The following is a 112,676-nucleotide window of genomic DNA, read 5'->3' as shown; positions in this document are numbered from 1 at the left end:
ACGGAGGCGACGCGGGAACCGGCGGCGACACCTCGGGCCCCGCGGACACCACGGACGCCGCCCACACCACCGGTACCGCCCCCGGCCGGGTCCCTCCTCCCCCGGTGGCCCCCGGCGCCCCGTCCGCCCTCGGCGCCGATGCCCGGGCCGACGCCGGGCCGCCGCCCGTACGCACCTCGCGGTGCGGCCCCGAGCTGACCTCCCCCGACGGGATCGAGGCGCAGACCTGCGTCATGGCGGAGGGCGCCGACACCTGGGCGCGTACGTACTACCGCAACACCACCGGCCGCGAGCTCGTAGCCGTACTCACTCTGATGGGCCCCGGCGGGCGGACCGTACAAGTGCGCTGTGCCATCACGGCGCAGGACGAACCGGGGGCGTGCGAGACGCCCAAGGAGCGCGCGAGGGGCGCGGCTTCGGCATATTCGGCGGTGGCGGAATTCGCGGGAGCGGGAGAGGGCGCCAGTACGCCGCTGCTTCTGCGCTCCGGGAGCAACCCGGCGGGGCCGGGCGGCAGTTGAGCCGGCGGGCCGTCGGGCGGCCGGGCGCGGGCATGAGAAAGGCCCGATCGCTGGCGACGGGGGATGCACCAGCGACCGGGCTTCTAGAACGGTAACAAGAGATCTGCTGTTAGCAAATTCGATCTCGGTTATTCGGACAGTGATTTTCCGGCCCGCGAGGGGAGTTGTGGCGGAGGTCACGGCCGATGACCGACTGAACGGTCTGTCAGTCACCACCGCCACCCGGGTCATCAGCTGAGAGTGACCTGACGGTTGGTGAGACCGCCGCGGGCGCGGCGCTCCTCCGGGGTGAGCGGGGCGTCCGAGGCGAGGGCCCCGGCCAGTCGCTCGGCGAACTCGGCGGCCGGCTTCTCGCAGTCCTCGGCCCGCATCGACGTGGGCAGGTCCCACACCGGGACCATCAGGCCGTGGGCGCGGAAGGAGCCCACGAGGCGGGTGTCGTCGCCGAGCGAGGAGGTGCCGGCGGCGTGGAGGCGGGCGAGGGCGTCGAGGAGCTTCTCCTCGGGGTGCGGCATGACCCAGCGGAGGTGGTTCTTCTCCGGGGTCTCGCACCAGTACGCCGAGTCCACACCGGTCAGTTTGACGGTGGGGATCGCGGCGGCGTTGGCGCGCTCGAGGGAGGCCGCGACCTCGGGGTTGGTGTTGTCGGCGGATTCCGGAATCCAGAATTCGAAGCCGGTGTGCACGACCGGCGCGAAATCGCCCTTCGGGTCGAGCAGATCCTGCAGGCGCGGGCCTTCGGCGGGAACTCGGCGAGCGGCGACCGGCGTGCCGGGCTCCGCTTCCAGGGCGCGCTGGAGGGTATCGGCGAGATCGCGGGCGAGGTCGCCGGAGGACGAGTCGTTCTGCAGGGCGAGCAGGACGGAGCCGTCGTCGCGGCGCAGCGCCGGCCACGCCATCGGCAGCACGGTCGCCAGGGTGACCGAGGGGACGCCCTCGGGCAGCCCGCCCTGCAGCGTCAGGGGGACGGTGGCGGCGGGAACCAGTTCGCGCAGCGCGACCCAGTCGCACTCGCCGGGCAGACCCTCGAAGGGGCGGTGGACCAGCTCGGTCACGGCGTGCGCGGCGGCACGGCCGTGACACGCCTTGTAGCGGCGGCCCGAGCCGCACGGGCACGGTTCGCGCGCGCCGACGACCGGGACCTCCCCGTTCGTGACCTGTGCCTTGCCGGCCTTCGTCTGGGGGCGCTTCTTGGCCATGGTGTGGCTTTCTCCCGGTAGCGGCGGTGCGGTGGCGCAGCGCCGTGCGCGGTGCACGGCTCTGTGTCGGGCGAGCCTAGCCGCACGGACGCGCTACGGGCCTCAGGCTTCGCCCTCGCACTGCCTTGCCGGTGGTACGGCGGCTCGTAGGGCCGTTGCTACGGCGGCTGTTACGGCCGCGCGCGCGGGGCTGGTACGGCTCCGCCGGGCACCGTCTGACCGCCCCTGGCCCCTTCTGACCGCCCCGGGCGGCCCCTGCCCGGGCATCACCGCGCCGCCAGGTCGAGGCGGCGCGCATCCGTACCGTCAGTCCAGGTCGAGGCGGCGTGGGTCTGTCCCGTCAGCCCACGTCGAGGCGGCGTGGGTCCGTCCCGTCAGTCCTGGTCGAGGCAGCGCTGGCCCGTCTCGTCAGTCCAGGTCGTCGTACGAGTCCAGGAAGTCGAAGCCGGAGCCGCCGCCGACCCGTGCTGCGAAGTCCTCGCGGCGATGGCCTTCGGTGACGACCACCCAGACGGTGACCTCGCCGGTCGCGCTGTCCCGTACGCCCCAGTCCTGGGCGAGCGAGCTGATGATGTTCAGCCCGCGGCCGCCGCGCGCGGTGACCGAGGGCGTCGACGGGACGGGCCGTGTGGGACCACCGCCGTCCGTCACCTCGACCGTCAGGCCGCCCGCGCCGTCCATGCTCCAGGCCGCGCGCACGTCTCCGTCGCCCACCTCGGCCCGCCCCAGCGGTCTGCCGTGCCGGCAGGCATTGCTGAGCAGTTCGGAAAGGATCAGTACCGCATCGTCGACGACCGATTCCGACATTCCGCTGCGGCTCAACTGCTCCCGCATACGGTGTCGCGCCTTGCCCACGCCCGCAGGGCCATGGGGAACGGCCATGCTCGACGACGTGGGCACTTCCTGTGCCACCACCAACGCCACCCCCGAGACCTCCTTTGCCCCACGCCAGGTGTGGATGCCCCAATGGACTGGACCGGAAACCGGCCGATACGCGTGCGGTGACGCACTCGTGACGATCGCGTACGGTCCGAACGCGCCGGTGCACTCCCTGTAAGAGGCGATACGGGAGAGGAAAGGGATTAAAGGCGGCCCAACTGGGACAGGACCTGCTTCGGCCGATTCGTGATGATCGCGTCGACACCGAGGCGCTCGCAGAGCTCGACGTCCTCGGGATCGTCGACCGTCCACACGTGGACCTGGTGGCCCGCCTTCTGGAGCCGCATGATCACGGCGGGGTGGTGGCGGACGATCCGGATCGAGGGCCCCGCGATCCGTACGCCCGCCGGCAGCCGGCCGTCGCGCAGCCGCGGGGTGACGAACTGCGTCAGGGCGACGGTGGGCAGGTGGGGCGCCGCGGCCGTGATCCGGTGCAGCGAGCGGGGCGAGAAGCTCATGACGCGGACCGGGGACTCCTCCGGGGCGGACGGTTCGTCGAGTCCGAACCGCTTGAGCAGCTGGAGCAGCCGTTCCTCGACCTGGCCCGCCCAGCGGGTGGGGTGCTTGGTCTCGATGGCCAGCTCGACGCGCCGGCCTGCGTCGGAGACCAGCTCCAGGAGGCGTTCCAGGGTGAGGACGGAGGTGAGTCCGGAGTCCTTCCAGTCCGGGCTCTCGCCCGCCTCCTCGCGGCCCTTCCAGATGCCGAAGTCGAGCGCGGCGAGATCGGCGAGTTCGAGGGCGGAGACGGCTCCGCGGCCGTTGGAGGTGCGGTTGACGCGCCGGTCGTGGACGCAGACGAGGTGGCCGTCGGCGGTGAGCCGGACATCGCATTCCAGGGCGTCGGCGCCGTCCTCGATGGCCTTCACATAGGCGGCGAGGGTGTGCTCCGGGGCGTCTTCGGAGGCTCCGCGGTGGGCGACCACCTTGGCGGGGCCGCGGTCGGTGTGCTGCCGTGCGTGGGTCACCGCGTCATGGTGCCATTGGCGGAGCGGCGGTATCGGCTCGGGTCCGTTCTGTCCATAAATAAAGAAATACGAGCGGACGCACAGCTCCGGCTTACAGTGGCCTGACGTCCCGTGGGAAAAGCTGTTCGCACACAGAGCCCGCATCCACCCGCGCAGTAAACGAGGAGAGAGCTGTGAGTACCGAGAACGAGGGCACGGCGGTTCCGGCGGACCCGACTGCCCCGTCCGCCCCTCCCACGCCTCCCGCCCCTCCCGTACCGCCTGCGTCGGCGGTGGACGCGTCAAAGCCGGCAGCGGTGCCGGAGACGGCTCCGGGCCCCTCCCCCCGGCCCGAGCCGGCGACGGCGCCGCTGCCCGTGACCCCACCGGCGGAGGCGCCGCGGGCGCACGGCCCGGCGCCCACGGGAGCCCACGGCCAGGAATCCGGAGCCCCGCACGGCCACGGACAGGAATCCGGAGCCGCGCACGGCCAGACGCCCCACGACCCCCACGACCCCTACGCGGCGACGGGAGCGCACGGCCAGGCGCCCTACGGCACGACCCCGGCCTCCGCGGGCGCGGGCGCGGCGGGTGGCTGGCCTCCGCCGCCGCCGAACGTTCCGTCCTGGGGCGCCGGTGCGGCGGTCCCGCCCGCCCCGGCGCCGCGCAAGCGGGCCGGCGGCCTGGTGGCGGCGGTCCTCGTCGCCGCGCTGGTGGCCGGCGGTGTCGGCGGCGGCATCGGCTACTGGGCCGCGGAGCGCGGCGACGGCGGCAGCAGCTCGACGACGGTCTCGGCGGGCGACTCCCCGGCCGCCTTCAAGCGCGATCCGGGCACGGTCGCGGCGGTGGCGAACAAGGCGCTGCCCAGCGTGGTCACCATCCAGGCGAAGTCCGGCGCCGACACCGGCGAGGGGCAGGGCGAGGGCGGCACGGGCACCGGCTTCGTCTACGACAAGGAAGGCCACATCCTCACCAACAACCACGTGGTGGCCTCGGCGGCGGAGGGCGGCACGCTCTCGGCCACCTTCTCCAACGGCAAGACGTACGACGCCGAGGTGGTGGGCCGGGCCGAGGGCTACGACGTGGCCGTACTGAAGCTGAAGGAGGCCCCGGAGGGGCTGACTCCGCTGCCGCTGGGGAACTCCGACAGCGTGGCGGTCGGCGACTCGACGATCGCGATCGGCGCGCCCTTCGGGCTGTCCAACACGGTCACCACCGGCATCATCAGCGCCAAGAACCGCCCGGTGGCCTCGGGCGACGGCTCCAGCGGCAAGAACTCGTACATGAGCGCCCTGCAGACCGACGCGTCGATCAACCCGGGCAACTCCGGCGGCCCGCTGCTGGACGCGAGCGGCGCGGTGATCGGCATCAACTCGGCGATCCAGTCGACCGGCAGCGGCTTCGGCCAGTCGCAGGCGGGCTCGATCGGCCTGGGCTTCGCGATCCCGGTCAACCAGGCGAAGAACGTGGCCGAGCAGCTGATCAGGTCGGGCAAGCCGGTCTACCCGGTGATCGGCGCGACGGTGAACATGACCGACAAGGGCGAGGGCGCGACGATCGCCGCCCAGGGCACGGGCGGCACCCCGTCGGTCACCCCGAACGGCCCGGCGGCGAAGGCGGGCCTGAAGGCGGGCGACGTGATCACCGGCTTCGGCGACCGCCAGATCGACAGCGGCCCGACCCTCATCAGCGAGATCTGGACGCACAAGCCGGGCGACGCGGTCAAGCTCACCTACGAACGCGACGGCAAGACCTCCACGACCACGGTCACCCTCGGCGAACGCACGGGCGACAACTGACCGGCTAGGCTGTCCCCCGCGCCGCTTCCGTACGGAAGCGGCGCGGGGTGGGTTGCCCGAGCGGCCTAAGGGAACGGTCTTGAAAACCGTCGTGGCGCGAGTCACCGTGGGTTCAAATCCCACACCCACCGCTTGCAGGTCAGAGAAACAGCAGGTCGGAAGGCGGCCCTCCGGATCGGGGGACCGCTTTCCGTGTTTCCCCGCCCCGCCGTGAGACGGCTCCCGGGCAGTGCGCCACGGACGTTCCGACGGAAGGCGAGGCTTTTCAGGGGGCGTTCAGCCCGAACTCCTGTCGGGTGCTGTTGCCGGCCCCCGGGCTGTTGATGTTGCTGTTCGTGCTGATGTTGTTGAAGAACGGGAGGACACCGTTGAGGTTGACGGGAAGGATCGACCCACCGCCCCCGTTGCCGTTGTCGTCGTCGCAGTCGCCGCCCGTGATGGTCGTGGGGTCGCTGGACGATGCCGGGGGACTGCCTGCACCGGAGACGGTGACCGTGTTGGTGACTGTGCAGGGAGCGTCCGCCGCCACACTGACCGTCAGTTCGATGACCGGGTAGGACTCGAACGGGCCCACCACGGTGTCGTTGGTGCACGTGATCGACGTGGTGAAGACACTGCAGTCCCAGGAGGCCTGCGAAAGGGTGCCTTGCACGGTGAGGCCCTGCGGGAGCGTGTCCGTGAGGGTCACCGTGCCGGTCGTCGGGTCGGAAGTGGAGCGGTTGGTCACCTGGAAGCGGTACACCCCGGATTCCCCCCTGGCGAAGCTTCCTGAGTGGAACTTCGCGACATCGAGCACGGGCGCGGCGTGCGCCGGTGTGGCGCCCGCGACGAAGGGAAGCGCGACGCCCGTCCCGACCACCGTGGCCAGGGAGGCCATCTGCCGGCCCAGCCGACTCCACATGGTCATGGTCATTCTCCTGTTGTGTGTGGTACCGCGTGGCTCGGTCCGCTGCGTAAGGCAGGGCGCCAGGCGCGGTAGGCCTGCAGTCACAACGCGTCACCTGTGAGACGGTGAACGGGGTGCGTACCCGGATCACCCGATCGCCCGCACAGTGCCCTCGTTCGGCCTGCGGTGCGGTGGCGCTGAACAGGCGCCAGGTGAGCCGACGCAGTGGACCGCGCTGGAACGTAGGACCGGGTTCGGTCATGACTCGCGTCAGGATGACGCATACGGGTGGCCTGGACGGATGGCGACCCGCCCCGGGGCCCTGGTGCTCCAAGGCCGGGTTCGGGGAGGGCACAGTAGGGTCCCGCGCATGGGGAGTCGTGTGGGGTTGGCGGGGCTGCGGGTGCCGCGGCAGCGGGGGGTGGGGGAGGGACCCGGCGGGGTCGCCGTGCCCGTTCGGGGGCGGCGGCGGGGGGTCGCGTCGGTTCTGTTGTGTTTCGTGGTGTGCTGCGGGCTCGGGCTGCAGTCGTGGACGGCGCTGCGGGTGACCGGGTTCGATCTCGGGATATTCGACCAGGCCGTACGCGCCTACGCGCACTTCGAGCTGCCCCGGTCGCCGATCAAGAACGTGCACCACGAGTTCCCGCCCGACTTCTCCCTCCTCGGCGACCACTTCACCCCGCTCCTGGCGCTGCTCGCGCCCCTCTACTGGCTGTGGGACGACCCGCGGACGCTCATCGTCGCCGAGGCCGCGCTCTTCGCCGCCGGGGTGCCGGTCGTCCGGCGGATCGCCCGGCACTGCTTCGCCGGTGCCGCCCCCGGCGTGGTGCGGCGGGCGGCCGATCTCGGCGGGCTCGTGTACGGGTTGGGGTGGCCGCTGCTGAACTCCTCGTACACCGGCTTCCACGAGGTCGCCTTCGCGGTCCCCGTCACGCTCCTCATGCTGGAGCGCGGCCTGGCCCGCCGCTACGGCGCCGCGGCACTCTGGGCGGTCGTGCTGTGCCTGACCAAGGAGGACATGGGCCTGGTGGCGGGGGCGTTCGGCCTCCTCCTGGCGGTACGGGCCCACCGCGCCGGTGACCGCGCCGGACGTGCCGTGGGGGCCGTGCTCGCCGTCGCCGGGCCGGCCCTCTCCGCCCTCGTCATCGTCTGGTTCCTGCCCGCCATGGGCAGCCCGCCCGGCTACTACTGGTCCTACGGCCGTCTCGGCGCCGACCCCGGCGCCGCACTGGCCCACGTCCTGACCGAACCCTGGCTGGTCCTCCAGGTCGCCGTCACCCCGGTCATGAAGATCGCCATGCTGGCCTGGATCCTCGGCACCCTGGCCCTGCTCCCGGCCGGCTCGCCCACCTTCCTGCTCGCCGTGCCGCTGCTGGCCGAACGGATGCTGTCCGACAACCCGAACCACTGGCCGGTGATCAACCACTACGACGCCTTCCTGTGGCCGATCCTCGTCACGGCGGCCCTGGAGACCCTCGCCCGCCTCCACCGCCAAGGCCCCCGCCGCCGCCCGCTCGTACGGTGGTCGGCGGGCGCCGCGGTCGTCCTCAGCTCGGCCGCGGCCGTCGCCCTCGGGCTCGGTCTCCTCGTCAACCCCGGTTCCTGGCAGCCCCGCCCCGACAAGCGCGCCCTGGCCGTGGCCGCCGAGCGCATCCCCGACGGCGCGACCGTGGAGGCGGACAACACCGTCGTCCCGCGGCTCTCCGCCCGCACGGACGTGGTCCTCGTCGACGCCACCCCGCGCGGCGCGGACTGGGTGCTCCTCCGCGTCGACGAACGGACCTTCCCCTTCGCCACGATCGACGAACAGCGCCGGCGCGTCGCCCTCCTCCTGGACCACGGCTACCGCCCCGTCCTGCGCCAGGACGGGGTGGTGCTGCTGCGGCGCGTCGAGACCGTTCCCGTCCCCGGCACCCGGCTCCCCGGGCCGGACAGCCGGCCCGTCCGCGAGAAGGTCCCCTCCGACGTGGGCAGCGGTCTCTTCCAGCGGTAGAGCGCCCCCGGGGCCTCCCGAGGCCCATTCCGCCGGTGACCTTGACAGGGGTCGCGTACCTGACGGACAGTCAGAAACCTCGTCGCTGACCCGGGAGGTCCGTCGCCGTGCACCTCGCCCCGACCGAGCGGCAGCTGCGGCTGCGCGCCGAACTCCGCGCGTACTTCCGCGCCGTGATGCCCGACGGCCCCCCGCCCGCCACCGACACCGCCGCCCAGCGGACGCTGCTGCGCCGCATGGGCGCCGACGGCATGCTGGGGATCGGCTGGCCCGAGGAGTACGGCGGGCAGGGCCGCGGCCCCGACGAGCAGTTCGTCTTCTTCGACGAGGCGTACCGGGCCGGCGCCCCCGTCTCCATGGTCACCCTGAACACCGTCGGTCCGACCCTCATGAAGTACGGGACCGAGGAGCAGAAGGCCGCCTTCCTGCCCGCGATCCTCCGCGGCGACCTCGTCTTCGCCATCGGCTACAGCGAACCCGAGGCGGGCACCGACCTGGCCGCCCTGCGGACCCGCGCGGTACGGGACGGGGACTCCTGGCGGATCGACGGCCAGAAGGTCTTCACCTCGAACGCCCAGAACGCCGACTGGATCTGGCTCGCCTGCCGCACCGACCCCGAGGCGCCGAGACACCGGGGCATCTCCATCGTCCTCGTCCCGACGGACGCCCCCGGCTTCTCCTGGACCCCGATCGAGACGGTCGGCGGGCTGACGACGACGGCGACGTACTACGACGGCATCCGCGTGCCCGCCGGGAACCTCGTCGGGGAGGAGAACGCCGGCTGGAGCCTGATCACCAACCAGCTCAACCACGAACGCGTCGCCCTCGCCGCGATCGGCATGCAGGCCGAGGACTTCTTCGCCGCCGCGCTCCGCCGGGCCCGCGTCCCCGACCCCGCGACCGGACGGCGGCGCGTCGACGAGCCGTGGGTGCGGATCCGCGCGGCCGAGGCGCACGCCCGGCTGGCGGCCACCCGCCTGCTCAACTGGCGCCTCGTGGCCGACGTGGGCGCCGGGCGGCTCGCCCCGGGGGACGCGAGCGGAGTGAAGGTCGCCGGCACCGAATCGGCGGTCGAGGTCTACCGCGTCTGCCAGGAGATCGCGGGCGCCCCGGGCCTGGTCAGGGCGGGATCCCCCGGATCGTGCGACGGCGGCGAGCTGGAGCGGATGAACCGGGCCGCGCAGATCAACACCTTCGGAGGGGGCGTCAGCGAGGTGCAGCGCGAGATCGTCGCCACGATGCGACTCGGCATGGGACGGACCCGCGGGGGAGGCGGTCACCGATGAGCACGGGCCCCGAGGACGGTCTCCCCGACCTGCGTGCGCGGCTCGCGGCGTACGAAGGGCGGGTGGCCGCCTCCGCCGGCGTCGGCAAGGACCCCGTCAACGAGCCGATGATCAGGCACTGGTGCGAGGCCATGGGCGACACCAGCCCGGCGTACCGCGGACCGGACGCCGTCGCGCCGCCCACCATGCTCCAGGCGTGGACGATGGGCGGCCTCTCCGGGCACACCGACCGCTCCGAGGCGTACGACGAGCTGCTCGCCCTCCTCGACGGCGCCGGATACACCTCCGTCGTCGCCACCGACTGCGAGCAGGAGTACCTGCGCCCGCTCCGGCCCGGCGACCCGATCACCTTCGACGCCGTCATCGAGGCGGTGTCGGAGCGCAAGACCACCACGCTCGGCACCGGCTACTTCGTGACGACCCGCATGGACGTCCGTACCCGCGGCGAACTCGCCGGCACCCACCGCTTCCGCATCCTGAAATACGCCCCCCGGAGCCGTGCGAACCGCCCGAACCCCCCGACTCCCCGTACGGAATCCTCGGCCGCCGCCCCCGCGCGGCGGCCGCGGCCGGTGGTCAACCGGGACAACGCCGGCTTCTGGGAGGGCGTCGCCGCGCACCGGCTGCTCATCCAGCGCTGCACGGCGTGCGCGGTCCTGCGGTTCCCCTGGCTGCCCGGCTGCCACGCCTGCGGCTCGCAGGAGTGGGACACCGTCCCGGCGGGCGGAGCCGGGACCGTTTACTCGTACGTCGTCATGCACCACCCGCCGTTCCCCGCCTTCGACCCGCCCTACGCCGTCGGGCTCGTCGAACTCGCCGAGGGCGTCCGGATCGTCAGCAACGTCATCGGCGTGCCCTACGACAAGGTCCGGATCGGGATGCCGGTCCGCCTGGAGTTCCTGCGGGTGGACGCGGAGCTGGAGCTTCCGGTCTTCCGGGCGACGGCGGAAGGCGAGGGCTGACATGGACTTCACCCCCACGGAGGAGCAGGCGGCGGCCGCCGGGCTCGCGGCGCGGATCTTCGGCGACCTCGCCACGCACGAACGGCTCGCCGCCGCCGGTACGGGCTCGGACGCCGAGCTGTGGAAGGCGCTGTGCGCGGCCGGGCTGCCGGAGGCGGTCGAGGAGACCGGGCTCCTCGGCCTCGTGCTGCTGGCCGAGGAACAGGGGCGGACGACCGCCCAGACGCCGTTCACGGCGAGCTGCGTGTACGGACTCCTCGCCGTCGCCCGCCACGGTACGGACGAACAGCGCGCCCGCCTGCTGCCCGGCCTCAGGGACGGTACGACGGTGGTGACCGGGGCCTTTCCCGCCACCGGTGCCGTACGCGCCGGCCCGGACGGGCGCCTGTCCGGCGAGGTGGGCTGGGTCCCCTGGCTGCGGGACGCGACGCACGTCCTCGTACCGGACGGGGAGCGCACGCTCTGGCTGGTTCCCGTCACCGAAGCGACCGGTGGGGTTGGTGTGGTGAGCAGGGCCTGTGCGACTGGTGGGGCTGGTGTGGTGAGCAGGGCCTGTGCGACTGACGGGGCCGGTGCGACCGGTGGGGCCGGTGTGGTGAGCAGGGCCGGTGCGACCGGTGAGGCGGCCGAGGGGAGGCGTACGGCCGAGGTGACCGTGACGCCCGTCCAACTCACCGCCCCCTGGGCCGCGGGCCGTCTCGTCCTGGACGGCGCCCGCGCCGAACGCCTCGGCGACCCCTCTGGCCGAGCCCCCGCCTCAAGCTCTGCAACCTCCGGCCCGTCCCGCCTCGGCCCGCCGTCCGCCTACGACGACGTGCTGACCATGGCCCGGATCGCCTTCGCGGGGCTGCAGGCCGGGGTCTGCGCGGGGTCGCTGGCCCGGGCGGTGGCGTACACCTCCGTACGGGAACAGTTCGGGCGGCCCCTCGCCACCCGCCAGGCGGTACAGCTGCGGGCCGCCGACGCCCACATGGACACCGAGGCGATCCGGGTCACCGCCTACGAGGCGGCCTGGCTCCACGACCACGACCAAGGCCGACACCACAGGCAGTCGGCGGCGGAGCAGGCGCTGACGGCGGCCTGGTGGGCGTCGGAGGCGGGGAAGCGGGTCGTGCACGCGGGGCAGCACCTGCACGGGGGCATGGGGGCCGATCTCGACCACCCGGTCCACCGGCACTTCCTGTGGGGCAGGCAGCTCGACGCGTACCTCGGCTGCGGTACCGAACTCCTCGCCGAACTCGGCGACCTCCTCGCGAACGGAGAGCCGACATGAGGGCAGGGGACGAACTGCCTCCGCTGGAGATCCCGATCACCCGCACGCTGATCGTCGCCGGGGCGGTCGCCTCGCGCGACTACCAGGACGTGCACCACGACGCCGAGCTGGCGCGGGAGAAGGGCTCCCCGGACGTCTTCATGAACATCCTGACCACCAACGGCCTGGTCGGGCGGTACATCACCGACCACTTCGGACCCGGCTGCGTCCTCCGGAAGGTGGCCATCCGGCTGGGCGCCCCCAACTATCCCGGCGACACGATGACGCTGACCGGCACGGTCACGGAGGTCGACGGCGCCACGGCCCGGGTGCGGGTGACCGGCGCCAACGGCATCGGCCACCACGTCACCGGCACCGTGACCCTGACCGTGGCCGCGGTCCCCTCCGGCCCCTCCTCCTCCGGCCCGTCCCCCTCCGCGCCGTCCTCCTCCGGCTCGTCCTCCTCGTCCGGAGGGGCGGTATGAGCGTCCGCCGGGCCGACACCCTCGGGGGCCGCGCCGCCATCGCCGGGATCGGGGCGACCGAGTTCTCCAAGGAGTCCGTCCGCAGCGAGCTGAAGCTCGCCGTCGAGGCCGTGCACGCGGCACTCGACGACGCCGGGCTCTCCCCGGCGGACGTCGACGGCATGGTCACCTTCACCATGGACACCAGCCCGGAGATCACCGTCGCCCAGGCGGCCGGCATCGGCGAGCTGTCCTTCTTCTCCCGCGTCCACTACGGCGGCGGGGCCGCCTGCGCCACCGTCCAGCAGGCCGCCCTCGCCGTCGCCACCGGTGTCGCCGAAGTCGTCGTCTGCTACCGCGCGTTCAACGAACGCTCGGGCCGACGCTTCGGCTCCGGAGTCCAGCGGCGGGAGCCCTCCGCCGAGGGCGCCGCGCTCGGCTGGCAGCTCCCCTTCGGGCTGCTCACCCCGGCCTCGTGGGTCGCGATGACCGCCCAGCGGTATCTGCACGCGTACGGGCTGACGCCGGAGGCCTTCGGCCACGTCGCCGTCACCGGCCGGCGGCACGCCGCCCGCAACCCGGCCGCCTACTTCCACGGGAAGCCGATCACCCTCGCCGACCACGCCGCCTCCCGCTGGATCGTGGAACCCCTCCGCCTCCTCGACTGCTGCCAGGAGACCGACGGCGGCCAGGCGATCGTCGTCACCTCCGCCGAACGGGCCCGCGGTCTGCGCCGTCCCCCCGCGCTGGTCCTCGCCGCCGCCCAGGGCGCGGGCCGCCGCCAGGAGGCGATGACCAGCTTCTACCGCGACGATCTGACCGGGCTGCCGGAGATGGGGGTGGTGGCCCGGCAGCTGTGGCGGACCTCCGGGCTCGCGCCGGACGACATCGACGTCGGGATCCTCTACGACCACTTCACGCCGTTCGTCCTGATGCAGTTGGAGGAGTTCGGCTTCTGCGGGCCGGGCGAGGCGGCGGACTTCGTGGCGGCGGACGCGCTGCCGCTGAACACGCACGGCGGGCAGCTCGGGGAGGCGTACCTGCACGGCATGAACGGCATCGCGGAGGCGGTACGGCAGGTCCGCGGCACCTCCGTGAACCAGGTGCCCGGCGCGGCCAGGACGCTGGTCACGGCGGGCACCGGGGTTCCCACATCCGGGTTGATCCTGGGCACGGACGGCTGAGGGGGCGGCCTGAGCGGTGGCCGCCCGGGGCGGGTGGCTCTTCACTCGCCCCATGGACTGCTCTCAGGACGTGACGGGGCCTCACCACCGGGCCGTGCGGGCGCGCGCGCTGGTCCCGGCCGTGGTGGCCGCGCTCACCGCGGCCGTGCTCGCCGCCCCGGCGACGACCCCCGCGAAGAACCCCACGAGGAACGGCACGGCGCCCCCGGCGAACGCCTCCGTGACGGCCCCGGAAGCCCCGGCGGCGCCGGGCGCGCCGGGAGCGGCCCCGGCCGCCCCCGGAGCCGTGGCCCCCGGCCGCGCCGCGCTCAGCACCTTCGTGGGCAAGGCCTTCGACACCTGCGAGGCGCCCTCCCTCGCGGTGATGAAGGCCTGGCGCGCCTCGCCGTACCGCGCTCTCGGCATCTACTTCGGCGGCCGCGGCCGCGGCTGTCTCACCCAGCAGCACCTCACCCCCGCGTGGGTCTCCTCGGTGCACGCGCTCGGCTGGCGGCTGCTGCCGCTCTTCGTCGGCTCGCAGGCCCCGTGCGTCTTCGCCGAGCACAAGAAGGACGTCCCCATCGGCCGGACGCCGTGGACCCAGGGCACCGTCGAGGGGGCGGACGCGGTCAGGGCGGCCCGCGCGCTGGGCATCGGGCCGTCCAGCCCGCTCTACCTCGACATGGAGGCGTACAAGATCACCGACCTGGCCTGCGCCGACACGACCCTCCTCTTCGTCCGGGCCTGGAACCGCGAGGTGCGCCGCCTCGGCTATCTGCCCGGCTTCTACAGCAGCGTCGACAGCGGCATCCGCCACCTGGAACAGGAGCGGAAGGCCGGGACCCCGGACCTGCCGGCGGTGCTGTGGTTCGCCCGATGGAGCGGCGCACCGGCGCTGTACACGGAGCCCCTGCTGCCGTCGACGGCCTGGCGGGAGTACGGACGGATCCACCAGTACGCGGGCAACGTCACGGAGTCGTACGGCGGCAGCCGGATGGCGATCGACCGCAACGCGGTCGACGCCCCCGTCGCCGAGATCCTCCCCTGACTCCCGGGGCCCCGGCCCCGGCTCCGCCCCTGATCCAGCCGCCCGCCCCGCCCCCTCCCCGGCCTCTCCCCAGCCCCGGGGTCCCGCCCCGCCTCCTCCCCGACCCTTACTCGGGCAGGGCACGGGCTCCACCTTCAGGAGGTCCAGCCGTCCCCACCCCTACAACCTGAGGCGGAGTGCGGTTCGCGACCTGGGGCCGATCCCCCGGCAGCTCCCCGCTCCTAGCGTGGAGTCATGACTCCGCCACCTTCTGGCCCCGTCTGCGCCGGCGCCTCCACGGCCGCCCGGGGGGCCGCCGTGACCATCGGCTACCCGTCCTTCTCCTCGTACGTACGGGCCCGTGGCCCCGTACTGCTGCGCACCGCCCGCTCGCTGACCGCGAACCCGTCGGACGCCGAGGACCTGCTGCAGACCGCGCTGGCCAAGACCTTCGTCGCCTGGGAGCGGATAGAGGACCACCGCGCCCTGGACGGTTACGTCCGCCGCGCGCTGCTGAACACCCGTACGTCGCAGTGGCGCAAGCGCAAGGTCGACGAGTTCGCCTGCGACGAGCTGCCGGAGCCGGTCGGGCTGCCCGAGCCGGACCCGGCCGAGCGGCAGGTCCTGCACGACGCGATGTGGCGTGCGGTGATGAAGCTTCCCGACCGTCAGCGGGCGATGGTGGTCCTGCGGTACTACGAGGACCTGAGCGAGGCGCAGACGGCCGAGGTGCTGGGCGTCTCCGTCGGCACGGTGAAGAGCGCGGTGTCCCGGGCCCTCGGCAAGCTCCGCGAGGACCCGGAGCTGTCCCCCGTACGGTGAAACCCTCACGGGTTACCGCAGGTACGAAGCCTGCCGGCGGACCGGCGCCAGCGATCGCTGGCAATTTCCCTACTCCCGGGTAGTGACATACCGAGTGGTATGTGAGCAGAATCCTCACACCCTTACTGCCACGTAGCGCCCACCGGGAGGACGCCGTGCTGAGCACCATGCAGGACGTACAGCTGACCGTGACCCGCATCCTCAAGCACGGGATGACGATCCACGGGAAGTCTCTGATCACCACCTGGACCGGTGAGCCCGAGCCGCAGCGCCGCACCTTCGCGGAGACGGGGGCACGCGCGACCCAGCTGGCCAACGCCCTGCGGGACGAGCTCGGAGTCACCGGCGACCAGCGGGTCGCGACGCTGATGTGGAACAACGCCGAGCACGTCGAGGCGTACTTCGCGATCCCCTCCATGGGCGCGGTCCTGCACACCCTCAACCTGCGGCTTCCCCCCGAGCAGCTCGTGTGGATCGTCAACCACGCCGCCGACCGCGTGGTGCTCGTGAACGGCTCGCTGCTGCCCCTCCTGGCGCCGCTGCTGCCCCACCTGCCGACCATCGAGCACATCGTGGTGTCGGGCCCCGGCGACCGTTCCGTCCTCGACGGCGTGACGCCCCGCGTGCACGACTACGACGAGCTGATCGCCGGCCGCCCCACCACCTTCGACTGGCCCGAGCTGGACGAGCGCTCCGCCGCGGCCATGTGCTACACCTCCGGCACCACCGGCGACCCCAAGGGTGTCGTCTACTCCCACCGCTCCATCTACCTGCACTCGATGCAGGTGAACATGGCCGAGTCGATGGGGCTCACGGACAAGGACACGACGCTCGTCGTCGTCCCGCAGTTCCACGTCAACGCCTGGGGCCTGCCGCACGCCACCTTCATGACCGGCATCAACATGCTCATGCCGGACCGGTTCCTCCAGCCGGCCCCGCTCGCCGACATGATCGAGCGCGAGAAGCCGAGCCACGCCGCCGCCGTCCCCACCATCTGGCAGGGCCTGCTCGCCGAGGTCACCGCCCACCCGCGCGACCTCTCCTCCATGCGCCAGGTCACCATCGGCGGCGCGGCCTGCCCGCCCTCGCTCATGGAGGCGTACGACAAGCTCGGCGTCCGCCTCTGTCACGCCTGGGGCATGACCGAGACCTCCCCGCTCGGCACCATGGCGCACCCGCCGGCCGGGCTCTCCGAGGAGGAGGCGTGGCCGTACCGCGTCACCCAGGGCCGGTTCCCGGCCGGTGTGGAGGCCCGTCTCGTCGGCCCCGCCGGCGAACACCTGCCCTGGGACGGCGAGTCGGCCGGTGAGCTGGAGGTCCGCGGCACCTGGATCGCGGGCTCGTACTTCGGCGGGATCGACGGCGAGGCGATCCGTCCGGCGGACAAGTTCAGCGAGGACGGCTGGCTGAAGACCGGCGACGTCGGCGTGATCAGCCCCGACGGCTACCTCACGCTCACCGACCGCGCCAAGGACGTCATCAAGTCCGGCGGCGAGTGGATCTCCAGCGTCGAGCTGGAGAACGCGATCATGGCGCACCCGGAGGTCGCCGAGGCCGCCGTCGTCGCCGTGCCGGACGAGAAGTGGGGCGAGCGCCCGCTCGCGACCGTCGTCCTCAAGGAGGGTTCGACGGCCGACTACGCCTCCCTCAGGGCGTTCCTCGCGGAGTCGGTCGCCAAGTGGCAGCTCCCGGAGCGCTGGGCGATCGTGCCGGCCGTGCCGAAGACGAGCGTGGGCAAGTTCGACAAGAAGGTGATCCGCAAGCAGTACGCGGAGGGCGAGCTGGACGTGACACAGCTGTAGTCCGGAAGGACGGACGACCGGCCGGACGGCGGGCGGGCGGTGGGGAGGAGGCCGAAGCCTCCTCCCCACCGCCCGTTCTCCCGTTCCGTATGCCGGTACGGGAGGGCGCCTAGTTCGTCCCTATCTTCGCCAGCAGGTCCACGATCCGGGCCTGTACCTCGTTGCTCGTGGACCGTTCGGCCAGGAAGAGCACCGTCTCGCCGGACGCCAGCTTCGGCAGCTCCGCCTCGTCGAGTCCGGCGGAGGTGTAGACGACGAGCGGGGTGTGGTTCAACTGGCCGTTCGCGCGCAGCCAGTCGATGATCCCGGCCCGGCGGCGGCGGACCTGCATCAGGTCCATCACCACGAGGTTCGGCCGCGTCTGGGTGGCCAGTGCGACCGCCTCGGTGTCGGTCGCGGCCCGCGCCACCTGCATCCCGCGCCGCTCCAGGGTCGCGGCGAGCGCCACCGCGATCTCCTCGTGCTCCTCGATGAGGAGGACGCGGGACGGGTGCTGCTCGCTGTCGCGGGGCGCCAGCGCCTTCAGGAGTACGGCGGGGTCGGCGCCGTAGGCCGCTTCCCGGGTCGCCTGGCCGAGCCCGGCGGCGAGCAGGACCGGCACCTCGGCGGCGACGGCGGCCCGGCGCAGCGACTGCAGGGCGGTGCGGGTGATCGGGCCGGTCAGCGGGTCGACGAAGAGCGCGGCCGGGAAGGCGGCGATCTGGGCGTCGACCTCCTCGCGGGAGTGGACGATCACCGGGCGGTAGCCGCGGTCGCTGAGCGCCTGCTGCGTGGCGACGTCCGGCGCGGGCCAGACGAGCAGCCGGCGCGGGTTGTCGAGCGGCTCCGGGGGCAGCTCGTCGTCGACGGGCTGCGGCAGCGGCCTGTTCGCGACCTCGACCGCGCCGCCGGGGCCGTCCAGCGGCTCGGGGCCCTCGGCGGAGCCGGCGGCGGGCGCCCCTATGGCGTACGCGCGGCCCTCGGGGGCGGCGGGGGCGCGCTTCGGCGCGGGAACGGCGGGCTGCGGGTGCGGCCTGGCCCCCGTCTCCGAGGCGGCGGCGGGGCCCGCGGCGGCGCCGCCTGCCGGGGCCGGCGTCGGCCGGTCGCCGTCGGGCGGTGTGGCGAGCTTGCGCCGCCGCCCCGAGCCGTTGGAACCGTTCGTGCCGTTCGCGCCGTTGGTCCCCGCCCCTGCGCCCGTGCCGGGGCTGGTGCCGGTACCGGTGGTGGTGGTCTGGTTCGGCGCGGCCTGCTGGGCGGCCAGTTGCTGGGCCGCGATCTGCTGGGCGAAGGGGACGCCCTGACCGAGCGTCCGGACGCTGAACGCCCGCCCGCCCAGGGACCGGTCCTTCGCGGCCGGTTCGCCCGGCGCCGCGTCCTGCGGTGCCGGTGCCTCGGCCGGCAACGGCTGGGCCGCCGGCAGCGGTACGGAGCCGGTCTCGGGACCGGCCTCCTGCAGCGGGACCGGGGAGGCCGGGGAGTTCGAGGTGTCCGGGGCGCCCAGGGTCCCGGCCGGGGCCTCCGGTGCGGGGGCGGCCGCCCGGCGCCGGCCGGTGGGCTCGACGGGCGGGTGTGGCTGGGGCTGCGCGTGCGGGTGGGCCTGCGGGGGCGTGGGATCGCCGTCCGGGGCGGCGGACCGTACGGCGTCGTGCTGCCCCTCGTCGCTCACGAGGAGGGGGGCCGGGGCCGCCACGGGCCCCGGCTGGGCCTGGACCTCCTGGCCGGTACCGACGCCCGTGCCGATGCCTGCGCCAGTGCCGGTGCCGGTGCTCGTACCGACACCCCTACCTGTGCTCGCGTCCGTACCCATGCCCGCGCCGGGGCCGGGGCCGGGGCCCGGGCCCGCGTCCAGGTCCGTGCCCGCGTCCAGGTCCGTGTCCGGGTCGGCGTCCGCCGGGGGCAGCGCGAACGGGGTGCGCGGTCCGGCCTCGGCCGCCGCCGCCCGTTCCTGTGCGGCCGCGAGCGCGCGCCGCCGACGTCCGGTGGGCTGCGCCGAGGCGGCCTCCTCCGGGCTCGCCACGGCGGGCAGGGCCCGGGCCAGGGCGGGAGCGGAGGAGGCGGCGGCGGAAGCCTCCACCGGGACGCCCTGCGGAGGCACGGTGTCCCCGAGCGCGGCACGGCCCTGTGCGCTCTCGGCCGCGGTCACCACGGAGCCCTCGGCGGGCCGGCCGCGCCGCCGGCCGGTGGGCCCGGAGACCTCACCGGCCGAGCCCGGCGCGGAGTTCGGGCCGGCGTGCGGGGCGGTGCCCGGTGCCGTCCCCGCGTTCTGGGCCGGGATCAGGTCGGCGGGAGATCCCGTGACGGAACCGGCGGGGGCCCCGGCCGGCGCCGCCGTCTCCGTACGGCCGCGGCGGCGCCCCGTCGGGCCAGAAGCTTCCTCAGGAGCGACCGAACTGTCGAGGAAGGCGTCGGTGGACGCCCGCCGGGCGCGCCGACGGCCGCCGCCCTGGGTCTCGGAAGCCTGCGCGGGCAGCGCGAGCTGCCCCGCCTGGGGCCGCTGCCCGGAGGCCGCCTGCCCCGCGTGCCCCGGGGCGGTCCCCTGGGCGGGCTGCAGCTCCGGCCGCCCGTGAGCCGGGGCCTGACCCTGAGCCGAGATCTGTCCCTGACCCTGACCCTGGGCCGGGGTCCGGGGGGCGGGCGGCGAGGCGACCGTCCCCTTCCCGGCGCCGAGCGGCACCTCGAGGACGTACGCGCTGCCGCTCGTCCCGGGCACCTCGTGGGTCTGCACCACACCGCCATGCGCCGCCACGATCCCGCGCACGATGGGCTGGTGGACCGGGTCGCCGCCGGCGTACGGGCCGCGCACCTCGATCCGTACGACATCGCCGCGCTGCGCGGCCGCCACCACGATCGTCGAGTCGGCGTAGCCGGCCCCCGGGACGACCCGGGCCTTGCCGGTCGAGTCGACCCCGGCCACGTCCGCGACGAGGTGCGCGAGCGCGGTCGCGAGGCGTCCCGCGTCCACCTCCGCCTCGATCGGCGGCGCGTGCACCGCGAACTGCACGCGGCCCGGCCCGATGAGTTCCACGGCCCCGTCGACCCCGGCGCTCACGGCCGAGTCGAGCGGCACGACGCTCTTGTCCAGCGCCTCCGTCCCGGCGTCGAGCCGCTGGTAGCCGAGGACGTTGTCGACGAGCGTGGTCATCCGCGCGTACCCGGCGGCCAGGTGGTGCAGCAGCTGGTTGGCCTCGGGCCACAGCTGGCCGGCGTCGTCGGCGGCGAGGGTGGAGAGTTCGGTGCGCAGCTCCTCCAGGGGCCCGCGCAGCGACTCGCCGAGGACGGCCGTCAGCTGCTCGTGCCGGGCGGCCAGCGCCTCGTGGCGCTCCTCCCGCTCGGCCAGCTCGGCCTCGTACCGCTCCTTCCGCTGCTCCAGTTCGGCGGCGTGGCGCTCGGTGAGGGCGGCGAGTTCGGCGGTGTTCTTCTCGACGAGCTGTTCGTACGGCCGGCGGTCGGTGAAGGTCATGACGGCGCCGACGAGCTGGTCGCCGTCGCGCACCGGCGCGGTGGTCAGGTCGACCGGCACCCGCGAACCGTTCTTCGCCCACAGCACCTGCCCGCGGACCCGGTGCTTGCGCCCGGACTTGAGCGTGTCGGCGAGCGGCGACTCCTCGTACGGGAACGGCTCGCCGTCCGGCCGGGAGTGCAGGATCAGCGGGTGCAGCTCCTTGCCGCCGAGGTCGCTGGCGCGGAAGCCGAGGATCTGCGCGGCGGCGGGGTTGACGAGGACGACCCGTCCGTCGGTGTCCGTGCCGACCACGCCCTCGGCTGCGGCGCGCAGGATCATCTCGGTCTGGCGCTGCGAGCGGGCCAGTTCGGCCTCGGTGTCGAGGGTGCCGGTGAGGTCGCGGACGACGAGCATGAGCAGCTCGTCGCCGGTGTACCCGCTGTACGAGTCGTAGGCCTCGCGCCCGTCCTCGAGGCTGGCGCTGGTCACCTCGACGGCGAACTCGCTGCCGTCGGTCCGGCGGGCGATCATCCGGGTCGGCTTGGTGCGGCCCCGCTCGTCGGTGCCCTCGGGCAGCCGCATGGAGCCGGGGATCAGCCGGGAGTCGAAGCCGGGCAGCAGATCGAGCAGCCCGCGCCCGACGAGCGCGGTGCCGGGGGTCTCGAACATGCCGAGGGCGATGGTGTTGGCGTTGACGACCGTGCCGTTGCAGTTGACGAGCACGAGGCCGTCGGGGAGGGCGTCAAGTATGGCTGCGAGGCGAGCAGCGCCTCGGGATGGCCTGCTGCTCACGACGACGCTTCCTCCCTGACCCACTGCACCTTGCCCGGCGGCTGGCCGGCCCCATCTTGCCTCTCGGGCCGCGGCCTGTCACTGAAGGAGTCTAAGGGCAGGCCCGGTGGGCGGGGGGCGAGGTCGCATGCCACCGGCAGGATCCGAACGTCATTCTCACGCGATCGCCGCACGTCATCACGGCGTCCGGCCCCCGCGAGCGCCGGTCGTACGCGACCGGTCGTGCGCCCCCCCCGCCGTGCGGGAACAGGTGAACGGCGGGCCGTGGAGGCGGTGGTGCCGGGCCGGTCAGCGCACCCGGGGCAGGACGGGCTCCAGGTTCTCCCAGCGGGCGATCTCGCATCCGTCGGCCCGGGAGAAGTCCGCGTCGACGCGCCGGCCCTGCCAGGTCCCCTCGACGTGGGCGACGGCGGGGCCGCCGTACTGCTGGGTGCAGAAGCGGTCCTTCCCGACGGGCGCGAACGGGTCCCGGCCCTCGTCGGCGAGCTGCCCGAGCCGCCGGCAGGCGTTGTGCGCGGCGGGGTGGTCCCCGCCGGCCTCGCCGCCGCACTCCAGCTTGAAGGTGCCGTCGGCCTCGCGGTGACCGCTCTTGGCGATGGTGACGGTGAGCGCGTCGGGCGCCGAGAGCAGCGGCAGCGGCGGCAGGGGCCCGGAGAGGAGGGCGGGGACGGCGGTGGCGGGGGTGGTGCCGGCGAGGGTCGCGACAGCGGTGGCGACGGTCGCGAAGACGAGGCGGCGCAGCATACGAACTCCAGGATGGCGGGCGAGGGGCTTACGGGATGGGCCCCGTCTCCTCTAACGCTCCGTACGCCCGTTCGTTGCGCAGCCGGGGGCGGGTGGGCGGCGCGGCGAAGGGGGGAAGGGCTTTGCTCTCCGGCCCGGAGGGCTAGTACGGTGAGAAGCGATTGGTGACACCCGGCCCGCCTGTGTCATCATCTGCACGCACCATCCGCGCCCGCGCGGAGGTGCATGGAGGCGTCGCCTAGTCCGGTCTATGGCGCCGCACTGCTAATGCGGTTTGGGTCTTAAAGCCCATCGAGGGTTCAAATCCCTCCGCCTCCGCCCCACCCGAAGCCCCGGCCCCCACGGCCGGGGCTTCGCCCGTTCCGGGCCCGCCTCCCGCCGCGCCCCGCTGCCCTCTGCCGAAGCTTTTCGGTCCCGCGGCGCCGCCCCACCGCCTCACCCACCTGGCGTACGCCCATCCCTCCAGAATGGCGTTTCCGCAGGTCAGAGGGGGTGTGACTAATGGATTTCGCGCTACGGCGCAGGTCATGTAATGTTGTTCCCGCAACGCCGACCGGCAAGAAAAAAGCCGGGAAGCACAAGCACTCGTAGCTTAACGGATAGAGCATCTGACTACGGATCAGAAGGTTGCAGGTTCGAATCCTGCCGAGTGCACAGCAGGCCAGAGGCCCGGACGAGAGTCCGGGCCTCTGGCGTTTCCGGGGGGCGCCCCGGCGGGGTCAGGTCAGGGTCAGGGTCGCGAGGGCCGGGGCGGCGTAGAGGAGGGGGAAGGGGATGTGGGTGTACGAGCGGGCGCGGAGCACCGTCAGGGCCGCGCCCGTGAAGTAGAGGACCAGGCCGATCGCGGCGATCGCGCCGATGTAGGGGAGGAACAGGCCCGCCACGAGGCCGGCGGCTCCCGCCGCCTTGGCCGTGCCGAGCCAGGGCCACCAGGAGCGCGGGACGCCGTAGTCGGCGAGCGGCTCCACGACCCACTGGGCCTTCAGGAAGACCGAGGCGGCGGAGAAGCCCGCCATCACGGCGGCGATGATCGTGACGACGACGTACGTGGTGGACATCCGGTGCTCCTCGGGTGGCGGGCGCCGGTGCGTTCGCTCCGGCGTCTCGGTGGGTCCGTCACCGCACTGACACCCGGCGCCGCGCGAGTGTGACAGCCTCCGCGGAGTTTTTTCCGCACGCCTGACCCCGCTGCCGCCGCCCCCACAGGGGCGATAAGGTCGGAAGATCCTTTTGTCGTTCTTCTTGGGGGGTCCCACATGGCGCTGTTCGGAAACGCGCACGCGATCGATCCGGCGCAGGCGCAGCAGGACTACGCACGGCTGCTCGGCCAGGGCGAGCAGATCCACGCCGCGTACCTGCTGATCCGCGACACCATCTTCTTCACCGACCGGCGGCTCGTCCTCGTCGACAAGCAGGGCATCACCGGCAAGAAGGTGGAGTACCACTCGATCCCGTACCGGAGCATCACGCACTTCGCCGTCGAGACCGCCGGCACCTTCGACCTCGACGCCGAGCTGAAGATCTGGATCTCCGGCAACTCCGTGCCCGTCCAGAAGACCTTCACCAAGGGCGTCGACATCTACGAGGTGCAGGCCATCCTCACCCAGTTCGTGGCGCGGTAGTCCACCCGCCCCGAGCGAAAGAGGAAGGCCCCCTGGTTCCCAGGGGGCCTTCCTCTTTCGGGTGAACATCCCCGCATTTGCATGTCAGTTGAATATGCCATCGGCCTAGCTTCGGTAACGGAGGTGAGGCTCGATGGACGAGCAGCTCGAACAGCGGGACGCGATCGACGTCGACGACTTCGTATACGCGGCCACCGGAGCGCGTATCCGCAGGATGACGATGCCGGACGGGACGCACTGGTTCCCCGCGGTCGACGTGGCGGGGAGCCTCGGATACGCCGACACCCGCGACGCCCTCCGCTCCCACGTCCCCCCGCAACACGCCACCCCGCTCGCCGATCTCGTACGCATCGCCGCCGGTTCCACGCGGCCCGCCGACGACGGCGCGCAGGCCGGCCCGGACGCGCCGGCCCCTGCCGAGGAGCCGCCCGGGCACGCGGGACCGGGAGAACAGGCAGGGGCCGCGCGGGCGATCGCGACCCAAGGGCTCAAGCGCTCCATGCGGATGGTGAACCTCCAAGGGCTCGTCCAACTCGTCAACGGCTCCTCCGAACCCACCGCCGGCCCCTTCCAGGCCTGGGTCGGCGACCTCGTCGCCACCATCCAGCGCGACGGTTCGTACGCGCTCGAACCCGCCCCCGCCCATCCCGGCTGCGTCATGCCCCAGGAGATCGTCGACATCATCGTCCGGCTCGAAGAGCGGACCCTGCGGCTCGGCGAGGAGTTCGCCGCATGGGAAGAGGGCGGCGGCGCGGACGCCGCCGAGGGGCCGGCCCCGGGGCACGACGGCGTGGAACGCGGTGGGGAGCGGGACGCGCTGCTGCGCGAGGCCCGCCGCGTCCAGCGGGACACGGCCCGCGCCCTCTCCCGCATCGCCGACTCCCTCGAACGCCGGCCCTTCCCCGCCCAGCGCACCCGCCCCCCGATGACCCCCCAGGAACTCCTCGACACCTGGCACGCCGACCGCCTCCCCGTCACCGGGGACGTACGCGCCGTCGCCGCCTACCTCGCCCCCGCGCTCGTCCGCGGCGGCGCGCGGTACCGGTTGGAGGAGATCGCGCGGCGCACCGGCCTCACCGTCGACCGGGTCCGGGACAGCGTCGACCAGCTCGTCGGTCGCGGGTGCGTGCGGCAGACCCGCTCCTCTGCCGACGGCGCGCGGATCTTCCTGCTGCCCGAGTGACGTGACGCGTCCGTCCACCGGCGCGCGTGGCGCAGACTGGAGACCGGAAACCGAGAAGGCCCCCGGGGACCGAGACCGCGTTCGAGAAGGACCAAGGGCCGGGGACGAGGGCAGGGCGGAGGGCAGGGGCGTGGTGTGGCGGAGCGCCGGTATGACGTGGGGCGGAGGCGCGCCCGGCCTCCGGTGGGCCGGCGGGCGGGTCTCCTCCCTCGCCTACGGGCAGCCGATCGCCTTCCGGGCCGTCGACGGCCGGCGTTGCCCCGGGGCCCGGGGCAACCCGTGCCCCCTCGCCGCGACCGTTCCCGCGCGGAGCACCGGCGGCCTCTGCGCCGAGTGCGCGCGGCTCGACCGGCTGCGTTCGGTCGCCGCCGACACCGTCGCCGACGATCCCCGGCCCTACCGCGTGTACCTCGCCTGGTTCGGCCCCGGCATGACCAAGGTCGGCATCACCGCCGAAGCCCGCGGCGACGCCAGGCTCCTGGAGCAGGGCGCCGTCACCTTCGGCTGGCTCGGGCGCGGCCCGCTCATGGCCTGCCGACGGACCGAGGAAGTCCTCCGGCACGCCCTGAAGGTGCCCGACCGGATCCCGTACGCGCGCAAGCGGGGCGTACGGCACGACCTGCCGCCCGCCGCCGAGCGCGCCGGGCAGGTCGAGGAGCTGTACGGGCACGTCGTGGCCCTGCCCCGCTGGGCCGAGACCCTGGAACCGGCCGCCTTGGAAATACGCGACCACGCGGAGGCCTTCCGTCTCGACGGACTCCCCGCGCCCTCCGGGACCGTCACCGAACTCGTCGAAGGCGGTGTCGTCGCCGGCCGCCTCCTCGCCGCCGCCGGGCCCGACCTGCACCTCCTCGACTCCGCGGGGCGCTGCCTCGTCCTCGACACCCGTCTCCTGCGCGGCTGGGGGCTCGCCTCGGCCGACCCCGAAGCACCCGTCTCCGTACCGGTCGCCGAAAACAGGGCCGAACCCCCGGACCAGGCCGAGCTCTTCTGACACCCAGGGCAGGGGCGGCTGCCCCTGAGGCCGTCGACGGCCCCTCCCTCTCCTGGACACACCCGCCCCTCCCGGCTCAGGCTGATCCACATGACCCGGACCCCGAGCACCCGGCCGCCGAGCGGCGACGGCACCGCCCCCGACACCGAGCCCGCTGCCGGCACCGAGCCCGCTCCCGGCACCGAGCCCGCTCCCGACCCCGAGCCCGCTCCCGGCCCCGCGGACGATCCGCGGCGGTTCGTCGACGCGCTCGGGCTGCCCGGGCTGGTCGACGTCCACACCCACTTCATGCCGCAGAACGTCCTCGACAAGGTCTGGGCCTACTTCGACGCCGTCGGCCCGCTGACCGGCCTGGAGTGGCCCATCACCTACCGCGAGGAGGAGGACCGCCGCGTCGAACTGCTCCGCGGCTTCGGCGTCCTCGCCTTCACCTCGATGCTCTACCCCCACAAGCCGGGCATGGCCGGCTGGCTCAACGGCTGGGCCGCCGACTTCGCCGCCCGTACCCCCGACTGTCTGCACACCGCCACCCTCTACCCCGAGCCGGAGGCCGCCGGATACGTCGACCGGGCCGTCGCGTCCGGCGCCCGGGTCTTCAAGGTGCACCTCCAGGTCGGCGGATTCGACCCCAACGACCCGTTCCTCGACGCCGGTTGGGGGGCTCTCGCCGACGCGGGCGTACCGGTCGTCGTCCACTGCGGCTCCGGCCCCGCCCCCGGCGCGCACACCGGCCCCGGCCCCATCGGGACGGTGCTCGCTCGCCATCCCCGCCTGCGACTGATCGTCGCGCACATGGGCATGCCCGAGTACACCGAATTCCTCGACCTCGCCGAGCGGTACGAAGGCGTCCACCTCGACACGACCATGGCCTTCACCGACTTCAGCGAACGCCTCGCGCCCTTTCCCGCCGCCGAGCTGCCGCGCCTGCGCGCCCTCGGCCACCGGATCCTCCTCGGCTCCGACTTCCCGAACATTCCCTACCCGTACGTCCACCAGCTCCACGCCCTCGAACGGCTCGGCCTCGGCGACGACTGGATGCGGGCCGTCCTCCACGACAACGCGGCGAAGCTGTTCGACCTCCCCTAGACGAGGCCGGCCCCTGCCGTTCTCAGCCAATTCACAGGGAAGCGCAAGGGTGCTCTCAGCCCCTCCGGCCAGCGTGGCAGCATGACCGCGACCACGCCTCGACGGCGCACCGAACTGATCCGGCCCGACGGCTCGGCCGTCCGCGTCCTCGTCGTGGACGACGAGGCGCCGCTCACCGAGCTCCTCTCCATGGCCCTGCGGTACGAGGGCTGGCGGGTGCACAGCGCGGGCGACGGGGCCGGCGCCCTGCGGGCCGCCCGGGAGTTCCGGCCCGACGCGGTGATCCTGGACGTGATGCTCCCCGACATGGACGGCCTCGCCGTCCTCGGCGGACTGCGGCGCGAGCAGCCCGACGTGCCCGTGCTCTTCCTCACCGCCAAGGACGCCGTCGAGGACCGGATCGCCGGGCTGACGGCGGGCGGCGACGACTACGTCACCAAGCCGTTCAGCCTGGAGGAGGTCGTGGCCCGGCTGCGCGGCCTCATCCGGCGCTCCGGCGCCGCGCCCGCCCGCAGCGACTCCCTCCTCGCGGTCGGCGACCTCACCCTAGACGAGGACAGCCACGAGGTCACCCGCGGCGGCACGTCGATCCACCTCACCGCCACCGAGTTCGAGCTGCTGCGCTACCTCATGCGCAATCCGCGCCGGGTGCTCAGCAAGGCGCAGATCCTCGACCGGGTGTGGTCGTACGACTTCGGCGGCCAGGCCAACGTCGTGGAGCTGTACATCTCCTACCTCCGGCGGAAGATCGACGCGGGGCGGTCCCCGATGATCCACACCCGGCGCGGGGCCGGCTACCTCATCAAGCCGGGGGAGTAGCCCCGGTGGGCGGTACGCGCCGACGCGGTATCGGACGCGGTGTCGGACTCGGTATCGGACACCCCCGCCGCCTCCGCAGGATCCGCCGCCTCCGCGGGCTTCGCGCCGTGCGCGGGCCCTGGTCCCTTCGCACCCGGCTGGTCGTCTCCGCCGTCGCCCTGATCGCCGTCGTCGCCGCCGTGATCGGCACGGTGACGACGTTCGCCTTCCGCTCCTACCTCTACGACCAGGCGGACACCCAGCTGCGGAACGTCGCGAACCGGGCCGCCGGCCGGCCGGTCAGCCTCGGCGACCTGCCCGGCCTGCCCGGTCTGCCCGCCAAGGGGCCCCACGACCCCCTCGGCTTCGTCGTCGGGCCCGGCGCCCCGCTCGGCACGCTCGGGGCGGTCGTCGTCGACGGCGAGCTGGGCGCCGCCGGGCTGTCCGAACCGCCCGAGCAGGGCGCGTACGGGCCGGCGTACAAGGTGCGCGCCCTCGGCGCCGCCCAGCGCGCCGCCCTCGCGGCCGCCCCTCGTGACGGCGCGCCCCACACCGTCGAATTCCCCGGCCACGGCGGCGCCTACCGCGTCCAGTACGCCACCGGGGAACGCGGCGACTACCTCGTCGGGCTGCCCCTGAACGAGGTCGAGGAGGCCCTCTCCACCCTGATCCTCGTCGAGTTGAGCGTCACGGGCGCCGGACTGGTCGCCGCCTCCCTCGCCGGCGGTGCGATGGTCGGGATCGCGCTGCGCCCGCTGCGCCGGGTCGCCGCGACCGCCACCCAGGTCTCCGAACTGCCCCTCCACAGCGGCGAGGTGGCCCTGCACCAGCGGGTACCGGACGCGGAGGCCGATCCCCGGACCGAGGTCGGCCAGGTCGGCGCGGCCATCAACCGGATGCTCGAACACGTCCACTCCGCGCTCCACGCCCGGCAGCGGAGCGAGACACGGGTACGGCAGTTCGTCGCCGACGCCGGTCACGAGCTGCGGACACCGCTTGCCTCGATCCGGGGCTACGCCGAGCTGACCCGGCGCGGCGGCGAGGAGTGCGGCCCCGACACCCGGCACGCGCTCGGCCGGATCGAGTCCGAGGCGGTACGGATGACCGGCCTGGTGGAGGATCTGCTGCTGCTCGCCCGGCTGGACGCGGGGCGCCCGCTGTCGTACGAGACCACGGAGCTGGTCCCGCTGGTGGTGGACGCCCTGAGCGACGCCCGTGCGGCCGGCCCCGAGCACCACTGGCGGCTCGTCCTGGGCGAGTGCGCGGCGGGGCCCGGGCGGGAAGAGGAGCCTCGCCCCGGCTCCGCTCGGGCCCCTTCCGCCCTCGTCGTACGGGCCGACGGCGCCCGGCTGCACCAGGTCCTGGTCAACCTCCTCGCCAACGCCCGTACGCACACCCCGCCCGGCACCACCGTCACCGCCCGCGTGCGCGGGCTCGGCGGACGGGTCCTGGTCGAGGTCGAGGACGACGGGCCCGGGGTCCCCGCCGCGCTTCTTCCGCACGTCTTCGAGCGGTTCGCCCGCGGGGACGCGTCCCGCTCCCGCCAGGCGGGCAGTACGGGGCTCGGCCTGGCGATCGTCCGGGCGGTCGTGCGCGCGCACGACGGCGAGGTGAGCGTCACCAGCGTCCCCGGCCGCACCGTCTTCACCGTCGCGCTCCCCCGCCCCGCCCCGAGCACGCCCGCCGCCTCGCCGGCCCCGGACCACGGCTCACCGGCCCCGGACCACGGCTCACAGGCAGGGCACAGGCTCATCACACGGCCGTGACAGCCGCCCCGGCGAGGGTCGGTCCATGCCAACCCAACCGACCACGGGGCCGACGCCCGGGGCCCTGCCCGCCAGGGAGCACCTTCCCGCCGATGCGGCCGGGCGGCCCGTCCTGGACGTGGTGATCCCCGTCCACAACGAGGAGAAGGACCTGGAGCCGTGCGTGCGGAGGCTCCACGACCACCTCTCCCGCACCTTCCCGTACGGCTTCCGCGTCACCGTCGCCGACAACGCCTCCACCGACCGCACGCCGGCCGTCGCGGCCGCCCTCGCCGCCGCGCTGCCGGAGGTGCGCTCCGTACGCCTGGAGCAGAAGGGCCGCGGCCGGGCCCTGCGTACCGTCTGGTCGCGGTCGGACGCGCCCGTCCTCGCCTACTTGGACGTGGACCTGTCGACCGACCTGAACGCGCTGCTGCCGCTCGTCGCCCCGCTGATCTCCGGCCACTCCGACCTGGCGATCGGCTCCCGGCTCACCCGCTCCTCGCGGGTCGTCCGGGGGCCGAAGCGGGAGCTGGTCTCGCGGGCGTACAACCTGATCCTGCGCGGTTCGCTCGCCGCCCGGTTCTCCGACGCGCAGTGCGGGTTCAAGGCGATACGGCGGGAGGTGGCGCAGCGGCTGCTGCCGATGGTCGAGGACACCGGCTGGTTCTTCGACACCGAGATGCTGGTCCTCGCGGAACGGGCCGGGCTGCGGATCCACGAGGTCCCCGTCGACTGGGTCGACGACCCGGACTCCAGCGTCCACATCGTGCGGACGGCGGCCGACGACCTGAAGGGGGTCTGGCGGGTGGGCCGGGCGCTGGCGACCGGTTCGCTGCCGCTCGACCGGCTGGCCCGGCCCTTCGGCGACGACCCGCGCGACCGGGGGCTGGCGGGCGTGCCGGGCGGTCTGGCCCGCCAACTCGTCGGGTTCTGTGCGGTCGGCGCGCTGTCCACCCTCTTCTATCTGGCGCTGTACTCGGCCTTTCGGCTGGGCACCGGCCCGCAGGTCGCCAACGCCGCCGCCCTCTTGGTGTCGGCGGTCGCCAACACCGCCGCCAACCGGCGGCTCACGTTCCGGGTACGGGGGAGGGGCGGCGCCGTCCGCCACCAGGCCCAGGGGCTCGTCGTCTTCGGCATCGGCCTGGCGCTGACCAGCGGTTCGCTCGCCGCGCTGGGTGCGGCGACCGGCGACCCGGCCCACTCCACGGAACTGGCCGTGCTGATCACCGCCAACCTGGCGGCGACCGTCCTGCGGTTCCTGCTCTTCCGGCTCTGGGTCTTCCCGGACCGCCGCACGGACCCGCGCCCACACGCGCACCCACCCGCGCACCCGCCCGTCCCGGCCCCCGTCCCGGCCCCCGTCCCTGACCCCCTTCCTGACGCCGGAAGCACCTCTCCCACCCCTTCCGACACCTTCGCGAGGAACTCCCGATGACCACCGCCCAGGTGACCGACCCTCATGCCCCGCCCCCTGCCCCCGTCGGTGTCCGCCCCCTGCCCCAAGGCCGGCTCGGCCACCTCTGGCGTGGGCGGGCCGACGACGCCGCCTGGGTGCGGCCGGCTTTCCTCGCGCTGCTGGTCCTCACGGCCGGGCTCTACCTCTGGAACCTCGGCTCCTCCGGATACGCCAACTCCTTCTACTCCGCCGCCGTCCAGGCCGGCAGCCAGAGCTGGAAGGCCTTCTTCTTCGGCTCCCTCGACGCGGCGAACGCCATCACCGTCGACAAGCCGCCGGCCGCGTTGTGGCCGATGGCCCTGTCCGTCCGTCTCTTCGGGCTCGGCTCCTGGCAGATCCTGGTGCCCGAGGTGCTGATGGGGGTGGCGACCGTCGCCGTCCTCTACGCGGCGGTACGGCGCCGGTTCGGCGCGGGCGCCGGGCTGATCGCGGCCGGCGCCTTGGCCCTCACGCCCGTCGCCGCGCTGATGTTCCGCTTCAACAACCCGGACGCGCTGCTCGCGCTGCTGATGACGGTCGCCGTCTACTGCGTCCTGCGGTCGTTGGAGAACGGCGCCGCCACGTGGCTGATGTGGGCCGGGGTGGCCTTCGGCCTCGCCTTCCTGGCCAAGACCCTCCAGGCGTTCCTGATCCTTCCGCCGCTGGCGGTCGTGTACGCGGTGTGCGCGCCGGGCGGCCTCGGCCGCCGGTTCGGCCGGCTGGCCCTCGGCGTGCTCGCGATGATCGTCTCCGCCGGGTGGTGGGTGGCCCTGGTCGAGCTGTGGCCGGCGTCCTCCCGCCCGTACATCGGCGGCTCGCAGACGAACAGCTTCCTGGAGCTCACCTTCGGCTACAACGGGCTCGGCCGGATCAACGGCAACGAGACCGGCAGCGTCGGCGGCGGTGGCCGTGGGGGCGGGCCGGGTGGCGGCTGGGGCGAGGCCGGGATCGGGCGGATGTTCGGCGACTCCGTCGGCGGCCAGGTCTCCTGGCTGCTGCCGGCCGCGCTGCTCCTGCTCCTGGCCGGTCTGGTGGTCACCTGGCGGGCGCCGCGCACGGACACGGCCCGCTCCGCGTTCCTGGTGTGGGGCGGTGCGTTGCTGCTGACCGTGGCCGTGTTCAGTTTCATGGCCGGGATCTTCCACGAGTACTACACGGTGGCCCTGGCTCCGTACATCGCGGCGCTCGTCGGCATGGGCGTGAGCGTGCTGTGGGAGGAGCGGGCCTCGTTCCTCGCCTCGGCGGCGCTGGCGGTGACGGCCGGTGCGACGGCGGTGTGGGGCTGGACGCTGCTGGGCCGTACGCCCGACTGGCTGCCGTGGCTGCGCTGGACGGTGCTGGTCGCGGGCGCCGTGGCGGCGCTCGGGCTGCTGGCCGCGGGCCGGGTCGGGCGGCCGATGGGGCTGGCGTGCGCGGGGCTCGGGGTGGTGGCGGGTCTGGCCGGGCCGGGCGCGTACACGCTGGAGACGCTGGGCAGCGGGCACCGGGGCTCGATCGTGACGGCGGGCCCGGCGGGCGGCGCCATGGGCGGCCTGCGCGTTGTCGAGGGCGGCGGCGCCCCGGGGGCCACCCCGCCGGGCGGTCCGGATGGCGGCCAGGACGGCGGCCCCGGCGCCCAGCCGGGCCAGGGCGGTCAGGGTAGCCAGGGCGGCCGGACGGGCCGGCCCGGTCAGGCGCCCGGCGGCGCCCCGCCCCAGGGCATGCCCGACGGCGGCGCGGGCCGCCCGGGCATGGAGCGCTTCGCCCGGGGCGGCGGGGGCGGTGGCCTGGGCGGTCTGCTCAACGGCGCGAGCGTCGGCGCGAAGGCCGAGGCGGCGCTGCTGGCGGACGCCGACGACTACACCTGGGTGGCGGCGACCGTCGGTGCGCAGAACGCCGCCAGTTATCAACTCGCCACCGGAAAGCCGGTGATGGCGATCGGCGGCTTCAACGGCAGCGACCCGTCCCCGACCCTCGCGCAGTTCAAGCAGTACGTCGCCCAGGGGAGGATCCACTACTTCATCGGCAGTGGTGACGCGGCCGCCGGCGGACGGACGGGCGGCGGCCCGGGCGGCGGCAACTCCGAGATCGCGGCCTGGGTCGCGGCCACCTTCGGGAAGGTCACCCTCGACAACGCCACCTTCTACGACCTGACCGGCGCGAAGCAGCCCGGGGCGTAGCCGGCGACGGAGGTCGGCGTCGCAGAGCCGGAGAGTCGCCGCCCAGGGCCGCCAAGGGCCTTGGACGGCCCCGCCGCCAAAAGCGGTGTACAGCGTAGAAGACCCCTTGTACGGTGTACGAGTCCCAGTCCCGTACACCGTACAAGGGGGTACCATGACGGCGACGACCGCCGAGAACCAACCCGCCGGAAAGACCACCGGCGGTCACCCGCAGCGCTGGCTGATCCTGGGCGTCGTCTGCCTCGCCCAGCTCACCGTGCTGCTCGACAACACCGTCCTCAGCGTCGCCATCCCGTCGCTGACCTCCGAACTCCACGCCTCGACCAGCGACATCCAGTGGATGATCAACGCGTACTCGCTGGTCCAGTCCGGGCTCCTCCTCACCGCCGGCAACGCGGCCGACCGCTACGGCCGCAAGAAGCTCCTCGCCGCGGGACTCGCGCTCTTCGGACTCGGCTCGCTCGCCGCCGGACTGGCCGACTCCACCACCCAGCTCATCGCCGCCCGCGCCGGCATGGGCGTCGGCGGCGCGCTGCTCATGACCACCACGCTCGCCGTCGTCATGCAGATCTTCGACGACTCCGAGCGGGTCAAGGCCATCGCGCTGTGGGCCACCGTCGGTTCGCTCGGCTTCGCCGCCGGACCGCTGATCGGCGGCGTCATCCTCGACCACTTCTGGTGGGGAATGATCTTCCTCGTCAACATCCCGGTCGCGGTCGTCGGCCTGATCGCCGTGGTCAGGCTGGTGCCCGAGTCGAAGAACCCGCAGGGCGAGCGCCCCGACCTCGTGGGCGCGCTCCTCTCCACCATCGGCATGACCGCCGCCGTGTACGCGATCATCACCGGCCCCGAGCACGGCTGGACCTCCGCCGAGGTGCTGACCCCGGCCGCGATCGGCGTCCTCGTCCTCGGCGCCTTCGCCCTGTGGGAGCTGCGCGTCCCGTACCCGATGCTGGACATGCACTTCTTCCGCAACCAGAAGTTCGTCGGCGCCGTCGCCGGCGCGATCCTGGTCATGTTCGGCATGGGCGGCTCGCTCTTCCTCCTCACCCAGCACCTGCAGTTCGTCCTCGGCTACGAACCGCTCGAAGCCGGACTGCGGATGGCCCCCCTCGCGCTGACCGTCGTCGCGCTCAACCTCACCGGCGTCGGCCCGCGGATCGTCATGAAGCTGGGCACCCCGCCCACCGTCGCCGTCGGCATGACCCTGGTCGCGGCCGGTCTCGCCTCGATCGCCCTGATCGGCGGCGGCACCGACGGAAGCTACTGGGGCATGCTCACCGGGCTGATCCTGATGGGCACCGGCCTCGCCGTCTCCAACCCCGCCATGGCCAACGCCATCATGAGCGCGATCCCGCCGGAGAAGGCGGGCGTCGGAGCCGGGGTCAACGGCACCCTCGCCGAATTCGGCAACGGCCTGGGCGTCGCCGTCCTCGGAGCCGTGCTCAACGCCCGGTTCGCCGCGCTCGTCGCCGTCACCGCCACCTCCCTGCCCGCGGCCCTCGCGGCGGCCGGCACCGAGGCCGAACGGCGGCAGATCTCCGACGCGTTCGCCTCCGGCCTCCAGACCAGCCAACTGGTCGGCGCGGTCGCGGTCTTCGCGGGCGGTCTGCTGGCCGCGGCCCTGCTCGCCCGCGCCGAGCGGTCGGAGAAGAAGACGACCGCTGCATAGCATGGGCGTCGACGCCGACCGAGGAGGAACGCGATGGTGAAAGCGGCCGACCGGGCCCGGAACCCGGCGCGTTCCAGCGTCTGGATGGAGAACAGGGCCGCCCGCCCGGGGGGCGGCCCCGCCGGGCTCGACCGCGACCGGATCGTGGCCGCCTCGATCCGCATGCTGGACGAGGAGGGGCTCGCCGGACTCTCCATGCGCAAGCTCGCCTCCGAGCTGGGCGTCACGGCCATGTCGCTGTACTGGTACGTGGACACCAAGGACGACATCATCGAGTTCGCGCTCGACGCCGCCTACGCGGACATCGACCTGGCGCCCGTCACCGCCACCGACGACTGGCGCGACCGGCTCCGCGCCCTGGCGCTCGGCTACCGCCGGATGCTGGTCCGCCACCCCTGGGTCTCGACCTGCACCGCCCTGTACCTGAACGTCGGGCCGAAGGCGCTCGCCGTCGGCACCGCGATCCAGGACGCCGTCCGCGCGACCGGCCTCCCGGTCCGCGGCCAGCCGGGCGCCCTCGCGGCCGTCTTCCAGTTCGTCTACGGATACGGCACGGTCGAGGCCCTCTTCGCCCGGCGGTCGGCCGAGGCGGGTATGACACCGGACGAGTTCTACCGGGAGTCGGTGGCCGCCTTCCGGGACGAACCGCAGTTCTCCGAGCCGATGGCGAAGATGAAGGAGCTCTTCGCCGAACGCGCCTCGCACCCCAGCGTCGACGACATCTGGGACGGGGACTTCGCCTACGCCCTCGACATCATGGTCGCCGGCATCGAGACGATGGTCGCCCGCGAGGCCGCCGCGGACCCCGGCGACGGCGCACCGGCCTGACGCGAGCCCCCCGCCGCCGTACGTACGTCGTACGGGGGGCTGCCCAGCAGGCCCCCGGCCCGAGCGGCCCGAGCGGCCGGAGCGGCCCGAGCGGCCCGAGCGGCTCGTGAGGCTCGTGAGGCCCGAGCGGCCCGTGAGGCCGGAGCTTCGGCCTGACGTGTCAGGCTCCGCCCCTCACGCCTCCCGTACCGCCTGGATGTCCAGCGTCACCCGCAGCGTCGTGCCGATCGCCGCGATGCCCGCCGACACCACCTGGTTGTAGTTCATCGCGAAGTCCTCCCGGCGCAGCTCCGCCTCCGCGCGGAACGCCGCCCGCACCCCGCCCCAGGGATCCGCGCCCGTCCCCAGATACGTGAGGTCCAGCGGCATGCCCCGGGTGATGCCCCGCAGGGTCAGCTCGCCGTCCACGGTCCACCGGTCCGGGCCGGCCGCCCGGAGCGCCGTGCCGCGGTACGTGATCTCGGGGAAGCGGTCCACGTCCAGGAAGTCGGCGGACCGCAGGTGCTTGTCCCGCAGCCCGTTGCCCGTGTCGACGGAGCCGGCCGCGATGACCGCCTCCACCCGGGACGCCAGGACGTCGGGCGCGATCTCGATCCGGCCGGTGAACTCGGTGAACCGCCCGTGCACGCTGGAGATCCCCAGGTGCTGGGCGACGGCCCCCACCGACGAGTGCGCCGCGTCCAGTGCCCAGGCTCCCGGCGGCGGCAGCTCCGTCCCGCCCGCGCGGGCCAGGACCACCGTGCCGACCTCCGCGCGACCGGCTCCGCCCACCAGCGCCGTCCGCGCGTCGGGGGCGTAGCCGAGCGCCGTCACCACCACGGTGTACGCCCCGGCGGCCAGCGCGGTCTCCGCCCGGACGACGCCGTCCCCGTCGGCCACCGCGCGGAGGACCTGGCGGCCCGAACCGTCCGTCACGGTCACCACCGCGTGCTCGACCGGCCACCCGTCCCGGCTCCGTACCTGTGCGTGCAGTCCCATCCGTACCCTCAACTCTTCCGGAAAACAGCGGGGCGGCAGGCCGTCCCTGCCTGCCGCCCCGGACCCGGCCGCGCCTCCGCTCAGGGGCCCGGCCGGGGGTCGGTCACTCGCCCGGGTGGGCGAGTTCGATGTCGTGGCCGTCGACGCCGGCACCGCTCACGGTCAGCCGCCCCGCCACCGGCGGGTAGCCGGTCGCGATGAGGGTGTACTCGCCGGTGTCCAGGTCCGCGAAGGCGTACCCGCCGTCCGCGTCCGTCGTCGCCGAACCGGCCACGTTCCCGGCCGCGTCGACCAGGGTCACCCGGGCGTCCGCCAGCGGCCGGTGGTCGCGCCCGGCGCGGACGGTGCCGTGAAGGACCGCTCCCGCCGCCAGGGCGACGTCGAGCCGGGTCACGCCCTGGCCGCCGATCTCGGCCGGCATGGCCTGCGGCCGGAACCCGGTCGCGGTGACCGCGACCGTGACCGCGCCCGGGACCAGCTCGGCGAAGCCGAAGCCGCCGTCCGCGCCGGTCTTTCCGGTGGCCAGGACCTCGCCCCGCACGTCCGTGACGACGACCATCGCGCCGTCCACCGGGGCCCCGTCCGCGGCGGCCCGCACCGAGCCCGCGAGCCCGCTGGTGCCGGTCAGGAGGACGTCGTGGGTGAGCGGTCCTTCGTGTACGACCACGGTGGAGGCCTGCGGCTGGAAGCCGTCGGCCGACGCGATCAGGACGTACGAGCCGGCGCCCGGCGCGTCGAAGGCGTAGCCGCCGCCCGCGCGGACGACCGAGCGGCCGAGCTGCTTCCCGCCGAGCGAGATCAGGGTGACCGTGGCACCGGTGACGTCCGTGCCCTCGGCGGTACGGACGGTCCCGCTGACGGTCAGGCCGGTGACCGGCGCGACCTCGTCGACCTCGGCGGACTCCATGGGCTCTCCGTTCTCCACGATCTGGACGAACGCGGCGTCCGCCACGGTCGCCACGGTGTCCACGGACCCACCGCCGGCCGGCGCGGGGGCCTCGGCGGGCGTCTTCCGCGCGGCGTGGGCGCCGCTCTTCAGCGCCACCTCCTTGATGAACAGCGTCACCAGGAAGGCGAGCAGTGCGAAGGGGGCCGAGTAGAGGAAGACGTCGGCGACACCGTGCCCGTACGCGCTCTCCATGACGGTACGGATCGGGGCCGGCAGCTTGTCCATGTCGGGGATGCCGCCGCCACCGCCCTGCCCGGCCAGGCCCGCGGCCTTGGGGCCGAGGTCGGCGAGGCCGTCCTGCACGTAGGTGGAGACCCGGTTGGCCATGATCGCGCCGAGCGCCGAGACGCCGACCGCACCGCCGAGGGAGCGGAAGAAGGTGACGACGGAGGAGGCCGAACCGAGGTCGGCCGGGTCCACCTGGTTCTGCGTGCAGAGCACCAGGTTCTGCATCATCATGCCGATGCCGAGACCCATGACGGCCATGAAGACCGCGATGTGCCAGTACTCCGTGTCGTAGCGGATCGTGCCGAGCATCCCGAGGCCGCCGGTCACCAGCACACCGCCGCTGACCAGCCACGCCTTCCACCGGCCGGTCTTGGTGATGACCATGCCGGAGACGGTCGAGGAGACGAACAGGCCGGCGATCATCGGGATGGTCAGGACGCCGGACATCGTCGGCGACTCGTTGCGGGCCAGCTGGAAGTACTGGCTGAAGAAGACCGTGCCCGCGAACATCGCGACACCCACGAAGAGCGAGGCGAGCGAGGCGAGGGTGATGGTCCGGTTGCGGAACAGCCGCAGCGGGATGATCGGCTCGCTCGCCTTGGTCTCGACGAGCACGAAGAGCCCGCCGAGGACGATCGCACCGCCGACCATGGCGGCCGTCTGCCACGACATCCAGTCGTACTTGTCACCCGCGAAGGTCACCCAGAGCAGCAGCAGCGACACGGCCGCGCTGATCACCAGGGCACCCGCCCAGTCGACCTTGACCTGGCGCTTGACGACGGGGAGCTTCAGGGTCTTCTGGAGGACGAGCAGCGCGATGAGCGCGAACGGCACGCCGACGTAGAAGCACCAGCGCCAGCCGAGCCAGTCGGTGTCGGTGATGACGCCGCCGAGCAGCGGGCCGCCGACGGTCGCGACGGCGAAGGTCGCGCCGAGGTAGCCGCTGTACCGGCCGCGCTCACGCGGGGCGATCATCGCGGCGAGGATGATCTGCGACAGGGCGGTCAGACCGCCGACGCCGATGCCCTGGACGACCCGGCAGGCGATGAGCATGCCGGTGTTCTGCGAGAGACCGGCGACGACCGATCCCGCGACGTAGATGACCAGGGCTATCTGGACGAGCAGCTTCTTGGAGAAGAGGTCCGCGAGCTTGCCCCAGAGCGGGGTGGTCGCGGTCATCGAGAGCAGGGCCGCGGTGACGACCCAGGTGTAGGCGGACTGGCCGCCGCCGAGGTCGGTGATGATCTCGGGGAGCGCGTTGGAGACGATCGTCGAGGACAGGATGGCGACGAACATGCCGAGCAGCAGCCCGGAGAGCGCCTCCATGATCTGGCGGTGCGTCATCGGGGCACCGTCCTGGGTGGCCTCCCCCTGCTTGGCGAGACCGGCCCGCACACCGGCGTCTGGTGTGGTCGTAGCCATGTAAATCCTTTGTTCTCAAGCGTGGTGGGCCCGGCAGTCCCCGAAGGAGTCGCGGAGGCGGGCGAGCAGTGTGGTGAGCAGTTCGACGTCGGTGTCGGACCACCCCGCGAGGTTGCGGGCGAGCAAGTCGGTCAGCCGCCGGTCGAGATCGGCGAGCGTGGCCTCGCCCGCGGGGGTGAGGTGCAGGAGGCGGGAGCGCTTGTCCGCGGGGTCGGGCAGGCGCTCGACCCAGCCGCGGTCCACGGTGTGGGCCACATGGCGGCTGCTGACCGACATGTCGACGGCCATCAGCTCCGAGACGCGGCCCATCCGCATGTCCCCGTGGTGCTGGAGGAGGGCGAGCACGATCGCCGAACCGCTCGGGCACTCGGCCGGCAGCGTCCGCGCGAGACTCCGCTTGACGACACCGATGGCGCCGACCTGGCGGGCCAGGTCCTCGTAGCGATTGCGCGCCTCGGTGGCGTCACCGGCCGTGTCCGTGTCCGTGGTCGTGTCCGTGGTCATGGGCACCCCTACATCTTGTTGCTTAGGGCAACCATAGAGATGGATGGTTGCTCCAGGCAAACTAAATCGGTCAAACGGCGCTAAAGAATCGGCAAAGGTGGCAGCCGTGCGGGGGATCGGTGCCGGAAAGGGCATGCGGGGGTACGGGGCTTGGGCCGGGAACCCCGGGTTCGCTAGGGTCCTGCCCCATGGCACACAACCCCCAAGCCCCGCACGGTCAGGGCCCCGCTCCCGAGGGCAACTACGACCCCTCGGGCAGCACGCAGATGTTCCGCGCCTTCGTCGACGAGGGCACCCCGCAGCGCCGCCCCCAGCCGGCCCCGGCCTCCGGCCCGCGCGTCGGCCTCATCGTGGGCGTGGTCGCGGTGATCGCGATCCTGGCGGGAGTGGCCTGGCTGGCCCTCGGCTGAAAGGCGACGGAGGGCCGTCCTCGCTCCGAGGGCGGCCGCCCCGGACCCTCAGAGGGACGTCAGGAACGACTCCCAGACGGACCGCTCGAAGACGAGGACGGGGCCTTCGGGGGCCTTGCTGTCACGTACGGGGACGAGGCCGGGGAATCCGGGGGCGACTTCGAGGCAGTTGCCGCCGTCGTTGCCGCTGTGGCTGCTCTTGACCCACGTCGCCGCGCTGAGATCGTCCCTCTGCATGGTGATCGAACCCTTTCATCACGTCGCTGATGAGAGCGGCAGACTCGAGGGCTGACAGGACGTCGGCCCGCAGCACATCATAGTTCTGGCTGTGCCGCTCGAAAGCGGCCGGATCATCGGTCAGATGGCCGCGACTCAGTGATTCCGAATAGACCCACCGGTCACCTCCCGGGAGCGTGATCAGCGACATCGAGGTCGTGGGGCGGACCAGCGGACGCGCGGCGGGCGCGACCTGGATCCAGATGTTGGGGCGCTGCCCCACGGCCAGCAGGTGCGCGTGCTGGTCGCGCATGACGGCCGCGTCGCCGACGACGTTCCGCAGGCAGCTCTCGTCCAAAACCGCGATGTACACCGGGCCGTCCTCGGCCAGGAACCGCTGCTGGCGGCTGAGTCGAGCCCGCACCCGCTCCTCGGCCTCGTCGCCCGTGGCGATCTGGGCGAGCAGCGCACGGGCGTACCCGGGCGCTTGGAGGAGGCCCGGTACGACGTCCGTCTGGTACTCGCGAAGCGTCACCGCCTTCGCGTCCATCTCCGCCCGCCGCCGGAACCAGTCCGGGTGCTCCACCTCCGGGTACCAGTCGATCCGCCCCCAGAGCCGCAGTAACACCCCTCCCGTGTCCAGCAGTTCGTCGCACGCCTTCGCGAAGGTGTCCTGCGGCACCCGGGTCCCCGCCTCGACGCGGGCCACTTGGGAGCGGTCGCACGGGATCCGGCGGGCGAGGGCGTCCTGGGTCAGCGCGGCCGACTCCCGGTAGTGCCTGAGCAGTTCGCCGAAGACGCCCGCCGTCGTGGCCGCCGCGCCTCCCGTACTCCCCGTGCCCGCCGTGGCGTTGCGTCGAGTCACTCCGTCCGTCCCCCCTCGTGACAGTGGCCCCTTGGCACGCGCCGAGCGTTGTGGGCGCCCTTCCCATTGAGCAACGCTGAAGGCACGGAGAGTAGTCGCCCGATCGGGTGAGGAGCTGAGGAGCCGTGGAATGGCGGGGCACATGGAGGGCGGTGGGCTGGTGTACGACCCGGTCGCCCGCAGGGTGGGCGAGTACCGGGGTACGGCCGGGCCGTACGCGATGCTGCGGCCCGTCGGCGGTGGGCGGGAGTGGCAGGCCGATCCGGAGCGGGTGCGGCCCGCGACGCCGGCCGAGCGGTTGAGCGCGGGCGTGCGCGCGGCGAACGAGCGGGCGGGCGCGGCGTACGACCTGAGCCGGCCGCCCGTTCCCGTACCGGACTGTGCGGAGTGCGCCGAGCTGGCCGAGGGGCGGACGGCGGCGCGGCTGCGGTTCGACTGGAGTGCGGAGACGGACGCGAACGTCCTGCTGCGGCGGCATCGGGGCGATGTCCACCCCCCACCATGCCCCTGAGGGGGTGCGATGGGGCGGGCCGGGGCGGTCAGGTCCAGGTGGCGGTGACCTTGCGGGTGTCGACGTGCATGCCGAGCGGTACGCGCCAGCTGTCCACGCAGACGGTGTACGTCTGTGTCCGGGAGGCTCCGGCGGCGAGGGGGCCGGGGAGGGGCTGTGTCGTGTGGATGGTGGCCCAGTCGACGCCGAGGGAGCCGATGATGTGGGTGGCGAAGGTGACCGTGCCGGTGCGGGCGGGGGTGCCTCCGGTGTTGCGGAAGGTCACGGTCACGCGTTCGCACCAGCGTGTGTCGGCGTCCGCGCGGACCGGCGCGGAGAGGGTGAGCGCGGCCGGGGCCGGCGGCGGTGCCGGGGGTGTGGGCCGGGGTGCCGGTGGCGGTGTCGTGGTGCCCGGCTTCGGTGGGCCGGGCCGGGGGGCTTCCGGCCCGGGTGTGCCGGGCGGGGTGGTTCCGGGGGTGTCGGGCCGGTCCGGTGTCGCGGGGGCTCCCGGGGCGGGGGCCGTACCGGCTCCCGGCTGCGTGCTCGCGCCCGTACCCGGGTTCGTACGCACGTCCCGGTCGTCGTCCGACGGCTCGCCGCCGGCCTCTGGGGGTGGGGACGGTGAGGAGGTGCCGGAGGTCGTGCCACGGGCGGAGGGGCTGTCGAGGGGGACGAGGGTGACCTTTCCCGGCGGGCCTTGCGGCCCCTGGGGGGTGGCGCCCGCGCCCACGGCCGCGTAGCCCTCGCCGTCGCCGTCGCCTCCGCCGCACGCGGTCAGCGCTCCGCCGAGGCAGAGCGCGAGCGCGACTCCTGTCAGACGTGACCTCTGTCGCCGCATGGCGCCAGTGTGGCTGACGGATCGTCAGTCGACCAGGGGTCGGGGGCTTCCGGTCCGTACCGTCCGGATCCCTGGTCGTTCGGTCTCCCGGCGATCCGCGCTGGGCGAGCCGCCGGGTGTCCCGCGTCGGGTCAGTCCGCGATCAGGCCCTGGCGCAGCTGGGCCAGGGTCCGGGTCAGCAGTCGGGAGACGTGCATCTGGGAGATGCCGACCTCCTCGCCGATCTGCGACTGGGTCATGTTCGCGAAGAACCGCAGCATGATGATCTGCCGCTCCCTGGGCGGCAGTTTGGCGAGCAGCGGCTTCAGCGATTCCCGGTACTCGACGCCCTCCAGGGCCGTGTCCTCGTACCCGAGGCGGTCGGCGAGGGAGCCCTCGCCGCCGTCGTCCTCGGGGGAGGGGGAGTCGAGCGAGGAGGCGGTGTAGGCGTTGCCGACGGCGAGGCCGTCGACGACGTCCTCCTCCGACACGCCGAGCACGGCGGCGAGTTCGGGGACGGTCGGGGAGCGGTCGAGCTTCTGGGCGAGCTCGTCGCTCGCCTTGGTCAGTGCGAGCCGCAGCTCCTGGAGCCGGCGCGGCACGCGGACGGACCAGGAGGTGTCGCGGAAGAAGCGCTTGATCTCGCCGACCACGGTCGGCATGGCGAACGTCGGGAACTCCACGCCGCGTTCGCAGTCGAACCGGTCGATCGCCTTGATCAGGCCGATGGTGCCGACCTGGACGATGTCCTCCATCGGTTCGTTGCGCGAGCGGAAGCGGGCCGCGGCGTACCGCACGAGCGGGAGGTTCAGCTCGATGAGGGTGTCGCGGACGTAGGTGCGCTCCGGGCTGTCCGCCGCGGTGCCTTCGTCGTCGAGGGCGCGGAGCCGCAGGAAGAGGGAGCGGGAGAGCGTGCGGGTGTCGAGGGCTTCCGACGAGACGACAAGCGGCGTGGTGGGCGCTTCGCTCGGCACGGACGTCTGCTCCGGTACGTGAATCTGTACCGGCGTCTGCGCGGGCGTGAGCGTGAGCACCTTCGAGCTGCCCTGTTCTGCGGACATGCCACCCCCTTGAGGTCGCGGACGGTCGCGGCGGCCACGACCATCGGAGGAACGCAGCCTCCACCTGAATACCGGAGGCGGGGCTGCGGCAAACGCGGTTCCAGCAGAATGTCACATGTCGGCAACACGCTGTAGTGACTTGTCGACACAGCGGCGGTGGATTTCCGCAGGAAACAAGGGGTGTGCGGCTTTTGGTGTGCCGAACTTCCGCGCAGAACTGCTCCGAACCGGTCTACCCGTTCCGGTTACGCCTCGATCCTGTTTGCGGACCTCAATCGGGCGAAGCTGCGGGCGAGGAGCCTTGACACGTGCATCTGCGAGACCCCGAGCTCCTGGCTGATCTGGGACTGCGTCAGATTGCTGTAGTAGCGGAGCATCAGGATCCGCTGCTCGCGTTCGGGCAGTTGTACGAGCAGGTGGCGTACCAGGTCCCGGTGCTCGACGCCGGCGAGGGCCGGGTCCTCGTAGCCGAGCCGGTCGAGGAGGCCCGGCAGGCCGTCGCCTTCCTGGGCCGCCTCCAGGGAGGTGGCGTGGTAGGAGCGGCCCGCCTCGATGCAGGCCAGGACCTCGTCCTCGCCGATCTTCAGCCGCTCGGCGATCTCGGCGGTGGTGGGGGAGCGGCCGTGGGCCGTCGTCAGGTCCTCGGTGGCGCCGTTGACCTGCACCCACAGCTCGTGGAGCCGGCGCGGCACGTGGACGGTCCGGACGTTGTCGCGGAAGTAGCGCTTGATCTCGCCGACGACGGTGGGCATCGCGAAGGTGGGGAACTGGACCCCGCGGTCGGGGTCGAAGCGGTCGATGGCGTTGATCAGGCCGATCGTGCCGACCTGGACCACGTCCTCCATCGGTTCGTTGCGGGAGCGGAAGCGGGCGGCCGCGTACCGCACGAGGGGCAGGTTGGCCTCGATGAGGGCCCCGCGCACCCGGTGGTGCTCCGGAGTACCCGGCTGCAGCTCCTTGAGCTGGCCGAAGAGCACCTGGGTGAGGGCCCGGGTGTCGGCGCCCCGGGTGCTCTGGGGCCGCGGGCGCGGGGTGTCCGGGCCGCCTGCGTCGGGCCGTGGGCGCGGGGCGTCCGAGCCGCCTGCCTCTGGCTGGGGCGGGACTTGAGGCGCTGTACTGGCCGGCACGTTCACGCCACCCCTTTGTCTGGTCTTGCTGGTCAACTACGGTCAACTCATCCGTCAAAAGCGGTCATAGCATCACAAGACATGTCCACTGTGTGCAAGCACCGTATAACCACGTGTTGACGGCAAGTTGGGCTAAAAGGGAAGGCCAAGAAGCCGAAAGGCCCCCCGCCGTGACGGCGGGGGGCCTCGGAAGTGGGAGGAGGAGCGCCTCAGAACTCGTAGTCCGCGATCACCCACGTGGCGAACTCACGCCACTGGGCGACGCCCGCCTGGTGGGCCGGGTGCTCCAGGTAGCGCCGGAGCGCATCGGTGTCCTCGACCGCCGAGTTGATGGCGAAGTCGTACGCGATGGGCCGGTCGGTGATGTTCCAGTCGCACTCCCAGAACGTCAGCTCCGGGATGGCCCCGCCCAGCGCCCGGAAGGCCTCGACACCGGCGACCACGCGCGGCTCGTCGCGCTTGACGCCGTCGTTGAGCTTGAAGAGGACCAGATGGCGGATCACGGGGGGACTCCTAGTTGATGAGCGCGGTCATGAACTCGCCGACGCCCTGCGCGGCGCTCGATATGCCCTCGAACCCTACCTGGACGAGATCGGCGGCCCGGCTGGGGGAATTGATGATCGTGTACAGCACAAAGACCACGATCGCGTAGAGCGCGATCTTCTTCGCTTGCGCCATCTGCCGCGCCTTCCCCTGTGTGCCCCGTCGGTCTGCCCTTGCCCGGCCTGCCCGTGCCCCCCGCGGGGTCGGGTGAGTCTAACCGAGCCTTTTCACGGGGTCTTTATGGACCAAGGGCCCGGTGATCGGGGCCTTTCGCCGCCCCCCGGAAGGGTGACGGCGGAGCAGGATGGATGTCGAGCCCCGGCGGATCCGGCAGGAGTCCGCGGGGGCCTGGAACCGGTCTCCACTGCGGGGTCCGTGCCGCGGGCTTCCCCCTGATCGCGGCCGGACTTGCGGGCCCGGTTCTCGTCGGGGGGAGCGGCTTGTCCCCCCGATGCCGCTCCCCCCGCCCCTGCGAAGCGAAGGCCCCGGCCGCGTGAGACCCACGCGGCGGGGGCCTTCTCGCTGCCATCCGACCTTTTGCCGGCCGATGCCGGACCCTGCGGCCCGACGTTCGCCCACGTCACCGCCCGGTGGGGTGAGCGTCACCGCCGTTGCCCGGCGCGAGCCGGCCGGCGAGACCGTCGAGGATCCGGTCGAGTCCGTACGCGAAGCGGTCCTCGCGCACCTGCCGCGGGTCTGCCTCCTCGCCGAGGTCCGGGCTGTGGCCCGACAGCCATTCGCGCTCGGGGACACCGCTGCGGGTCACCAGGGAGAGGTACGCGGCCTCGCTGGTGGCGATCCCCACGACGTAGGCCATGAGGGCCCCTGCGGCCTGGTCCTCCTCGTCCGCGGGAAAGCCGGCCGCCTGGAACTGCGCGAGGAGGCCCGAGGTCATGCGGAGGGCATTCGGGCCGACGTGGAGCAGTCCGACCTGGCCGAGTTCGGGGCCGACCCAGGGGTGGCGCAGGACCATCGCCCGCAGGTCGGTGGCGGCGCGGGCGGCCGCCGTGCGCCAGGTGCCGTGGGTGGCGGCGACCGGCGGGTCCAGCTCACCGAACACGTCGTCCACGGCCAGCTGGATCAGCTCGTCCCGATTGGCCACATGCCGGTAGAGGGACGTGGCCCCGGCCTTCAGCCGGGTGCCGAGTTTGCGCATGCTGAGCGCTTCGACACCCTCCGCGTCCAGCAGCTCGATCGTCGCGGTCACGATCTGCTCCCGTGTCAGCTGCTCTCGCTGCGGGCGGTGCGGACGTGTCCACACCGAGGTGATCGGGCTCGCGTCGGCAGGCATGTGTGCTCATTTCCCTCGGTCGATCCGCCGCTTGTCGTCCCTCACCGTAGTCGACACCGTACGCCTGTTGCGAACGCTGACTTTTAATGCGTACAGTGTGCGCATCAGGGAACGCTGTACGCATCAAGGGGGAGTCGACCATGCCGAATCACGTGACATCTGACGAACGAGGCAACTGGAGCGCCGCGGGGGCGTGGGGGACCCGGAACTCGGCCGGGCGGAAGCTGGACCTCGCCCGCTGGCAGGCCCGCCTCGACCGGCTCTGCACCGAGCACCACGTGCCGGGAGCGTCCTTGGCCGTCCTCGTCGACGGGACCGTCCACGCATGGGCGAGCGGCGTCCTGCATCGCGGCACGGGCGTGGAGACGACGACCGACTCGGTCTTCCAGATGGGCTCGATAGCCAAGATCTACACGGCCACCCTGGTGATGCAGCTCGTCGAGTCCGGCCGGCTCGAGCTGGACGCACCGGTCACGGACGTGCTGCCGGAATTCTCGCTCGGCGACCCCGAGGTGACCAGGATGATCACCATCCGCCGGCTGCTCAGCCACACGAGCGGACTCACCTGCGACTTCAACCACGACAGCGGGCGCGGCGGCGACTGCCTGGAGAAGTACGTCGAGGCCGCGAAGGCCGTCGCGCTCGACTGCCCGCCCGGCAGCGCGATCTCGTACAGCAGCGTCGGCTACAACGTGCTCGGCCGGATCGTCGAGGTGGTGACCGGCAAGACGTGGGACGAAGCGCTCAAGGACCTGCTGCTGGCCCCGCTCGGCCTCACCCACACCATGACCCTGCCCGAAGAGGCGCTGCGCTTCCGCGCGGCCATGGGGCACCTGGGGGAGCCGGGCGAGGATCCGGCACCGGCACCGCAGTGGGACATGATGCCGCGATCGGCGGGCCCGTACGGCAGGGTCATCGCCTCCGCGGGCGATCTCGCCCGGCTCGCACGGATGCACCTTGCCGGCGGCGTGGCCGAGGACGGCACCCGGGTGCTCTCCGAGGAGTCGGTTGCTCTCATGCGACGCCGGGTGGTGGACTGCCCCGACAAGTGGACGGTCAGCTCGGACGGTTGGGGTCTGGGCTGGACTCTGTACGACTGGAACGGCGTCGAGGGCTACGGCCACGACGGCGCCTCCATCGGCCAGTACGGCTACCTGCGCGTGGTGCCGTCGGCCGGCGTCGCCGTCGCCCTGCTCACCAACGGCGGTGGCGCGCGTGAGGTGTACGCGGCGCTCTACCGCGAGCTCCTCGCCGATCTGGCGGGAGTGACCATGCCGGAGCCCTTCGCCCCGTCGGCCACGCCGCCCGCGGTGGACTGGGAACCCCTCGTCGGCACGTACCGGCGCGAGGGTGTGGTCATCACGGTGACCGAGAAGGACGGCGCCGGGCACGCGCTCTACGAGTTCGTGGACGGCATGAAGGACCTCTCCAAGCCCCTGGGGATCGACCTGCTGCCGGTCACGGAGACGGCCTTCGCCGGCACGGGTGTGGGTTCGGCCTTCAGCACGGACTACACACCGGTGGTCTTCTCCGTCCTGCCCGACGGCACCCGCTGCGTCTACATCGGCATGCGCTGCGCCCCCAAGGCCGCCTGAACGGCCCGACGGCGTCTCCGCGGCCCGGACCTGTCGTGACCTGCGCGGCGGTGGTGGGCGGGACCCCCGGGCCGCGGGTGCAACTCCCGTGCTCGTCCCGGGGGATGAGGGAAGCGTCGCGGCCACGTCGGCACGGCCGCACTACGCTGATACGAAGAACACCCCTCCGACCGCATTTCTGCGGGTCGAAGGGGTGTTTCTGGCGGTAGCGGAGGGATTTGAACCCTCGGTGACTTGCGCCACACTCGCTTTCGAGGCGAGCTCCTTCGGCCGCTCGGACACGCTACCGAGAGAGAGCTTAGCCCAAAGGTGCCCCTGCGATGAAATCCGTATCCCCCCGCAGGTCACGGAGGTGTCGGGATGTCCTGGGGCGGGGAGCGGACGGCGTTTCAGAAGGCGTCTCGGGAGGCGTCCCGGAACGCGGCTCAGAGGGTGCGGAAGAAGGCCGTGAGCTGCTGGGCGCACTCCTCGCCGAGGACGCCGGCGATCACCTCGGGGCGGTGGTTCAGGCGGCGGTCGCGCACCAGGTCCCAGAGCGAGCCGGCCGCGCCCGCCTTCTCGTCGTACGCGCCGAACACGACGCGCTCCACCCGGGACTGCACGAGCGCCCCCGCGCACATCACGCAGGGCTCCAGGGTGACGACGAGCGTGCAGCCGCTCAGTCGCCAGGCGCCGGTCCTCGCCGCGGCCCGGCGCAGCGCCAGGACCTCGGCGTGGGCGGTCGGGTCGCCGGTCGCCTCGCGTTCGTTGTGGCCGGTGGAGAGGAGCTCGCCGTCGGCGGACAGCACGAGCGCGCCGACCGGTACGTCACCGGCCGGCGCGGCCCGATCGGCCTCCGCGAGAGCCATGCGCATGGCATCCCGCCAGGGGTCCCCTACGGGGTCGTGCTCCGGGGCGGGCCCGGGTCCTGCGGGGGTCACAAGCGAACGGTCTCCAGTACCTCCGCGGCGCCGAGCGCGTCCGCGATCTCGGCCAGCGCCTCGGTGTCGAGCGCCAGCAGTTCCTTCTCCGACAGACCGAGGTCGGCCAGGATCTGCCGGTCGCCGACCGGGGCGGCCGGCACGGCGTCGGCGGCGACGTCCGGCGCCGCGTCCGGGTCCTCCTCGTCCTCCCGGTCGAGGGGCTCGCCGTCCTCCGTGCCGTCGAGGTCCAGCGCGTCCAGGTCGTCGGCGTCGTCCAGGTCGTCGCCGAGGAGTTCCCTGGTGAGGATCTCCCCGTACGAGGAGCGGGCGGCAGCCGCTCCGTCCGACACGTAGATGCGAGGGTCGTCCTCGCCCTCGACCCGGAGGAGGCCGAACCAGGCGTCCTCCTGTTCGATGAAGACGATGACCGTGTCGTCGTCGACCGCCGCCTCACGGGCCAGTTCGGTCAGATCCGACAGGGTCTCCACATCGTCGATCTCTGTGTCGCTCGCTTCCCACCCGTCTTCGGTGCGCGCGAGCAGTGCGGCGAAGTACACCGTGACTCTCCCACTGATCAGAGGTGTGACGATCCGGCGGTGCGCTCCTGGTGCCCCGCCCAATCGGCATCGTGGCAGAAACGGCGGCTTCAGGAGAGGTCTTCGGCTCTTGCGTCGTGCATCAGTCTGATCGAGACGGCGAACGGACGGGCGTACGGCCCCGGCGCGCGGACGGCGCACGACCGCGCCCCGCGAGCCTCCGACCGCCGCCCGGGTCACCAGCGGAAGGTCCGCATGCGCATCGCCTGGCGCATCCTGGCCGCCCGCGCGCGCCGGGGCTGGACGCGGTCGCGCAGCGCCTTCGCCTCGTGCAGTTCGCGCAGGAACTGGGCGCGGCGCCGACGGCGCTCGGCGTCGGTCTCCGGCGGCTCGTCGTGCGTGTCCTTCGCCTTCTTCGGGTCCTTCGTGTCCTTCGTGTTCGGCATGGGCCACACCACCCCGCGACTGGGTTTCCGTGCACCCCCACCTTCCCTCCACGGCATGGGTTGATGCCAGTCCCGGTTACTGTGGTGACCATGCGTCTCCACGTCGTCGATCACCCGCTGGTCGCCCACAAGCTCACCACTCTGCGCGACAAGCGCACGGACTCCCCGACCTTCCGCCGTCTGGCGGACGAGCTGGTCACCCTGCTCGCCTACGAGGCCACGCGGGACGTGCGCACCGAGCAGGTCGACATCGAGACCCCCGTCACGCCGACGACCGGTGTGAAGCTGTCGTACCCGCGTCCGCTGGTGGTGCCGATCCTGCGCGCCGGTCTGGGCATGCTGGACGGCATGGTGCGGCTGCTGCCGACCGCCGAGGTGGGTTTCCTGGGCATGATCCGCAATGAGGAGACGCTGGAGGCGTCGACCTACGCGACGCGGATGCCGGAGGACCTCTCGGGCCGCCAGGTGTACGTCCTGGACCCGATGCTGGCGACCGGCGGCACGCTCGTGGCGGCGATCCGGGAGCTGATCAAGCGCGGTGCGGACGATGTGACCGCGGTGGTGCTGCTCGCCGCCCCCGAGGGCGTCGCGATCATGGAGCGCGAGCTCGCGGGCACCCCGGTGACGGTGGTGACGGCCTCGGTCGACGAGCGTCTCAACGAGAACGGCTACATCGTCCCGGGTCTGGGCGACGCGGGCGACCGCATGTACGGCACGGCCGACTAGGACCGGCCGAGGCTGGTACCGGCCGCTGCCGGTACCGTCCCCGGCCGGACCGGCCGGGGGTGTGAGCCCCGGGGGGCTGCCGTCGGCGGTGCCTCGTGCCGGCTCAGCACTTACCGGCGGGCGCGGGCTTGGGCTTGTTCAAAGCGACCAGGGCCGCGTCCGCCGCCGTTTTCGGGTCCAGGGCCTTGAAGGCGGTCCCCAGGATCAGGTCCACGTCCGCCGTGGCGCGGGCGTCCGTCTTGGTGGTGGCGGTCTTCAGCTGGGTGCCCAGCACGGGGAAGGCGCCCTTGGTGGCCCCGGGGGCGGCCAGCAGGATCGCGGCGCCGGGGACCTTCTTGTCGTACGCGACGGGCGCGTTGCCGACCTTGCCGATGGTGAAGCCGCGCTTCTTCAGCTCGTCGGCCGTCGACTTCGCGAGGCCGCCGCGCGGGGTCGCGTTGTAGACGTTGACGGTGATCTGGGCGGGCTTGGGGAAGGCCGCGACGGCGGCGGCGCTGGGCTTCGGGGCCGGCTTGCAGTCGAGGCCCGCGCCACGGGCGGCCGTCGTCTTCGTGCCGTCGCCCGAGAAGACCTGGACGAGCTGCAGGGTGCCCCATCCGGCGGCGCCGAGCACGACCACTGCGGTGGCGGACGCGATGACGATCCTGCGCCGGCGGCTGGGGCGGCGCATGCGCGGGTAGGTGTCCCCCGTGATGCGGTACTTTCCGCCCATACCGGGGGGAGTGAGCATGCTCATGAGCGCAGCGTAATGCCGCTCGTCGGGGATGCCTACTGGATGATCATGTGATCGCGTCCGGATGGGTGGAAGTGGCCCCGAAAGGGTCAGTGACGAGGCCGAGCGCCAGGGCTCGATCCGGACGAACGGCCCTAGTCCATTTCCAGCACACGGGCGTGCAGCACCTGCCGCTGCTGGAGCGCGGCGCGGACCGCGCGGTGCAGGCCGTCCTCCAGGTAGAGATCGCCCCGCCACTTCACGACGTGCGCGAAGAGGTCGCCGTAGAAGGTGGAGTCCTCGGCGAGCAGCGTCTCCAGGTCCAGCTGGCCCTTGGTGGTCACCAGCTGATCGAGGCGGACCGGGCGCGGCGCCACGTCCGCCCACTGCCGGGTGCTTTCCCGGCCGTGGTCGGGATACGGCCGCCCGTTACCGATGCGCTTGAAGATCACACGGAAAGCCTACCGGGCGAGCGGCTCCCGGCGCAGCCACGAGGACGCGGTGGGATGCTGGGGCGAACCGCCGCAAACCGTCGTAAAGCCCGGAACGGGGTCCTCCATGAGCGTGCGTGAACAGCCTCTGAACGGGGAGAGTCCGCAGGTCGCGGAGATCGCGGCGGGATACGCCTTCGGCGGGGCGGCACTCGAATTGGGGGCGCTGCTGTGGGACGGCGCGTGTCACCCGGACGTGCCGGTCCGGGTCCCGCTGGCCATGCTCAACCGCCACGGCCTGGTCGCCGGAGCGACCGGCACGGGCAAGACGAAGACCCTCCAGCTCATCGCCGAGCAGCTCTCGGCGCACGGTGTGCCGGTCTTCCTCGCCGACATCAAGGGCGACGTCTCCGGCGTCTCGGCGCCCGGGGAGGACGGCGCGCGGGTCCGGGAGCGGGCGGCACAGGTGGGGCAGGCGTGGGAGGCGAAGGGGTTCCCCTGCGAGTTCTACGGGCTCGGCGGGAGCGGCCCCGGCATTCCGGTGCGGGCGACGGTGACCAGCTTCGGGCCGGTGCTGCTGGCGAAGGTGCTGCAGCTGAACCGGACGCAGGAGCAGTCGCTCGGCCTGATCTTCCACTACGCGGACGCGAAGGGGCTCGAGCTGGTCGACCTGAAGGACCTGCGGGCGGTGGTGGCCTTCCTGGTGTCGGACACGGGGAAGGCGGAGCTGAAGGGGATCGGCGGTCTCTCGACGGCGACGGCCGGGGTGATCCTGCGGGCGCTCACGGCGTTCGAGCAGGAAGGGGCGGGCGGGTTCTTCGGCGAGCCGGAGTTCGACACGGGCGAGTTCCTGCGGACGGCGGAGGACGGGCGCGGGGTGGTGTCGGTCCTGGAGCTGCCGGCGGTGCGGGACAAGCCGCGGCTGTTCTCGACGTTCCTGATGTGGATGCTGGCGGACCTCTTCCACGACCTGCCGGAGGTCGGGGACCTGGAGAAGCCGAAGCTGGTCTTCTTCTTCGACGAGGCCCATCTGCTCTTCGACGGGGCGTCGCAGGCGTTCCTGGAGTCGATCACGCAGACGGTGCGGCTGATCCGGTCGAAGGGGGTCGGGGTCTTCTTCGTGACGCAGACGCCGAAGGACGTGCCGGGGGACGTGCTGGGGCAGCTGGGCAACCGGGTGCAGCACGCACTGCGGGCGTTCACGCCGGACGACGCGAAGGCGCTGAAGGCGACGGTGCGGACGTTCCCGAAGTCGGGGTACGACCTGGAGGAGGTCCTGACGGGTCTGGGGACGGGCGAGGCGGTGATCACGGTCCTGAGCGAGACGGGCGCCCCGACGCCGGTGGCGGCGACGCGGCTGCGGGCGCCGGAGTCGCTGATGGGTCCGGTGGAGGCGGCCGCCCTGGAGGCGGCGGTGCGGGGGTCGGCGCTGTACGGGCGGTACGCGGAGGCGGTGGACCGGGAGTCGGCGTACGAGCGGCTGACGGCGGCGGAGACGGCGCCTACCGCGGAGACGCCGGCGCAGGGAGAGGCGGCGAAGGAGAAGGAGCCGGGGCGTCCGGCGGCGCCGCGCGAGGACCCGTCGGTCGTGGAGCAGGTGGTCGGCAGCGGCGTCTTCACCTCCCTCGCCCGCTCGGTCGGCACCCAGCTGGGCCGCGAGATCACCCGCTCCCTCTTCGGCACCACCCGCCGCCGTCGGCGCTAGCGCCGGGGGGCGGACGGGACGACTGCGGCCCGGCGCGCGGGGATCGCGTGCCGGGCCGCCGGGGTCGTGCGGGGCCTGGCCCCGGACCGAGTGCGCCCGAGGGCTACTCGGTGACCTCGTGGTCGTGGCCGTCGTGCAGGCCGCCGCCGCTGCCCGCGTCGCCGTCCGTCGGGGTGGAGACGACCGGCTTGCGCAGGGAGCTGATGTCGTGGGCGTAGGTGCCCACGGCGTTGGCGATGACGTCGATGTTGACGTCGAAGGCCGTCATGTTGATGTTCGACAGGTCGTCGCCGGCGGCGTGGTAGTTCACGTCGTACGCGACACCCGCCGTCCCGCCGAACTTCGCCGCCTGCGCCGTCGTCTTGATGCCCTCGGCGCCGGTGAAGGTGCCGCCGGACGGGATGCCGACCTCGATGAACGGGCCGTAGTCCGAGCGGCCCGTGAAGTCCGTACCCTCGTGCGGCTTGCCCTGCTTGTCCAGGAAGTCGTTGATGTCGCGCTCGAGCTGCGCGGAGCCCGCCGGGCCGGCGCCCGAGCCCACGCCGTCGGAGTTGTCGCCGTCGTAGACGAAGAGGCCGTAGTTCGGCGAGGCGATCATGTCGAAGTTGAGGTAGAGCTTGACTTCCTTCTTGTCCAGCTCGCTCATCTTCGCGACGTAGTGCTCGGAGCCGAGCAGCCCGTTCTCCTCCGCCGACCACCAGGCGAAGCGGACCTTGTTGCGGACCTTGTCCTTCGACTCGGCGAGTTCCAGGGCCGCCTGGAGCAGACCGGCGGAGCCGGAGCCGTTGTCGTTGATGCCCGGGCCCGCGGTCACCGAGTCGAGGTGCGCGCCCAGCATCACGGTGTTGGCCGCGTTGCCGCGCTTGGTCTCCGCGATGACGTTGTTCGTCGTGCGGTTCTCCTGGAGCTGGCGGATCTCGAAGGAGACGGTGACCGGGCCCTTGGCCAGGTCGGCAGCGAGCTTCGCGCCTTCCGCCTGGGTGATGCCGCCGGTCGGGATCTTGCCGGCCGCCGGCTCGCCGAGGGTGCCGGAGAGCACGCCGTCCGCGTTGTTGTAGATGATCGCGCCGGCCGCGCCCGCGGCCGCCGCGTTCTCCTGCTTGACGGCGAAGGCGCAGCCGCCGCGCTGGATCAGCGCCACCTTGCCGGTGAACGCGCCGGCGGCGAAGTCGCCCGGCTCGCACCCGGTGGTGCCGTCGGCGTCGACCGGGACGGCGGCCAGGGCGGCCTTGATCCCGCCGACCGGCGTCGACTTGGTGTACGTCATCGCCTTGATGTCGAGCTCGCGCGGGGCGGGCGAGACGACGGACGCCTTCTCGGCCAGCGTCTCGGTGTAGACGAAGTCGAACTTCTGGTACGAGACGTTGTAGCCGGCCTTCTTGAGCTGCTGGTACACGTACGCCGCGGAGGCGTCGTGTCCGAGCGAGCCGGCGGCGCGGTGGCCGCCGGTCGAGTCGGCTATCGCCTGGAACTTCTGCAGGTGCTTGTAGGCGCCCGCGGCGGACGTCTCACGGACGAGCTTCTTCGCCAGCTTCGCGGCGTCCCGTGCGGGTGCGGCCCCCGGGTCGGCGGTGGCGGTGGCGGGGGAAGCGGCGGCCAGCAGGAGCGGGGTCGCGAGTGCGGCTGCGGCCAGAGTGGCCGCGGCTCTGCGATGGGATGCGTTCACAGAGGTCCTTCCCGGGTGCGAACGAGGATGAGGGGAAGTTAGCGATCTCTGGCGGTCCCTGTGAACAGCTTGGTCGCAATTCCTGTCACTTTTAGCAGGATTGACATCCGGAATCATCAATTCCCCGTGGGTTTCGCGGCTTTCGCCGCTTTCTCGGCCTTCGCGGCGGCCTTCGCCTCCTGCTTGAAGGCACGCACCTTCGCGAGCGACTCCGGCCCGGTGATGTCGGCGGCCGACCGGTACGCACCCTCGTCGCCGTAGGAGCCCGCGGCCTCCCGCCAGCCCCGCGGACGCACCCCGTACTGCTTGCCGAGCAGGGCGAGGAAGATCTGTGCCTTCTGGACCCCGAAACCGGGCAGCGCCTTCAGCCGCTCCAGCAGCTCCTTGCCGGTGGCCGCGTCCGACCAGACCGCCTCGGCCTCACCGCCGTACTCGTCCACCAGGAACCGGCACAACTGCTGGATCCGCTGCGCCATCGACCCGGGGTAGCGGTGCACGGCCGGTTTGTCGGAGAGGAGCGCGGCGAACGCCTCCGGGTCGTACGCGGCGATCTCCCCGGCGTCGAGGTCCTCCCGGCCGAGGCGCCGCGCGATGGTGTACGGACCGGAGAACGCCCACTCCATGGGCACCTGCTGGTCCAGCAGCATGCCCACGAGCGCGGCGAGCGGGGAGCGGCCGAGGAGCTCGTCGGCCTCGGCCTGCTGGGCGAGACGGATCTGGGTACTCATACTCCGATGATCGCGCGACGGGCTGCCCGGCGCGCGGGCTGTGGACAAACGCTTCACCCGTCCGCGAAACGCTCCAGCGCCGCCAGGATCCGGGCCCGGGTGGCGTCGCCGCCGAGGTGGCCCTTGCCGGCCTTCGGGGCATCCCAGGGCGCCCTAGGGCGGGCCAGGCGTCGCGGGCCGGGCGGGGCTCCGGACGCGACCTACGGGCGCAGGCCGAGCACGTCCGCGATGCCCGCCTTGAGTTCGGCGGCGGTGAGGTGCCGCTCGACCGAGAGGTGGTGCATCAGGCTCGGCGAGAACGGTGCCAGCAGGAGATGGGCGAGGAGCGCGCCGTTCGCGTCCGGCCGGACCTGGGAGACCAGGACGGCGACGTGCGTGTGCATCGCCAGGTACGCGCCGCTGGTGTAGCGGGCGCTGGGGGCGGCGGCCTGGGCGGCGAGGAGGAGTTCGCGCTGCTCGATGACCCGGTCGACGAGCGCGTCCAGGAACGCGGCCAGCCGCTCGGCGGCCGGGGCCCCGGGACCGAGCGGCGCCGGGCCGCTCATGTACGCCTCCTGGAACTGCCGTTCCCGGTCGTCCAGGAGCGCCCAGAGGAGCTGGGCCACGTCGCCGAAGCGGCGGTAGACCGTGCCGACGCCGATCCCGCTGGCGTGGGCGACCTGGTTCATGGTGACGGCCTCGGGCCCGACCTCGGCGACGATCCGGGCGGCCGCGTCCAGGATCTTGCGCCGGTTGCGTGCGGCGTCGGCGCGCTCGGGGGCCGGCCGGTCGGCGGTGGGCAGGAGGGTGAGCGCGGACGGGGCGGGCCGGGTGAGGGCGAGGGCGGCCGGGCCGCTCCCCTCGGCCGGAGCCGCGCCCCGCGCCGGGGCGTCCACGGGCGCGTCCACCGTCGTGCCCCGCGGGGTGTCCCGCGGTGTCCCCTGGGGTTCCGGCCGGGTGCCTCGCGGCGCCCGCCGGGGTGTCTTCGCGCTCATCGTGGTCCGCCTGCCCTTCGTCCCGTGCCCCCTCGTTCCGCCTGTGTCACGAGCATAACGGGAGCCCTATCCGGTTCCCTCAGGCTTCCGCTTGCGAAGTGGATGGCTATCCGCTTAACCTCGTGGTGTGAAGCGGAAAAGAATCCGCTTAAGGGATCGCGTCGAGGGATCGAGGGCTCGCCATGTCCGTCAAGGTTGCTGTCATCTACTACTCGGCCACGGGCAACGTCCACGCGCTCGCCCAGGCCGTCGCCGAAGGCGCCGAGAAGGCCGGCGCGGAGGTCCGTCTGCGGCGCGTGCCCGAACTCGCCCCGGACGCCGCCATCGACGCCAACCCGGCCTGGCGCTCCCATGTCGACGCGACCGGTGACGTGGAGGTCGCCACGCTCGACGACCTGGAGTGGGCGGACGCGTACGCGCTCGGGTCGCCGACGCGGTTCGGGAACGTCGCCGCGCAGCTGAAGCAGTTCATCGACACCAGCGGCGGGCTGTGGCAGCGGGGCGTGATGGCCGACAAGGCGGCCACCGGCTTCACCAGCGCCCACAACGTGCACGGGGGCAACGAGTCGACGCTGCTCGCGCTCTACAACTCCTTCCACCACTGGGGCTCGGTCATCGTCTCGCCCGGCTACACCGACCCGGCGGTCTACGCCGCCGGCGGCAACCCCTACGGCACCGCGCACCCCGGCGGCAGCGGCGCCCCGGAGGAGAACGTCCTCCAGGCCGCCCGCTACCAGGGCACTCGCCTCGCGAGGATCGCCAAGCGCCTGAAGGGGCTCGCGACCGACTGACGGTCGTGATCGGTCGGGCTTCGTGATCGGTCGGGCTTCGGATGGATCGGGCTTCGCGGCCGGTCGAGGGAGGTGGCCGGCCGTTAGAAGGTGGCGTTCGGTCGGGCATCACGACCGACGGAGGTCCTGGCCGAAGGCGGCCCGCCCCGCTCACTCTCCCTGGGCGAGGCGGGCCGCCTTCGTCCGCAGGTAGTGGCGTTCCGGGACGCTGAGGGTCAGGCGGGCCGCCGCCGTGTAGGCGGCGCGGGCGGCCTCGGGGTCTCCCGCGCGTTCCAGGAGGTGCGCGCGGACCGCCTCGAGGCGGTGGTGGCCCCGCAGCCGGGGCTCCAGGACGGCCAGGTCGCGCAGCCCGGCCTCGGGGCCGTGGACCATGGCGACCGCGACCGTACGGCCGAGTTCCGCCATCGGGTCCGGGGAGTCGGCGACGAGCACGTCGTAGAGGGCGAGGATCTGCGGCCAGTCCGTGTCCTGGGGGCGGGCCGCCTCGTCGTGGAGGGCCGCGACGGCCGCCTGGAGCTGGTAGGGGCCGGGCGGGCCCTCCGTGAGGGCCTCCTCGACCAGGGCCGTCCCCTCGGCGATCGCCGCCGCGTCCCAGCGCGTCCGGTCCTGCTCGTCGAGGGGGATCAGCTCCCCGTCCGGTCCCGTACGGGCCGGGCTGCGCGCCTCCGTCAGCAGCATCAGCGCCAGCAGACCGGTCACCGCGCCCTCCCGGGGCAGCAGCCGGCGGACCTCCCGGGTCAGCCGGATCGCCTCCGCCGCCAGATCGGCGCGGTGGAGGGCCGGGCCCGACGTGGCGGTGTACCCCTCGTTGAAGATCAGGTACAGAACGTGCAGGACGGCCGGGAGCCGGTCGTCGTCTCGCCACGCGCCCGGTGTGGAGGGCCGGTCCTTCAGCTTCCGCTTCGCCCGGCTGATCCGCTGCGCGATCGTCGCCGCCGGTACGAGATGGGCCCGGGCGATCTCCGCGGTGGTGAGACCCCCCACCGCGCGCAGCGTCAGCGCGACCCGGGCGGCAGGTGTGAGCACCGGGTCGCAGCAGAGGAACAGGAGCGTCAGCGTGTCGTCGTCGGACGGCGCCGCCCGGGCCTCGCGCGGCTCCAGACGTACCGCCGTCTCCTCGCGCCTGGCCCGTGCCTCGTCCGCCCGCAGCTGGTCGGTCAGCCGCCGCGCGGCCACCCGGATCAGCCAGCCGCGCGGATTGTCGGGCGTCCCCGTCTCCGGCCACTGGCGTGCCGCGGCCAGCAGGGCCTCCTGCGCGGCGTCCTCGGCGGCGTCGAAGTGTCCGTACCGCCGCACGAGCGCGCCGAGGACCTGCGGCGCGTTGCGGCGCAGCAGGTCCTCGATCCGGGTCTCCTCCACGATCAGACGTCGCCTCCGCCGCTCTCGTCGATCTGCCGGATCACCACCGGGTAGTCCTTCGACCCGGCCGGCACCGGGCACTGCGCCACGCGGGCCGCGATCTCGGTGACCCTCTCCAGGCTCTCGCAGTCGAGCACCCAATACCCGGCGAGCAGCTCCTTCGTCTCCGGGTACGGGCCGTCCGTGACCACCGGCCGGCCGTCCTGGTCGGCGGTGACGAACCGGGTCTTCGCGGGCTCGACCAGGCCCTGCGCGTCGACCATCTCGCCGGATTCGGAGAGGTCGTCGTTGATCGAGTTCATGTAGGCGAACATCGCCCTCAGGTCCTGCTCGTTCCACGCCGGGCTGTCGGGGGAGGGCTTGCCGTTCATGGCGTCGTAGTCCGCCTGCGAGCCCTGCACCATGACGAGGTACTTCATGACGTGCTCCTTACGTCGTCTTCCTCGGCTGTATGCCTTTCACAGGGGACGTCGGAGCGGGGTCCCGATTCTCGACACCGCGCGGAAGCCGATCCGGATTTTCCCGGGATTCCACTCGCAGGAACCCATGATTCCGGGGGTGAACGCTCTCAGCTTCTCCGCCGCCTTCATCACCTTCTTCTCGGTCGTCGGCCCTCCGAAGGTGCTGCTGGCCTTCGCCGGTCTGGCCCAGCTCCACCCGACCCGCCAGGTCCGGACGATCGCCCTGATCGCGTCCGGCGCCGCCGTTCTCGTCGGGCTGCTGACCGGGATCACCGCGCCGTGGCTGCTCGACCTCTTCCACATCAGCACCCCCGCCCTCCAGCTCGCGGGCGGGGCCATCTTCTTCTTGTACGCGGTCGGCCTCGTCCTCGGCCTGCACCTCGGCTCCGACGGCCCCGACCAGGACGCACCCGACCTGATCAGCGGGGTGCGGGCGCTGCTCATGCCGTACGTCGTGAGTCCGCTGGCGATGACGGCGGTACTGATCGAGGCGGCGGCCCGCGACTCCTGGAGCTGGCGCTCGACGGTCGTCGGCGCGTACGTCTGCGTCATCGCGCTCGACCTCGTCTGCGTGCTGGTGCTGGCCCGCGTCCTGCGCCGCACCCACCACGCCACGATCGAACTCCTCGGCCGCCTCCTCGGCCTGCTGCTCGCGGCGGTCGGCGTGGACCTGGTCCTGGACGGCCTGGCGGAGCTGGGGGTGAAGGGCCTGGACCGCGACGGTCACTGAGACGCGCGTGCCCTGGTCGACGGTCAGGGGCCCGGGGCCGCCAACTCCCGCTCCAGGGGCGTACGGAAGCGGGGCGTCACGCGTACGGGACCGACCCACGCGGCGAGGCGGGCCGCTTCGGCCGCGACGGCCGTACGGGCCTCCTCGCCGACGTCGTCGAGCAGCCGCCAGGCGACCTCGCCGTCGGGTTGCTGGGCCCAGCCGCCGACGATCCGGCCGTCCCACCAGACCGTCGGGCCGATGTTCCCGCTGCGGTCGAAGAGGGCCGGGCGGTGCGCGGGGTCCAGGAACCAGTCGCGGTGCTGCCAGCCCATCGCCGTCGGGTCGAGCGCGGGCAGCAGCGCGGCCCAGGGCTCCGGTGCCGCTACCGGACCGGTGTCGTCCGGCAGTACGTACCCGGTGCCCTCGGCCAGCTCCACGGTCTGCGCGCCGACCGCCGCGAGGGCCTTGCGGACATCGGTGACCCTCCAGCCGGTCCACCACTTCAGGTCGGCCTCGGTCGCCGGGCCGTAGGCCGCCAGCCACTCCCGTACGAGCGCCGCGTGGGCGTCGGCGTCGGAAGGGTCGGGCAGGTCAGGGGCGAGGGACCAGCGGAAGCGGCTGGAGGTCCAGGCGCCCTGGGGGCGGCCCCGGGCGATCCTGCCCTCCATGCCGAGGACGCGGAGCAACCGGCTGGAGAGCGGCTGCGGGCCCTCCCCCCGGGTGCCGACTCCGTAGACGTACTGCACCCGCAAGCGCGGGACGGCGGTCCCCAGTTCGGCGCCGGTGGCCTCGCCGCGCTCCGCCAGCTCGGCGAGGACCAGCCGCTCGGTCTCGGCGAGCCAGTCCGCGTCGTAGGAGCTGCCCGCCGCGAGGTGCGCGAGGAGCGAGGCGCGCTCGCGGACGGCGACATCGCGGGTGGTGGAGGCGTGCACGGCCGGGACGAGGGAGGTGGGGAAGACGAAGATCGTGTGCCGCATCCCGTGCATGCGGGTCAGCGACCGGTCCTCGTACAGGGCCCGCTCCAATCGTGCGACGGGCCCGGTTTCGCCGGGATCGCGGGCCTCTTGGGCACCTCGGGTCTCTTCGGGACCTCGGGTCTCTTCGGTCCCTCGGGCCTCTTCGGGACCTCGGGTCTCTTCGGGGCGTTCGGCCCTGTCGGGACTTCCGGGCGCTGGGTCGGACGGTGCGCCCCGGCCGCCCACCTCGCCGCCCGCCCCTTCCGTTCCGTCCCTCTCATTCGATTCGTCCCTCAGACGGGCGCCGACGGCCAGGAAGACGGTGGCCGGGTCCGTCGCGTGCAGGGCGACCAGCGAGGCGGCCACCTCCTCGACGGTCCGCGCCTTCGCCGTGCCCGCCAGCCGGTGTCGTACGGCCAGCCGGGCACGGCGCTCCGCCGCGTCGATCCGTCGCCGGCCCTGCTCGGTGCTCCCCATACGGGCAAGCATGGAGGAAGGGTCTGACAACGCACGTCAGACACCGGGGAGTCGGCGGGGGCCGCCGGCCGGCGTGGGGCCGCGTGGGAACCGTCCGGCTGGGGCCGGCCGGGGCGACCTCACTCCCCGGCGGCGCGGTCCCGCACGGGCAGGCGCCGCAGCGAGGCGTCCGTCAGGGCGGGCGGGCGCCAGACCCCGTCCGGCTGGTAGAGGTTCGTCCCCGGCGGCACGATCGCGTCGACACGGTCCAGGACCTCGTCGTCCAGGACGAGGGGGGCGCCCTTGAGCAGGCCCTCCAGCTGGTCCATCGTCCGGGGGCCGATGATCACGGAGGTGACGGCCGGGTGCGCGGCCGGGAAGGCGACTGCCAGTTCGGGCAGCGAGCAGCCGATCTCGTCCGCGAGGGCGACCAGCCGCTCCACCGCGTCCAGCTTGGCGTCGTTCCCGGGGGCCGCCGGGTCGAAGCGGTGCGGGGTGAGCGCGGCCCGCCCGCTGGTCATGTCGACCGGCCGGCCCTTGCGGTACCGGCCGGAGAGGAAGCCGGAGGCCAGCGGAGCCCAGGTCAGCACGCCCATCCCGTACCGCTGCGCCACCGGCAGCACCGACGCCTCCACACCGCGCGCGAGCAGGGAGTACGGCGGCTGCTCGGTGCGGAAGCGGCGCAGCCCGCGCCGCTCGGCGACGTGGTGCGCCTCGGCGATCTCCTCGGCGGGGAAGGTGGAGCAGCCGAACGCCCGGATCTTGCCCTGGGTGACGAGGTCGCCGAGGACGCCGAGGGTCTCCTCGATGTCCGTGCGGTAGTCGGGCCGGTGGACCTGGTAGAGGTCGATCCACTCCGTGCCGAGCCGCCGCAGGCTCTCCTCGACGGCCCGGGTGATCCAGCGGCGGGAGTTCCCGCTCCGACCGCGCCCCTCGCCCATCGGGAAGTGCACCTTCGTCGCGAGGACGACGCCGTCCCGCCGCCGGGGTTCGCGGAGCGCCTTGCCGACGATCTCCTCGGACTCGCCGGCGGAGTACATGTCGGCGGTGTCCACGAAGGTGATGCCCTGGTCGAGGGCGGCGTGGACGATCCGTACGCAGTCGTCGTGGTCGGGGTTGCCGACGGCGCCGAACATCATGGTGCCGAGGCAGTACGTGCTGACGTCGATCCCGGTCCCGCCGAGTATTCGATAACGCATGGGCGCACCTTACGAATTGGAGTGCGCTCCAAGGCAAGGGTCGAGGAAGTCCGCGATCAGGGCGTGGAGGGCGTCCGGCCTTTCGAGGTGGAGGTCGTGGCCGGTGCCGGGGACGCTCGCGGCGCGCGTGTCGGGCCGCAGGCGCACCATGGTGTCGAGGTCGTCGGCCCGGATGATGCCCTTCTCGGCGACGACGGCGAGGGTGGGGCAGTCGACGGCCCGCCATTCGTCCCAGAAGGAGCGGGCGGCGTTCTCGGCGAGCGAGCGCACCATCACCCCGGGGTCGAACCTCGGCCACAGGCCGGGCCCTTCGCCCTCCCGCTCCTCGAGTCCGTCGGCCCATCCCTCGCCGACGGGGCCGCCGCCGAGGAAGCGCACGGCCGCCTCCCGGGAGGGGAAGGGCAGCGGCCAGGAAGCGAGCCAGCGGCCCACCCCGTCGGCGACCTGCGGGTCCGGCCCGCCGGGCCCGGCTTCGACCAGGACGAGACCGCCCAGCCGGCCGGGGCGGGCGGCGGCGGTGAGCAGGGCGGTGTGGCCGCCGAGCGACTGGCCGACGAGGACGGGACGGTGGAGGGCGAGGTGGTCGAGTACGGCGAGGGTGTCGGCGACGTACGCGGCTCGGGAGACGTCCTGCGGATACCGCTCGCCGGCGCCGTGCCCCCGCTGGTCGAAGGCGACGATCCGGTGCCCGTCGGCGTGCAGGAGCCGGGCGAGGACGTCCCACTCGCCGGCATGCCCGGCGAGCCCGTGCAACAGGACGACGTCCCGCCCCCGGGCCCCCTCGCGCGGGCCCGACTCACGGCAGGCGAGCCGTACCCCGCCCTCCCGTACGACCGTGTGCGCGGTCCAGTCGGGACGGGTGTGCGGTGCGGGCGGTGTCATTCGGCGAGGGTGTGGGCGACCAGGGCGTTGGCATGGCCGTGGCCCAGGCCGTGCTCGGTCTTGAGCCAGGTGACGAGCTCCATGTGCTTGGTCAGCGGGGAGGTGCGGATCAGGTCCTTCCACTCCTCGATCGGACGGCCGTACTTCTTCTCGATGGAGGGGAAGTAGCTGGCGGGGCCCTTGACGGGCTGGGGCTGGGACATGCGTACGGCACCTCTCGGGGGGCGAACTCGCTCTTGCGAGGATTCTGACCGAACCCGTGAGCGAAACTCATCGGTTCAGTCGCGCCGGATGTGCTCCGGATCGACATGCCGCCGCACCAACGGCACCGACGCGACCCCACCGGCGACCAACACCCCGAGCGTGCACCCCAGCAACAACGGCAACCCACTCCAGTCCCAGTGCACGGCCCCACCCCCGGTGATCAGATAACTCGACTCGGCCAGCCACCCGGTGACGACGGCGGCCCCCAACCCGACCCCCAACGGCACGACCACCTGCACACACTGCACCACCCGCAACGTCCCGGCCCGCGCCCCGAGCAGCACGAGGGCGGCGACCTGACTGCGCCGCTCCATGGCCCGATCGGCGACGGAGACGACGAAGGCGGCGACGCTGATGACGAGACCGAGGACCATGCCGGAGGCGAGGAGGCTGCGGATGACGGTGAGTTGCTGGAGGGCGGAGATGACGATGCCTACTGGTTCGACCCTGGCGGTGGGGGCAAGGGTCCCGATCTGGTCGAGGACAGCCCGGACAGTGTCCGGATCGGATCCGCTCAGGAGGGTCAGCTCACCCTCCGCAGGGAGGGCTCCCCCGGGGAGAAGTGAGGGAGGCACGAGTACGTCCGGTGCGACACCGGGCAGTGCGAAGTTCTCCACCGTGGCCGGTTGCTGCGGAAGGTTGATGGAGAGCGTCCCGCCATTGTCCAAGGGGAACGGGTAGGGAATCTGCGCTTTGGTGTTCTGCTCGTCCGTGAGGTTGGCGTGGTTCAGCTCGGTGATCCGGCCGTCGACGCATCCCCTCACCGATTTGGTGAAGGTGGCGTACTGCTCACAGGTCGCGATCGCCGCGGTGATGGAAGGGCGGAACGAGTCGTCGTCCGAGGTTTCCGAGCTCATGATGATTGCGTGCGCCCGCACATCGCGCACTCGGGTCATCTTCTCCCGTTGTGGGGCGGTCAGCTCCTCCAATGTGAGCCGGTAGGCCTGTACGGGATCGTTGTTGCGGTTCACCTGGCTGAGCTCGACGAGTACGCCTTGGGTCAGCGACGTCGCGTAGACGAGCAGAACGAGTCCGGTGACGACCCGCAAGGAACTCCCCGGTTCGACTTCCATCCGGCGCATCGCGAGTGTCAAGGGAAGCGAACGCGCGGTACGCGCGAGACGGCGGGCCAGCCACGAGGTCACCGGCGCCAGCCCGAAGACCAGGCCCGCTCCGGTCAGAAGAACGGCGCCGGGTACGAGAAGCGAGCTTGCGGATCCCCCGGACGGGTCCCTGCCGAGAATGCTGAGGACGCAGTACCCGCCGATGACCCCAAGGCCTGGAACGAGAAGCAGAGTCCCGTACTTATTGGGTGACTTGCGCACCGCACTGCGGCGGACGTTGAGCGGGGTGAGCGCGGCCTCGCGCGCGTGGTGCCGTCCGACGAACCAGGCGAGGGCGGGGCAGGCGATCAGGCAGACGGCGAGCGTGGAAAGGGTCGGATATCCGTCGGCCGGATACCAGTGGAGGCCCGGCAGCCCGATGCGAGCCATGACCTCGTTGACGACGAAGTAGCCGCCGACTCCCATGAGTGCCCCGAGGAAGGCCGCTGCGACGGTCTCCGCGGCATTGACCCGGAGAGTGCCCTTGATGCTCAGCCCCACGAGACGCAGGGAGGCCAGTCTCCGCGTACGGGACTCGGCGGAAAGCCGTGCACAGACGGAGAGGAATACGGCGAGAGGCAGCAGGACCACACAGGCGAGCGTGAAGCGCAGGATGTCGAGGGTGGAGGGCTCGACCGTAGTGAATGCCGGGTATCGGCTGCCGAAGTGATGGAGCGGGTCGGCGCCCTTCAGCTGATCAGGGGTGATGCCGATATAGGCGTACAGCTCGTCAGGGCCGGTCAGTCCTTCCGGCCCGATGGTTCCAGTCACCTTCCCCGGCAGAAGTCCAGCCAGACTCGGGTGTTCGGTCAGGGCGTCCCGAAGCCGGGGTGAGGTGATCACCTCGCCGGCAGCCGGCAGCCGGCTGATTCCCGGAGGGACCGGTCCGGAGTTCGTGACCGGCCCCGCCAGAAACACCCGGCGAATGCGTTGGGCGCCGTAAGAGTCCTCCTGGGTGAGGAAGACGAAGTCTCCGTCAGGGCTTCGCTTGTCAGATTTCGCCGAGCCTGGCTCTCTGGTGGCCGCTCGAGCGTCTTTGGCGTCGAGGATGGCCGGAATCGTGAGGACGGCGGCCAGGCATGCCACCCCCAGTGCACAGCCGACGGTCATGAGGACGAAGCGCGCGCGCCCTTTGCGCCCGCCACCTCCGAGCAGACGCAGTCCCAGGAGGAACGGGTTCATGCCGCTCCCTCGCGCGTCAGCACCCCGTCGGCCATCGTGTACTGGGAGTCGGCGTGCGAAGCCACGGACGCGTCGTGCGTGACGATGACGACGGCCGTCCCCTGATCGCGGGCCAGCCGCAGGAACTCGTCCAGTACGGCGGCGGCGTTGGCGCTGTCCAGCGCGCCCGTCGGCTCGTCGGCGAAGACCACCGCCGGCCGGTGGACCAGCGCTCGTGCCACCGCCACGCGCTGGCTCTGGCCGCCGGAGAGCTGCGAGGTACGGCGCTGCAACAGCTCGGTCATGCCGAGCCGCCCCAGCACCTCGCCGGCCGCCGCGTGTGCCGGAGCCTTGCGCTGGCCTGCGAGCCGCAGGGGAAGGGCGGCGTTCTCCTCGGCCGTCAGTTCGGGAAGCAGCTCTCCGTACTGGAAGACGAAGCCGAAGCGCTCTCGCCGCAGCGTGCTCAGCGCGTCGTCGTCGAGTGTCGAGAAGGCGACTCCGTCGAAGGAAACGCTGCCGTGGGTCGGGGCGAGCACTCCTGCCAGGCAGTAGAGGAGCGAAGACTTCCCCGAACCGCTGCTGCCCATCACAGCGGCCACCTCACCGGCTTGCAGGACGAAGTCAGCACCCGTGACGGCTTGGTGCGCCCCGTAGAAGAGGTCCACGCCCTCGGCGCAGAGAATGGCGTCCATCTGATGCGATCTCCTTAGCGCGGAGGCCGCGCGTCGGCGGCCTCCGCGACCGTCGAACTAGCGGCTGTTACGCAGGTAATGGACCTCGGACGAGCAGTTGTCGGGGCGGAGCGACCCTCGATCACGACAGGCACGAAGCCGCGCCTCGCCGGTCCTCTGGACGGCACCGTCGTAGATCACCTTGTTCAGGAAGACGGTGCGCCCTTGGACGCCCTTGAAACGCTTCCAGCCGTAGCCTTCGACCCTCGTGTCCAGGTAGACGTTGTGTCCGTCGCGGTGCTCGGCGTCGTGAAGTTTGCCCTCGAAGCGGAGCCCACCGTGATCACGGCCCTTGGGCTGCCACTTGTACTTGCCCGCGCTGAAGAGAACACCGGAGGCCTGCAGGTCGGGGATCTTGTGCCACCCGTCCGCCACCGCCGTCCCCATCCCCCCGACGAACAGCCCCACCGCCACCGCCACCGTCGCCAACTTCCGCACGCTTCCTCCAAGTGATGAGAGCGCCCATCCGGGCGTGACGGAAAGTATTCCGACGATCACAGTTCGCATGATCGGGCGGAACGTCTCTTCCCGCGCACGTCCCTCGAAGCGGTGAAAACCCCGGATTCCCCGTCACCGCCGCCCCCTCCGTGCCCCGCCCGACAGCGACGATCAGGATTTGAGAAGCGCAGCCCGCCCTCCCCCGCTTAGCGTGGCTCCCACGGGCCCCACCCCACCCCGCCCATCCCACCCCCGCCCCACCCGTACCGCCGCCCACCCCCGCCCCACCCCGCCCAGGCGACGACGCCGACCGGAGACCGTTCGCGCGGCCCCCACCCCACGGAGGAGACACGATGAGCAAGGCCACGAGGACGGATCCGCAGTCGCCTGCGCCGCACTTCGCCGACAGTCACGATCTGATCCGCGTGCACGGAGCGCGCGAGAACAACCTGAAGGACGTCAGCATCGAGCTCCCCAAGCGCCGGCTGACGGTGTTCACCGGGGTCTCCGGCTCGGGCAAGAGTTCGCTGGTCTTCAACACGATCGCCGCCGAGTCGCAGCGGCTGATCAACGAGACGTACAGCAGCTTCGTGCAGGGCTTCATGCCGACGCTGGCGCGGCCGGAGGTGGACGTCCTCGAAGGGCTGACGACGGCGATCATCGTCGACCAGCAGCGGATGGGCGCCGACCCGCGCTCGACCGTGGGTACGGCCACCGACGCCAACGCGATGCTCCGCATCCTCTTCAGCCGGCTCGGGAAGCCGCACATCGGCCCCCCGAGCGCGTACTCCTTCAACACCGCCTCGGTGCGCGCGAGTGGTGCGATCACCGTGCAGCGCGGGGCGAAGACGAAGGCCGAGAAGGCGACGTTCGAGCGGACCGGCGGCATGTGCACGCGCTGCGAGGGCCGGGGCTCGGTGTCGGACATCGACCTCACGCAGTTGTACGACGACTCCAAGTCGATCGCCGAGGGCGCGTTCACGATCCCCGGCTGGAAGTCGGACAACGTCTGGACGGTGGGGATCTACGCCGAGTCGGGGTTCCTGGACCCGAACAAGCCGATCCGCCGGTTCACGAAGAAGGAGATGCAGGACTTCCTCTACCGCGAGCCGACGAAGGTGAAGGTGAACGGGGTCAACCTCACCTACGAGGGGCTGATCCCCAAGATCCAGAAATCGTTCCTGTCGAAGGACAAGGAGGCGATGCAGCCGCACATCAGGGCGTTCGTGGAGCGGGCGGTCACCTTCACCACGTGTCCGGAGTGCGACGGCACGCGGCTCAGCGAGGGGGCCCGGTCGTCGAAGATCAAGCGGGTCTCCATCGCCGACGCCTGTGCGATGGAGATCCGGGACCTGGCGGAGTGGGTGCGGGGGCTGAAGGAGCCGTCGGTGGCGCCGCTGCTGGAGGCGCTGCAGCAGACCCTCGACTCGTTCGTGGAGATCGGCCTCGGCTATCTCGCGCTGGACCGGCCGGCGGGCACCCTGTCGGGCGGCGAGGCGCAGCGCGTGAAGATGATCCGGCACCTCGGCTCCTCGCTCACCGATGTGACGTACGTCTTCGACGAGCCGACGATCGGTCTGCACCCGCACGACATCCAGCGGATGAACGACCTGCTGCTGCGCCTGCGCGACAAGGGCAACACCGTGCTGGTCGTCGAGCACAAGCCGGAGGCGATCGCGATCGCCGACCACGTGGTCGACCTGGGGCCGGGCGCGGGTACGGCGGGTGGCACGGTCTGCTTCGAGGGGTCCCTGGAGGGGCTGCGGGAGAGCGGCACCATCACGGGGCGGCACCTGGACGACCGGGCGGCGGTCAAGGAGTCGGTCCGGAAGCCCACGGGGGCGCTGGAGATCCGCGGGGCGTCGGCGAACAACCTGCGGAACGTGGACGTGGACATTCCGCTCGGGGTGCTGACGGTGGTGACGGGTGTGGCGGGCTCGGGGAAGAGTTCGCTGCTGCACGGGTCGCTGCCGCGGCAGGCGGACGCGGCCGGCGAGGGTGTGGTGTCGATCGACCAGAGCCCGATCCGCGGGTCGCGGCGGAGTAACCCGGCGACGTACACGGGTCTGCTGGAGCCGATCCGGAAGGCGTTCGCCAAGGTCAACGGTGTGAAGCCGGCGCTGTTCAGCGCGAACTCGGAGGGCGCCTGCCCGACCTGCAACGGCGCCGGGGTCATCTACACGGACCTGGCGATGATGGCGGGCGTGGCGACGACGTGCGAGGACTGCGAGGGGAAGCGTTTCCAGGCCTCGGTACTGGAGTACCGGCTCGGCGGCCGTGACATCAGCGAGGTGCTCGCGATGTCGGTGACCGAGGCGGAGGAGTTCTTCGGCTCGGGCGAGGCGCACACGCCGGCGGCGCACCGCGTCCTGGACCGGCTCGCGGACGTCGGCCTGGGCTATCTCAGCCTCGGGCAGCCGCTCACGACGCTGTCGGGCGGCGAGCGCCAGCGGTTGAAGCTGGCGACGCACATGGGGGACAAGGGCGGGATCTACATCCTCGACGAGCCGACCACCGGCCTGCACCTCGCGGACGTGGAGCAGCTGCTGGGCCTGCTCGACCGGTTGGTCGACGCGGGCAAGTCGGTGATCGTCATCGAGCACCACCAGGCGGTCATGGCGCATGCGGACTGGATCATCGACCTGGGCCCGGGCGCGGGCCACGACGGCGGCCTCGTCATCTTCGAGGGCACCCCGGCGGACCTCGTCGAGTCCCGTTCCACCCTCACGGGCGAGCACCTGGCGACGTACGTCGGCGCCTGACCGACCCCGCATACGAAGAAGGGCCCCACCGCGAACGGTGGGGCCCTTCGACATCGTGCCCGGTGAGGCACTGGCGGAGGATACGAGATTCGAACTCGTGAGGGGTTGCCCCCAACACGCTTTCCAACTGTTCGTATAGGGGTCCGGCGGGGACCGTAGACCTCCTGACCTGCGGCGGAGTATTCGGTGTGACTCGTTTGGACGAGGTTGGGCGGAGGTGAATGAGACCAGCATTGGCTGGCCGGTCGGCTTGCCTGATCCCGCTCGCAGTGCTGCTGACCTTGGCTGAGCGGGCGGCGGTTCTTCGTGAATGCCTTGACCGGTCCAGTCGCTCGTCTCACACTAGGGTGTATGACATTTGTACGACATGCTGGAGGAGGCATGGATACCGCAGCAGCAGCTCCCAAGAAGAGGGCAGCCAAGAAGGCTGCCTCGACAGCAGCGAGGCGAAATGCGGCGGCTGTGCTCGGGCCCAGCCGGTTGGCGCAGGTCCGGCTCCGTGGCGATGAGATGCGGGCCCTTCAGGAGGTCATGCGGACACTGCACCTCACTTCGACCTCGGATGCTCTTCGCGAAGGGCTTAGGCTCCTCGCGCGGGAAGCGGCCGAGGTAGGGGCGGTCGAGGAAATCCGTGCCTTCTACCAGAAGCAGGGTGCGCCTCTGCCTGACGGCGTAGTCGAGCCGAGTGACGCCGAGCTTGCAGCAGCAGACGAGATGCAGTGGTAAGTCCGGGCACGGCGCTTCGCGGCGAGGTGTGGGTCTGCGCACTGCCACAACCGGTGGGGCCGCACCCCGTCGTCGTCCTCACCGTCAACCGGATCGCCGAGCCGCTTGCTTCGGTGACGGTCGCGCTGATCACGGGTACATCCGGTCCCCAAGTCACCCATGTCCCGATCGGGGCTGACGCCGGACTGACGAAGCATGACGAGTCGTACGTGAACTGCGCGGACCTTCACACGGTGGCGAAGCCGCGGCTGCGACGGAAGCTGGGGCTGCTCGCTCCGGGGGAACTGCACCGTGTGGAGGACTCCGTCCGTCTGATCCTCGGGCTGCAACGCTGACCCTGTGCGCGCGACCTCGCCTACGCCGGCATGACACCGTGGATGCGGGAGAGCGTTAAGACGTGTTCGGCTTCACGCAGGTGGTACCAAGCTTGGAGGTAGGGCGGGTCGAGTTCGAGGCGGCTGGGGGTGGCCGGCTCATCGGGTCGGGCACGACCGGGCGGGACGGCGGATGCTCCGGAATCTGCCTCCGCGGCAGCCACAGATCATGGAACTGCACCATCTTGGTCGCGCCCGCTGCCTGCGTCATCCACGGTGACGAATTGGCGCTCCTGGCCGAACTCGCCCCCCGCCGCGGACTCGTCACGCTTGGTGCATCGAAAAGCTGCCATCTCGGCGGGCCACCACCGTTGTCCCGGCCGCGCTGGAGACGACTGCCGAAGCCCCCACTGGACACGCGGCGAGCCATGCGGCAGAGGATTGCAAAATCTGCCATGTCGAAGAGCTGCGCCCGTCCCTCGATCCTGGCGAAGCAGCAGCAAAAGACTGGTCTACCTGGGCAACGATAGAATTCTTCGGCTTCTAGTCTCCGCCGATATGGGCAGCTCCGTTCTCCACATCGTCGGGATGCACGACGGAATCCTGGATGCCCAAGATGTTCATAAGCGATTTGACCGACACGACCCGGCTGTTGCCAATCCAGCGTACCCTAAACGGAAGGGAGCCTTTCCTGGCCATCCTTGATGCTTGCGATTCTGAAAGGCCAACGACGTTGGCCGCCTCGCTGAAGCTAATATATTGGGGCAGGAGATCTGAAACTCGATAGTAAAGATTCTTCCCGTCCACCCAGGATCGCCCGACCTGTGCGGGAGTAATGCAAGGAGCGTCTGTCTCATCACGGTAACCACTGCGGAGTTTGTCGTGAAGGGTCTTGGCTTGGTCCATGGCGCCCATTCGTTGCAGTAGGGATCCTGTGCGCTCGCCGCGAATTCTTTCATCGGCATCCGGATCCTGCACCGTGCCGATGTCAATGACTGACGATGCGGGCAGCGTAGACTCTTTCTCATGCGCAGCATCGGCAATCAGGTACTCTGCACTTGCCGCACACGTTTCCGAGCTTCCGGCTTCTACCAGACCGCGAGCGCCGGTGAATGCGCGAGTCATCATTGTGTCCAGGAGTTTCTTGGGAGGCGTGCCCCCTGCCATGGAAAACCATGCCTCCAGAGCTCCCTCTACCATCGCGGACCTGATGTCAGAGACGTCGTAGTGCCATTTTCGTGCCAACTCTTTCGACCATCCTCCAAAGTACGGAGTCAGTAGATCCAGTAGGATAATCAACCACTTCTCCCGCTCCTGGTGGTCGCTTTCTCTCGCCAAAGTGCACGCCGACTCCCAGAGGCGCAAGCTAGCTACGGATTTCGATCGGCCAAGCCGCACTGTCTCACGCAACGCCTGATATGTGGGATGGCTCTTGATGGCGCACACTTGAACATCGCCGACATGCGCACAGATGGGTTCCCCGCCGCTGTCCCGCAGAACTCGTTCCGTGATGAGAGTGAAGACATCGCGCATGGTTTTCCTTTCGTGCCGCCAGACCGGTCTTATGAAAGATCATGAGGCGCGGTAGTTGCCCGCCGAGGATTTCTGCTGCGATCCAGCACTAACGAGTGAACTATGTTTAGCGGCACGACTCTGCGAGTGGGGCATGAGTAGCGGCGTTCGACAGGTGGCGCTCGGCCTGCGGCGGCGAAGTGAGGTCAGTCCACCGGACCCGGCTGCGGCGCCGCTAGGCGCACGCCTGGGCCAACTGCTCTGGGCGAAAGGTTGGCACTGCCTGCGCTGCGGTGGATACGGCGACAAGTCCACGGCCCGTACTGCCGTGGTGCGGCCGGGGGCTCCCGGGGGTCAGTGTGCGCCTTGTCGGGTTTGGGCTACCGCTCCGCCAGTCGGCATCGGTACTCGGTGTCGAGGCTGGTGCGTAGTCGCCCTTTGACGCTGACGTCGCGCTTGTCAAGGCACTGCTCGGGCAGATGCTGTGGCTGCTGTGGTTGCCGAGCGAGAGCGGGTGAAGCAGAGCTTGGTTGATGTCGTCGAGTACCGCGTCGTGGTCCTGGCACCTGTGCTGACCTGAGGCCAGGCGGCGGTACTCGAAGATGTGGCAAGCGTGGCGTTGTCGCGCACGGCTGCTTCGGCGCGACTCCGCGATTGGTGGCCTTGACCGTCGTAGGGATGAGGTGACGTGGAGGCTGTTGAGGCAGGTGTCCGCCACGTGCCGGTTGGTTGAGGACAGCTCCAGGCCTCGCCAAGAAGCCCGATGCCGGCTCAGTGGTGATGATGCGGTTGCCGACGGTGCGAAGGAGGGCAGGGCGACGAAGGATGGATTCTGGCGGTGCAGGCTGGCGTCGATGACTCGTGCAGATCACGGCCCACCCGCCGCGGTTTCGAAGGTGCTGGAGGGGTGCGGCGCTGCTGATGACGGTCGGGTCATGGTGGCGGCCAACGGAATCGAAGAAGGGCCCCGCTGCAAGCAGCGGGGCCCTTCGACATCGTGCCCGGTGAGGCACTGGCGGAGGATACGAGATTCGAACTCGTGAGGGGTTGCCCCCAACACGCTTTCCAAGCGTGCGCCCTAGGCCTCTAGGCGAATCCTCCGCCGCAAACAATACAAGACGTTGAGGAGTGCTCGCGAACCTGATCCGCGGGAGGCTCTCCCGGGGGTGGTCGCCGGGGGATCGGGGAGGGAGTGGGGGCAACGGGGGGCTGGGGATCGGGTAGTCTGGGCGGAGCCCCTCACGTGGCGCTATCTGACTGAACTCCCCCAGGGCCGGAAGGCAGCAAGGGTAGGTCGGCTCTGGCGGGTGCGTGGGGGGCGCTTGCGTTTCCGGGCGGGGCCGGTTGTCGGTGGGCGCCTATAACCTCGTATACGTGTCGTCTCTCGCGCTGTACCGCCGTTATCGCCCCGAGTCGTTCGCCGAGGTCATCGGGCAGGAGCATGTCACCGACCCGTTGCAGCAGGCCCTGCGGAACAACCGGGTCAATCACGCGTACCTGTTCAGCGGGCCCCGCGGCTGTGGAAAGACGACCAGCGCGCGGATCCTCGCGCGCTGTCTGAACTGCGAGCAGGGCCCCACGCCGACCCCCTGCGGGGAGTGCCAGTCCTGCCGGGACCTGGCGCGCAACGGCCCCGGTTCGATCGATGTCATCGAGATCGACGCCGCCTCCCACGGTGGTGTGGACGACGCCCGTGACCTGCGGGAAAAGGCGTTCTTCGGCCCCGCGGCGAGCCGGTACAAGATCTACATCATCGACGAGGCGCACATGGTCACCTCGGCGGGCTTCAACGCCCTGCTGAAGGTGGTCGAGGAGCCGCCGGAGCACCTCAAGTTCATCTTCGCGACGACCGAGCCCGAGAAGGTCATCGGGACCATCCGGTCGCGGACGCACCACTACCCCTTCCGCCTCGTGCCGCCCGGGACCCTGCGGGAGTATCTGGGCGAGGTCTGCGGCCGCGAGGGCATTCCCATCGAGGACGGCGTCCTGCCGCTCGTGGTGCGGGCCGGCGCCGGATCCGTGCGTGACTCGATGTCCGTGATGGACCAGCTGCTGGCCGGCGCCGCGGACGACGGTGTGACATACGCCATGGCGACCTCTCTGCTCGGTTATACGGACGGGTCGCTGCTCGACTCCGTGGTCGATGCCTTCGCGTCCGGGGACGGCGCCGCCGCGTTCGAGGTCGTGGACCGGGTCGTGGAGGGCGGGAACGACCCCCGCCGGTTCGTGGCCGACCTGCTGGAGCGGCTGCGTGACCTGGTGATCCTGGCCGCCGTGCCCGACGCCGCCGAGAAGGGCCTCATCGACGCGCCCGTCGACGTCGTGGAGCGCATGCAGGCACAGGCCTCCGTCTTCGGCGCCGCCGAGCTGAGCCGCGCCGCCGACCTCGTCAACACCGGGCTCACCGAGATGCGTGGTGCCACCTCGCCGCGGCTCCAGCTGGAGCTGATCTGCGCGCGCGTGCTGCTGCCCGCCGCCTTCGACGACGAGCGGTCGCTGCAAGCGCGCCTCGACCGGCTGGAGCGGGGCGCCGCCGCCGCGCCCGCGCCCGTCTTCACCACCGGCTCGCCCGCCCCTCCGATGGGGTACGTCCCCGCTCCCGACGTCCACGGGCCGGTGCCGGTACCGGAAGTGGCCGCCCCGGCCGCGCCCGCTCCCGTACAGCCCCCGCCCACCCCGCAGCCCGCCCCTCAGGCCCCACAAGCCCCCCAGACTCCGCAGGCCCCGGCTCCCCCGGCCCCGGCTCCCGAGCCCGCCGCCGAGGCTCCCCGGCCCGGCGCCTGGCCCGGTGCCGCCCGGCTCGGGGGCAGGGGGAGCGCCCCCGGCGCCTGGCCCGGCGCCTCCGCTCCGGCGGCCCCCGCCGCACCCCAGACGCCCGCCCCCGCACCCCAGGCCGCCGCGCCCGCTCCCACCGCCCCCGGCGGGGACATGGCGCAGGGCGCGGCACAGGTGCGGAACATGTGGCCGTCCATCCTGGAGGCCGTCAAGAACCGGCGCCGGTTCACCTGGATCCTGCTCAGCCAGAACGCCCAGGTCGCGGGCTTCGACGGCACCACCCTCCAGCTCGGCTTCCTCAACGCCGGCGCCCGCGACAACTTCGCGAGCAGCGGAAGCGAGGACGTGCTGCGGCAGGCGCTGGCCGAGCAGTTCAACGTCCAGTGGAAGATCGAGGCGATCATCGACCCCTCGGGCGGGGTCACGCCCCCGCCCGCCGCGGCCAACTTCGGCGGCGGACGCCCCGCCTCCCCGCCCCCCTCGCCGGCCCCGCAGCACCAGCAGTCGTACCAGCAGCAGCCTCCGCAGCCCCCGCAGCAGCAGTACGCCCCCGCTCCGGCGCCGCACAGCCCGGCGTCCGCCCCGCAGGGCCCGTCCGCCCCCCAGGGCGCCGGTTCCGCGCCGGCCCGGCAGGCGCCGCCCGCGCCGCGGCCCGTCGCGCCCGAGGACGACGTACCGGAGGAAGACGATCCGGACCTCGTCGACTCCGCACTCTCCGGCCACGACCTGATCGTGCGCGAGCTCGGAGCCACGGTCCTGGAGGAATACACGAACGAGTAGCGCCGTCTCGCTCGGTGGCCCGCACAAGGGGCATCCCGCCCCGCGGGCTACCCTGGCTGGCGTGAAGGTCCTCGTCATCGGCGGCGGCGCCCGCGAACACGCCCTGTGCCGCTCTCTCTCCCTCGATCCCGACGTCACCGCTCTGCACTGCGCGCCCGGCAACGCCGGAATCGCGGAGGTCGCCGAGCTGCACCCCGTCGACCAGCTGGACGGCGACGCCGTCGCCCGGCTGGCCACCGACCTCCGGGCGGAGCTGGTCGTCGTCGGCCCGGAGGCCCCGCTCGTCGCCGGTGTCGCCGACGCCGTCCGCGCCGCCGGCATCCCCTGCTTCGGCCCGTCCGAGGAGGCGGCGCAGCTGGAGGGCTCCAAGGCGTTCGCCAAGGACGTGATGGCCGGGGCGAACGTCCCGACCGCCCGCAGCTACGTCTGCACCACTCCCGCGGAGATCGACGAGGCGCTGGACGCCTTCGGCGCTCCGTACGTCGTCAAGGACGACGGTCTCGCCGCCGGCAAGGGCGTGGTCGTCACCGACGACCTCGCCGAGGCCCGCGCCCACGCGCTCGCCTGTGTGTCACAGCGTCGCGAAGCGACTCGTTCCGGGGCGGTGGCGGGCGACGGGCGGGCCGTCATCGAGGAGTTCCTTGACGGCCCCGAGGTCTCCCTCTTCGCGATCACCGACGGCGTCACCGTCCTCCCGCTCACCCCCGCGCAGGACTTCAAGCGCGCGCTCGACGGCGACGAGGGCCCCAACACCGGCGGCATGGGGGCGTACTCCCCGCTGCCCTGGGCGGACCCCAAGCTGGTCGACGAGGTCATGGACAGCGTCCTGCAGCCCACGGTCGACGAGCTGCGCCGCCGCGGTACGCCCTTCCAGGGGCTGCTGTACGCGGGTCTGGCGATCACCGGCCGGGGCGTACGGGTCATCGAGTTCAACGCCCGCTTCGGCGACCCGGAGACCCAGGTCGTCCTCGCCCGGCTCAAGACCCCGCTGGCGGGCGTCCTGCTGAACGCCGCCAACGGCACCCTCGAGAATCAGCCGCCGCTCGCCTGGCGCGACGACGCCGCGGTGACCGTGGTCGTCGCCTCGCACAACTACCCCGGCACCCCGCGTACGGGCGACCCGATCGAGGGCCTCGACGAGGTCGCGGCCCAGGACGCCCCGCACGCCTTCGTCCTGCACGCCGGCACCAAGCGGGACGGCGACGCGATCGTGAGCGCCGGCGGTCGCGTCCTGTCGGTCACCGCCACCGGCAAGGACCTCGCGCAGGCCCGCGAACGGGCGTACGCGGCGGTCGGCCGCATCCGGCTGGACGGTTCCCAGCACCGTACGGACATCGCGCTCAAGGCCGCCGGGGAGTAGCCGCCGCCGCAGGACCCCTCGTCCGCCGCACCACGCCGGGGGCCGGATCCGTCCGCCCCCGGCGCGCCTCACGAGCCCCGGGCTACGAAGCCCCGCGCCACGAGCCCCGGGCTACGAAGCCCCGGGCTACGGGCCCCGCGCCACGAGGCCTCCGTTCCTGAGGCTCCCGTCCCCTGAGGCCCCCGTTCCTGAGGCCCTCGCCCCTGAGCACGCCCTTGCCGAGGCCCCCGCGGGCCCGCCCGCGCCCGCCTCCCCCGCCAGGCCGCGGAAGTGAACCCCTCAGCACGCCGGACCGTCATCACCTTTGCCCAAAGCCATTCCATCGAGTGACGACTCGCCCATCCGGATGACGCCCGCCACAGGCCCAACTAGGGTGCGGCGAAGGCGTTCCGGCACTTGGCCCACCGGCATTGCGATGTCAGTGCCGGGTGCCACAGTGGGGGAGTGAGCAACACCGCCACAGGCAGACCCGACGCGAGCTGAAGGGGGTGATGTACGGCGTGTCCGGTACCGGTTCCGTTGTCGGCGAGGAAATGGGTGCGCGCGCCGCGCGCTCCCGGGCCCTCGCCGTGCTCCGCGTCCGCGGCAGGGCACTCGGCCTCGCGCTGCTCCCGGCCGCCGCGGCCGTGATCCTGTACGCGGGGGGCGTCACCGGCCATCTGGCCGGCCCCGGCTGGGACACCGCCCGCTGGGTGGTGACCGTCGTCGCCGTGGTCGTCCTCCTCGCCGCCGCGGCCGTCGCGCTGGTCGTCGCCCGCGCCCGGCCCGCCGTCACGCCGACCGTCGAGCTCGCCGAGACCGCCGCCCCCGACCTGTACCGCATGGTCAGAGACCTCGCCGACCGGCTCGGCGTCCCCGCGCCCTCCTCGATAGCCCTGACCCCGGACTGCGACAGCTGGCTCGAGGACCGTACGCACCCCGCGCACGACCGTACGGCCGGGCTGCGGCGCTCCACCGACGCGCCCGTCCTCGTCATCGGCTCGCCCTTCCTGTGGTGGATGCGCGTCGGCGAGCTGCGGGCGGTCCTCGCCCCGGTCGTCGCCGGTACGGCCCCGGCCGCGCACCCGGACATAGCCGCCGCCCGCCGCTTTGTGCAGGGCCTGGACGCCGCCGTCGCCTCGCCCCGCAGCCCCGGCCTCGACCCGCTCCGCCGGCTCGGCGCCCACGGCGTCGGGCACGTCGCGCGGGTGCTGCTCCGCAGCTGTCGCGGGCACGCGGCCGAGATGGAGCGGGGCGTCGCGGCGGCGGGCTCCGAGCGCGCCCAGGAGGTGGACTACGGCATCCGGATCGTCGCCCAGGAGCAGGTGGGCCTCGCCTACGCCGGCTGGGACCGGCTCCTGACCCGGGTCGCGCTGCCCGCCTGGCGGATGGGCCGCTGGCCGTCGAGCCTCGATGTCGGGGTGGTCGCGGCGCTGACCGAGCTCTCCCGCCGGGACCGCCTCGCGGAGGGCTTCACCACCCGGCTCGGCGAGCGGCCGGCCTGTGACCTGCTCGAAGAGCCCGGGGCGGTCGACGAGGCGGCCTCGCTGCTCGCCGCCCGGCTCTTCCACGGCGGCCCGGCGGAGGCCGGACCCGACTGGTCGCCGGTGGACTGGAGCCAGTACCCGGAAGAAGTGGTGGACCGTAAGTGGCGCGCGGACGCCGCCCGCCTCCACCAGGTTCTCGACGAGCTGGGCGTGCTCCCCTCGGGCCCCGCCGGCCGCCCGGCCACCGGCGGACCGACCCTGACCCGCGTGATGTCCCACCTCTCGGTGCCCCTCCGCACGGCGGCCCCGGACCAGCCGGACGGGACGCGCGACCCGGACCGGTCGCCCGCGCCCGAGACACCCGACGCGCCGGGCCGCCCCGACCCCGCGCCCGCCGCCCCCGAAGCCCTTCCGACCGCGGCTGCCCCCGAAGGCCTCCCGGCCGATATCACCCCCGAGGTCCTCCCGGCCGAGACCGTCCCCGACGTCCTCCCCCCGGCCAACGCCGCCGCCGACTCCCTCGCCGCGGCCCTCACCGCCCATGTGGCCCGCGAGGAGGCCGCCAAGCCCCCGGCGCCCGCGCCCGGCGCGCACGCCGCCGTGCCGGACGGGGGCGACGACGACCAGCTGCCGCTCTTCCCGCTGCAGCCGCCCCGGACCGGCCGCGACCTGCTGGCCGACCATGTGACGGCGATGGTCTGCTGCGCCGCCGTCGACACCGCTGGCGCCGTCCCCGGCCTCGACTGGCTCGACGGTCCCGCGCTCCTCGTCGGCGGGGCCCGCAGCACGGACCTGGCCGCCCGTGTCCTCGCCCTCGTCGAGGACGGCGACCCCGAGCCCCTGCGCGCCTGGCTCACCGAGACCGGCGTCCGCCCCGAGAAGCCGGTACGCCTCGTGTGAGGCCGAGCCCACCGGAAGCCTGCCTTCCGTTCACGTCAATTCACGACGAACGGTGACGGAGTGCGTGCGTTATGTGATGTGCTGGAGACCGGCACTGACAGCAGCACATGACAGTGCGCCAGGCGCCCAAGCCATCGCGTCACGAGCACAACTGACGCCACGACAGCAGACAAAGCCACAACACGGCACAGACACCGGCACCAGCAGCACCAGCACCAGCACCAGCACCAGCAAGGACGACAGACGACACGGGGGAGTCGAGGGAGGGGCGCGTCATGGGGGCGGAACAGATCAGGCGGTGGGAATCGGGCGCACTCGCCCATGCCGTCACGGACCCGTTCGGGCAGGGACCGCTGCCCTGGCTGCGCGGGTCGGAGAACTACTTCGACGACACCGGCCACGTCGTCCCCTGGTACGCCGACACCACCCTCGCCCGGGGCGGCAGCGGCGGACCCCGCACGGCCGACGACGTACACCGCCAGATCAAGGGCTTCACGTCCAGCGGGGCCGTCGCGCCCGGCGAGGCGATCGATTTCCACATCACGGTGGACCCGCCGCAGCAGTTCTCGGTCGACATCTACCGCATCGGTCATTACGCCGGCGAGGGCGCCACCAAGATCACCACCAGCCCGCGGCTCTCCGGCATCGTCCAGCCGGCGCCGCTCACCGCCGACCGGACCGTCTCCTGCCACCACTGGTGGCAGTCCTGGCGCCTCCAGATCCCGTCTCTCTGGGCGATCGGCGCGTACGTCGCCGTGCTCACCACCGCCGACGGCTACCGCTCCCACATCCCCTTCACGGTCCGCGACGACCACCCCGCCGACCTCCTCCTCGTCCTCCCGGACGTGACCTGGCAGGCGTACAACCTCTACCCCGAGGACGGCCGGACGGGCGCCAGCCTCTACCACGCGTGGGACGAGCAGGGCCGGCTCCTCGGCGAGGAGGACGCGGCGATCACCGTCTCCTTCGACCGGCCCTACGCGGGCGCCGGGCTGCCCCTGCACGTCGGCCACGCCTACGACTTCATCCGCTGGGCCGAGCGGTACGGCTACGACCTCGCGTACGCCGAGACCCGCGACCTGCATGCCGGCCGCGTCGACCCCACCCGCTACCGCGGCCTGGTCTTCCCCGGCCACGACGAGTACTGGTCCGTCCCCATGCGCAAGACGGTCGAACTCGCCCGCGACCAGGGCACGTCGCTCGTCTTCCTCTCCGCCAACACCATGTACTGGCAGGTGGAGCTGGGCCCCTCCCCGTCGGGCGTCCCCGACCGACTGCTGACCTGCCGCAAGCGCCGCGGCCCCGGGCGGTCCGCGCTGTGGCGCGAGGTCGACCGGTCCGAGCAGCAGCTGCTCGGCCTCCAGTACGCCGGCCGGGTGCCCGAACCGCACCCCCTGGTCGTACGGAACGCGGACCACTGGCTCTGGGAGTCCACCGGCGCGGGCGACGGCGACGAGATCGACGGCCTGGTCGCCGGGGAGGCGGACCGCTACTTCCCGCGCACCGCCCTGCCCGAGCACGACGGCCGCATCCTCCTCGCCCACTCGCCCTACCGGGACAGCGAAGGCGCCCTGCGCCACCAGGAGACCTCCCTCTACCGCTCCCCGTCCGGCGCGTGGGTCTTCGCCTCCGGCACGTTCGCCTGGTCCCCGGCCCTGGACCGGCCGGGCCATGTCGACCCCCGGATCCAGCGCGCCACCGCCAACCTCCTGGACCGCATCTGCAAGCGTGACTGAGACCGGGGCGGGCCCGGGCGCCGCCCCCGCGTCCGGGTGCGAGAGAATCGAAGCGCTCCTGGATCAACCTACGCGGAGGAACCGTGTCCGGATTCGTAGAAAAACCCGAGCCTGTCCAGGTCCCGGGCCTGACCCACCTCCACACGGGCAAGGTGCGTGACCTCTACCGGAACGAGGCCGGCGACCTCGTCATGGTGGCCAGTGACCGCATCTCCGCGTACGACTGGGTCCTGCCCACCGAGATCCCCGACAAGGGCCGGGTCCTCACCCGGCTCTCGCTCTGGTGGTTCGACCAGCTGGCCGACCTGGCCCCGCACCACGTCCTCTCCACCGACCTGCCGGCCGGCGCCCCCGCCGACTGGGCGGGCCGCACCCTCGTCTGCAGGTCGTTGCGGATGGTCCCGGTCGAGTGCGTGGCGCGCGGCTATCTGACGGGCTCCGGGCTGGTCGAGTACAAGGCGTCCCGTACGGTCTGCGGCCTCGCGCTCCCCGAGGGGCTGACCGACGGCTCCGAGCTGCCCACCCCCATCTTCACGCCGGCGACCAAGGCCGCGGTCGGCGACCACGACGAGAACGTCAGCTACGAGGAGGTCGCCCGGCAGGTCGGCGCGGAGACCGCCGCCCGGCTGCGGCAGCTGACCCTCGCCGTCTACGGCCGGGCCCGTGACATCGCCCGCGAGCGTGGCATCATCCTCGCCGACACCAAGTTCGAGTTCGGCTTCGAGTCCACCGAGGACGGCGAGAGGCTGGTCATCGCCGACGAGGTGCTGACCCCCGACTCCTCCCGCTTCTGGCCGGCCGCGAGCTGGGAGCCGGGCCGCGCCCAGCCCTCGTACGACAAGCAGTACGTCCGCGACTGGCTGACCTCCCCGGCCTCCAGCTGGGACCGCACGAGCGAGCGCCCGCCGCCCCCGCTCCCGCAGGAGATCGTCGACGCGACCCGGGCGAAGTACCTGGAGGCGTACGAACTGCTCACCGGCAGCCCCTGGCGCTGACCCGCGCCGCTCCGTTCCGGGCCCGGCGGCAACAGCCCGCAGCGGCCCGGAACGGCCCGCGCCGTAGCGGCCGGAGCGAACAGCGTCCGGAGCGGGACAGCGGGTGGAGCGGAGCTGCGAACAGCGGAAAGCCCCCCGGTCGGATCGACCGGGGGGCTTTCTCGATGGAGCGGACGACGAGATTCGAACTCGCGACCCTCACCTTGGCAAGGTGATGCTCTACCAACTGAGCCACGTCCGCATGCGCCGTAGCGCGGAGCCAACTATACCCAACCTTTCTCCCGGGCGAGACGTACCGCCGTATGACGGTTCTCGGCGCCCAGTTTCGTGGCGGCTGAGGAGAGGTAGTTCCGGACGGTTCCCTGGGAGAGCGAGGCCCGTTCGGCGATCTCCGCGACCGGGGCGCCGTCCGCCGCGAGCTCCAGGACCTCGGCTTCGCGGGCGGTCAGCGGGGAGTCGCCCGCGGAGATGGCGTCGGCCGCCAACTCCGGGTCCACGTAACGGTTTCCGGCGTGGACGGTACGGATGATCTCGGCCAGCCGCTGGGCGCTGACGGTCTTCGGCACGAAGCCGCGCACCCCGGCCGCGAGGGCCCGCTTGAGGTGCCCGGGGCGGCCGTGCCCGGTCACGATCATGGTCCGGCACTCCGGGACCTCGCCGCGCAGGGATGTGGCGACCTTCACACCGTCCGCGCCCGGCATCTCCAGGTCCAGGACCGCGACATCGGGCCGGTGGGCGCGGGCCATGGCGAGCGCCTCGGGGCCGGTGGCGGCCTGGGCGACGACCACGAGGTCGTCCTCCAGGGCGAGCAGCGCGGCGAGCGCACCCCTGATCAGATGCTCGTCGTCGGCGAGCAGGACCCGTACGGTCACGACGCCTCCCTCCCGGCCCGCGGACGTACGTCCCCGACGCCGGCCCCCTCGGCGACCGACGCGTCCCGCGCGTCCGACTCCTCCGACGCCTCCGACGCCTCCGACGCGGCACCGGCCGTGGCCCCCGATCCCCGGCCCCCCGACGGGACCCGGGCCGTCACCCGGAACGTGCCCCCGGCGGCGGGACCCGCCTCCAGCGTTCCGGCCACCGCGGCAAGCCGTTCGCGCAGCCCCGCGAGGCCCGTGCCGCCGCCGACCCGCGGCCCCGGCACCTCCCGTACGCCGTCCACGCCCGTACCGTTCACGCTCACGCCGTCGTTCTCCACGGTGAGCAGCACCGAACCCTCCTCTCCCCGCAGGGTGATCGTGCAGCGCGACGCGTCGCCGTGCCGCAGGACGTTCGTCGTGGTCTCCCGGACCACCCAGCCGAGCGCCGACCGGACGTCGGCGGGCAGTTCGAGCTCCAGGGAGTCCACGGAGCAGGCGATCCCGGCGGCGCTCAGCACTCCGCGGGCGCCCTCCAGCTCGACCCGCAGGTCGGCCTCCCGGTAGCCGCGTACGACATCGCGCACCTCGCGCTGCGACTCCCGGGCGATCCGCTGCACCTCGATCATCTGGTCGACGGCCTCGGGGCGTTCGCGCCGGGCGAGCTGGACGGCCAGCTCGCTCTTCAGCGCGATCACCGAGAGGTTGCGGCCCATGACGTCGTGGAGGTCGCGCCCGAAGCGGAGCCGTTCCTCCGCGACGGCGAGGCGCGCCTTGAGCTCCCTGGAGCGTTCCAGCTCCCACACGGTCTTCATCAGCCAGCCGGAGAACCCGCAGGCGCCCACGAGTCCCGTGCCGGCGAGCAGGATGCCGACCGCGTAGCCGGCGGCCTCCGCCAGTCCGACCCCCATCAGGGCGACCACCGCGCCGGTCGCGAGGCCGGCGAGCGGTGCCACGGCCAGCATGTGCCGGACCCTCTTCATGCACAGGACGAGGGCGCCGAGGCTGAAGGTGATCGTGCCGTTGACGATGCTCGCGGCGACCGATCCGTCCGAGAGGACGCCGGTGGCGCGCAGGGTGATCGCCGTCAACGCGCCGGCGGCGGTGAGGGCCACGAGCGCCGTCGCCAGCCGGACCGGCCGTTCGCGCCGGTCCAGGGCCCAGTCGAGGGCGCGGGAGCAGAGGGCGGCGGTCAGGAAGGCGTGCGCGCAGACCAGCAGTCCGAGCGCGAGACCGAGGGGGAGGCCGATCGGGCCGCGTTCCTTCTGGGCGAGGGGTACGCCGCCGATGGCGAGGATCTCCAGGAACGCGAAGAAGTGGAAGGTCCACCGCGTGTAGAGCTCGACCTTGGCCGCGTTGCTGCGGCCGACCCACCATCCCGTCAGCCTGGACACCCGCCCGGCCCCCGTTCCTCGCGTCATGCGCCGTGGGCGCGTCGTGCTTCCTGCCTCGTGCGCGGGCCGCCCGCCACCTCGCACCCGTAGCCCCGCCCCCTCGCGCCCGTCACCCCACCGTTCCCGGCGTCGGGCCTCCCGGCCCCGCGACTCCTAACGTCGCGGTTCCCAGCGGAACCACCGCTGGACAGCAAACACGGTGACGGCGCCCCAGGCCAGGGTGGTGAGGGCGGCGGTCAGCAGGTCGCCGGAGTCGTCGACCCCGAACCAGCCGGCCCGGACGAACTCCATGATCCCGCTCAGCGGCAGCAGGGCGCAGACGTCGGCGACCGCGTCCGGCAGGACCTCGGCGGGGACCATCATCCCCGAGCCCATCGCCGAGACGAGGAAGAAGGGGAGCGTGGTGAGGCCGGCGCTCTCGACGTTGCGGGTGAGGGCGGTGGTGGCGGCGGCGAGCCCGGCGAGCAGCGGCACGCCCGCGAGGAGGCCGACGAGCAGCAGGTCGGGCCGCTCGGGCGCCGCCACGTCAAGGACGGCGATCCCGCCGACCGCGAGCACCGCGCACTGGGCGAGCGCGATGGCGGCGGAGGGGAGGGCGGCGCCGGCGAGGATCTCGCGGTCGGTCGCCTCGCCGGTGCGCAGCCGCTTGAGGACGAGCTCCTCGCGCCGGGCCACGTAGGCGGAGACGAGGCCCATGTAGACGACGAGGATCAGGACGAGTCCGGTGCCGCCGACGAGGGTGGCTCCGGCGGCACCCATGGGCAGTTCGTCGCTGCCCATCTGCGTGATCGAGGACCGCAGTACGAAGATCATCAGCAGCGGCATGAGGAGGGCGATGAACAGGTTGTTCTTGTTCCGCCCGAGGAGGGTGAGTTCGGCGCGCCCGAGAGCGGTGAGCCGGGTGACGGAGGCGTTCATCGGGCACCTTCCAGATCGGTCGCGTGCGGGCCGGGAGTGTCCGGCCCGGGGGCGGCGGGGGCCTCGTGCCCGGCGGCGATCTCCAGGAACGCCTCCTCGAGCGAGGCGGAGCGGGCGTCGAGCGCCTCCAGCCGTACGCCGGTCTCGCGGGCCCAGGTCAGCAGCTCGGTGAGCGCGTCCTGGAGCGTGTGCGTACGGATCTCCACCCGGCGGCCGTCGGCGGCGGCCCGCAGTCCGAGGGGCAGGCGTCCGGCCGGGACCTCGTCGGGGAGGAGGAAGCGGATGCGGGAGGGCCGGGCGGCGGTGACCTCGGCGGGGGTGCCCGAGAGGACGACCCGGCCCTGGTGCATGATCGCGAGCCGGTCGGCCAGGGTCTCGGCCTCCTCCAGGTAGTGCGTGGTGAGGAGGACGGTGGTGCCTCCGTCCCGCAGCTCCCGCACCAGGCGCCAGGTGTCGCGGCGGCCTTCGGCGTCCAGGCCGGTCGTGGGTTCGTCGAGGAAGAGGACCTCGGGACGGCCGAGGAGCGCGAGCGCCAGGTCGAGGCGTCGCCGCTCGCCGCCGGAGAGCTGCTTGATCCGTACGTCGCGGCGGGCGCCGAGGCCGACCATGTCGAGGGCTTCGGCGGTGGGCCGTGCGCCGCTGGTGCAGCCGGCCCACATGCGTACCGTTTCGGCCACCGTCAGGTCGGAGGGGAAGCCGCCCTCCTGGAGCATCACGCCGATGCGGGGGCGGACGGGCGGTCCGTTCGCGGTACGGGTCGTGGCCGAGTACCCGGACGGTGCCGGCGCTGGGTTCGGCGAGGCCTTCCAGCAGTTCGACGGTGGAGGTCTTGCCGGCTCCGTTGGTCCCGAGCAGAGCGAAGATCTCGCCTCGGGGGACGGCGAAGGTGATGCCGTTGACGGCGTCGTAGCCGCCGGAGTAGGTCCGGCGGAGGTCCTCGGCCTCGATCACGTGGGTCATGGCTCCAGCCTTCCGCCGGGCGGGGTCGGTCGGCAGTGCGCGCTGTCATCAGCGAGCATGACAAATGTCAGAAGGGAGGCCGGGGCGTGGGCGGGTGCCGGCGCCGGGTACGACGGGGCCGCGGTCCGGGTACGACAAAGGCCCCGGTTCCTGAGAACCGGGGCCTTCGCTTCCTGAGCGGACGACGAGATTCGAACTCGCGACCCTCACCTTGGCAAGGTGATGCTCTACCAACTGAGCCACGTCCGCATGCCTCCGACCAGCTTTCACTGGGCGGCGCGAGCACCACTCTACCTGATCCACAAGAGTGGTCGGTAATGCGATGCAGAGCGGGTGACAGGAATTGCACACTGCGCCTTCCCCCTGGAAGGGGGATGTTCTACTACTGAACTACACCCGCACGCTGCGTGAGGTTCGGCCCTGCGGCCTCGCCCCTCGGCGTGCTCCAGACTCTAGCCGATCACCGGGGGTGCCGTGCAACTCGGTTCCTGGCGGCGCGTCAGGGGTGTCGCGGTCCGGGGCGCGAGCGGAGTCGACCGAGGGGTCGCGGGCGGGGTGCCGCGCGTGGTCGCTCAACTGGCCTCGCGGAAGGCTTCGTAGACCCGCTTCGGGATCCGGCCGCGGGCCGGCACGTCCATCTTGTGGGACTGGGCCCAGGCGCGGACCGCCGCCGCGTCGGGCTCCAGTGCCGTGTGCTTGTAGGAAGCGACGGCCGTGGTGCCCGAGCCGGCGGCCCGTCCGCCGGCGCGGCCCGTCCGCTTCCGGCCGGCCGCGAGGTACGGAGCCAGCGCCTTGCGCAGTTTCTTTGCATTGGCGGGATTCAGGTCGATCTCGTACGTCTTCCCGTCCAGGCCGAACGCAACCGTTTCCGCCGCTTCTCCGCCGTCGATGTCATCGGAGAGAGTGACCACTACTCGCTGAGCCACGGATATCGGTCCTTTCCTGCGGTCCGCCGTGTCATGGGGGTGTCGAGGACACCTTCTGACGTGCGGCGATACCGGCTTAACGGCTACCCCGGGGCAATGCTGCTTTCTTCTGTATTCCTTTGTACAGCGCGGGGGCTCGCATTGTGAAGCCCAGCCAATTGCATCAGCGTGTCCCGCCGCAATGGGCGGGGTGGTATTTCCCTTGAATTTTTGGTGTGGGTCTCCGGTGGCGTTTGTAGGGTCCTCCAGTCTTCTACCCGCGTAGAATTTGGAGGCAGGTACGCTGAGGGAACCGCCCACGCAACACACCACCGGGAGTGCCAGTGGCACGCGTCGTAGTCGACGTCATGCTCAAGCCGGAGATCCTCGACCCCCAGGGACAGGCGGTGCAGCGTGCGCTGCCCCGCCTCGGGTTCACCGGGATCGCCGACATCCGCCAGGGGAAGCGCTTCGAGCTGGAGGTGGAGGGGCCGGTCGATGACGCCGCCCTCGCCCGCATCCATGAGATGGCCGAAACCTTCCTTGCCAACACCGTGATCGAGGACTTCGTCGTCACGGTCGAGTCCGAGGCGTCCGCCGAGGTCCCGTCGTGACCACACGCATCGGCGTCGTCACGTTCCCCGGAACGCTCGACGACCAGGACGCGCTGCGGGCCGCCCGCCTGGCGGGCGCCGAGCCCGTCTCGCTCTGGCACCGCGACAAGGACCTCAAGCAGGTCGACGCCGTGGTCCTGGCCGGCGGCTTCTCCTACGGTGACTATCTGCGGGCCGGAGCCATCTCCCGCTTCTCGCCGGTCATGGAGACGATCATCGAGCAGGCGAAGGCGGGCATGCCCGTCCTCGGCATCTGCAACGGCTTCCAGATCCTCACCGAGGCCCATCTGCTGCCGGGCGCGATGCTGCGCAACAACCACCTGCACTTCATCTGCCGCGACCAGAAGCTGCGGGTGGAGAACGCGGACACCGCCTGGACCGCGGACTACGAACAGGGCCAGGAGATCCGGGTCCCGCTCAAGAACATGGACGGCCGGTACGTCGCCGACGAGCGGGTGCTCGACGAGCTGGAGGCCGAGGGACGGGTCGCCTTCCGCTACCTCGACGTCAACCCCAACGGCTCGCTCCGCGACATCGCCGGCATCACCAACGCCGCGGGCAATGTGGTCGGCCTCATGCCGCACCCCGAGCACGCCGTCGAGCCGCTGATCGGTACGGGCCGTACCGACGGCCTCGGTTTCTTCACCTCGATCCTCAAGAAGCTGGTCAACGCCTGATGAGCCTCGACACCGTCAAGCACGCGGGCGAGACGCCCGACAGCGAGCAGCCGTGGAAGGAGCTCGGCCTCAAGGAGGACGAGTACGCGCGCATCCGCGAGATCCTCGGCCGCCGTCCCACCGGTGCCGAGCTGGCCATGTACTCCGTCATGTGGTCCGAGCACTGCTCGTACAAGAGCAGCAAGGTCCACCTGAAGCAGTTCGGCGAGAAGATCCCCGAGAACGACGCCATGCTCGTCGGCATCGGCGAGAACGCGGGCGTCGTCGACGTCGGCCAGGGGTACGCGGTCACCTTCAAGGTCGAGTCGCACAACCACCCCTCGTACATCGAGCCCTACCAGGGCGCGGCCACCGGCGTGGGCGGCATCGTCCGCGACATCCTCGCCATGGGCGCCCGCCCGGTGGCGGTCGTGGACCCGCTACGCTTCGGCGCGGCCGACCACCCCGACACCAAGCGCGTGCTGCCCGGTGTCGTCGCCGGCATCGGCGGCTACGGCAACTGCCTGGGCCTGCCGAACATCGGCGGCGAGGTCGTCTTCGACGCCTGCTACCAGGGCAACCCGCTGGTCAACGCCGGGTGCATCGGCGTCATGAAGCACGAGGACATCCACCTCGCCCAGGCGTCGGGCCCCGGCAACAAGGTGATCCTCTACGGCGCCCGTACCGGCGGCGACGGCATCGGCGGCGTCTCGGTCCTCGCGTCGGAGACCTTCGACGACACGAAGCCCACCAAGCGCCCCGCGGTCCAGGTCGGCGACCCGTTCCAGGAGAAGCTCCTCATCGAGTGCACCCTGGAGATCTTCAAGGAGAAGCTGGTCGCCGGCATCCAGGACCTGGGGGGCGCCGGCCTCTCCTGCGCGACCTCCGAGCTGGCCTCCGCCGGCTCCGGCGGCATGCGCGTCGAGCTCGACCGGGTCCACCTGCGCGATGCGACGCTCTCGCCCGAGGAGATCCTCATGAGCGAGTCGCAGGAGCGCATGTGCGCGATCGTCGAGCCCGAGCACGTCGACCGCTTCCTGGAGATCTGCGAGAAGTGGGACGTCATCGCCACCGTCATCGGTGAGGTGACCGAGGGCGAGCGCCTGGAGATCTTCTGGCACGGCGAGCAGATCGTCGACGTACCGCCGCGCACGGTCGCGCACGAGGGCCCGGTCTACCACCGGCCGTTCGCCCGCCCCGCGTGGCAGGACGCGCTGCAGGCCGACGGCGCGGGCACGCTGCCCCGGCCGCAGACCGGCGAGGAGCTGAAGGACCAGGTCCTGAAGCTGGTCTCGTCCCCGAACCAGGCGTCGAAGTCCTGGATCACCGACCAGTACGACCGGTTCGTGCAGGGCAACACCGTCCTCGCGCAGCCCGAGGACGCGGGCATGGTCCGCATCGACGCCGAGACCAACCTCGGTGTGGCCATGGCGACCGACGGCAACGGCCGGTACGCCAAGCTCGACCCGTACGCGGGAGCGCAGCTCGCGCTGGCGGAGTCGTACCGCAACGTCGCCGCCTCCGGTGCCAAGCCGCTGGCGATCTCGAACTGCCTGAACTTCGGTTCCCCCGAGGACCCGGACGTCATGTGGCAGTTCGCCGAGGCCACCCGCGGTCTCGCGGACGGCTGTCTGCGGCTCGGCACGCCGGTCACCGGCGGCAACGTCTCGCTGTACAACCAGACCGGCGAGACGGCGATCCACCCGACGCCGGTCGTGGCCGTGCTCGGCGTGATCGACGACGTCAACCGCCGCACGCCGATCGCCTTCGCGGAAGAGGGCCAGCTCCTCTACCTGCTGGGCGACACGCGTGAGGAGTTCGACGGCTCGGCCTGGTCCGAGGTCATCCACCGGCACCTCGGCGGCGTGCCGCCGGTCGTGGACCTCGACCGGGAGAAGCTGCTCGGCGAGATCCTGATCTCCGCCTCCCGCGACGGCATGATCGACGCGGCGCACGACCTGTCCGACGGCGGTCTGGTCCAGGCGGTCGTCGAGTCCTGCCTGCGCGGCGGCACCGGCGCGCGCCTGGTCGTCCCGGACGGCCTGGACGCCTTCACCTTCCTCTTCAGCGAGTCGGCCGGCCGCGCGGTCGTCGCCGTCCCGCGCAGCGAGGAGCTCCGCTTCACCGACATGTGCGGCGCGCGGGGTCTCCCCGCGACCCGGATCGGTGTCGTGGACGGCGAAGAGGTCGACGTGCAGGGCGCGTTCAGCATCTCCCTGGAGGAGCTGCGCACGGCCCACGAGGCGACCATCCCGGGCCTGCTGGCCTGATCCGGCACCACGGGAGCCCCCGTCCGGACCTTCGGGTCCGGGCGGGGGCTCTCTCGTTCCCCGGACCCGCCGCAACCCCCCTTGCGCGAGATTACGTAATTACGTAATCTCGAAGGCATGGAGCTGGAAGAGCGGGTCGCCGCGCTGGAACGGCGGATGGCGGCCCTGGAAGGCGGGGAACGCTCCGCACCCGAGGTCGTCGACAGCACGTTCTGGGCGCTGGAAGGACTGAAGGCCCAGCTCGCCGAGGCCGGCGCGCCCGGCGAGGACGGCGCGGTGCTCTTCACGGGCACGGTCCGGCTGCCGACCCGGGAGCGGTACGAGTGGCAGTTCGGCGCCTTCGCCGAGCGGCTGCTCGACCAGGACTGGGCCGAGACCGCCGAGTCGTTCGCCGCGCTCGGCCATCCCGTACGGCTCCGGCTGCTGCGGGAGATCCTCGGCGGCCGGCGCACGGCGGCCGAGCTGGCGGAGTCGGAGGAGGTCGGCACGACCGGCCAGATCTACCACCACCTGCGCCAGCTGACCGGCGCCGGCTGGCTCCACACCACGGGCCGCGGCCGCTACGAGGTGCCGGGAGCCCGGGTGGTCCCGCTCCTGGTGGCCCTCACCGCCGCCCGTCCCTGACCGCGATCGTTCCAGGGGGAACCCCATGTCCGCACGCAAGACCGCGGTGGTCGTCCACCGCACGCTCTGGCTGGTGTTCATCGTCCAGGCCGTCGCCTCGCCCTTCGTCGACCTGCCGTATCCGTACTGGGCGGGCTGGCTTCCGGCGATCGCCGCCGTGGCGCTCGGGCTCGCCCTCGCCAGGACCGCCCGCCGGGAGCACGCGGAGGCGCACCGGGACCCGGTGGAAGTGGATCCGCCGGTGGCCGGCCGCTGGTCGGCGCTGAACAGCCCGGCGGACCGGACGCCCAGCCACGGCACGCACCAGTACGGCCAGACGTACGCCATCGACATCGTGGCGGAGGACGAGGCCCGCCCCCGGCCGCGCTTCGCCTGGCTGTGGCCGCTCGCCCGCCGCACCACGGACTTCCCCGCCTTCGGCGCCCCGCTGCTCGCGGTCGCCGACGCGACGGTCGTGCACGCCGAGGACGGCCAGCGCGACCACCTCAGCCGCAACTCGCTGCCGGCCGTGGTCTATCTGATGCTCGTCGAGTCGGTCGTCCGCGTGCTCGCCGGCGCCCGCCGCGTCACCGGCAACCACATCGTCCTGGACCTGGGCGACGGGACGTACGCGATGTACGCGCACCTGCGACGCGGCTCGCTCACCGTCGCGGCGGGCGACCGGGTGACCGCGGGCCAGGAGCTGGCCCGGTGCGGCAACTCCGGCAACTCCACCGAGCCGCACGTCCACTTCCAGCTGATGGACGGCCCCGACCTGGACACGGCGCGGGGCGTGCCGTTCACCTGGCGCGGGGTGGGCGTACCGAGGAACAAGGAGACGTTCGAGGCGGCGGCGGGGCGGGGCGCCTACCCGGCCTGATCCCAGAAGGCGTCGGACTCGTCGATGTCCTCGACGCACTCGTCGATGTCGCTGATCTTCCCGCCGACGATGGTGAAGATCAGCGCGCCCTTGAGCTCGATGCCCCGGTTGCCCCGCTCGGCGTAGAAGGTGTTCGCCGCGACGGCGTGACCGCGGCCGTCGACGGAGATGGCGTGCATCTCCACCCGCATCTTCCCGCCGGTGAGTTCGAACATCTTCCGGTACATGTCGAGGACGTTGTCCCGGCCCTTGTGGTGCCCGGAGATCTGGCTCCCGCCGGGCGTGTGGTGCGTGCAGTCCGAGGTCATCAGGGAGCCGACGGTCTCCATGTCTCCTCGGGACCACGCCTCGAATCCCCGGCGGACCAGGGCGCTGTCAGGGTGCTCGGCCATGGTTGTTCGACCCCTCTCCCTACGCGAAGGTGTGCGGAAACCCTCCCTTCCAAGTCTCCGACTACGCTCCCTCCCATGCCACCGGCCAAGAAGCGCCCCCGTCGTTACGACTCCGCCAAGACCCGGGCCGCCGTGCTCGCGCAGTTCGGGCACGTGCGGGAGGCGGTGACGGCCCTCCCGCCCGAGCGGCTGGACGGGCCGACCCGGCTGGGGGAGTGGACCGTACGGGACCTGGCCGGACACCTGACGATGGTGCTCGGCTCGGTCTCCCGCTACCTCGGCGAGCCCGAGCCGGCCGCGCAGGAGCTCGCCCTGGTCGACTGGCCGGCGGCCACGGCGTCGGCCGCCGCGCGGATCGACGAGGACACCCGGGCGATCGACACCGCCGACCTCCCGGGTCTGTACGCGCGGACGCAGGAGCTGTACGAGGAGCGGATCGCCGGGGCCGACGACGAGCGGCTCGTGCCGACGCGGTTCGGGGGGATGCGGCTGGCCGACTTCCTGGTCACCCGGACCGTCGAACTCGTCGTCCACACCGACGACCTGAACGAGGCGACCGGGCTCTCCGTGCCGTACGACCGGCAGGCGCTCGCCGCGTGTGCGCGTCTGCTCGCCGACGCCCTCGCCGTGAAGGCGCCGGGCGGCGCGGTCGAGGTGCGCGTCCCGCCCCACGCCGTCGTCCAGTGCGGGGCGGGTCCCCGGCACACCCGGGGCACCCCGCCCAACGTGGTGGAGACGGACGCCCTGACCTGGATCCGGCTCGCCACCGGCCGCACCACCTGGGCGCGGGCCCGGGACGAGGGGAAGGTCGCCGCGAGCGGCGAACGGGCGGACCTCTCCGGCCTGCTGCCGGTCCTGGGCTGAGCCGGAGCCTCCCGGGTGGCCCCGCCCGGGCCCGGCCGGCCGGCGGACCGGCCCCGTGCACCCGAACGGCCGACGGGCGGGAGGCCGAGCGGAACCGTTCGTACCGCCCGTCCGTCACATCCCCATGCTGAAGACACGTACCACCGCAGCCACCGCCGTTCTGGCCTCGCTCGTCGTGCTCTCGGCGTGCGGCACCGAGAAGTCCGGATCGGACCCGGGCGCCGGCACGGTCGCCCCCGACGTCCCGGTCGCCGGCGTCCACTGGGCCTTCGACTCCATGACCGTGGAGGGCAAGGAGACCCGTGCCCCGGACGGCGCCCACGTCGAGATCGGCAAGGACGGCCAGGCCAAGGGGAACAGCGGGTGCAACGGGTTCGGCGCCACCGTGAAGGTCGAGGGCGACACGGTCACCGTGAAGCAGGGCGTCGGCACCGAGATGGCCTGTCCCGGTGAGCAGGGCGCCTTCGAGGCCGGACTCCAGAAGGCGTTCGCCGGCCCGCTGAAGGCGAAGCTCGACGGCGACCGGCTCACCCTCCGCTCCTCCGACGGCCGGACCGTCCTCGCGCTGACCTCCGAACCGCCCGCCCCGCTCAACGGCACCACCTGGACCGTCGACTCCCTCCTCACCGGCCAGACCGCCTCGTCGGTGCCGAAGGGCACCGAGGGCAAGGCGCACTTCGTGATCGACAAGGACGGCAAGGTCCGGGGCAGCCTGGGCTGCAACCGGTTCTCCACGACCGCGAAGGTCTCCGGGAAGACGGTCACCTTCGGGGACGTCACGACCACCCGCATGATGTGCGCCGGTCCGCAGATGAAGCTGGAGACCGAGCTGTACGAGGTGTTCGGCGGGACGGCGACGTACGAGCTGCGCCACCGGGGTCTGACCTTCGCCACCGCCGACGGCAAGGGCTTCGCGGCGACCGCGAAGCCGGCGGCGGGCGCGACGTCCTGACCGCCGCACCCGCCGCAGGTGCGCCGACCGGACCTCGGCGTCCCCGGGGCCCGCGCGAATCCCTTCCCCGCGCGGTCCCCGGGGCGCCGGCTCCGGGGGTCGGCATTGCGAACTGCGTCACATCCGGGGCGCCCCGGCAACCGTATTACCGGTGAGTAGCACCCTCCCGGCCCGTCTCTGCGCAAGGGCGTCCCGCCCGTCTCCCCCTTGGCCCCCGACCCTGCCGGGGTGCGTACCGCACGGGCCTGTGGATCAGCTCGTACGATCACACCAAAAACGGACCCTGCGGTTTTCGCCAATTCGGACCAGTGGTCGACCTCCCCTACACTCGGAGACGTGCCACGTGGTGACGGTCGACTCAATCACGATCTGCTTCCCGGCGAGAAGGGCCCCCAGGACGCTTGCGGCGTCTTCGGTGTCTGGGCTCCGGGTGAAGAGGTCGCAAAGCTCACGTACTTCGGGCTGTACGCCCTCCAGCATCGGGGCCAGGAATCCGCGGGAATCGCGGTCAGCAACGGCTCCCAGATCCTCGTCTTCAAGGACATGGGCCTCGTGTCCCAGGTCTTCGACGAGACCTCTCTCGGTTCCCTCCAAGGTCATATCGCGGTCGGTCACGCCCGCTACTCGACCACCGGTGCCTCCGTGTGGGAGAACGCGCAGCCGACCTTCCGGGCAACCGCCCACGGCTCGATCGCGCTCGGCCACAACGGCAACCTGGTCAACACGGCGCAGCTCGCCGAGATGGTCGCCGAGCTGCCCAAGCAGGAGGGCCGCACCACCCGGGTGGCGGCCACCAACGACACCGACCTGCTCACGGCGCTCCTCGCCGCCCAGGTCGACGAGGACGGCAAGCCGCTCACCATCGAGCAGGCCGCCGCGAAGGTCCTGCCCGACGTCCAGGGCGCCTTCTCCCTCGTCTTCATGGACGAGCACACCCTCTACGCCGCCCGTGACCCGCAGGGCATCCGCCCGCTGGTCCTCGGCCGCCTCGAGCGCGGCTGGGTCGTCGCCTCCGAATCCGCCGCCCTCGACATCTGCGGCGCCAGCTACGTCCGCGAGGTCGAACCGGGCGAGATGATCGCGATCGACGAGAACGGCATCCGCACCTCACGATTCGCGGAAGCGAAGCCCAAGGGCTGTGTCTTCGAGTACGTGTACCTCGCCCGCCCGGACACCGACATCGCCGGACGGAACGTCTACCTCTCCCGCGTGGAGATGGGCCGGCGCCTCGCCAAGGAGGCCCCGGTCGAGGCGGATCTCGTCATAGCGACGCCGGAGTCCGGCACCCCTGCCGCGATCGGCTACGCCGAGGCGAGCGGCATCCCCTTCGGCGCGGGCCTGGTGAAGAACGCCTATGTCGGCCGCACCTTCATCCAGCCCTCCCAGACCATCCGCCAGCTGGGCATCCGGCTGAAGCTGAACCCCCTCAAGGAAGTCATCAAGGGGAAGAAGCTCGTGGTCGTCGACGACTCGATCGTCCGCGGCAACACCCAGCGCGCCCTCGTCCGGATGCTCCGCGAGGCGGGCGCCGCCGAGGTCCACATCCGGATCTCCTCCCCGCCCGTGAAGTGGCCGTGCTTCTTCGGCATCGACTTCGCGACCCGCGCGGAGCTGATCGCCAACGGCATGACGGTCGAGGAGATCGGCACGTCGCTCGGCGCGGACTCCCTCTCGTACATCTCCCTCGACGGGATGATCGAGGCGACCACCATCCAGAAGCCGAATCTCTGCCGTGCCTGCTTCGACGGCGAGTACCCGATGGAGCTTCCGGACCCGGAGCTGCTCGGAAAGCAGCTGCTGGAGACCGAACTGGCCGCGGGACCCGCCGCCACCGCGGCCGCCGACGCGCTGCGTCGCCCGTAGGACCCCGCCGCACACCCCGCAGTACGACACGAAAGCTCTGAACCCATGTCTCAGAACCCCAGTGCCGAAGGCGGCGCCAGCTACGCGAGCGCGGGCGTCGACATCGAAGCGGGCGACCGCGCCGTCGAGCTCATGAAGGAGTGGGTGAAGAAGACCCGGCGCCCCGAGGTCCTCGGTGGCCTGGGCGGCTTCGCCGGCCTCTTCGACGCCTCCGCCCTCAAGCGCTACGAGCGTCCGCTGCTCGCCTCCGCCACCGACGGCGTCGGCACGAAGGTCGACATCGCCCGCCAGATGGGCGTGTTCGACACGATCGGACACGACCTGGTCGCGATGGTCATGGACGACATCGTCGTCTGCGGCGCCGAACCGCTCTTCATGACCGACTACATCTGCGTCGGCAAGGTCCACCCCGAGCGGGTCGCCGCCATCGTCAAGGGCATCGCCGAGGGCTGTGTCCTGGCCGGCTGCGCCCTGGTCGGCGGGGAGACCGCCGAGCACCCCGGCCTGCTCGGCCCGGACGACTTCGACGTCGCCGGCGCCGGTACCGGCGTGGTCGAGGCGGACCGGCTGCTCGGTCCCGATCGCATCCGTACGGGTGACGCCGTGATCGCCATGGAGTCCTCCGGCCTTCACTCCAACGGGTACTCGCTCGTCCGCCACGTGGTCTTCGACCGCGCCGGCATGACCCTGGACCAGCGGGTCGACGAGCTCGGCCGGACCCTGGGCGAGGAACTGCTGGAGCCCACGAAGATCTACTCCCTGGACTGTCTGGCGCTCACCCGGACCGCCGAGGTGCACGCCTTCAGCCACATCACCGGCGGCGGCCTGGCCGCCAACCTGGCACGGGTGATCCCGGACGGCCTGCACGCCACGGTCGACCGCTCGACCTGGGCCCCGGGCGCGATCTTCGACCTGGTCGGCACGGCCGGCCGGGTGGAGCGCCTGGAGCTGGAGAAGACGCTGAACATGGGCGTCGGCATGATGGCCGTCGTCCCGGCCGAGTCCGTGGACGTGGCCCTGGCCACGCTCGAGGACCGCGGGGTCGAGGCCTGGGTCGCGGGCGAGATCACCGAGCGCGGCGACCGCTCCACCGGCGCCGAGCTGGTCGGGGACTACGCGAAGTAGAACGGCCGCGGGCGGTCCGGAGTCGTCTCCGGGCCGCCCGCTGCGCTGTCCGGCCCCGGACCGTTGCCCGTCCCGCGGCGACGGGTCCGAGCAGCACAGAAACCCGGTCCGTGTTCCCCGGACCGGGTTTCTGTCGAGAGCAGCGCTCTTTGTTAAGAGGTCAAGCGCGACGCCGGGACGACGCGCCGGGACCGGACTCGTCGTCCTCGTCCTCGTCGTCCGTGTTGTAGAGATCCGCGTACTGCGCGTACGGGTCGTCTTCCTCGTCGTCGTCCTCGAACGGCTCGCCATTAGGCGGCTGGCTCGAAGTCGAAGCGCCCAGCTCGCTGGCCAGACGCGACAGGTCAGTCCCGCCGCTGCTGTACTTCAGCTGGCGGGCGACCTTCGTCTGCTTGGCCTTTGCCCGGCCGCGCCCCATGGCTCGACCCCCTCGGTGACGGGGCTCGACGGCCCCAGAGTCTTGACACGCGTTCATGGTTCGGATCGGACTCTCCAGGGAGAGACCGGTCCGTAGGGGTTCAACGGTACCTGCTTCCGTGGCCATACGGTACGCCGCACGCATCACATGCCCCGGTACAGAACCATCAAGGTGCCCTGTCCTCGCTGGTCAGTCGCGATTTTAACCTCTTCTGCACGGCCGACCCGCCGACCGGGGTGAGTCATGTCTCGCTCTGGACGAACGTCCAAAGAGCGGTCGGCGGGCCGGCCCTGTCAAGATTCAGCCGCGGCGAGCCTCGGCCATGCGCTGCTCGGCGATGCGGTCGGCGGCCGCGGCCGGCGGAATGCCGTCCGCCTTCGCACGTGCGAATATGGCCAGCGTGGTGTCGAAGATCTTCGTCGCCTTGGCCTTGCACCGGTCGAAGTCGAAGCCGTGCAGCTCGTCGGCGACCTGGATGACGCCGCCGGCGTTGACGACGTAGTCGGGCGCGTAGAGGATCCCGCGGTCCGAGACGTCCTTCTCCACGCCGGGGTGCGCGAGCTGGTTGTTGGCCGCGCCACAGACGATCTTCGCGGTCAGGACCGGCACGGTCTCGTCGTTCAGGGCGCCGCCCAGCGCGCAGGGGGCGTAGACGTCCAGGCCCTCGACGCGGATCAGCGCGTCCGTGTCGGCGACGACGGTGACCTGCGGGAACTTGTCGGTGATCCGGCGCACGGACTCCTCGCGGACATCCGTGACGACGACCTCGGCGCCGTCCTTCAGGAGGTGCTCGACGAGGTAGTGCCCGACCTTGCCGACGCCCGCGACGCCGACCTTGCGGCCGTGCAGGGTCGGGTCGCCCCACAGGGTCTGCGCGGAGGCGCGCATGCCCTGGAAGACGCCGTAGGCCGTGAGGACCGAGGAGTCCCCGGCGCCGCCGTTCTCGGGCGAACGGCCGGTGGTCCACTCGTTGGCGCGCGCCACGACGTCCATGTCCGCGACGTAGGTGCCGACGTCGCAGGCGGTGACGTACCGGCCGCCGAGGGAGGCCACGAAACGCCCGTAGGCGAGCAGCAGCTCCTCCGTCTTGATCTTCTCCGGGTCACCGATGATCACGGCCTTGCCGCCGCCGTGGTCGAGGCCGGCCATGGCGTTCTTGTACGACATGCCCCGGGAGAGGTTGAGCGCGTCGGCGATCGCCTCCGCCTCGGTGGCGTACGGGTAGAACCGGGTGCCGCCGAGGGCCGGGCCCAGGGCGGTGGAGTGGAGGGCGATGACGGCCTTGAGGCCGGAGGCGCGGTCCTGGCAGAGCACGACTTGCTCGTGGCCTCCCTGCTCCGACTGGAACAGGGTGTGCAGCACGTCAGCAGGAACGTCAGGAACGCCGGTCACATCGGTCACGGTGGTGACTCCCAAGTAAGAAGCGGCGAGGGGGTGGTCCTCCTGCGGGTGGGGAGGACCGGTTGGGCAAGAGAGTAAGTCCTCCGCGCGGGTGGATCGGCCGTCGTGCGCAGGATCACCCCCTCCCGGAGTACCTCCGTGGAAGGATTTGCGACATGTCGGTCGCTTCCTCGGTCCTCGTCCCCTACGCCTCCTATCTGCGGGTGTACGAGCCGCTGGCGGCCTTTCCCGAACCGGAGCGGGGGGAGTGGGCGCGGTACGCGCGCCGGGCGGACCTCCCCACGGCCCAGGACGAGCTGCGCCGGTCGCTGGCGGATCTGGTGCCGGTTCCGCCGGTGCCCGTGCCGGTCCACGAGAGCGGGGACGCGTTCGTGGCGCTGCTGGACGGGGTGGTCGTCGTCTGCCCCTGGCTGACCCGGCTGCGGGGCTGGCTGGCGCTGACGGAGCTGGCGGAGGGCTGGGAGGTCCCGGGGCCGGTGCTGGACGCGATGGTGCCGCCGGTGGTGCGCGAGCAGGTGGCGGCGGACCACGAGCGGTGGCGGGAGCTGAACCCCGACGCGCGGCCGTGGATCCGTACGGCGGTCTGGCAGGTGCCGGTGCGCTGGTTCACCCTCTTCGGTGACGAGGAGCGGGAGTACGTGCCGGGGAGGGCGGGGGTGGCCGGCGTGGGGGCCGCGCCGCCGGTCCTGCGCTACCGGACGCCGATGGTGCAGGCGCGGCGGCGTCTCGCGCGGGCGCTGCGGGCCCTGCGGGAGTCGGCCGAGGAGGGGCCGCTGGCCGAGGGCCTGGTCGAGGTGGGCCGGTGGCTGGAGGAGTTCCATCCGCGCTCGCTGGTGGAGCTGGACTACGGCGGCCTGGTGCACGCGGTGCCGGCGGAGCGGCTCGCGGGCGACCGGTCGGCGGCGGACGTGGCCGAGGGGATCGCGGCGCTGCGGAACGGCGACGGGGAGGCGGCGGGAGAGGCGTACGCGCGGCTTGCGGAGCGGTGGCGGGAGATCCGGAACCTGCGGTTCGCGAACTGATCATCGACAAGACGCCTCCGTCTGATGTAAATGATCTTCAGACGGTACGGAGGGCCGTCCGGCGCGCGACGGGACGTAGGTCCCGATCCGGGCCTTTGGCTCAAGCGTGACGGACAGCACTTACCGCGCCCTTGCGCCCATCGCCCACCCTCGTGCCAAAATAGGACAAGGAGTCCGGGGAGGGTTCCTTCCGTCCATCTTTGGGCGGAACGCTCAGCATTGCACTCTATGGGGGGTCTGAGGACTCCTGATCGCTCTGTGACTGATCGTCACAGTGGCGTGACTGTCCGTTATGGCATGGTCCATCGACTTCCGCCGCTGATGAACACCTGCGAGGGCAATTCCATCGGTTTGGCCGACGTGGCTGGACGGATGGTGTAGTTGTAGTGCCGAGGACAAGCCGTTCGTCCTATAACCGACTCGGCTCGCGTCCGCCATTTCGGGCAACGCGGGTCAAGGTGCAGAATTTAGAGGAAAGAACCGAGAAGGTTCGGTTCTCCCGAGGAGGCCGCTCATGACCGCTCGCACCCCTGATGCCGAGCCGCTGCTGACCCCCGCCGAGGTTGCCACGATGTTCCGTGTGGACCCGAAGACGGTTACCCGTTGGGCGAAGGCCGGCAAGCTCACGTCCATCCGCACGCTGGGTGGACACCGCCGGTACCGCGAGGCTGAGGTCCGCGCACTGCTGGCGGGTATTCCGCAGCAGCGCAGCGAGGCCTGAGGTACCTGCAACACCCCGCTTCACCGGGCATTTCCGGGTCCCCCAACCCGGTCCGCCCACCCCTAGCTCTGCCGACCGGCGCCTGCCCCAACAGGCTTTTGGTCATCGATCGCGCTGGACTCCGCCGGGTCCAGCGCGATCTTTTTTGTGCCCGCGCCGGACATGGGAGGGGTGGTGCAATTGCACATATTAAATCGGGTGCGTGTAGGGAGGGTGTAAGTGAAGGGGTTTCGAAAACTCATGCAGTGACACCCGTCACACAGGCGAAGTCTTGCCAAGGAACAGCCTGCCACTCCCTGAGGGAGGCTCAACCCGCCGTAGGTCACGGGGCGGTGGGACTTTCGTCCTCGACGGCCGGCTCGGGCTCCCGGGCCTCCAGGCCCTCCAGGGCCACCTCCACGGGCTCCTGGGCGTCCATGGCGAGCCTCAGGAGGCGATGGCAGACGGGGCAGTGGCGCGTGATGTGGCCGTAGCGCGACGCGGCCGCCAGATGGGCGCGCAGCAGCGCGCGTGTCTCGTGTCTCGACTGACGTGCTGCGGACGCCGCGGCCATGAGCGACCACCTCCGGTGTGGGCCCCCGATTCCCTGATGTCCGGGGTACCCGCGCGGACCCGGCGCCGTCAATACGCCGGACGCACGACTGAGGCCCGAGTCTGACGACTCGGGCCTCGAATACGGCGGTCCTGACGGGATTTGAACCCGCGGCCTCCACCTTGACAGGGTGGCGAGCACTCCAAACTGCTCCACAGGACCTTGCTCGCAGCTCCGTACTGCCTGGGCTGCGAGAGAGACTGTACAGCAGGTCAGAGGGTCAGGTCGAACTGGCGCCGGGCGAGGGTCCCGTCACGGCGCCGCCGCGTCGATCGCCTTCACGATCCGCTTGTCGGAGACGGGGTACGCCGTCCCCAGGGCGTGCGCGAAGTAGCTGACCCGGAGCTCCTCGATCATCCAGCGGATGTCGGTGACCTCCTTCGGCACCGGCCGTCCCCGCGGGAGCTGTTCGAGCAGCCAGGCGTACTCGTCCTGCATCTCGTGGACCTTCTCCATGCGGGTGGTGTCCCGCTGGACGCCCGTGGGCATCTGCTGGAGCCGCCGGTCCACCGCCACCAGATAGCGCATCAGGTCCGGCAGCCGCCGCAGACCCGTCTTGGTGACGAAGCCCGCCGGCACCAGCCACGCCAGCTGCTCGCGCACGTCGGCCAGGTTCTTCATCAGAGCGAGGCTGTTCGTCGCCTTCAGGCGCCGCTCGCAGGCCTGCCAGGCCGCCAGGATCTGCTGGACCTGGTCCACCGTCCGTACGGTCGTGTCGACGAGGTCCGCGCGGACCTTGTCGTACAGCTTCCGGAAGGACTCCTCGTCCCAGGCCGGACCGCCGTGGTCCGCGATCAGCTTGTCGGCCGCCGCGGTCGCGCAGTCCTCGAAGAGGGCCTGGATCGAGCCGTGCGGGTTCCGGGAGAGGGCCAGCTTCTGCTGGTTGGTCAGCTTGTCCGAGGCGAACTTCGCCGGGTTCACCGGGATGTTCAGCAGGATCAGCCGGCGCGTGCCCCGCCACATCGCGGGCGCCCGCTCGGCCTCGGTGTCGAAGAGGCGTACGGCGACGGTCGCGCCCTCGTCCACCAGCGCCGGGTACGCCTTGACGGGCTGGCCGGCCCGCCGGGTCTCGAAGACCTGGGTGAGCGTCCCGATCGTCCAGTCCGTGAGCCCCGTACGCTCCAGGGACGGCCCGGAGCCGTCCGGGCCGCCGGTCGCCGCCGCGGCGGCCTTGGAGAGCGCCTGGCGGGCCTTCGGACGCAGCTGGAGCTTGAGCGACTCCAGGTCCTTGCTCTCGGCCAGCTTGCGGCGCCGCTCGTCGACGATCCGGAAAGTGATCTTCAGATGGTCGGGGATCCGGGAGAGGTCGAAGTCGTCCGCCGTGACGGGGACGCCGACCATCCGCTGCAGCTCCCGCGCGAGGGTGACCTCCAGCGGCTCCTGGCGGGGGACGGCGGTGTCCAGGAAGCGGGTCGCGAAGTTCGGCGCCGGGACGTAGTTGCGGCGGATCGGCTTCGGGAGGGACCGGATCAGCTCCGTGACGACCTCGGCCCGCAGGCCCGGGATCTGCCAGTCGAAGCCCTCGTCCGTCACCTGGTTGAGGACCTGGAGCGGGATGTGGACGGTGACGCCGTCGGCGTCCGCGCCCGGCTCGAACTGGTACGTCACCCGGAACTTCAGCGGCCCCTGCCGCCAGGAGTCCGGATAGTCGTCCTTGGTGACCCCGGCGGCCTTCTCGTTGATGAGCATCTCGCGCTCGAAGTCGAGGAACTCCGGCTCCTCGTGGCGCTTGTGCTTCCACCAGGAGTCGAAGTACGCGCCGGACACCACGTGGGCGGGGACCCGCTGGTCGTAGAAGTCGAACAGCGTCTCGTCGTCGACGAGGATGTCCCGGCGCCGGGCCCGGTGTTCCAGCTCCTCGACCTCGGTGAGGAGCCGGCGGTTGTCGGAGAAGAACTTGTGGTGCGTGCGCCAGTCGCCCTCGACGAGGGCGTTGCGGATGAACAGGTCGCGGCTCGCCTCGGGGTCGATCCGGCCGTAGTTCACCTTGCGGTCGGTGACGATCGGCACGCCGTAGAGCGTCACCTTCTCGATCGCCATGACGGCCGCCTGGTCCTTCTCCCAGTGCGGTTCGCTGTACGTCTTCTTGATCAGGTGCTGGGCGAGCGGCTCGATCCACTCCGGTTCGATTCTCGCGTTGACCCGGGCCCACAGGCGGGAGGTCTCCACCAGCTCCGCGGACATGATGAAGCGCGGGGGCTTCTTGAAGAGCGCCGAACCGGGGAAGACCGCGAACTTGGCGCTGCGGGCGCCCAGGTACTCGTTCTTCGCGCCCTCCTTCACGTCCTTCATCCCGATGTGGGACAGCAGGCCCGCGAGGAGCGAGGTGTGCACGGACTGCTCGGGCGCGTCCTCCTCGTTGAGGTGGATCCCCATCTGCTTGGCGACCGTGCGGAGCTGGGCGTAGATGTCCTGCCACTCGCGGATGCGCAGGAAGTTGAGGTACTCCTGCTTGCACATCCGGCGGAAGGAGCTGGAGCCGCGCTCCTTCTGCTGCTCGCGGACGTACCGCCAGAGGTTGAGGTAGGCCAGGAAGTCGCTGGTCTCGTCCTTGAAGCGGGCGTGCTGCTGATCGGCCTGGGCCTGCTTCTCGGCCGGGCGCTCGCGCGGGTCCTGGATGGAGAGCGCGGCCGCGATCACCATGACCTCGCGGGCGCAGCCGTTCCTCTCGGCCTCCAGGACCATCCGGGCCAGGCGGGGGTCGACGGGGAGCTGGGAGAGCTTGCGGCCCGATGGCGTCAGCCGCTTCTTCGGATCCTTCTCCGCCGGGTCGATCGCGCCCAGCTCCTGGAGGAGCTGCACGCCGTCGCGGATGTTGCGGTGGTCCGGCGGGTCGATGAAGGGGAACTTCTCGATCTCGCCGAGGCCGGCCGCGGTCATCTGCAGGATGACGGACGCCAGGTTCGTACGCAGGATCTCGGCGTCCGTGAACTCCGGGCGGGACAGGAAGTCGTCCTCGCTGTAGAGCCGGATGCAGATGCCGTCGGACGTACGGCCGCAGCGGCCCTTGCGCTGGTTGGCGCTGGCCTGGCTGACCGGCTCGATCGGCAGCCGCTGGACCTTGGTGCGGTGGGAGTAGCGCGAGATGCGGGCGGTGCCCGGGTCGATCACGTACTTGATGCCGGGGACGGTCAGGGAGGTCTCGGCGACGTTGGTGGCGAGGACGATCCGGCGGCCGGAGTGGGCCTGGAAGACGCGGTGCTGCTCGGCGTGGCTCAGGCGGGCGTAGAGCGGGAGGACCTCGGTGCCGCGGAGCTGCTTCTTCAGCAGCGCGTCGGCGGTGTCGCGGATCTCGCGCTCGCCGGAGAGGAAGACGAGGACGTCCCCCGGCCCCTCGGCCTGGAGTTCGTCGACGGCGTCGCAGATCGCCGTGATCTGGTCCCGGTCCGACTCCTCGGAGTCCTCCTCCAGGAGGGGGCGGTAGCGGACCTCGACGGGATACGTCCGCCCGCTGACCTCCACGATCGGCGCGTCGCCGAAGTGACGGGAGAAGCGCTCGGGGTCGATGGTCGCGGAGGTGATCACGACCTTCAGGTCGGGGCGTTTGGGCAGCAGCTGGGCCAGATAGCCGAGCAGGAAGTCGATGTTGAGGGACCGCTCGTGGGCCTCGTCGATGATGATCGTGTCGTAGGCGCGCAGCTCGCGGTCCGTCTGGATCTCGGCGAGCAGGATGCCGTCCGTCATCAGCTTCACGAAGGTCGCCTCGGGGTTCACCTGGTCGGTGAACCGGACCTTCCAGCCGACCGCCTCGCCCAGCGGCGTCCTCAGCTCCTCCGCGACCCGCTCGGCGACCGTGCGGGCGGCGATCCGGCGCGGCTGCGTGTGGCCGATCATCCCGCGCACGCCCCGGCCCAGTTCCAGACAGATCTTCGGGATCTGCGTGGTCTTGCCGGAGCCCGTCTCACCGGCGACGATCACGACCTGGTGGTCGCGTATCGCCTCCAGGATCGCGTCCTTCTTCTGCGAGACCGGGAGCTGTTCGGGGTAGGTGACGGCGGGCACGCGGGCGGCCCGTCCGTCGACGCGCTCCTTGGCCTTGCCGGCCTCGGCGGCGATCTCGTCCAGGACGGCCTCGCGGGCCTCGGGCTTGCGGATGCGGCGGGCGCCCTCGAGGCGGCGGCCGAGCCGGTGGGCGTCCCGCAGCGAGACCTCGGCCAGGAGGGACTGGAGGGCGGCGAAGGAAGTAGACATACGGCCTCCAGGATCGCACCTGTGGCCGAGAACCGGCGAACCGATTTCCCGGGCGGGGCGGGCGGCCCGGGGACCGCACGTTCCCCGGGCGGGCGGGCCCGTCACCGGCCGGGCCGTAATATTTCGGGCACGTCGCCCCGAGCCGAGATCCGAGAGGCCCCCCATGGTCCGCACCGTCCGCGCGTCGGCCGCGTGCGCCGTGCTGCCGGCACTCGTGCTGGGGCTGCTGCTGTGCGCGGCCGGGGTGGTGACGGGCGGGGGTACGGCCCCGGGCCCGGAGGTGGCTTCGGCCGCGGCTTCCGTTCCGGGCGGCGGGAGCGGGGCCGGTCCCGTGGTGGCCGTGAGCGCCGGGGCCACCGTGCCCGGCTGCGACCAGGGGCACACGGCCGACGGCGCCGCCCGCCCGGCCACTCCGCCGCGCCCGTCCGGGTTCGGCGAGCTGCTGCCCGCCCTGACCCGGGCCCGGGAGACCGACGGGCCCTGGGACGGGGACCAGGACATACGGGACCTCCCGTCGGGGCCGGCACCGCCGGAGCGCGTACCGCCGTCGCCCATGGAGCTGTCGATCCTGCGGGTCTAGACGGGCCGGTCACCTCCGCCGCCCGTCCTACTTCCGTCCAGGAGCGTTTCCGCATGCCCAAGTCCACGCCCGAGCCCGGCTCCACGTCCCCTTCCTTGTCGAAGTCGGCTTCCTCGTCGAAGTCGAAGTCGAACTCAGCGTCGAAGTCGACGCCGAAGTCCACCTCCGGGTCCAAGCCCGGGCCCACGTCCAAGTCCCGGGCCCGGTCCGGGTCGTCGGGGCGTTCGTCCCGGACCACGCCGGTCCTGATCGTCTCCGGGGTCGCGGTCGCCGCGGCCCTGCTCGGGGTCGTCTCGTACACCGCGACCAAGCCCTCGTCGCCCGGATCCGGCGGCGCCTCGTCGGTCGCGGAGGTCTCCGCCGACCCGACCGCGGGCGTCTACCCGGAGCTGGAGGCGTACGCCCGGCGCGACGCCGCCGACAAGCTGGCCCTCGGCCGGCCCGACGCGCCCGTGGTGCTGATCGAGTACGCCGACTTCAAGTGCGGGTACTGCGGCAAGTTCGCCCGGGACACCGAGCCCGAGCTGATCCGGAAGTACGTCGAGAAGGGCGTTCTGCGCATCGAGTGGCGGAACTTCCCGATCTTCGGCGAGGAGTCGGAGGCGGCGGCCCGCGCCTCGTGGGCGGCGGGGCAGCAGGGCAGGTTCTGGGAGTTCCACCGGGCCGCCTACGCCGAGGGCGCGAAGGAGAAGGGCTTCGGCGCGGACCGGCTCGCCGCCCTGGCGAAGGAGGCCGGCGTCGCGGACCTGACGCGGTTCACCCGGGACACGGACAGCGCGGCGGCCCGGGCGGCGGTGACCAAGGACCAGGAGCAGGGGTACACGCTCGGCGCGACCTCGACCCCGTCCTTCCTGATCAACGGGCGGCCGATCGCCGGCGCCCAGCCGATGGAGGCCTTCACGGACGCCGTCGACGCGGCCGCGAAGGCGGCGAAGGCCAAGCGCGGGGCGGCGGGGGAGTGACCTCCGGCATCGGCTATCTGGCGGCGCTCCTCGGGGGCCTCCTCGCCCTGCTGAGCCCGTGCAGCGCCCTGCTGCTGCCGGCCTTCTTCGCGTACTCGATCGATTCGCCGCGGCGGCTGCTGGCCCGGACGGGTGTCTTCTACGCCGGGCTGGCCACCACCCTCGTCCCGCTGGGCGCGGCCGGCTCCTTCGCCGGGCGGCTCTTCTACGGCCACCGGGACCTGCTGGTGGCCGTCGGCGGCTGGCTGATCATCGCCCTCGGGGTGCTGCAGCTCCTCGGCATGGGCTTCGCCTCCCGCCGTCTCGCCGAGGTGAGCGGCCGGATCCGCCCGATGACGGCGGTCTCCGTCTACGCCCTCGGCCTGGTCTACGGCCTCGCCGGGTTCTGCGCGGGCCCGATCCTCGGCAGCGTCCTGACGGTGGCGGCGCTGAGCGGCAGTCCGGTCTACGGCGGGCTGCTGCTCGCGGTGTACGCGCTGGGCATGGCGGTGCCGCTGTTCCTGCTCGCGCTGTGCTGGGAGCGGTACGAGCTGGGCCGCAGGCGCTGGCTGCGCGGCCGGCCGGTCCGGCTGGGGCGGTTCGAGACGCACTCGACGTCGCTGCTGTCGGGGCTGTTCTTCGTGCTCCTCGGCACGCTCTTCCTGGTGTTCGACGGCACGACGGCCCTGCCGGGGCTGCTGTCGGTGGACGACTCGTTCGCGGTGGAGGAGCGGGTGGCGGCGGTGGGCCGGGCGGTGCCGGACTGGGCGCTGCTGGCGGCGGTCGTCGCGGCGGCGGCGGTCGCGCTCGCGGTCCGGGGCCGGCGCGGGGCGGCGCGCGAGAGGGAGCGCGAGGAGGCCTGACGCACGCGGGGCGCGCCCGGTCCGCACGGGGCCGGGCGCGCTCTCTTGTCCGTACGTACGGGAGGGGTGTCCGGACACGCGAAAGGCCCCGTTCTCTCGAACGGGGCCTTCTCTGGTGGCTGGGGCCGGGGTCGAACCGGCGACCTATCGCTTTTCAGGCGATCGCTCGTACCAACTGAGCTACCCAGCCACGAGGCCGTTTCCAGCCTCAGCGATCCTGACGGGACTTGAACCCGCGACCTCCACCTTGACAGGGTGGCGAGCTAACCAACTGCTCCACAGGACCTTGCAATGTGCGAGAACAAGTCTCGCACACGTTGTTGCGTGCCCCCAACGGGATTCGAACCCGTGCTACCGCCTTGAAAGGGCGGCGTCCTGGGCCACTAGACGATGAGGGCTAAGGGCCCACCTGGGCGCTTCGCAGCGCGTCGGGGACGTGAGAAGCATATGGGATGGCGGCGGCTATCGCCAAAACGGTTTCCCGGCGGGGCTCCGGCCGGTCGGGCGGCCGGTTCCGGGTCAGCCCCAGCCGAGGGCGTGGAGGCGTTCGTCGTCGATGCCGAAGTGGTGGGCGATCTCGTGGACGACGGTCACCGCGACCTCGTGGACCACGTCCTCCTGGGTCGCGCAGTAGCGCAGGGTGGGGCCCATGTAGATGGAGATGCGGTCCGGCAGGACGCCGGCGTACCACTCCCCGCGTTCGGTGAGGGGCGTTCCTTCGTAGAGCCCGAGGAGCTCGGGGTCGGACGGGTCGGGTTCGTCCTCGACGAACACGGCCACGTTGTCCATGACCCGCGTGAGCTCCGGCGGGATCGTGTCCAGGGCCTGGGCCACCAGTTCTTCGAACGTGTCGCGCGTCATCTCCAGCACACCGTCCATTGTCGGTGAAGGGGGGCCGGTCGCGGGCTGTCCGACGGAAGTGGTTTCGGCGGATGCGCCGATCCTCGCCGATCCTCGCCGATCTTCAGCGGTCTCGGCCGGTCTCCGGGGGCGGTGCCGTGCCCGGACGGGCCGGGGCGGTCGGGGGCGTGTCCCTTGTGGCGCGGAGGGAGTTGGGCAGCGAAACGCTTTCCCCGTCCTGCCTGTCCTGCCCGTTGTGTCCTGGAGGTGCCCTCCGTGCGCCATTTGCCCACCCGTGTGAGATGGGCCGCCACCGCGTTGGCGGTCGCCGCCTGCGCCGGTCTGAGCGGCTGTATGAGTGTCGGTGACGAGGGCACGAAGCCGGCGCCCGGCAAGTCCGCGGGGAAGCAGGGCGTGGCGGCCGAGGCGGACGCCGGTGCCGGCGGGTCGGGCGGGCGCGGCGGGGAGGCGCACGCGGAGTCGGGCGGGGGCGGGCCGGACGCGGACGGCGCGGGCGAGGAGTCGCCGGTGCCGAGCGGTTCGCCGTCGGCGTCGGGCAGGCCTCCGGCGGGGGCGCCCGCGGGGCCGGGCGGGAAGCCGCAGCCGACCCAGGAGCCCGGTGGTGCGGGTGGTGCGGGCGGGGCCGGTGGTGCCGGTGGGCCGAGTGCGCCCGGCGAGGAGACCCCGCCCCCGGTCGACCCCTCGGCGTCCGAGACGCAGGAGCCGCAGCCGACCACGGAGCCCACTCCCGAGCCGACGGCGGAACCGACGGATCCGCCGACCTCGACGCCCGGGGCGGACACCCACATGGGTGCCATGCGGGCCGCGGACGCGCCCGGCGGACCGAGGGAGCCGGAGGCATCGCCGCAGGTCGGGCCGGTGTGACGGACCCCGGTTTGCATTGAGGCGGGGAGGGTGCGTATGGTTATAGATCGTTTGATCCCATTGCCCGGCGCCGAAACAGAAGAGCGCCGTGTGGCGCGTACTCTCCCTAGCCGTGGCTGACCGCATTGAGGCGGTCGATTTGCGAATTCACGGAGTTGACGGGCGCGTGCCGAGACTCCGGAAGGTTTCGCATTTCGCATGTCCATTTTCAGTTCTGACCACGCCGTCATGCCCGAGAACGACGAGATCATCGAGGTCCTCGAGGCCGCCGACACCGTCGTGACCGAGGCCGAGCTCGAGTCCCTCGAGACCGAGTCCACCGAGGCCGAGTCCTCCGAGCCCACCGTCACGTTCGCCGACCTCGGCCTGCCCGAGGGCGTCGTGCGCAAGCTCGCCCAGAACGGCGTGACCAGCCCCTTCCCGATCCAGGCGGCGACCATCCCGGACGCCCTGGCCGGCAAGGACATCCTCGGCCGCGGCCGCACCGGCTCCGGCAAGACCCTCTCCTTCGGTCTGCCGACCCTGGCGCAGCTGGCCGGCGGCCACACCGAGAAGAAGAAGCCCCGCGCGATCATCCTCACGCCGACGCGTGAGCTCGCGATGCAGGTCGCGGACGCGCTCCAGCCGTACGGCGACGTGCTCGGCCTGAAGATGAAGGTCGTCTGCGGCGGTACGTCGATGAGCAACCAGATCTACGCCCTGGAGCGCGGCGTCGACGTCCTCGTCGCCACCCCGGGCCGCCTGCGTGACCTCATCAACCGCGGCGCCTGCTCGCTCGCCAACGTCCAGGTCGCCGTCCTCGACGAGGCCGACCAGATGTCCGACCTGGGCTTCCTGCCCGAGGTCACCGAGCTGCTCGACCAGATCCCCGGCGGCGGCCAGCGCATGCTCTTCTCCGCCACCATGGAGAACGAGATCAGCACCCTGGTCAAGCGCTACCTGACGAACCCCGTCACGCACGAGGTCGACAGCGCGCAGGGCAACGTCTCGACGATGACCCACCACGTCCTGGTCGTGAAGCCGAAGGACAAGGCGCCGGTCACGGCCGCCATCGCCGCCCGCGACGGCCGCACGATCATCTTCGTCCGCACCCAGCTGGGCGCGGACCGCATCGCCGAGCAGCTGTGCGAGTCGGGCGTGAAGGCCGACGCGCTGCACGGCGGCATGACCCAGGGCGCGCGTACCCGAGTCCTCGAGGACTTCAAGAAGGGCTACGTCAACGCGCTCGTCGCCACCGACGTGGCCGCCCGCGGCATCCACGTCGACGGCATCGACCTGGTCCTGAACGTGGACCCGGCCGGCGACCACAAGGACTACCTGCACCGCTCGGGCCGTACCGCCCGTGCCGGCAAGTCCGGCGTCGTCGTGTCGCTGTCCCTGCCGCACCAGCGTCGCCAGATCTTCCGTCTGATGGAGGACGCGGGCGTCGACGCCTCGCGCCACATCATCCAGAGCGCCGGCGCCTTCGACCCGGAGGTCGCCGAGATCACCGGCGCCCGTTCGCTGACCGAGGTCCAGGCCGACTCGGCGAACAACGCCGCCAAGCAGGCCGAGCGCGAGGTCGCCGAGCTCACCGCGCAGCTGGAGCGTCTGACGCGCCGGGCCGCCGAGCTTCGCGAGGAGGCCGACCGCCTGGTCGCCCGTTCCGCGCGCGAGCGGGGCGAGGACCCGGAGGCCGCCGTGGCCGAGGTGACGGAGGCCGCCGAGGCCGAGGTCGCCGCGGTGGCGGCCGCTCAGGTCGCCGAGGAGCGCCGCGAGGAGCGTCGCGAGGAGCGCCCGGCGTTCCGCGACGAGCGGGGCAACTACGAGCGCCGTGACCGCGGTGGCGACCGTGGCGGTTTCCGTCGCGACGACCGTCGTGACGACCGCGGTGGTGACCGTGGCGGCTTCCGCCGTGACAACGACCGTCCCTCGGGCGGCTTCCGCCGTGACAATGACCGTCCGTCCGGTGGCTTCCGCCGTGACAACGACCGTCCGTCCGGTGGCTTCCGCCGTGACGACCGTCCGTCGGGCGGCTTCAACCGCGACGACCGCGGCGGCCGTTCCTTCGAGCGCCGCGACGACCGTCGTGACGACCGCGGTGGTGACCGTGGCGGCTTCCGCCGTGACAACGACCGTCCCTCGGGCGGCTTCCGTCGCGACAACGACCGTCCGTCCGGTGGCTTCCGTCGCGACAACGACCGTCCGTCCGGTGGCTTCCGCCGTGACGACCGTCCGTCGGGCGGCTTCAACCGCGACGACCGCGGCGGCCGTTCCTTCGAGCGCCG

The 112,676-nt window shown here is 72.1% G+C and carries 96 protein-coding genes, 12 tRNA genes, 1 other RNA gene and 3 pseudogenes (1 of these 112 cut by a window edge); 56 read left to right on the top strand and 56 right to left on the bottom strand.

All coding sequences use genetic code 11. The annotated features are described in order from the left end of the window. A protein-coding gene (locus ACFZBD_RS14995; protein ID WP_391139870.1) for a hypothetical protein crosses the window boundary here: on the top strand, positions 1-521 show its 3' portion. The gene continues 217 nt to the left of window position 1, outside the view; the window shows 521 of its 738 coding nt (coding positions 218-738); its start codon lies off the left edge, out of view; it ends in the stop codon at positions 519-521. A 230-nt stretch (positions 522-751) separates the two neighbouring features. Here the strand turns inward: ACFZBD_RS14995 and ACFZBD_RS14990 are convergent, their stop codons facing one another. The 3 genes and pseudogenes from ACFZBD_RS14990 to ACFZBD_RS14980 all read right to left on the bottom strand — a co-directional run bounded on the left by ACFZBD_RS14990 (position 752) and on the right by ACFZBD_RS14980 (position 3,624). Continuing rightward, positions 752-1,720: a DUF5926 family protein gene (locus ACFZBD_RS14990; protein WP_391139868.1), complete on the bottom strand. Its 969-nt coding sequence runs from the start codon at positions 1,718-1,720 to the stop codon at positions 752-754. 408 nt (positions 1,721-2,128) lie between these two features. Next, positions 2,129-2,730, bottom strand: a pseudogene (locus tag ACFZBD_RS14985) (ATP-binding protein). Between the two features lie 72 nt (positions 2,731-2,802). Further along, the gene (locus ACFZBD_RS14980; protein ID WP_391139866.1) at positions 2,803-3,624 is read right to left on the bottom strand and encodes a glycerophosphodiester phosphodiesterase family protein; all 822 of its coding nucleotides are present in this window, start codon (positions 3,622-3,624) and stop codon (positions 2,803-2,805) included. Between the two features lie 173 nt (positions 3,625-3,797). Here ACFZBD_RS14980 and ACFZBD_RS14975 point away from each other — a divergent pair, with 173 nt between their 5' ends. Continuing rightward, complete coding sequence (locus tag ACFZBD_RS14975) at positions 3,798-5,402, top strand: trypsin-like peptidase domain-containing protein (protein ID WP_391139864.1); 1,605 nt, start codon at positions 3,798-3,800, stop codon at positions 5,400-5,402. Positions 5,403-5,448: 46 nt separating this feature from the next. Beyond that, positions 5,449-5,533 (top strand) — tRNA-Ser (locus ACFZBD_RS14970). 134 nt (positions 5,534-5,667) lie between these two features. Here ACFZBD_RS14970 and ACFZBD_RS14965 read toward each other — a convergent pair. Beyond that, positions 5,668-6,309 (bottom strand): hypothetical protein, encoded by a 642-nt coding sequence (locus ACFZBD_RS14965; RefSeq protein ID WP_391139862.1) that lies wholly within the window; start codon positions 6,307-6,309, stop codon positions 5,668-5,670. Between the two features lie 523 nt (positions 6,310-6,832). On the opposite strand from ACFZBD_RS14965, the gene ACFZBD_RS14960 reads away from it, so the two are divergent. From ACFZBD_RS14960 to ACFZBD_RS14920, 9 genes are all read left to right on the top strand, one after another. After that, positions 6,833-8,281: a DUF2079 domain-containing protein gene (locus ACFZBD_RS14960; protein ID WP_391139860.1), complete on the top strand. Its 1,449-nt coding sequence runs from the start codon at positions 6,833-6,835 to the stop codon at positions 8,279-8,281. Positions 8,282-8,388: 107 nt separating this feature from the next. Then, positions 8,389-9,567, top strand: a complete 1,179-nt coding sequence (locus tag ACFZBD_RS14955; protein ID WP_391139858.1) for an acyl-CoA dehydrogenase family protein — start codon at positions 8,389-8,391, stop codon at positions 9,565-9,567. Next, entirely contained in the window at positions 9,564-10,529 is a 966-nt protein-coding gene (locus tag ACFZBD_RS14950; protein ID WP_391139856.1) for an OB-fold domain-containing protein, read from the top strand. The genes ACFZBD_RS14955 and ACFZBD_RS14950 overlap by 4 nt, the downstream gene beginning before the upstream one ends. Position 10,530: 1 nt before the next feature. Continuing rightward, positions 10,531-11,802 (top strand): acyl-CoA dehydrogenase family protein, encoded by a 1,272-nt coding sequence (locus ACFZBD_RS14945; RefSeq protein WP_391139854.1) that lies wholly within the window; start codon positions 10,531-10,533, stop codon positions 11,800-11,802. Beyond that, on the top strand, positions 11,799-12,266 hold the full coding sequence (locus tag ACFZBD_RS14940) for a MaoC/PaaZ C-terminal domain-containing protein (RefSeq protein WP_391139851.1): 468 nt from the start codon (positions 11,799-11,801) through the stop codon (positions 12,264-12,266). The genes ACFZBD_RS14945 and ACFZBD_RS14940 overlap by 4 nt, the downstream gene beginning before the upstream one ends. Continuing rightward, positions 12,263-13,429, top strand: coding sequence for a lipid-transfer protein (locus tag ACFZBD_RS14935; RefSeq protein ID WP_391139849.1), 1,167 nt, complete (start codon positions 12,263-12,265; stop codon positions 13,427-13,429). The genes ACFZBD_RS14940 and ACFZBD_RS14935 overlap by 4 nt, the downstream gene beginning before the upstream one ends. Positions 13,430-13,481: 52 nt before the next feature. Further along, positions 13,482-14,456, top strand: coding sequence for a glycoside hydrolase domain-containing protein (locus ACFZBD_RS14930; RefSeq protein ID WP_391139847.1), 975 nt, complete (start codon positions 13,482-13,484; stop codon positions 14,454-14,456). Positions 14,457-14,690: 234 nt separating this feature from the next. Continuing rightward, positions 14,691-15,257, top strand: a complete 567-nt coding sequence (locus ACFZBD_RS14925) for a SigE family RNA polymerase sigma factor (protein WP_391139845.1) — start codon at positions 14,691-14,693, stop codon at positions 15,255-15,257. A gap of 155 nt (positions 15,258-15,412) precedes the next feature. Continuing rightward, on the top strand, positions 15,413-17,059 hold the full coding sequence (locus ACFZBD_RS14920; RefSeq protein WP_391139844.1) for a long-chain-fatty-acid--CoA ligase: 1,647 nt from the start codon (positions 15,413-15,415) through the stop codon (positions 17,057-17,059). A gap of 109 nt (positions 17,060-17,168) precedes the next feature. Here the strand turns inward: ACFZBD_RS14920 and ACFZBD_RS14915 are convergent, their stop codons facing one another. Both ACFZBD_RS14915 and ACFZBD_RS14910 read right to left on the bottom strand, forming a co-directional pair. Next, on the bottom strand, positions 17,169-21,272 hold the full coding sequence (locus ACFZBD_RS14915) for a PAS domain-containing protein (RefSeq protein WP_391139843.1): 4,104 nt from the start codon (positions 21,270-21,272) through the stop codon (positions 17,169-17,171). A 288-nt stretch (positions 21,273-21,560) separates the two neighbouring features. Beyond that, positions 21,561-22,016, bottom strand: a complete 456-nt coding sequence (locus ACFZBD_RS14910; RefSeq protein WP_391139841.1) for an SSI family serine proteinase inhibitor — start codon at positions 22,014-22,016, stop codon at positions 21,561-21,563. 227 nt (positions 22,017-22,243) lie between these two features. Between ACFZBD_RS14910 and ACFZBD_RS14905 the strand changes: the two genes are divergently transcribed. Together ACFZBD_RS14905 and ACFZBD_RS14900 are read left to right on the top strand one after the other, a co-directional pair. Beyond that, a tRNA-Ser gene (locus tag ACFZBD_RS14905) sits at positions 22,244-22,334 on the top strand. Between the two features lie 263 nt (positions 22,335-22,597). Further along, positions 22,598-22,670: transfer RNA gene (locus tag ACFZBD_RS14900), tRNA-Arg, on the top strand. Between the two features lie 65 nt (positions 22,671-22,735). Here ACFZBD_RS14900 and ACFZBD_RS14895 read toward each other — a convergent pair. After that, positions 22,736-23,074, bottom strand: coding sequence for a DoxX family protein (locus tag ACFZBD_RS14895; RefSeq protein ID WP_391139839.1), 339 nt, complete (start codon positions 23,072-23,074; stop codon positions 22,736-22,738). Positions 23,075-23,272: 198 nt separating this feature from the next. Here ACFZBD_RS14895 and ACFZBD_RS14890 point away from each other — a divergent pair, with 198 nt between their 5' ends. The 10 genes from ACFZBD_RS14890 (at position 23,273) to ACFZBD_RS14845 (ending at position 35,541) form a co-directional block, all read left to right on the top strand. Further along, positions 23,273-23,638: a PH domain-containing protein gene (locus ACFZBD_RS14890; protein ID WP_391139837.1), complete on the top strand. Its 366-nt coding sequence runs from the start codon at positions 23,273-23,275 to the stop codon at positions 23,636-23,638. Between the two features lie 133 nt (positions 23,639-23,771). Then, positions 23,772-24,821: a BRO family protein gene (locus ACFZBD_RS14885; protein ID WP_391139835.1), complete on the top strand. Its 1,050-nt coding sequence runs from the start codon at positions 23,772-23,774 to the stop codon at positions 24,819-24,821. Between the two features lie 151 nt (positions 24,822-24,972). After that, entirely contained in the window at positions 24,973-25,815 is an 843-nt protein-coding gene (locus ACFZBD_RS14880; RefSeq protein WP_391139833.1) for a DUF2797 domain-containing protein, read from the top strand. A gap of 90 nt (positions 25,816-25,905) precedes the next feature. Next, the gene (locus ACFZBD_RS14875; RefSeq protein WP_391139831.1) at positions 25,906-26,901 is read left to right on the top strand and encodes an amidohydrolase family protein; all 996 of its coding nucleotides are present in this window, start codon (positions 25,906-25,908) and stop codon (positions 26,899-26,901) included. Positions 26,902-26,982: 81 nt separating this feature from the next. Next, positions 26,983-27,720, top strand: coding sequence for a response regulator (locus ACFZBD_RS14870; RefSeq protein WP_391139829.1), 738 nt, complete (start codon positions 26,983-26,985; stop codon positions 27,718-27,720). Between the two features lie 107 nt (positions 27,721-27,827). Further along, positions 27,828-29,465 carry an ATP-binding protein gene (locus ACFZBD_RS14865; protein ID WP_391139827.1) on the top strand — a complete coding sequence of 546 codons (1,638 nt, stop codon included), beginning with the start codon at positions 27,828-27,830 and terminating at the stop codon, positions 29,463-29,465. A 25-nt stretch (positions 29,466-29,490) separates the two neighbouring features. Next, positions 29,491-30,882: a glycosyltransferase gene (locus ACFZBD_RS14860; RefSeq protein WP_391139825.1), complete on the top strand. Its 1,392-nt coding sequence runs from the start codon at positions 29,491-29,493 to the stop codon at positions 30,880-30,882. Further along, positions 30,879-33,041 carry a glycosyltransferase family 39 protein gene (locus ACFZBD_RS14855; protein ID WP_391139823.1) on the top strand — a complete coding sequence of 721 codons (2,163 nt, stop codon included), beginning with the start codon at positions 30,879-30,881 and terminating at the stop codon, positions 33,039-33,041. Before ACFZBD_RS14860 ends, ACFZBD_RS14855 begins: the two co-directional genes overlap by 4 nt. Positions 33,042-33,195: 154 nt before the next feature. Next, positions 33,196-34,713: an MFS transporter gene (locus ACFZBD_RS14850; protein ID WP_391139822.1), complete on the top strand. Its 1,518-nt coding sequence runs from the start codon at positions 33,196-33,198 to the stop codon at positions 34,711-34,713. 33 nt (positions 34,714-34,746) lie between these two features. Beyond that, positions 34,747-35,541: a TetR/AcrR family transcriptional regulator C-terminal domain-containing protein gene (locus ACFZBD_RS14845; RefSeq protein ID WP_391139820.1), complete on the top strand. Its 795-nt coding sequence runs from the start codon at positions 34,747-34,749 to the stop codon at positions 35,539-35,541. Between the two features lie 174 nt (positions 35,542-35,715). On the opposite strand, the gene ACFZBD_RS14840 is transcribed toward ACFZBD_RS14845, so the two are convergent. The 3 genes from ACFZBD_RS14840 to ACFZBD_RS14830 all read right to left on the bottom strand — a co-directional run bounded on the left by ACFZBD_RS14840 (position 35,716) and on the right by ACFZBD_RS14830 (position 39,622). Continuing rightward, complete coding sequence (locus ACFZBD_RS14840; protein WP_391139818.1) at positions 35,716-36,519, bottom strand: YceI family protein; 804 nt, start codon at positions 36,517-36,519, stop codon at positions 35,716-35,718. Positions 36,520-36,622: 103 nt separating this feature from the next. Next, the gene (locus ACFZBD_RS14835) at positions 36,623-39,118 is read right to left on the bottom strand and encodes a DHA2 family efflux MFS transporter permease subunit (protein ID WP_391139816.1); all 2,496 of its coding nucleotides are present in this window, start codon (positions 39,116-39,118) and stop codon (positions 36,623-36,625) included. 15 nt (positions 39,119-39,133) lie between these two features. Next, positions 39,134-39,622: a MarR family transcriptional regulator gene (locus ACFZBD_RS14830; RefSeq protein ID WP_391139814.1), complete on the bottom strand. Its 489-nt coding sequence runs from the start codon at positions 39,620-39,622 to the stop codon at positions 39,134-39,136. Between the two features lie 188 nt (positions 39,623-39,810). Between ACFZBD_RS14830 and ACFZBD_RS14825 the strand changes: the two genes are divergently transcribed. Further along, positions 39,811-40,032, top strand: a complete 222-nt coding sequence (locus ACFZBD_RS14825) for a hypothetical protein (protein ID WP_391139812.1) — start codon at positions 39,811-39,813, stop codon at positions 40,030-40,032. Positions 40,033-40,080: 48 nt separating this feature from the next. Here ACFZBD_RS14825 and ACFZBD_RS14820 read toward each other — a convergent pair. Beyond that, positions 40,081-40,185: pseudogene (locus ACFZBD_RS14820) on the bottom strand (DUF397 domain-containing protein); the annotation flags it as partial. Next, positions 40,154-41,113: a Scr1 family TA system antitoxin-like transcriptional regulator gene (locus tag ACFZBD_RS14815; RefSeq protein WP_391139810.1), complete on the bottom strand. Its 960-nt coding sequence runs from the start codon at positions 41,111-41,113 to the stop codon at positions 40,154-40,156. The pseudogene ACFZBD_RS14820 and the gene ACFZBD_RS14815, both read right to left, overlap by 32 nt. 130 nt (positions 41,114-41,243) lie before the next feature. On the opposite strand from ACFZBD_RS14815, the gene ACFZBD_RS14810 reads away from it, so the two are divergent. Further along, positions 41,244-41,624 carry a hypothetical protein gene (locus ACFZBD_RS14810; protein WP_391139808.1) on the top strand — a complete coding sequence of 127 codons (381 nt, stop codon included), beginning with the start codon at positions 41,244-41,246 and terminating at the stop codon, positions 41,622-41,624. A gap of 28 nt (positions 41,625-41,652) precedes the next feature. Here ACFZBD_RS14810 and ACFZBD_RS14805 read toward each other — a convergent pair whose 3' ends face one another. From ACFZBD_RS14805 to ACFZBD_RS14780, 6 genes are all read right to left on the bottom strand, one after another. Continuing rightward, positions 41,653-42,441, bottom strand: coding sequence for a hypothetical protein (locus tag ACFZBD_RS14805; protein WP_391139807.1), 789 nt, complete (start codon positions 42,439-42,441; stop codon positions 41,653-41,655). 131 nt (positions 42,442-42,572) lie between these two features. After that, positions 42,573-43,481: a SigB/SigF/SigG family RNA polymerase sigma factor gene (locus ACFZBD_RS14800; protein ID WP_391139805.1), complete on the bottom strand. Its 909-nt coding sequence runs from the start codon at positions 43,479-43,481 to the stop codon at positions 42,573-42,575. Between the two features lie 245 nt (positions 43,482-43,726). Further along, positions 43,727-44,608: a SigB/SigF/SigG family RNA polymerase sigma factor gene (locus tag ACFZBD_RS14795; protein ID WP_391139803.1), complete on the bottom strand. Its 882-nt coding sequence runs from the start codon at positions 44,606-44,608 to the stop codon at positions 43,727-43,729. Positions 44,609-44,817: 209 nt separating this feature from the next. Further along, a complete protein-coding gene (locus ACFZBD_RS14790) occupies positions 44,818-45,111 on the bottom strand; it encodes a Dabb family protein (protein WP_391139802.1) in 294 nt (97 codons plus the stop codon). A 10-nt stretch (positions 45,112-45,121) separates the two neighbouring features. Beyond that, entirely contained in the window at positions 45,122-45,286 is a 165-nt protein-coding gene (locus ACFZBD_RS14785; RefSeq protein ID WP_391139800.1) for a hypothetical protein, read from the bottom strand. A gap of 445 nt (positions 45,287-45,731) precedes the next feature. Next, the gene (locus ACFZBD_RS14780; protein WP_391139798.1) at positions 45,732-46,442 is read right to left on the bottom strand and encodes a TetR/AcrR family transcriptional regulator C-terminal domain-containing protein; all 711 of its coding nucleotides are present in this window, start codon (positions 46,440-46,442) and stop codon (positions 45,732-45,734) included. A gap of 140 nt (positions 46,443-46,582) precedes the next feature. Between ACFZBD_RS14780 and ACFZBD_RS14775 the strand changes: the two genes are divergently transcribed. After that, complete coding sequence (locus ACFZBD_RS14775) at positions 46,583-48,037, top strand: serine hydrolase (protein WP_391139796.1); 1,455 nt, start codon at positions 46,583-46,585, stop codon at positions 48,035-48,037. 200 nt (positions 48,038-48,237) lie between these two features. Here ACFZBD_RS14775 and ACFZBD_RS14770 read toward each other — a convergent pair. From ACFZBD_RS14770 to ACFZBD_RS14755, 4 genes are all read right to left on the bottom strand, one after another. After that, a tRNA-Ser gene (locus ACFZBD_RS14770) sits at positions 48,238-48,325 on the bottom strand. Between the two features lie 137 nt (positions 48,326-48,462). Further along, positions 48,463-48,891, bottom strand: a complete 429-nt coding sequence (gene tadA / locus ACFZBD_RS14765; RefSeq protein WP_391139794.1) for a tRNA adenosine(34) deaminase TadA — start codon at positions 48,889-48,891, stop codon at positions 48,463-48,465. A gap of 62 nt (positions 48,892-48,953) precedes the next feature. Then, positions 48,954-49,496 carry a hypothetical protein gene (locus tag ACFZBD_RS14760; RefSeq protein WP_391139793.1) on the bottom strand — a complete coding sequence of 181 codons (543 nt, stop codon included), beginning with the start codon at positions 49,494-49,496 and terminating at the stop codon, positions 48,954-48,956. Positions 49,497-49,711: 215 nt separating this feature from the next. After that, entirely contained in the window at positions 49,712-49,921 is a 210-nt protein-coding gene (locus ACFZBD_RS14755) for a hypothetical protein (RefSeq protein WP_391139792.1), read from the bottom strand. 90 nt (positions 49,922-50,011) lie between these two features. On the opposite strand from ACFZBD_RS14755, the gene upp reads away from it, so the two are divergent. Beyond that, positions 50,012-50,647 (top strand): uracil phosphoribosyltransferase, encoded by a 636-nt coding sequence (gene upp, locus ACFZBD_RS14750; protein ID WP_391139790.1) that lies wholly within the window; start codon positions 50,012-50,014, stop codon positions 50,645-50,647. Positions 50,648-50,750: 103 nt separating this feature from the next. Here the strand turns inward: upp and ACFZBD_RS14745 are convergent, their stop codons facing one another. Next, positions 50,751-51,383 carry a LytR C-terminal domain-containing protein gene (locus tag ACFZBD_RS14745; RefSeq protein ID WP_391139789.1) on the bottom strand — a complete coding sequence of 211 codons (633 nt, stop codon included), beginning with the start codon at positions 51,381-51,383 and terminating at the stop codon, positions 50,751-50,753. Positions 51,384-51,514: 131 nt separating this feature from the next. Then, positions 51,515-51,811, bottom strand: a complete 297-nt coding sequence (locus ACFZBD_RS14740) for a type II toxin-antitoxin system VapB family antitoxin (protein ID WP_009067182.1) — start codon at positions 51,809-51,811, stop codon at positions 51,515-51,517. 106 nt (positions 51,812-51,917) lie between these two features. Here ACFZBD_RS14740 and ACFZBD_RS14735 point away from each other — a divergent pair, with 106 nt between their 5' ends. Then, entirely contained in the window at positions 51,918-53,495 is a 1,578-nt protein-coding gene (locus ACFZBD_RS14735; protein WP_391139788.1) for a helicase HerA-like domain-containing protein, read from the top strand. Positions 53,496-53,598: 103 nt separating this feature from the next. On the opposite strand, the gene ACFZBD_RS14730 is transcribed toward ACFZBD_RS14735, so the two are convergent. The 3 genes from ACFZBD_RS14730 to ACFZBD_RS14720 all read right to left on the bottom strand — a co-directional run bounded on the left by ACFZBD_RS14730 (position 53,599) and on the right by ACFZBD_RS14720 (position 56,863). Continuing rightward, positions 53,599-55,161, bottom strand: a complete 1,563-nt coding sequence (locus ACFZBD_RS14730; RefSeq protein WP_391139787.1) for a M20/M25/M40 family metallo-hydrolase — start codon at positions 55,159-55,161, stop codon at positions 53,599-53,601. Between the two features lie 116 nt (positions 55,162-55,277). Further along, positions 55,278-55,889, bottom strand: coding sequence for an HhH-GPD-type base excision DNA repair protein (locus ACFZBD_RS14725; protein WP_391139785.1), 612 nt, complete (start codon positions 55,887-55,889; stop codon positions 55,278-55,280). Positions 55,890-56,089: 200 nt separating this feature from the next. Next, positions 56,090-56,863 carry a TetR family transcriptional regulator gene (locus tag ACFZBD_RS14720; protein WP_391139783.1) on the bottom strand — a complete coding sequence of 258 codons (774 nt, stop codon included), beginning with the start codon at positions 56,861-56,863 and terminating at the stop codon, positions 56,090-56,092. Between the two features lie 182 nt (positions 56,864-57,045). Between ACFZBD_RS14720 and wrbA the strand changes: the two genes are divergently transcribed. Further along, positions 57,046-57,654 (top strand): NAD(P)H:quinone oxidoreductase, encoded by a 609-nt coding sequence (gene wrbA / locus ACFZBD_RS14715; protein ID WP_391139781.1) that lies wholly within the window; start codon positions 57,046-57,048, stop codon positions 57,652-57,654. Between the two features lie 150 nt (positions 57,655-57,804). On the opposite strand, the gene ACFZBD_RS14710 is transcribed toward wrbA, so the two are convergent. Then, positions 57,805-59,013 carry a sigma-70 family RNA polymerase sigma factor gene (locus tag ACFZBD_RS14710; protein ID WP_391139779.1) on the bottom strand — a complete coding sequence of 403 codons (1,209 nt, stop codon included), beginning with the start codon at positions 59,011-59,013 and terminating at the stop codon, positions 57,805-57,807. Positions 59,014-59,015: 2 nt separating this feature from the next. After that, positions 59,016-59,432, bottom strand: a complete 417-nt coding sequence (locus tag ACFZBD_RS14705) for a YciI family protein (RefSeq protein WP_391139777.1) — start codon at positions 59,430-59,432, stop codon at positions 59,016-59,018. A 139-nt stretch (positions 59,433-59,571) separates the two neighbouring features. Here ACFZBD_RS14705 and ACFZBD_RS14700 point away from each other — a divergent pair, with 139 nt between their 5' ends. Further along, a complete protein-coding gene (locus ACFZBD_RS14700; protein ID WP_391139776.1) occupies positions 59,572-60,204 on the top strand; it encodes a MarC family protein in 633 nt (210 codons plus the stop codon). Positions 60,205-60,227: 23 nt separating this feature from the next. On the opposite strand, the gene ACFZBD_RS14695 is transcribed toward ACFZBD_RS14700, so the two are convergent. The 7 genes from ACFZBD_RS14695 to ACFZBD_RS14665 all read right to left on the bottom strand — a co-directional run bounded on the left by ACFZBD_RS14695 (position 60,228) and on the right by ACFZBD_RS14665 (position 67,376). Further along, positions 60,228-61,619, bottom strand: a complete 1,392-nt coding sequence (locus ACFZBD_RS14695; protein WP_391139775.1) for a DNA glycosylase AlkZ-like family protein — start codon at positions 61,617-61,619, stop codon at positions 60,228-60,230. A gap of 119 nt (positions 61,620-61,738) precedes the next feature. Then, a complete protein-coding gene (locus tag ACFZBD_RS14690) occupies positions 61,739-62,797 on the bottom strand; it encodes an aldo/keto reductase (RefSeq protein ID WP_391139774.1) in 1,059 nt (352 codons plus the stop codon). A gap of 9 nt (positions 62,798-62,806) precedes the next feature. After that, positions 62,807-63,679, bottom strand: coding sequence for an alpha/beta fold hydrolase (locus ACFZBD_RS14685; protein WP_391139773.1), 873 nt, complete (start codon positions 63,677-63,679; stop codon positions 62,807-62,809). Next, the gene (locus tag ACFZBD_RS14680; RefSeq protein WP_391139772.1) at positions 63,676-63,882 is read right to left on the bottom strand and encodes a DUF4287 domain-containing protein; all 207 of its coding nucleotides are present in this window, start codon (positions 63,880-63,882) and stop codon (positions 63,676-63,678) included. The genes ACFZBD_RS14685 and ACFZBD_RS14680 overlap by 4 nt, the downstream gene beginning before the upstream one ends. Before the next feature lie 75 nt (positions 63,883-63,957). Next, positions 63,958-66,228, bottom strand: coding sequence for an ABC transporter permease (locus ACFZBD_RS14675; protein WP_391139770.1), 2,271 nt, complete (start codon positions 66,226-66,228; stop codon positions 63,958-63,960). After that, on the bottom strand, positions 66,225-66,899 hold the full coding sequence (locus ACFZBD_RS14670) for an ATP-binding cassette domain-containing protein (protein ID WP_391139769.1): 675 nt from the start codon (positions 66,897-66,899) through the stop codon (positions 66,225-66,227). The genes ACFZBD_RS14675 and ACFZBD_RS14670 overlap by 4 nt, the downstream gene beginning before the upstream one ends. Positions 66,900-66,956: 57 nt before the next feature. After that, positions 66,957-67,376: a hypothetical protein gene (locus ACFZBD_RS14665; protein WP_391139768.1), complete on the bottom strand. Its 420-nt coding sequence runs from the start codon at positions 67,374-67,376 to the stop codon at positions 66,957-66,959. Positions 67,377-67,729: 353 nt separating this feature from the next. On the opposite strand from ACFZBD_RS14665, the gene ACFZBD_RS14660 reads away from it, so the two are divergent. The 3 genes from ACFZBD_RS14660 to ACFZBD_RS14650 all read left to right on the top strand — a co-directional run bounded on the left by ACFZBD_RS14660 (position 67,730) and on the right by ACFZBD_RS14650 (position 71,199). After that, positions 67,730-70,138: an ATP-binding cassette domain-containing protein gene (locus ACFZBD_RS14660; protein ID WP_391139767.1), complete on the top strand. Its 2,409-nt coding sequence runs from the start codon at positions 67,730-67,732 to the stop codon at positions 70,136-70,138. Between the two features lie 381 nt (positions 70,139-70,519). Next, positions 70,520-70,864, top strand: coding sequence for a hypothetical protein (locus ACFZBD_RS14655; protein WP_391139766.1), 345 nt, complete (start codon positions 70,520-70,522; stop codon positions 70,862-70,864). After that, positions 70,858-71,199, top strand: a complete 342-nt coding sequence (locus ACFZBD_RS14650) for a type II toxin-antitoxin system PemK/MazF family toxin (RefSeq protein WP_391139765.1) — start codon at positions 70,858-70,860, stop codon at positions 71,197-71,199. Before ACFZBD_RS14655 ends, ACFZBD_RS14650 begins: the two co-directional genes overlap by 7 nt. Before the next feature lie 522 nt (positions 71,200-71,721). On the opposite strand, the gene ACFZBD_RS14645 is transcribed toward ACFZBD_RS14650, so the two are convergent. Both ACFZBD_RS14645 and ACFZBD_RS14640 read right to left on the bottom strand, forming a co-directional pair. Continuing rightward, entirely contained in the window at positions 71,722-72,711 is a 990-nt protein-coding gene (locus ACFZBD_RS14645) for a hypothetical protein (RefSeq protein ID WP_391139764.1), read from the bottom strand. A 992-nt stretch (positions 72,712-73,703) separates the two neighbouring features. Then, positions 73,704-73,791 (bottom strand) — tRNA-Ser (locus ACFZBD_RS14640). 129 nt (positions 73,792-73,920) lie between these two features. On the opposite strand from ACFZBD_RS14640, the gene ffs reads away from it, so the two are divergent. The 6 genes from ffs to ACFZBD_RS14610 all read left to right on the top strand — a co-directional run bounded on the left by ffs (position 73,921) and on the right by ACFZBD_RS14610 (position 82,702). Beyond that, positions 73,921-74,019, top strand: an RNA gene (gene ffs / locus ACFZBD_RS14635) — signal recognition particle sRNA small type. Between the two features lie 45 nt (positions 74,020-74,064). Next, a complete protein-coding gene (locus ACFZBD_RS14630) occupies positions 74,065-76,245 on the top strand; it encodes a DNA polymerase III subunit gamma and tau (RefSeq protein WP_391139763.1) in 2,181 nt (726 codons plus the stop codon). Between the two features lie 61 nt (positions 76,246-76,306). Next, positions 76,307-77,605: a phosphoribosylamine--glycine ligase gene (purD, locus tag ACFZBD_RS14625; RefSeq protein ID WP_391139761.1), complete on the top strand. Its 1,299-nt coding sequence runs from the start codon at positions 76,307-76,309 to the stop codon at positions 77,603-77,605. 491 nt (positions 77,606-78,096) lie between these two features. Further along, on the top strand, positions 78,097-79,971 hold the full coding sequence (locus ACFZBD_RS14620) for a hypothetical protein (protein WP_391139760.1): 1,875 nt from the start codon (positions 78,097-78,099) through the stop codon (positions 79,969-79,971). 275 nt (positions 79,972-80,246) lie between these two features. After that, positions 80,247-81,707, top strand: a complete 1,461-nt coding sequence (locus tag ACFZBD_RS14615) for a N,N-dimethylformamidase beta subunit family domain-containing protein (protein WP_391139759.1) — start codon at positions 80,247-80,249, stop codon at positions 81,705-81,707. A gap of 83 nt (positions 81,708-81,790) precedes the next feature. Continuing rightward, a complete protein-coding gene (locus ACFZBD_RS14610; RefSeq protein WP_391139757.1) occupies positions 81,791-82,702 on the top strand; it encodes a phosphoribosylaminoimidazolesuccinocarboxamide synthase in 912 nt (303 codons plus the stop codon). 165 nt (positions 82,703-82,867) lie between these two features. Here the strand turns inward: ACFZBD_RS14610 and ACFZBD_RS14605 are convergent. The 8 genes and pseudogenes from ACFZBD_RS14605 to ACFZBD_RS14570 form a co-directional block, all read right to left on the bottom strand. Next, a tRNA-Gly gene (locus tag ACFZBD_RS14605) sits at positions 82,868-82,943 on the bottom strand. 22 nt (positions 82,944-82,965) lie between these two features. After that, positions 82,966-83,574, bottom strand: coding sequence for a response regulator (locus ACFZBD_RS14600; protein WP_391139756.1), 609 nt, complete (start codon positions 83,572-83,574; stop codon positions 82,966-82,968). Beyond that, positions 83,571-84,953: a histidine kinase gene (locus ACFZBD_RS14595; RefSeq protein ID WP_391139755.1), complete on the bottom strand. Its 1,383-nt coding sequence runs from the start codon at positions 84,951-84,953 to the stop codon at positions 83,571-83,573. Before ACFZBD_RS14595 ends, ACFZBD_RS14600 begins: the two co-directional genes overlap by 4 nt. Before the next feature lie 153 nt (positions 84,954-85,106). Further along, positions 85,107-85,871: an ABC transporter permease gene (locus ACFZBD_RS14590; protein ID WP_391139753.1), complete on the bottom strand. Its 765-nt coding sequence runs from the start codon at positions 85,869-85,871 to the stop codon at positions 85,107-85,109. Continuing rightward, a pseudogene (locus ACFZBD_RS14585) lies at positions 85,868-86,831 on the bottom strand (ABC transporter ATP-binding protein). The gene ACFZBD_RS14590 and the pseudogene ACFZBD_RS14585 overlap by 4 nt, the downstream one beginning before the upstream one ends. A 176-nt stretch (positions 86,832-87,007) precedes the next feature. Beyond that, positions 87,008-87,080 (bottom strand) — tRNA-Gly (locus ACFZBD_RS14580). Between the two features lie 79 nt (positions 87,081-87,159). Continuing rightward, a tRNA-Gly gene (locus tag ACFZBD_RS14575) sits at positions 87,160-87,231 on the bottom strand. Between the two features lie 172 nt (positions 87,232-87,403). Next, positions 87,404-87,757, bottom strand: coding sequence for a histone-like nucleoid-structuring protein Lsr2 (locus tag ACFZBD_RS14570; RefSeq protein ID WP_391139752.1), 354 nt, complete (start codon positions 87,755-87,757; stop codon positions 87,404-87,406). A 323-nt stretch (positions 87,758-88,080) separates the two neighbouring features. Between ACFZBD_RS14570 and purS the strand changes: the two genes are divergently transcribed. The 5 genes from purS (at position 88,081) to ACFZBD_RS14545 (ending at position 92,759) form a co-directional block, all read left to right on the top strand. Beyond that, positions 88,081-88,350: a phosphoribosylformylglycinamidine synthase subunit PurS gene (gene purS / locus ACFZBD_RS14565; protein ID WP_391139750.1), complete on the top strand. Its 270-nt coding sequence runs from the start codon at positions 88,081-88,083 to the stop codon at positions 88,348-88,350. Next, positions 88,347-89,027, top strand: coding sequence for a phosphoribosylformylglycinamidine synthase subunit PurQ (gene purQ, locus ACFZBD_RS14560; protein WP_391139748.1), 681 nt, complete (start codon positions 88,347-88,349; stop codon positions 89,025-89,027). Before purS ends, purQ begins: the two co-directional genes overlap by 4 nt. Further along, a complete protein-coding gene (gene purL, locus ACFZBD_RS14555) occupies positions 89,027-91,276 on the top strand; it encodes a phosphoribosylformylglycinamidine synthase subunit PurL (RefSeq protein ID WP_391139746.1) in 2,250 nt (749 codons plus the stop codon). The genes purQ and purL overlap by 1 nt, the downstream gene beginning before the upstream one ends. A gap of 117 nt (positions 91,277-91,393) precedes the next feature. Further along, complete coding sequence (locus ACFZBD_RS14550; protein ID WP_391139745.1) at positions 91,394-91,900, top strand: helix-turn-helix domain-containing protein; 507 nt, start codon at positions 91,394-91,396, stop codon at positions 91,898-91,900. Between the two features lie 25 nt (positions 91,901-91,925). Then, on the top strand, positions 91,926-92,759 hold the full coding sequence (locus tag ACFZBD_RS14545; RefSeq protein WP_391139743.1) for a peptidoglycan DD-metalloendopeptidase family protein: 834 nt from the start codon (positions 91,926-91,928) through the stop codon (positions 92,757-92,759). Here the strand turns inward: ACFZBD_RS14545 and ACFZBD_RS14540 are convergent. Beyond that, on the bottom strand, positions 92,747-93,151 hold the full coding sequence (locus tag ACFZBD_RS14540) for a nuclear transport factor 2 family protein (RefSeq protein WP_391139741.1): 405 nt from the start codon (positions 93,149-93,151) through the stop codon (positions 92,747-92,749). The genes ACFZBD_RS14545 and ACFZBD_RS14540 overlap by 13 nt on opposite strands. 75 nt (positions 93,152-93,226) lie before the next feature. Here ACFZBD_RS14540 and ACFZBD_RS14535 point away from each other — a divergent pair, with 75 nt between their 5' ends. From ACFZBD_RS14535 to purM, 4 genes are all read left to right on the top strand, one after another. Further along, positions 93,227-94,015: a sterol carrier family protein gene (locus ACFZBD_RS14535; RefSeq protein ID WP_391139740.1), complete on the top strand. Its 789-nt coding sequence runs from the start codon at positions 93,227-93,229 to the stop codon at positions 94,013-94,015. 124 nt (positions 94,016-94,139) lie between these two features. Beyond that, positions 94,140-94,967 (top strand): META domain-containing protein, encoded by an 828-nt coding sequence (locus ACFZBD_RS14530; RefSeq protein WP_391139739.1) that lies wholly within the window; start codon positions 94,140-94,142, stop codon positions 94,965-94,967. 336 nt (positions 94,968-95,303) lie between these two features. After that, positions 95,304-96,830, top strand: a complete 1,527-nt coding sequence (purF, locus tag ACFZBD_RS14525) for an amidophosphoribosyltransferase (protein WP_391139737.1) — start codon at positions 95,304-95,306, stop codon at positions 96,828-96,830. A gap of 45 nt (positions 96,831-96,875) precedes the next feature. Beyond that, positions 96,876-97,955 carry a phosphoribosylformylglycinamidine cyclo-ligase gene (gene purM, locus ACFZBD_RS14520; RefSeq protein WP_391139735.1) on the top strand — a complete coding sequence of 360 codons (1,080 nt, stop codon included), beginning with the start codon at positions 96,876-96,878 and terminating at the stop codon, positions 97,953-97,955. Positions 97,956-98,115: 160 nt separating this feature from the next. On the opposite strand, the gene ACFZBD_RS14515 is transcribed toward purM, so the two are convergent. Both ACFZBD_RS14515 and ACFZBD_RS14510 read right to left on the bottom strand, forming a co-directional pair. After that, positions 98,116-98,373: a DUF3073 family protein gene (locus ACFZBD_RS14515; protein WP_391139734.1), complete on the bottom strand. Its 258-nt coding sequence runs from the start codon at positions 98,371-98,373 to the stop codon at positions 98,116-98,118. 300 nt (positions 98,374-98,673) lie between these two features. Beyond that, a complete protein-coding gene (locus ACFZBD_RS14510) occupies positions 98,674-99,774 on the bottom strand; it encodes a Glu/Leu/Phe/Val dehydrogenase dimerization domain-containing protein (RefSeq protein ID WP_391139733.1) in 1,101 nt (366 codons plus the stop codon). Positions 99,775-99,929: 155 nt separating this feature from the next. Here ACFZBD_RS14510 and ACFZBD_RS14505 point away from each other — a divergent pair, with 155 nt between their 5' ends. Continuing rightward, complete coding sequence (locus tag ACFZBD_RS14505; protein ID WP_391139732.1) at positions 99,930-100,796, top strand: hypothetical protein; 867 nt, start codon at positions 99,930-99,932, stop codon at positions 100,794-100,796. 514 nt (positions 100,797-101,310) lie between these two features. Beyond that, positions 101,311-101,517: a developmental transcriptional regulator BldC gene (gene bldC, locus ACFZBD_RS14500; protein WP_003949541.1), complete on the top strand. Its 207-nt coding sequence runs from the start codon at positions 101,311-101,313 to the stop codon at positions 101,515-101,517. Between the two features lie 322 nt (positions 101,518-101,839). Here bldC and ACFZBD_RS14495 read toward each other — a convergent pair whose 3' ends face one another. From ACFZBD_RS14495 to hrpA, 3 genes are all read right to left on the bottom strand, one after another. Beyond that, on the bottom strand, positions 101,840-102,070 hold the full coding sequence (locus ACFZBD_RS14495) for a DUF6274 family protein (protein ID WP_391139731.1): 231 nt from the start codon (positions 102,068-102,070) through the stop codon (positions 101,840-101,842). Between the two features lie 126 nt (positions 102,071-102,196). After that, positions 102,197-102,271: transfer RNA gene (locus ACFZBD_RS14490), tRNA-Asp, on the bottom strand. 90 nt (positions 102,272-102,361) lie between these two features. Then, on the bottom strand, positions 102,362-106,300 hold the full coding sequence (hrpA, locus tag ACFZBD_RS14485) for an ATP-dependent RNA helicase HrpA (RefSeq protein ID WP_391139730.1): 3,939 nt from the start codon (positions 106,298-106,300) through the stop codon (positions 102,362-102,364). A gap of 163 nt (positions 106,301-106,463) precedes the next feature. Here hrpA and ACFZBD_RS14480 point away from each other — a divergent pair, with 163 nt between their 5' ends. The 3 genes from ACFZBD_RS14480 to ACFZBD_RS14470 are packed head-to-tail and all read left to right on the top strand — an operon-like array spanning position 106,464 to position 108,684. Next, on the top strand, positions 106,464-106,880 hold the full coding sequence (locus ACFZBD_RS14480; protein WP_391139729.1) for a hypothetical protein: 417 nt from the start codon (positions 106,464-106,466) through the stop codon (positions 106,878-106,880). Positions 106,881-106,933: 53 nt separating this feature from the next. Next, complete coding sequence (locus tag ACFZBD_RS14475) at positions 106,934-107,842, top strand: thioredoxin domain-containing protein (RefSeq protein ID WP_391139728.1); 909 nt, start codon at positions 106,934-106,936, stop codon at positions 107,840-107,842. Then, positions 107,839-108,684: a cytochrome c biogenesis protein CcdA gene (locus ACFZBD_RS14470; protein ID WP_391139727.1), complete on the top strand. Its 846-nt coding sequence runs from the start codon at positions 107,839-107,841 to the stop codon at positions 108,682-108,684. Before ACFZBD_RS14475 ends, ACFZBD_RS14470 begins: the two co-directional genes overlap by 4 nt. A 113-nt stretch (positions 108,685-108,797) precedes the next feature. On the opposite strand, the gene ACFZBD_RS14465 is transcribed toward ACFZBD_RS14470, so the two are convergent. The 4 genes from ACFZBD_RS14465 to ACFZBD_RS14450 form a co-directional block, all read right to left on the bottom strand. Continuing rightward, a tRNA-Phe gene (locus tag ACFZBD_RS14465) sits at positions 108,798-108,874 on the bottom strand. Between the two features lie 22 nt (positions 108,875-108,896). Beyond that, a tRNA-Asp gene (locus tag ACFZBD_RS14460) sits at positions 108,897-108,970 on the bottom strand. 39 nt (positions 108,971-109,009) lie between these two features. After that, a tRNA-Glu gene (locus tag ACFZBD_RS14455) sits at positions 109,010-109,082 on the bottom strand. Between the two features lie 121 nt (positions 109,083-109,203). Next, positions 109,204-109,554: a metallopeptidase family protein gene (locus ACFZBD_RS14450; RefSeq protein WP_391139726.1), complete on the bottom strand. Its 351-nt coding sequence runs from the start codon at positions 109,552-109,554 to the stop codon at positions 109,204-109,206. A gap of 324 nt (positions 109,555-109,878) precedes the next feature. Between ACFZBD_RS14450 and ACFZBD_RS14445 the strand changes: the two genes are divergently transcribed. Then, positions 109,879-110,409: a hypothetical protein gene (locus tag ACFZBD_RS14445; RefSeq protein ID WP_391139725.1), complete on the top strand. Its 531-nt coding sequence runs from the start codon at positions 109,879-109,881 to the stop codon at positions 110,407-110,409. Positions 110,410-110,607: 198 nt separating this feature from the next. After that, on the top strand, positions 110,608-112,676 hold a 2,069-nt coding region (locus ACFZBD_RS14440; RefSeq protein WP_391140441.1), incomplete at its 3' end, for a DEAD/DEAH box helicase.

The sequence above is a fragment of the Streptomyces sp. NPDC008121 genome (assembly GCF_042957155.1).
Taxonomy (GTDB): Bacteria; Actinomycetota; Actinomycetes; order Streptomycetales; family Streptomycetaceae; genus Streptomyces.
This window is presented reverse-complemented; position numbering and strand designations above follow the sequence as displayed.

What these genes read in the sequence shown, in the direction of transcription:
- ACFZBD_RS14990 (WP_391139868.1), bottom strand. Translation starts at nt 1,720, where the DNA reads ATGGCCAAGAAGCGCCCCCAGACGAAGGCCGGCAAGGCACAGGTCACG.
- ACFZBD_RS14965 (WP_391139862.1), bottom strand. Translation starts at nt 6,309, where the DNA reads ATGACCATGTGGAGTCGGCTGGGCCGGCAGATGGCCTCCCTGGCCACG.
- ACFZBD_RS14950 (WP_391139856.1), top strand. Translation starts at nt 9,564, where the DNA reads ATGAGCACGGGCCCCGAGGACGGTCTCCCCGACCTGCGTGCGCGGCTC.
- ACFZBD_RS14945 (WP_391139854.1), top strand. Translation starts at nt 10,531, where the DNA reads ATGGACTTCACCCCCACGGAGGAGCAGGCGGCGGCCGCCGGGCTCGCG.
- ACFZBD_RS14940 (WP_391139851.1), top strand. Translation starts at nt 11,799, where the DNA reads ATGAGGGCAGGGGACGAACTGCCTCCGCTGGAGATCCCGATCACCCGC.
- ACFZBD_RS14935 (WP_391139849.1), top strand. Translation starts at nt 12,263, where the DNA reads ATGAGCGTCCGCCGGGCCGACACCCTCGGGGGCCGCGCCGCCATCGCC.
- ACFZBD_RS14930 (WP_391139847.1), top strand. Translation starts at nt 13,482, where the DNA reads ATGGACTGCTCTCAGGACGTGACGGGGCCTCACCACCGGGCCGTGCGG.
- ACFZBD_RS14925 (WP_391139845.1), top strand. Translation starts at nt 14,691, where the DNA reads ATGACTCCGCCACCTTCTGGCCCCGTCTGCGCCGGCGCCTCCACGGCC.
- ACFZBD_RS14910 (WP_391139841.1), bottom strand. Translation starts at nt 22,016, where the DNA reads ATGCTGCGCCGCCTCGTCTTCGCGACCGTCGCCACCGCTGTCGCGACC.
- ACFZBD_RS14895 (WP_391139839.1), bottom strand. Translation starts at nt 23,074, where the DNA reads ATGTCCACCACGTACGTCGTCGTCACGATCATCGCCGCCGTGATGGCG.
- ACFZBD_RS14890 (WP_391139837.1), top strand. Translation starts at nt 23,273, where the DNA reads ATGGCGCTGTTCGGAAACGCGCACGCGATCGATCCGGCGCAGGCGCAG.
- ACFZBD_RS14885 (WP_391139835.1), top strand. Translation starts at nt 23,772, where the DNA reads ATGGACGAGCAGCTCGAACAGCGGGACGCGATCGACGTCGACGACTTC.
- ACFZBD_RS14880 (WP_391139833.1), top strand. Translation starts at nt 24,973, where the DNA reads ATGACGTGGGGCGGAGGCGCGCCCGGCCTCCGGTGGGCCGGCGGGCGG.
- ACFZBD_RS14875 (WP_391139831.1), top strand. Translation starts at nt 25,906, where the DNA reads ATGACCCGGACCCCGAGCACCCGGCCGCCGAGCGGCGACGGCACCGCC.
- ACFZBD_RS14870 (WP_391139829.1), top strand. Translation starts at nt 26,983, where the DNA reads ATGACCGCGACCACGCCTCGACGGCGCACCGAACTGATCCGGCCCGAC.
- ACFZBD_RS14860 (WP_391139825.1), top strand. Translation starts at nt 29,491, where the DNA reads ATGCCAACCCAACCGACCACGGGGCCGACGCCCGGGGCCCTGCCCGCC.
- ACFZBD_RS14855 (WP_391139823.1), top strand. Translation starts at nt 30,879, where the DNA reads ATGACCACCGCCCAGGTGACCGACCCTCATGCCCCGCCCCCTGCCCCC.
- ACFZBD_RS14850 (WP_391139822.1), top strand. Translation starts at nt 33,196, where the DNA reads ATGACGGCGACGACCGCCGAGAACCAACCCGCCGGAAAGACCACCGGC.
- ACFZBD_RS14845 (WP_391139820.1), top strand. Translation starts at nt 34,747, where the DNA reads ATGGTGAAAGCGGCCGACCGGGCCCGGAACCCGGCGCGTTCCAGCGTC.
- ACFZBD_RS14840 (WP_391139818.1), bottom strand. Translation starts at nt 36,519, where the DNA reads ATGGGACTGCACGCACAGGTACGGAGCCGGGACGGGTGGCCGGTCGAG.
- ACFZBD_RS14835 (WP_391139816.1), bottom strand. Translation starts at nt 39,118, where the DNA reads ATGGCTACGACCACACCAGACGCCGGTGTGCGGGCCGGTCTCGCCAAG.
- ACFZBD_RS14830 (WP_391139814.1), bottom strand. Translation starts at nt 39,622, where the DNA reads ATGACCACGGACACGACCACGGACACGGACACGGCCGGTGACGCCACC.
- ACFZBD_RS14825 (WP_391139812.1), top strand. Translation starts at nt 39,811, where the DNA reads ATGGCACACAACCCCCAAGCCCCGCACGGTCAGGGCCCCGCTCCCGAG.
- ACFZBD_RS14810 (WP_391139808.1), top strand. Translation starts at nt 41,244, where the DNA reads ATGGCGGGGCACATGGAGGGCGGTGGGCTGGTGTACGACCCGGTCGCC.
- ACFZBD_RS14805 (WP_391139807.1), bottom strand. Translation starts at nt 42,441, where the DNA reads ATGCGGCGACAGAGGTCACGTCTGACAGGAGTCGCGCTCGCGCTCTGC.
- ACFZBD_RS14800 (WP_391139805.1), bottom strand. Translation starts at nt 43,481, where the DNA reads ATGTCCGCAGAACAGGGCAGCTCGAAGGTGCTCACGCTCACGCCCGCG.
- ACFZBD_RS14785 (WP_391139800.1), bottom strand. Translation starts at nt 45,286, where the DNA reads ATGGCGCAAGCGAAGAAGATCGCGCTCTACGCGATCGTGGTCTTTGTG.
- ACFZBD_RS14780 (WP_391139798.1), bottom strand. Translation starts at nt 46,442, where the DNA reads ATGCCTGCCGACGCGAGCCCGATCACCTCGGTGTGGACACGTCCGCAC.
- ACFZBD_RS14775 (WP_391139796.1), top strand. Translation starts at nt 46,583, where the DNA reads ATGCCGAATCACGTGACATCTGACGAACGAGGCAACTGGAGCGCCGCG.
- tadA (WP_391139794.1), bottom strand. Translation starts at nt 48,891, where the DNA reads ATGCGCATGGCTCTCGCGGAGGCCGATCGGGCCGCGCCGGCCGGTGAC.
- ACFZBD_RS14755 (WP_391139792.1), bottom strand. Translation starts at nt 49,921, where the DNA reads ATGCCGAACACGAAGGACACGAAGGACCCGAAGAAGGCGAAGGACACG.
- upp (WP_391139790.1), top strand. Translation starts at nt 50,012, where the DNA reads ATGCGTCTCCACGTCGTCGATCACCCGCTGGTCGCCCACAAGCTCACC.
- ACFZBD_RS14745 (WP_391139789.1), bottom strand. Translation starts at nt 51,383, where the DNA reads ATGAGCATGCTCACTCCCCCCGGTATGGGCGGAAAGTACCGCATCACG.
- ACFZBD_RS14735 (WP_391139788.1), top strand. Translation starts at nt 51,918, where the DNA reads ATGAGCGTGCGTGAACAGCCTCTGAACGGGGAGAGTCCGCAGGTCGCG.
- ACFZBD_RS14725 (WP_391139785.1), bottom strand. Translation starts at nt 55,889, where the DNA reads ATGAGTACCCAGATCCGTCTCGCCCAGCAGGCCGAGGCCGACGAGCTC.
- ACFZBD_RS14720 (WP_391139783.1), bottom strand. Translation starts at nt 56,863, where the DNA reads ATGAGCGCGAAGACACCCCGGCGGGCGCCGCGAGGCACCCGGCCGGAA.
- wrbA (WP_391139781.1), top strand. Translation starts at nt 57,046, where the DNA reads ATGTCCGTCAAGGTTGCTGTCATCTACTACTCGGCCACGGGCAACGTC.
- ACFZBD_RS14705 (WP_391139777.1), bottom strand. Translation starts at nt 59,432, where the DNA reads ATGAAGTACCTCGTCATGGTGCAGGGCTCGCAGGCGGACTACGACGCC.
- ACFZBD_RS14695 (WP_391139775.1), bottom strand. Translation starts at nt 61,619, where the DNA reads ATGGGGAGCACCGAGCAGGGCCGGCGACGGATCGACGCGGCGGAGCGC.
- ACFZBD_RS14690 (WP_391139774.1), bottom strand. Translation starts at nt 62,797, where the DNA reads ATGCGTTATCGAATACTCGGCGGGACCGGGATCGACGTCAGCACGTAC.
- ACFZBD_RS14685 (WP_391139773.1), bottom strand. Translation starts at nt 63,679, where the DNA reads ATGACACCGCCCGCACCGCACACCCGTCCCGACTGGACCGCGCACACG.
- ACFZBD_RS14680 (WP_391139772.1), bottom strand. Translation starts at nt 63,882, where the DNA reads ATGTCCCAGCCCCAGCCCGTCAAGGGCCCCGCCAGCTACTTCCCCTCC.
- ACFZBD_RS14675 (WP_391139770.1), bottom strand. Translation starts at nt 66,228, where the DNA reads ATGAACCCGTTCCTCCTGGGACTGCGTCTGCTCGGAGGTGGCGGGCGC.
- ACFZBD_RS14670 (WP_391139769.1), bottom strand. Translation starts at nt 66,899, where the DNA reads ATGGACGCCATTCTCTGCGCCGAGGGCGTGGACCTCTTCTACGGGGCG.
- ACFZBD_RS14660 (WP_391139767.1), top strand. Translation starts at nt 67,730, where the DNA reads ATGAGCAAGGCCACGAGGACGGATCCGCAGTCGCCTGCGCCGCACTTC.
- ACFZBD_RS14655 (WP_391139766.1), top strand. Translation starts at nt 70,520, where the DNA reads ATGGATACCGCAGCAGCAGCTCCCAAGAAGAGGGCAGCCAAGAAGGCT.
- ACFZBD_RS14645 (WP_391139764.1), bottom strand. Translation starts at nt 72,711, where the DNA reads ATGCGCGATGTCTTCACTCTCATCACGGAACGAGTTCTGCGGGACAGC.
- ACFZBD_RS14620 (WP_391139760.1), top strand. Translation starts at nt 78,097, where the DNA reads ATGTACGGCGTGTCCGGTACCGGTTCCGTTGTCGGCGAGGAAATGGGT.
- ACFZBD_RS14615 (WP_391139759.1), top strand. Translation starts at nt 80,247, where the DNA reads ATGGGGGCGGAACAGATCAGGCGGTGGGAATCGGGCGCACTCGCCCAT.
- ACFZBD_RS14590 (WP_391139753.1), bottom strand. Translation starts at nt 85,871, where the DNA reads ATGAACGCCTCCGTCACCCGGCTCACCGCTCTCGGGCGCGCCGAACTC.
- purL (WP_391139746.1), top strand. Translation starts at nt 89,027, where the DNA reads ATGAGCCTCGACACCGTCAAGCACGCGGGCGAGACGCCCGACAGCGAG.
- ACFZBD_RS14550 (WP_391139745.1), top strand. Translation starts at nt 91,394, where the DNA reads ATGGAGCTGGAAGAGCGGGTCGCCGCGCTGGAACGGCGGATGGCGGCC.
- ACFZBD_RS14545 (WP_391139743.1), top strand. Translation starts at nt 91,926, where the DNA reads ATGTCCGCACGCAAGACCGCGGTGGTCGTCCACCGCACGCTCTGGCTG.
- ACFZBD_RS14540 (WP_391139741.1), bottom strand. Translation starts at nt 93,151, where the DNA reads ATGGCCGAGCACCCTGACAGCGCCCTGGTCCGCCGGGGATTCGAGGCG.
- ACFZBD_RS14535 (WP_391139740.1), top strand. Translation starts at nt 93,227, where the DNA reads ATGCCACCGGCCAAGAAGCGCCCCCGTCGTTACGACTCCGCCAAGACC.
- ACFZBD_RS14530 (WP_391139739.1), top strand. Translation starts at nt 94,140, where the DNA reads ATGCTGAAGACACGTACCACCGCAGCCACCGCCGTTCTGGCCTCGCTC.
- purM (WP_391139735.1), top strand. Translation starts at nt 96,876, where the DNA reads ATGTCTCAGAACCCCAGTGCCGAAGGCGGCGCCAGCTACGCGAGCGCG.
- ACFZBD_RS14515 (WP_391139734.1), bottom strand. Translation starts at nt 98,373, where the DNA reads ATGGGGCGCGGCCGGGCAAAGGCCAAGCAGACGAAGGTCGCCCGCCAG.
- ACFZBD_RS14505 (WP_391139732.1), top strand. Translation starts at nt 99,930, where the DNA reads ATGTCGGTCGCTTCCTCGGTCCTCGTCCCCTACGCCTCCTATCTGCGG.
- bldC (WP_003949541.1), top strand. Translation starts at nt 101,311, where the DNA reads ATGACCGCTCGCACCCCTGATGCCGAGCCGCTGCTGACCCCCGCCGAG.
- ACFZBD_RS14495 (WP_391139731.1), bottom strand. Translation starts at nt 102,070, where the DNA reads ATGGCCGCGGCGTCCGCAGCACGTCAGTCGAGACACGAGACACGCGCG.
- hrpA (WP_391139730.1), bottom strand. Translation starts at nt 106,300, where the DNA reads ATGTCTACTTCCTTCGCCGCCCTCCAGTCCCTCCTGGCCGAGGTCTCG.
- ACFZBD_RS14480 (WP_391139729.1), top strand. Translation starts at nt 106,464, where the DNA reads ATGGTCCGCACCGTCCGCGCGTCGGCCGCGTGCGCCGTGCTGCCGGCA.
- ACFZBD_RS14475 (WP_391139728.1), top strand. Translation starts at nt 106,934, where the DNA reads ATGCCCAAGTCCACGCCCGAGCCCGGCTCCACGTCCCCTTCCTTGTCG.
- ACFZBD_RS14445 (WP_391139725.1), top strand. Translation starts at nt 109,879, where the DNA reads ATGAGTGTCGGTGACGAGGGCACGAAGCCGGCGCCCGGCAAGTCCGCG.